Below are 115,343 nucleotides of genomic sequence, written 5' to 3'. Positions count from 1 at the left end.
TCCGGATTGAGCATGGGCATCACCACGATGAACGGCAGGCTCTTTCCCTCCTCGGTCCACTTGGTGAGGTTCTCCTGAAGCTTGATATCGCCGCCGACCCAGTAATTGGTGACGCCGCCCTTTTCCTGCGGGCTGCCCAGTCCGCCCGGCAGGGCTATCAGCACCGGAAACCCACTCTTGGCGTACTTCGGGTCGTTGTATTCCTTCGGGGCCCAGACCCATACGCTTCCGGTGACCCCGGACTTCGCGCCCTGGAGTGTGGCCCGGCCGATATGGGTGCCGTCGTCCAGCGTCCGCGTGATGCGGAAGTCGCTCTTGGGGCCGGTCGGCATCAGCGTGTCGTCGTCGACGGGCTTGGCCTGCGCACTGCCCTCGCCCTTGCCCCCGGCGTTGAAGTCGACCGGGTCCCCGGTGTCGGAACAGCCGGTGAGCAGCGCGCACGAAGCGGTGAGCGCGACCGCGAGCGCGGCGGCGAGAGAGGGTTTCAACGGTGGCTCCGCGGCTGAGGCGATCGGCTGGACGTTGTGGAGAAAGGCTCGGCGTGTCGATAAAGAGGGAAAAGGGCCGGGAGTGGTTCCGCCACCGGGCCGGTACCTTCCGGCCGCGGTCACCCGTACGGACCGGGTCGCGCACCGGCGGGGCCGCGCGGGTCCCCGTCCGCCCGGCTCAACGGGCACGGTGCCACGGCCCGGCCGAGAATGCAGCGGTGAGCGATGAACACCACAGTGCCGACGACACCGCACCGCGCCCCCTGCCGTGCGACGAGGAACGCCGGCTCGCCAGGAAGGCGCTGGCCGGGCGCGCGCGGGACGCGGACGATCTCTCTCTGCTGATGGACATGCTGGGCCTGGACCCGGACCGCGATATGCGCCACGAGGCGGTACCCGGCCGGCCGCGCGGGCGCGCCCCGGGCCGTACCCGGCGCTCCGGGCCGCGCCGCGGGGCCTGCCGTGACGCGCGGTCGCGCCCGGCGGACCCCGGGTGAGCGGGACGGATCCGGGTGGCGGGGCGGGACCCCGGGGCGGGCGCGCCCGCCCCGGCATGCGCAACGCCGCGCCAGGCGATCCTGCCCTGACGCGGCGTTGCGCTGCGGTGCTGTGCGGTGACTAGCCGGCCGTCGTGCCCTGCGCCCGGGTCAGGCGGAGGGTGACGATCTGGAACGGGCGGAGCGCCATCCGGACGGTGTTCCCGTCCAGCTCGATCGCCGGACCGTCCTCCGTCGGACGCTCCAGCAGATCGGTGGTGATGGCGCCGGCCAGGTCGAAGCCGGTGGTGACGGCGGCCTTGGCCCGCCCGCCGTGCGCCTCGTGCAGACGGACGATCACCTCGCCGCTGGCGTCGTCGGCGAGCTTGACCGCGGTGACGACCGCCGCGTCGTTGTCGACTGTGACGAGCGGAGCCGCCGCGCCGCCGCCGGTGATCCGGCGCTCGGGGAGGTTGATGCGGTGGCCCTCGCGCACGGCGTCACCGATCGCGGCACCGGGCACCAGGGCGTAGCGGAACTGGTGCAGCCCCTGGTCGGTCTCCGGGTCGGGGAAGCGCGGGGCGCGCAGCAGGGAGAGCCGCACGGTCGTCGTGGTGCCCTGGTCGCTGTCGTCCCGCACGGTGCGGGTGACGTCATGGCCGTACGTCGAGTCGTTGACCAGGGCGACGCCCCAGCCCGGCTCCTCAAGGTGGACGAAGCGGTGCGCGCACGCCTCGAACTTGGCCGCCTCCCAGCTGGTGTTGGTGTGCGTGGGCCGGTACAGGTGACCGAACTGCGTCTCCGCGGCGTAGCGCTCGGCGTGGACGTCCAGCGGGAACGCGGCCTTGAGGAACTTCTCGGTCTCGTGCCAGTCGACCTCGGTGTCGATGTCCACCCGGCGCTCGCCGCGCGTCAGCGTCAGCTTCTGCACCACGCGCGAATCCCCGAAGGAACGGGTGACGCGGACCGTCGCGGCATCCTGCGACACCGCGTCGAGCGCCACCTCGTCCGCCTCCGTGAGGTCCGTGACGACATTGCGGTAGAAGGAGTCCACGTCCCAGGCGTCCCACATGTTCGGGAAGTCCGGGTGGATCTGCAGCAGGTTCGCCGCCCCGCCCGGCGCGACGGTCTCGCGCTCGGCCGCCACGTCGTACGCCGAGACGATCAGCCCGCGCTCGTCGACCTCGACGCGCAGCAGACCGTTGCCGAGGACGAATCCGCCGCCGGCCCGCTCCTCGGCCCGCACCTCGGTGCCCTCGGCCACCGCGGCCGCCAGGGCCCCGGCCGCGACCCCGCCGCGGGTGTGCGGCGCCGAGTTCACCACCAGCTCGGCATCACCGTTGCCGGCCAGCGCGGCCAGCGCCCCCGAGATGATCCCTTCGAGCTCGGCGGCGACGGCCGCGTACGTCTTCTCCGCCTCGCGGTGCACCCAGGCGATGGACGAACCGGGCAGGATGTCATGGAACTGGTGCAGCAGCACCGTCTTCCAGATGCGGTCCAACTCGGCGTACGGGTAGGGGTGTCCGGCCGTGACCGCCGCCGTCGCCGCCCAGAGCTCGGCCTCGCGCAGCAGCTGCTCGCTGCGGCGGTTGCCGCGCTTGGTCTTCGCCTGGCTGGTGAGCGTCGCGCGGTGCAGCTCCAGGTACAGCTCGCCCACCCACACCGGGGCCTGCGGGTACTCCGCCTCCGCCTTCGCGAAGAAGTCGGCGGGCTTCTCCCACTCGACCACCGGCGAACCGTCCAGATCGCGGAGCCTGCGCGCCTTGGCGATCATCTCGCGGGTCGTGCCGCCGCCGCCGTCGCCCCAGCCGGTCGGCGCCAGCGAGTGCCGCGCCACGCCCTTGTCCTTGAAGTTCCGCGCGGCATGGGCGATCTCGCTGCCCGCCATCTGGCAGTTGTAGCTGTCCACCGGCGGGAAGTGGGTGAAGATCCGCGTGCCGTCGATGCCCTCCCAGCGGAAGGTGTGGTGCGGGAAGGAGTTGACCTGGCTCCAGGAGATCTTCTGCGTCAGCAGCCACTTGGTGCCCGCGGACTTGATGATCTGCGGCAGCCCCGCGGCGAAGCCGAAGGTGTCCGGCAGCCACGCCTCGTCGTTCTCGACGCCGAACTCCTCCAGGAAGAAGCGCTTGCCGTGGACGAACTGCCGCGCCATCGCCTCCGAACCGGGCATGTTGGTGTCCGACTCCACCCACATCCCGCCGGCCGGTACGAACCGGCCCTCCGCGACCGCCTTCTTGACCTTGGCGTAGACCTCCGGGCGGTGCTCCTTGATCCAGGCGTACTGCTGCGCCTGCGACATGGTGAAGATGAAGTCCGGCTCGTCCTCCAGCAGCGCCGTCATGTTCGACGTCGTACGGGCGACCTTGCGGACCGTCTCGCGCAGCGGCCACAGCCACGCCGAGTCGATGTGCGCGTGCCCCACCGCGCTGATCCGGTGCGCGGACGCGGCCGCGGGCGTCGCGAGCACCTCACGCAGCTCCTCGCGCGCCGCCTCCGCGGAACCGTTGACGTCCTGGAGGTTGACCGCGTCCAGCGACCGGCCCACCGCGCGCAGCACCTCCCAGCGCCGCGGGCTGTCCACCGGGAGCTCCGCCATCAGCTCGCCGAGCACCTCCAGGTCCTGGATCAGCTCCCACACCGTGGTGTCGAACACCGCCAGGACCATCCGCGTCAGCCGGTACTGCGGCTCGTCGCCCGCCGTGTCCCGGTCACCCAGCTGCGTGGGCAGGAACGGGTGGACATCGAGGATCACCGGGTTCGAGGCGGCCTCCAGGTGCCATTCGACCTCCTCGCCGCCCTGCACCGGCGCGCCCACCCGGACCCACTGGTTGCGCGGGTTGATGGCCTTCACCGGGCTGCCGTCGGGCGTGTAGACCAGCGCCTCGCACTGGAAGCCCGGCATCCGCTCGTCGAAGCCCAGGTCGAGGACCGCCTCGACGGTACGGCCGGCCCATTCCGCCGGCACCTGTCCCTGCACCTTGAACCAGGTCGTCGCCCACGGCGCGCCCCACTGGTCGCCCACCGCCACCGGCGTGTGCGTGGCGGACAGGCCCTCGGCGATCGGGACCGGTTCGCCCGGTGCGACCCAGGCCGCGACCTCCAGGGGGACCGTGTCCGGGTACAGGGCGGGGCGGATGCGCTCGTCCAGCACTCGCTTGAGGCGGGCTTCGACCAGTGCGCGATCGTCATGCATGGGGGGTGGCTCCATTGCGTCGGGGGAGGGTGGGGAGAGAAAGACAGGGGTGGCGGCGCGGGGCTACCACGGGTGCCGGACCGAGGACGGTTCCGATACGGCGAACAGTTCGTCCACGGCCCGGACCTCCAGCACGAGGGCCGGCTCGCCCCGTTCGCGGCTCAGGCCGGGGACGTGGAAGGCCGCACCGCAGGTGCCGCCCAGGAAGCGGCGGCCGCCGTCCGGGAGCACCCGGTGCAGCTCGTAGTGGCGGACCGGACCGGCGGCACGCCGCCAGGCCAGCCGCACCGACGTCGTACCGTCCGCGGTGGCGGCGTCGGTGACGGTCAGCCCGCCGGGCGCGGCCGGGCGGCCGGCGGGCTCGCGGACCGCCAGCGAACCGAGCCGCCAGGCCACCGGGGCGCCGCCGCGGCCGGTCAGCCGCACGCCCAGGGCGTGCAGGGTGCCGCCGCCCAGGGAGCCGAGCCGCACGGTGGCGGTGCGCCAGCCGCTGCCCGGTTCCACGGTCCCGGCGGGCAGATACGTGTACGGGGCGGGCTCGCCCGGCGCCGACGGCTCGTGCAGGGCGACGGCCACCTCGACGGTGACCGGACCCGAGGCCGCGTCGGCGCGGTGCGCGAACTCGACGACCGTCCCGGCGCCGACCGGCAGCCGGGTGGGGAAGAGCTCCACGGTGGCCGGGGCGTCGAGGGCGCCGCCCACCAGCAGACTGCTGCCGCCGCGCCAGGCGTCGGCGAAGTCCAGGGAGACCGCGGGCCGCCGGCCGGTGGTCCGCACCGACCAGCGTCGCGGCGGCAGCCGGTCCTGGAGGCCGAGATGGTTCCACGGTGCGTCGGAGGTGGCCGCGCCGTCCTCGTACCAGCGCAGACCGTGGCCGGTGTTGAAGGTGGTGGCGAACGGCAGCGCGGTGACCGTCGAACGGTCCGCGACCGTGACCGCGGGCGCCCGCCAGCCGCCGCCGGTACCGGCCGGCCGGGTCGGGTCGAGCCCCTCACCGGACCAGAAACGGTCGTCCGCGGCGTGGAACTGGCCCGGGGTGCGGCCCGCCGGGAGATGGGTGAGGGTCCACTCGGGACGGTAGAAACCGTACGAGACGACATGATCGCGCCCGGTGGGGATGATCGCGTCCCAGTCGGCGGCGCTGTCCCAGCCCCGCGACTCGACATCGACGCCGGCCCACAACTCGTAGCGGCTGCGGCCCAGCTGGTCCGCCAGCTTTCCGGAGTCGGCCAGCCGCTGCGCACTCCAGCGGAAGTCCACGAACATCGAGTCGGCGACCGGCCCGGAGCCGTCCTGGAAGAACGGCTGATTGCGCGCGTTGAGCGCGCCCTGCCAGCCGACCTGGCCGGTCGTGTTCATCGCGTCGTACCAGATGATACGGAGCCCGTGACCGGCGCCCGCGGCCCGCAGCGCCCGCAGGAACGCCTGCATGTCCGCGGCCAGCGCGGCGTCCCCGCCGTCGGTCTCGGCGTTGATGAACCAGCCGTCGAAACCGTAGGCGGTCGCGACCTCCACCAGCTTCGCGGCGAGCGGGAAACGCCCCGCGGCGTCCTTGCGCACCAGGTCGCGGGTCCAGCGCAAGTTGCCGCCGAAGGCGACCGGCGGCAGGAAGACGGTGCCCAGTACGGGGACGCCGTTGCGGTGCGCGGCATCCACCACCGGGGCGTTCGGCGCCAGCACCAGACCCTCGCCGGACGAGCCGCCCCAGAAGATCAGCTCGTCGATGTACGCCCAGTGGGTCGGGGCGTAGTAGTCGGCGGTGGCCGAGCCCTGCGACGGGTTGCCCGCGGTGTGGTCGAACGCGGCCAGGGCGCTGATCCGGGCCTGCCCCGACCGCGCCGTGGTGTTCGCCGCGACCGGTGTGAACCGCTCCGCGAGCGGCACCGTCGCCGTGTTGAACGCCAGGTCACGGTCGCCCTCGGGCGTCCACGCGGCCAGGCTCCGCCAGGTGATACCGGCCCCGGGCGTACCGGACGGCAGCGAGTCGGGGAACCAGTACGACGCGTACGGCTGCAAGGAGTCCGCCGCGCGGGCCCCGGACCGGCCCGCGGCCCGCGCCGTGCCGCCCCCGAGGGACGGCCCGAGCAGGGCGGCCGCGGCACCCGCCCCGGCCAGCACCACACGGCGGCGGGACAGCGGGAACGGCTGCTGGTGCATCATGTGCTCCTCCGGTGGCGGTCGGCGGTCAGCCGACCTCGTCGGGCGTGCAGACCTCGGTGATGCCACGTGCCGTCAAATGTGCGGCATCGGAGGCGAGCTCGGCCAGTACGAGGGCCGGCCGAGCGCCCTGGGCGGTGAGCTTCGCCCAGGCTTCGAAGACGGCACCGCCGGGCGCGCACACCGAACGGTGCGCCGCGGCCTCGACACCCCCGGCGTCGACCACCAGCGCGGTGCTGCGCACCTGCGGCTGGGGAGTGCGGCCCCGCCACTCCTCGACCAGCGCGGCTATCGCCCGGCCGGCCGGCTTGACCTCCCGGTCATTGGTGAGCAGGCCCAGGCTGTACTCCAGCTCGGGGAAGTCCGCCAGCGACCGGGACACGTCGTGCGAGCACCACCAGGTGACGCCCCAGACGTCCGGGCAGTCCAGCGCGTTGACGACGGTCGCCTCGGTGAAGTGCGCCGCCCGGTCCGCGGGGATGTGCGGGGCCGGCGCGCCGACCTCCTGGAGCCACACCGGGCGGTGCGGGTCCACGGCCCATGCCTTGGACAGCTCGATCAGATATGCGGCGTGGTGCTCGGTGGCGACCGCGTCCGTGCCGTGCCGCTGCGCGGTGCCGTTGAACACCCATGAGTGCACGGCCGTCACGGCGCCCTGCCGGGCGGCCTGGGCGGGCGTGAAGGGGTGGCCGTCGAGGTACCAGGCGGCGTCGTACTCGGCGTGCAGATGCATCCGGCCGGGCGCGCCCTGCTCACAGGCGGCCAGCATCCGCTCCAGCCAGGCCGTGGCCTGGTCGTGGGTGATGCGGTCGGGGTCCGGGTGCGGATCGCCCGAGAACTGGTTGATCTCGTTGCCGAGCGTCATCCCCAGGAAGTTGGGCCGGTCGGCCAGCGCGGCGGCCAGCGTCCGCAGGTACTCCTCCTGGCCGGAGAGCACCTCGGGGTCGCTGAAGATGTTGCGGCGGTGCCAGGTCTGCGTCCAGGCGGGCAGGAAGTCGAAGCTCGACAGATGGCCCTGGAGCCCGTCGACGTTGACGTCGAGTCCGCGCTCGGCGGCGGCGTCCGCCAGCTGCACCAGCTGCTCCACGGCGCGCGGCCTGATCAGGGTGCGGTTGGGCTGGAAGACCGGCCAGAGCGGGAAGACCCGGATGTGGTCCAGACCGAGTGCGGCGATGGAGTCGAGGTCGGCGCGTACGGCGTCCAGGTCGAAGTCCAGCCAGTGGTGGAACCACCCCTGGGTGGGCGTGTAGTTGGCGCCGAAGCGCAGCGGGCGGTGGGCGGTGTCCTGCACGGGCATAGAGATTCCTGTGAATACGGGGGTGGTGCGGTGCGGGCGCCGCGGGGTGGTGAGGTGGTGAACGGACGGAGGTGTGCCCCGGTGGTACGGGGCACACCGGTCAGCCCTTGACGGCTCCTTCGCCGACGCCGCGGAAGAAGTAGCGCTGGAGGCAGGCGAACATCACGATCAGCGGGAGCACCGCGATGATGGTGCCGGCCGCGACCAGCCGCTGGTTGTCCGCGAACGTGCCGTGCAGGAAGTTCAGCCCGATGGTCAGGGTGAAGTTCGACTGGTCGCTCAGCACGATCAGCGGCCACAGGAAGTCGTCCCAGGCCCCCATGAAGGAGAAGATCGCGACGACCGCGAGGGTGCCCTTGACCGACGGCAGCGCGATCCGGGTGAAGCGCTGCCAGGCGTTGGCACCGTCGACGAACGCGGCTTCCTCGACCTCGTACGGCAGCCCCGCGAACGCGTTGCGCATCAGCAGGACGTTCATCGCCCCGATACAGCCGGGCAGCAGCACGCCGATGAGGGTGTTGTTGAGCTGGATGTCCCGCATCGTCACGAACTGGGCGATCATGATGCTCTCGACCGGCACCAGCATCGCCATCATGAAGACGACCATCGCGGTCTTGCGGCCCCGGAAGCGCATCCGGGCCAGGGCGTAGCCCGCCAGCGCCGCGCCCACGCAGTTGGTGAGCACGTTCGCGGTGGCGACCTTGAGGGAATTCAGTGCGAAGTCCCAGACCGGGATGATCTTCGCGACCTCGCCGTAGCTCTTCAGGGTGGGGTCGTGCGGGATCAGGCTCGGCGGATAGCTGTAGATGTCCTCGCCGGGACCCTTGAGCGAGGTGGACAGCTGCCACAGGAAGGGCCCGACGGTCAGCGCCAGCACGGCGAGCAGCAGGACGTAGCGCAGCACCAGCTGCCACGTCGGCATCCGGCGGCCCTGATCTTGCTCACGGTCCCCGCGCTGCTTCTTGCCCTTGCGCCGCGTCCCGTGCGCCGGTCCGCGTCCGCGACCGCCCTGCGGCGCGGTCCGCGGCTCCTGCTCGGTCGTGACACTCATGCGTCCTCCTTGCGGTTGGCACGCATCACCAGAAGCATCAGGCCGAGCGTGATGATGAAGACCACCACGGACAGCGCCGAGGCGTAGCCGACCCGGCCGCTGAGGCCCGTGCCGACCTGCTGGACGAGCATCACCAGGGTGGTGTCCTCGCCGGCGGGGCCGCCGGACGGCCCCGCCATCAGATAGACCTCGGAGAACACCTTGAAGGCACCGACCGACGAGAGCGCGGCCACCAGCACCATCGTGGAGCGCACCGCGGGCACGGTGACGGTCATGAAGCGCCGGAACGCTCCCGCACCGTCCACCGCGCACGCCTCGTGCAGTTCCCTGGGGACGTTGGCGAGCGCCGCCAGGTAAATGATCATGTAGTAGCCGAGGCCCTTCCAGACCGTGACTCCTATCGAGCTGAGCAGCAGCAGCCAGGGATCGCTGAGGAAGCCGACCTTGCCGAAGCCGACCGTTTCCAGCACCGCGTTGATCAGCCCGCGGTCGTCCAGCAGCCAGACCCAGATCAGCCCCACCACGACGACCGATGCGACGACGGGGGTGTAGAACGCGGACCGGAAGAAGGTGATCCCGGGGATGTGCCGCTGGACGAGCATGGCCAGCAGCAGCGGCAGGATCACCAGCAGCGGTACGGCCCCCACGACGTACAGCAGGCTGTTACGCAGTCCCGTCCAGAACATCGCGTCATGGATCAGTTCCTGGTAGTTGGCGCCGCCGACGAACTCCCCCTTGGTGAGGGTGCGGTCGTTGGTGAAGGAACTCACCACGGTGCTCAGGAACGGATACAGGCTGAAACCAGCCACAATCAGCAGTCCGGGGGCCAGGAACAGCCAGGGACTTGACGGCAGATGCGTACGGATCCCGCGGATCCGTTGCTTCGCCGTGCCCGGCGGCGGGGTGCCTGCCGGGCCGGAGACCGCGGCGGGCTTGCCCCGCGGCGTCGTATCGGTCTTCACGGTGTGTGCCTCAGTTTGTCTTGAGCAGGCGGTTACACTCGGCGACGGCGCCGTCCAGAGCGTCCTTGGGGGACTGCTTGCCCTGTACGGCCTTGGCAACGGCGTTGCGCAGCACGGTCTTCATCTGGTCACTGAGCAGCACCGGCGTGTAGTTCACCGCGTTCTTGAGGGACTTGGCCGAGGCCACCCGGACACGGGTCGCGTCGGTGCCGTCCTCCTTGGTGAAGTACGGGTCGTCCAGCGAGCCCTTGGTGCTCGGGAAGATCGTGACCTTCTTGGCGAAGGACATCTGGTTGTCCTTGTCGGTGACGAAGTGCGCGAACGCGACGGCCGCCGGCTTGACCTTGCTCTGCGCGTTCACCATCAGGCCCTGCACATACATGTTGGCCTTGCCGGTGTTGTTGACGTTGTCCGTGATGCCGACGTTCTTGTAGAGGCTCGGAGCCTCCTTCTTGAACTTGTCCAGGTCGAGCGCGCTGCCCGGGTTCATGGCCACGGACTGCTGCTGGAACTTGCGCCCGGCGGACTCGGCCTGCGCGGTGAGCGCCTGGGAGTCCAGCGCCCCGGCCTCGTACAGGTCCTTGAAGTGCTGGAGCAGCTCGACGCCCTTGAGCTCGTTGAAGGTGAACTCCGTGCCCTGGTCGTTCATCAGCCGCACGCCGTAGCGCCCGAAGTCCTCGATCGACGGGGTGCTCGCGAGCATCGCGATCTTGCGGTCGCTCTTCTCCGCCATCGAGATGGCGTTCTCGAAGAGCTGGTCGTACGTCTTCGGCGGCTTCTCCGGGTCGAGGCCGGCCTGCTTGAACAGATCCTTGTTGTAGAACATCGGGCCGGTGTTCAGGTACCAGGGGAAGGCGTAGACGCCCTTCATGCCCGGCATCTGCTGGCTCTTCCAGGCCCCGTCGAGATACTCGCCGCGGTATTTACCGGCGGCCTTTTCCAGATCGAGTGCGAGCCCGGCCTTGGCCAGCGGGTAGGCGAGGTCCGGCGACACATTGACGACGTCGGGGAGCGTACCGCCGGCGGCATCGGCGCTCAGCTTCTGCGGGTAGCCCTCGGCAGGCTGGTCGATCCACTTCACCTTGGCGCCCGGATACTTCTTCTCGAAGTCCGCGATGACGCCTTCGAAATAATCCTTGAAATTGGCCTTGAGGTTCCAGGTCTGGAACGTCACCTGGCCCTCGACCTTGCCCGTCACCTCGCCCGAGGCGTCGGAGCCGCCCGAGCTGCCCGATGCCCCGCACGCGGTGAGGGCGAGTGCCGATGTGACCAGGACCGCTGTGGCGGCAGCTGCTCGACGGGATATACGCATGCTGGCGGGCTCCTTTGCTCGGACCAGAACCATGTCTAATTGTTTTGCGGCAGCCGTCGACGATGCGACCGATGCCTGCGTGACGTCTTCCGGATCGATCCGGCGTTGCGTCAGAATCCTGCTGGGACAGGCGAAAACATGAGACGCGCATGTCCCGTCACCGACCGGGACGGCCCCTTTCCTGCGGGCCCTCGGGGGGTGATGCGGCAGACGGTACTAATGCGTTTTAGTAGGTGTCAATAGCCGACTGCGAGCGATTGCCGGGAGATCGGTAACGGATTGGTCACCGGCTGGTCACCTGTCGGCTTCCGGCCGGTCGCCGGGCAGGTGACCTGCGGCTTCGTCCCCGGTATGCCGTGTATGCGCGATCTTTCGACGACCCGGATCCACGGAATGCTGACACATCGTTTGACATGCCCCGAGACGCTGATCACACTGGGGCGCACTAATGCGGTTTAGGTCGCGGTTCCGGAGCTGTCCCGCGCACCTCCGTATCCCCCGCACGAGACGCGTCCGACCCACCGCACGAGGAGCCCGCCATGACAGCGCCCGGTGAGGCCGCCCGCCGTAAGCCGGCGCGCCGGCCCACGATCAAGGACATCGCCCGCCGCGCCGGGGTGTCGGAGAGCGCCGTCTCCTTCGCGCTCAACGACCGGCCCGGCGTCTCGCAGGACACCCGCGCACGGGTACGCCGCGTCGCGGAGGAACTCGGCTGGCAGGCCAACAGCGCCGCCCGCGCGCTCTCCGGCGAACGGGCCGGCTGCGCGGGCCTGGTGCTCGCCCGCCCCGCCCGCACGCTGGGCGTGGAGTCCTTCTTCCTCCAGCTCGTCTCCGGCATCCAGGAAGTGCTCTCGGCGCGCAACATCGCACTCCTCTTCCAGGTGGTGGAGGATCTCGACACCGAATGCGCCGTCTACCGGCGCTGGTGGGCCGAACGGCGGGTGGACGGCGTCCTCGTCGTCGACCCGCGCAGCGACGATCCGCGGCCGGAACTGCTCGCCTCCCTCGGACTGCCCGCGGTCATCGTAGGCGGCCCGGCCGGCCTCGGTGCACCGGGTGCCGCACCGGCCGGCCAGGACGCGGCGGGCACCGGACCGGTCCCACACCCGGCGGCCGCACCGCCGCTGCACTCCACCGTCTGGGCCGACGACTCCAGGGCCATGGCCTGCGTTCTCGACCACCTCTACGGGCTCGGCCACCGCCGGATCGTGCACGTCGCGGGGATGCCGGGGCTCGCCCACACCGAACGCCGGATCCGCTCGCTGCGCGCCGAGGCGGATCTGCGGGGCCTCGACGAACGGCACGTCCGGTCGGTGACCACCGACTACTCCGACGCCGAAGGGGCCGAAGTCACCCGCCACATCCTCGACGCGGCCGAACCGCCCACGGCGATCATCTACGACAACGACGTGATGGCCGTGGCCGGCGCCTCGGTCGCCGCCGGGCGCGGTATCCCCGTACCGGGCAGGCTGTCGATCGTGGCCTGGGACGACTCCGCACTGTGCCGGGTCACCCACCCCCGGCTGACCGCCCTGGTCCGCGACACCGCCGGCTTCGGCCGGCTCGCCGCCCGGGAACTGCTCGCCGTCCTCGACGGCGGACCGCTGCGCACCGTACAGGGCGAACTGCCGCATCTGGAGGCCCGGGAGAGCACGGCGACGGCGACCGCGCCGTAGCCCGCCGGTTGCGCTCCGTGCCTGCTGCACCCCGCACCGAAGCGGATCGGGGCGCGGGCCGGGAGCGGTTGCGCCGCTGGGACTTCGGCGCCGCACACGGCGTCCGGGACGGACCGGCCGGGGGCGGGCCCGCCTGTGACAACCGCAATGGATCATGGTGGAATCACGGTACGGCATCGCGCGTCGGTCACCGGCCGGGTGAGGCGTGGAGGTGCCCGGTAGATGCCTTCTGGAGGCATTGCACCGTGTCAGTCGAGTTGAACCACACCATCGTTTTCGCCCAAGACAACCGGGCTTCCGCCGAATTTCTGGCGAACATCCTTGATCTGCGGGTCGGTACGGCGTGGGGCCCCTTCGTCCCTGTCGCCACCGACAACGGCGTCACCCTGGACTTCGCCACCGCCGACCCCGAGTTGATCCGCGCGCAGCACTACGCCTTCCTCGTCTCGGAGGAAGAGTTCGACGCGGCCTTCGCCCGTATCCAGGACGCCGGGATCGCGTACTACGCAGACCCCCACATACGGCAGCCGGGCGAGATCAACCACCACCACGGCGGGCGCGGCGTGTACTTCCTGGACCCGTCCGGCCACGGTATGGAAATCCTCACCCAGCCGTACGGCAGCCACGGAACGGCACCATCGGACGCGTGAACCGCACTGCCGTGCCCGTGCGGTGAACGGCCGATGAGGGAACGGCCGGTGAGGGAATGGCTGGTGTGGCGGACCGCTCACGAGGCGGACCGGCCCCGGTGAGACGTGGTGCGGACCGGTGAGGCCCGCACCACCCGCTCTCCGCCCCTCCAACTTGCCTGGCCCGTACGGCATTTAAGGGCAGCGAGCGAAGGCTGGGGAAATCGGACCGGCGCCGGGCGCCACCGGGTTTGTGCCCTCCGCAGGACGGGTCCGAAGCCCTCCGTGCTCTGGCAGGAGGGCGTCACGGTGATCGGCTGCCGCCCCGTCCGGCGAGCCTGGTCCCGGGCCGGCGCCCCTCGGCGGACGGTCGCTACGCGAACGGCGGGCCCCCGGGCGCGCGATGCCCGGGAACCCGCCGTCGTAATCCGCTCAGTGGTGCGTCACCGTCCCGGCGGCCAGCCGGCCGCAGTTCGACCCGGAGATGTCGGCGCCGACGGTCTCGATCGTGCCGCCCCAGTTCACACATCGGCCCTTGGCGGCCAGGTAGATCGGTCCCGCGTAGGACGTGTAATTTCCCCTGTCCTGAACGGTGGTGGAGTTCGGCTCGGTCGTTTCGAGATAGGCGTATATGTGTACGGCCTTGCCGGTGTTGTTCCGCTGCGTGATGACGCAGTTCTTCCCGGTCTTCGCGCTGTACGTCAGATACACCGTTCCCTTTCCGCTGACGGGTACGGAATTCACTACGCTGTAGCCGCTTCCACAAGCGCCGTTGTACGCGGCGGTGGTGCGCGCCGGAGCGGCCGACGCCGTGGTGGCCGTCGCCATCGTGGCGATACTCGCCAGGGCGAGCACCGCGGATCCTGCCATGGTCCGGGAACGCTTCATGGGAATACCCCCGTTGGGTGAGGTACTTCGCGTGGCCTTTTCGCAGTGTTGGACACCGGCCGGCCGGGGATGGTTGTACTCCCGCCGGCGACGTTCCACCCGCCCCTCCGGCAGCCGCGCTCCCCACATCTCAAGTGGAGTCTCCGCGCAGCGCGTTATCCCACCTCAGCGCGAATTGCCCGCTCTCCGCCAAGAGTTGATGATGGAAAAATCCGCCAAAGATGATGATGAAATCGACGCGGCCCGACTGCCCGACCGCCTGACCGACCGATCTTCCGGCCGTCACGCGGCACTCGCTTCGCATGTCCCCGCCCGTCGCTCCACAGGACCACGACCGGAGCGGCAACGGCCGGTCCCCGGCACCTCCTCGGGTGCCGGGGACCGGCCGTGCCGGTGGGCCGCCGGGGCGGCCGTTCGCGAGAGCCGTCAGCCGTTCGCGAGCGCCTTGAGGCGGCTGTAGGCGCCGTTGAAGCGGTTGCGGTCGCCGACAGTCTGGCCCGTGGACGTGTACTGCCAGATGGTGTGGTACTTCCAGCCGGCCGGCAGTGTGCCCACCGACGTGCCGTACCGCGGGACCCACAGCGGGTTCGTCTTGCCGAACTTGCCGGACTCCTCGGTGCACTGCTTCCACCAGTTGGCGGAGGTGTAGATGATCGCGTCGCGGCCGGTCTTCTCCCGATAGGTCCTGAAGAACTCCGCGATCCAGCTGACCATCGCCGAGGCGCTCTTGCCGTAGCAGGTGTCGCCGTAGGGGTTGTACTCCATGTCGAGCGCCCCGGGCAGCGTCTTGCCGTCCTTGGTCCAGCCGCCGCCGTGGTGGGCGAAGTACGTCGCCTGCTCGGCACCGCTGGAGTGGTCGGGCAGCGCGAAGTGGTACGCGCCATGGATCATGTCGGCGTCGTAGGCGCCCTTGTACTGCTGGGTGAAGTACGGGTTCTTGTAGCCCGTGCCCTCCGTGGCCTTGACGTACGCGAAGCGCACACCGCTCTCGCGCATCGCCGGCCAGTCGACGTCGCCGTTGTGGCTGGAGACGTCCACGCCGGACACATTCGCGGACGTGGTCCGCGGCTCGGAGCCGGTGGCGCGCTGGCCGCCCTCGTGGGCGGCGATCGTGGAGCCCATCCAGTCCTGCTCCGGGTGGGCGGGGACCTTCCTCGTATCCGCCGCTCCAGCGGTGCCGGGCAGCGCGAGGGGCAGAACGAGCACGGAGAAGAGAGAAGCGAGAGTTCCGGCCGCAAGGGGGAGTGTGCGGCGGGCCGGACCGGATCTGCGCAAGGGCATCGCGTGCCTCCGAGAGCCTTCGGTTGGGTCAGGTTCGGCAGTTTTTGAGCAGAATCCTGCCGATAAGAAGACTTATACGCTCAACTGCTCACTCTCCTGACCCAACAGGCCGTCAGGCTGCCGACGGGCCCGGCCTTGTCACCCGTCTGGCCGTCATAACCGCTCCTGGCGGCCCGATCTGACCCGGACCGGATCGGGGCAGATCTGATCCAACCCGGACCCACGGTGGTCACGGCGCACGCAGAAACGGGCCCCGGTATACCGGGGCCCGCTCCTGTGCGCAGCGGCGAACGCGCCATTCCGCCGCTTCGCCGTCTACGTCGATGTGCTCTTGTCAGCCGTTGGCGGCGGCGGTGATGTTGGCGATGGGGTCGGTGAGGTTCTTGGCGGTGCCTTCGACGTGGTAGGTGTCGAAGGTGGGCTGGATCACCTGGAGGAGCCCCTTGGAGGGGATTCCGTTGACGGCGTTGACGTCCCAGTCGTTGACGGCGTTGGGGTTGCCGTTGGACTCGCGCATGATGTTGCGCTGCAGGCCCTCGTAGCTGCCGGGTATGCCCTTGGAGTGCATGATGTCGAGGGATGTGCGGATCCAGCCGTCGAGATTGTCCGGGTGCTGGGTGGCCTTCTTGGCGGCGTCGTCCTGCTTGGCGACGGCGGTCACCTTGATGCTGTCGGCGACGGACGAGTTGTTCGCCCCGTCGGTCGTGCCGGCGTCGGCCTTCGGCGCGGCGGGCAGGCCGTTGGCGCTGACGGGCTTGACCGCGGCCGCTGCATGGGAGGCGGTGGTCTGCGCGTGGCTGGGCTGCGCCGTGGCGGTCAGGGCGGTGGTGGCGCCGGCGGCGACCAGGACGACGGTGGCGACCTTGTGGGCACGGGTGGTGCGGGTGATGCGGGCGGTGCGGGGCAGGTTGAAGCTGAGCATGCGGAGTGACCTCTTCCAGGTGCTTGTCGGGCGGGGAGACGGCCTTCGGCGGCGCGTGTGAGACCGAGGGTCGTAGCCGCGTTCGCCGCTCTGGCGGAAGTCGCAGGCTCGTTCTCGGTGCTGCTCGAACTATGGTTAACGCGGCTCGGGGGCGGTGGCAAAGGTGTGACGTACTACCTATCTTCGTGAGATAGTCCGAGATGTCCGAGTTTGTGGCCTTGTTTGGCGGTGTAGGGCCGGAATCATCGCGACTAGCCGGGTTCGTACGTGACGTGGCTCCTGTGCGCCGCATCACCTGGCGGGGGTTTCGGACCCCCTTCCGGTGGCACCCCGAAGTGACCTGCTTCACCTGCGGAATGCGGGTCTCGTCCGCCTCAGCTGTCTCGTTCACGGCTTCTTTCGACCGCGCCGCCTCCGCCGCTTTCGCCGCCTCGGTGCCGGATGAAGCCGAGAGTGCGGGCGTGGCGACCGGATTCGATTGGCCACCGCTGCCTTCCATCGCCTCTGTCGCTCTGTACTGCCGTGGACCGTCCTTGACCGGAAAGAGTTCGCACGGGTGTCAGTCCCCATGAGACGCGACAGCGCAACGGCAACGGCGGGCCAAACCGCGAGATCGGCTCCGCGATCGGCTCTGAGATCGGCATTGAGGCCGGTATGGAGGCAGGTATGCCGCCCGTGTGGTGAGAGCCGCTGTAAGGCGGAGAGGCTGTACCGCGATAACGAAGCGGACATACCGCGATAAGGCGGCGATGCTGGTCCGTTCGTAGCAGCGACCGGGCTGTCGAATGGCCGGCCGTTCCCCCTTCCCGGAAAGTGGGACCACTCTCAGCAGTCACTCACCGTAGGGAAATGAACATGCTTCGTCGTCTCGCCGTAATTCTCACGGGCCTTCTCACCGCGGTATTCCTCGCTACCGGTGCCGCGGCCGCAGCGCCTGCCGATGACGCGGACCTCACCCCCAGGGAAAGGGCCGGTCTCCATTTCGCGGGCGACCTGCTCGGCGCCCTCTTCGGCGGCGGTTCACCGCATCACGACCGCGGATTCTGACACCCGGCCGAAACGCCACGAAGGCGTAGAGGGGGAACGACAGAAACGGCGATGGGTTGGCGGCGGCGGTGATGTTGGCGATGGGGTCGGTGAGGTTCTTGGCGGTGCCTTCGACGTGGTAGGTGTCGAAGGTGGGCTGGATCACCTGGAGGAGTCCCTTGGAGGGGATTCCGTTGATGGCGTTGATGTCCCAGTTGTTCACGGCGTTGGGGTTGCCGCTGGACTCGCGCATGATGTTGCGGTGCAGGCCCTCGTAGCTGCCGGGTATGCCCTTGGACTGCATGATGTCGAGGGAGGTACGGATCCAGCCGTCGAGGTTGTCCGCGTAGCGCGTAGGAGCGGTGGCCTTCGGCGCTGCCTTGGGCGCGGCGGCGACGGACTCGCCCGCGCCGGCGCTCTTGGCGGCCTGCTGCGCGGCGACGTCCTGCTTGGCGACGGCGGTCACCTTGATGCCGTCGGCGACGGACGAACTGTCCGCCCCGTCAGCCGCGCCGGCGACGGCCTTCGGCGCGATCGGCAGCCCATTGGCGCTGACCGGCTTGACCACGGAGGGCGCGCTCGACGCCACGGTGGCGGCGTCGCTGGGCGCCGCGGTGAAGGCGAGGGCGGCCGCGCAGCTCGCGGTGGCCACCAGCGCCGCGGAGATCTTGTGCGTGCGGGTGATGCGGGCGGGGCGGGGCAGAGAGAAACTGGGCATGCGGGGTGACCTCTTCCAGGTGCTTGTGGGGCGGGAGGCGGCCTTCGGTGGCACGTGTGGGACCGAGGGTCATGGCCGCGTTCGCCTGCTCTGGCGGAAGTCGCTGGCTCGTTCTCGGTGCTACCGGAAACATGGTTAGCGCTTGTCCGAGACGGTGGCAAAGATGTGACGTACTACCCATCTTCGTGAGATGGGTGTCGATAGCCGGGATTATGGCCCGTATTCCCTGAGCGGGCCCGGAATGGTATCGACTACGAAAGCTCGTACGTGATGTACGCCCTGTGCTTGGCGTCACCCGGCAGGGCTCCGCCACCCCCTGTCACAACATGCGGAAGTTACCTGGCTCACGCACCGCGCTGCCGCCTGCGGTGACGAGAAAACTCCCCGATCGGCGAAAGGATCTCCCCGACTGCGTATCTGCCCCAAGTAGGGAATTGCACGGGGGAGAGGTATTTGCGGCGCGTCACATACGGCCTTGGGGCACATCAGTACAGCGGTTAGCGCTGAGCCGGTGATCAGGGGCTTCCAGCAAAGGCGGTCGGCCCGACGGTGGAGTTCGGCGGAAGATCGCTGGCCGGCTGCGGTCGTCGTTGGCGTCAGATCTATGCCGGTGGAGTTCTCGACCGGCGAGGGGACGGCTTCGTACGGGAAATTCGAGGAGGACGCGCCCCCGGAGGCGGTGATGACCGAGGCCGCGCCGGTGGTCTCGCCGGTGCCCGAGGACGACCTGGAGCAGACGCCCTCTCGGCGCCTCTTGCCGGGAGCTTGATCGTCGTCCGGGGCGAGGTGGCGGGCCGGGGAGTGAGGAGAGGCGCTGTGGCGCCTTCGCTGTGGCCGGTGCCGGGGATTGACGGCGGGGCCGGCCGGAGCGCGTGGTGGCATTCCGGCCGGCCCCTGTGGGCGGTGCTTCAGGCCGACGGGCGCTTGGCGCGGGCGGTGAGGCGTTCCCAGTTGCGGTGGCCGATGTCGGCCTTCTGCTCGTCGGTGAAGGGCGAGTTCTCCAGGAAGGAGCGGGCTTCACCGTTGCTGGTGTCTACGTAGGGGAAGCCGCCGGGGCGGAAGCCGTAGGTGAAGGGGTAGTCGGTGGAGTACAGCATCCGGTCGGTGCCCATCACCTCGGCGGTCCAGCGCAGATAGCGGGGGCTGTTGGTACCGCTGCCGGCGACCCAGAAGTTCTGCTTGAAGTAGTCGGCGAGGGGCTGCCGCAAACGGCCTGCCTCGCCGAAGAAGCCGGTGTGGTCGAGGTAGAACATCACGACCTCGCCCCAGTGCCCGGCGATCACCTGCAGGTCGGGGAACCGGTCGAAGACACCCGAGAAGATCATGCGCAGGTACTGGACGCCGAGGTCGTAGTACCAGCCGAGTCCGGCCCCGGCCAGCACGGGGCCCATGGGGTCCGGGAGGTCGGAGTAGTAGGCGTCGATGACGGGCTGGACCGGTGTCTGCGGGTGGAAGTGCAACGGCACGGCCAGCCGCTCGGCGGTCGCGTACAGCTCGTCGTTGTCCGGGTGGTCGGCCAGCTTGTCCCCGGTGCGGCCGTACAGCATGGCTCCGGGAAAGCCGAGCTCGCACACGGCGCGCTCCAGCTCGGCCGCGGCCGCGGCCGGTGACTGGGTGGGAATCGCGGCGAACGCTTGGAAGCGGTCGGGCCGGGAGGCGACGATCCCGGCAAGCTGGTCGTTGGCCTCGCGGGCCACCGCGACGGCGTCGGCCTCCGGCAGGTCCTGCACGCCCGGAGACGACAGGGACAGCACGGCGATATCGATGCCCTGGTCGTCCATGTGCGCCAGCCGCTGCTCACCAACCCCGTGCAGATTCTTTGCGATCGGGCTGTCCCCGAAGCCACGCGAGAAAACCCGCGGAGATCCGGCCCGCTGGTACGCCTCGTAGACGGCCGGTACCACGACGGTCTCTTCCACCCCGATGATCCGCAAACGGTCGGACATGATGGTTCTCCTCGCACTGATGTTTCCAGTGGAACTGTTTCAACACCATCGTCGATACTATCGGTGTAAACATGAAAGAGGTAACGGCGATAGCGCCTCTGTCCAGATGACGTTATCGTTGATCCATGCCTGTTGAACCGACCCTTGCGCGACGTACCGCGGAGCCCGGCACCTCCGCGCGAGAGCAGACGCGCCGCCGGGTCATCGACGCCGCGATAGACCTGCTGGAGCGTGGGGGTCGCGATGCGGTCACCACCCGGGCGGTCGCCGACGCCGCCGGCCTGCAGCCGCCGGCCCTGTACCGGCTGTTCGGTGACAAGGAGGGGCTGCTGGACGCGGTGGCCGAGTACGGCTTCACCCGGTTCCTGGCCGCCAAGCAGCAGATTGATCCCGCCCCGCAGGACCCGGTCAAGGAACTGCGCGACGGCTGGGACATCGTGGTCGGGTTCGGGCTGGACAACCCCGCGCTGTACACGCTGATGTACGGCGAACCCACCCGGTCCACCGCCATCTTCCGGATCGGCCTCGAACTCCTCATGGAGCGAATCCGCCGCATCGCCGCCGCGGGCCTCTTGCGTGTGGAAGAGGGCCTCGCGGCCCAGATCGTCCACGCCACCGCCGGCGGCGCCGTCCTGACCTGGCTGTCCGTGCCCGAGCCCGAGCGAGACCCCGCACTCCTCGCCGCATTGCGCGAATCGATGATCACCACCATCACCACCCAGGAACCGGCCGTGCAGGAACCGGGGCCGGCCGGCGCTGCCCGTGCCCTGCGCGCAGCACTGCCCGGCCAGAACGCCCTCAGCCACGCCGAACAGCAACTCCTGACGGAATGGCTCCGGCGACTGTCCGCATAGCCGCTCGGTCAACGGGCAGGGGCGCGGCGGCGCGGGCAGCGAGCCGCCACACAAGGCCGGACAAGGCGAGCACCGTATGCGCCTGCCTGTCGAAGTGGCCCCGGTCGCCCACCGGCAGCAGCTGCGGACGATCAGGGCGACTCGCCGGCAGCGCCTGCCGCACCGGCGGCGGAAGACCGTCGCTTCGTCCCCATCCCCGCCCCCGCGCTCCGCGAGGAACTGGAGATCCCCGTTCCCGTCGACCGGCACCCCGGCCGCGCGTGGAAGCAGGGCCCCGCGCTCGCCGTCGTGCCCGCGCCCCGCGCGGAGCGGCCGATCCGGATCGGGTACGCCCGTACGCCGACCGCCCGGCAGGAGCTGGCGAGCCAGCTCGAACCCCTCCACCGGGCGGAGTGCCACGAGGTTTTCAAGGAGCAGATCAGCACCCGGGTCAAGGTCCGGCCCGAGCTGGCGAAGGCACTCGCGCAGGCCCGCCAGTTCAAAGAGGCCGCGCCCGATACGCCGGTCATCCTCACCGTCCACGAGCTCAAGCGCCTCGCGGGCAACGCGGCCGAGCTGATGAAGACGTCGAGATGCGGTTTGAGGTCACCGAGGCTCCGGGGCCACGGACGCCGGTAGAGCGCGAGCCAGGCACCGAGTCCGACTGGCGGCTCGGGCAGCGGCTCGTATCAGCGGGCCTGCGCATCCCCCCGGACCTGGGCGGGCCCGGCCTCGCGCGCCACCCGCAACTGCTCGGAGGCGGCTCAGTCCGATCCGCCGCGTGAGCTCGCCGGCCAGATCGGGCGCTCCAGCAGCAGACCGAGGATATTGCGCCGACTCGGTCCCGCGAGTACGTCGAACAGTAGGGGCACGGGGCACCCTCTCCACCACCCCGCTATGCGCTCACACACAGGCCGGGTCGCCAGCCGACAGTTCCCCGCGTACGGCCGGTGCGAGGCAGGGGGCCGAGCTGAGCGGCCCGTCGGTGAAGAAGCGGGCGGTTAAGTCGGCTACGTCCTGCGGGCGTTCGAGCACCACCCAGTGGTCCGCGTCGGGGACGGTGAGGAAGCGGCTGCCCGCGATGGTGGCCGCGAAGTCGCGCTGGCGTGCGGGGGAGGTCACCGTGTCGTGCTCACCACTGAAGACGAGTGTCGGTACTCCGGTCAGACCGCCGGAGAAGTCCGGCCGGTCCGTCAGTGCGCGACGCAGCGAGTCGACGGCGTGCGGTGAGTGGCGGGCCGCGTGCAGCATCGACCGCCGGACGTAGCGGTAGGCCAGCCTGCGATGCGCGACGTACCGGTGCTCGTCGAGGCACATCAGCCCTTCGGTGACCATCGTGGCGAACGTGTCGGTGTCGCCGTGCGCGAGATGCTCGGCGGCCCGTTGCCACTGGTCCAGCTGCGCGGCGCTGATGTGTGCCGGCACACCGCCGAGGGCCAGCCGCGCGATGCGCCCGGGGAAGCGCTGGGCGCAGCCGTAGGCGAGGCCCGCGCCGTAGGAGAAACCGAAGAGATTGATCCGCGGGACGTCCAGGTCGACGATGATGCGCTCGATCGCCGCGCACAGGAGGTCGGCGCTCGGCCCCGGTGGCAGCGGATCGGCGCTCCCCATGCCGGGCAGGTCGGCGGTGACGACGTCCGCCACCGGTCCCACCCGGTCGTCCATCTGCGGCCAGCCGAACATCCCCTGCAGCGCGCCGCCCAGCGTCATGACCGGTTCGGTGCGCCGGTCCGGCTGCCGCAAGCGCCGGTAGGAGTAGCGCACGCCGCTCACGGACAAGGAGCGGATCGTTTCCTCGGACATGGTGGGTTCCTTCTCGGGGAGACCGTCGGGAGCGGGTGGCGCCGGCGTGCGCCGACGCGGTTCCGGCCGCCACGGTCGGCGGGTGCGAAACGAGGCGCGGCGCGCACCGATCGCGGACGGCGGTACCGACCGCGGACGGCGCGCGCCGTGCGGTGTGCTAGCCGCGGGTCAGCACGAGCGCGGCGTTGTGCCCGCCGAAACCGAGCGATGTCTTGACCGCGCAGTCGAACGTCGCGGGGCGGGCCTCTCTGCGGACGATCTCGACCGGGATCTCTGGATCCGGCACATCGAGATTGACGGTCGGCGGCACCAACTGCTCCTCCAGGGCGAGCACGGTCAGCGCCGTCTCGATACCGCCGGCGGCGCCCAGCGTGTGCCCGGTCATCGCCTTGGTGGACGTGACCAGGGGGTGGTCGCCGAGGACCCGTCCCAGCGCGGTGGCCTCGATGAGGTCGTTGATGACCGTCGAGGTGCCGTGCGCGTTGACATGGCCGACATCGCCGGCCGCGATGTCCGCGTCCGCCAGCGCGGTACGCAGTGCCCGCTCGATCCCCTTGCCGTCCGGGTCCGGTGCGACGGCCGCGTACGCATCGCTCGACGCGCCGTACCCCGAGACCTGGGCGCGGACGGCCGCCCCGCGGGCCCTGGCGTGCTCGGGCCGCTCCAGTACCAGGATTCCGGCGCCTTCGCCGATGACGAAGCCGTCCCGCGCCACGTCGAACGGCCGGCAGGCCGCGGCCGGGTCCTCCCGACGGGTGGAGACCGCCTTCATCTGGCAGGCGCTGGCGACCAGCAGCCGCGAGCACACCGACTCCGCACCGCCCGCGATGGCGATATCGCAGACCCCGGCGCGCAGCAGCTGGTGCGCGGTGCCCAGCGCGACGGTGCCGGAGGAACATGCGGTCGCCACGCCCAGACTGGGGCCGTGTGCGCCGAGGTCCATACAGACACTGCTGGCGGCGCTGTTGACCACGGCCAGCGGAGCGAGTTTGGGGGAGACCCGGCGTGCGCCGCGCCCCGACATGAGGACATGCTGCTGGTCGTAGAAGGGCAGTCCGCCGTGTGCGGAGCCGATGACGACCGCGACCCGGCTGCTGTCCCAGGTGTTTTGGTCCAGCCCGGCGTCCGCGACGGCTTCCCGCGCGGCGATCACCGCGAGCTGCGCGAAGCGGTCCATCAGCCGCTGGGCGGCGATGCCGAGGATCGCGGTGGTGTCCAGACCGTCGATGGTGTACATGAAGTCGCAAGGCAGATCGGCGAGTTCCGCCTGTGGCCGCACTCCGCTCGGCGCGGAATCCTGAGTCACGGAATGCCAGGTGGCTTTCGCCCCCACGCCCGCCGCGGTCACCAGTCCCAGTCCTGTCACCGCTGCGGAGAACGGTGTCCGGCGGGCCGTCACGCGGCGACTTTGCCGTCGACGGCCGACACCAGCTGGCCCACCGTGTCCCGGGATGTCAGGGCCACCTCTTCGAGGTCGATGTCCAGCCGGTCCTCGATGAGCAGCCGAAGCTCTTCCAGGGCCAGGGAGTCCATCCGCAGTTTGCGCAGCGGAGTCTCGGTGGTGACATCGGCCGGGTCTGCTCCGAATCGTTGGACCAGCAAGGCGCTGACAACTTCTGCCGCAATCACGTGGCACTCCTCCGCTTTTCGTAGGCGATGCTGCCAACCGCGTCCTGGCGGGTGCTCGCAGGCGGCTCGGGCTTGTTCGGCCACCCTTTATACGCCTTCGTCCCGAAGACTCCCCAACCTTGGTAGCTCAATGGGGTGACGAGCGAACCATGAGGCGCGAGGGGCGCGCGGCCCCCTGTGCACACACCGCGGAGGGCATCTGCCTGTCCTAACGCCGCGGGCCGACGCGAAGGTACGGCCCGGAAGGGAGGTATGAGCGGGACGAGAGGTGCGGTCGGGACGGGACCGGATGGGACCGGATGGGACCGGATGGGACCGGATGGGACCGGATGGGACCGGGTGGGACCGGGTGGGAGGTACGGCCGGACGGAAGGTGCGGTCCGGACGTTGACGGTCTCCGGGCTGTCGCCTTCAGCTCTTGATCGTCCCGTCATCAGATCGTTCGGGGCACCGATCCGGTGGGCCGGATTCCGTTCCGCGGAGCGGCGGGGGAGGCGTCTCTGTCCGCTCCCGTCGCGTCGGACGGCGAATCGCAATCGACGGTGCCGGGTGAGAGCGGGGTTATCCGGAGCGGCGTCGGCTCTGCGCTGGTTCCGCGTCGGCTCTGCGCACGCCCTACGGCGGGTCAATGCCGGTTCGATGCCGGCTCGGTTCCAGTCTGGTGGGGTTTCGGTGGTGGTCCTTCGCTGGTCCAACGGCGGGTGCCTCGACGAGAAATGTCCGGGCGTCGCCTGTCGTTGTCGTGGCACCTGACGTCCGGCGCTGCGCGGCCACTTCGTAGAAGACGTCGAACGAGGTGCCGGCGGCGGAGCGGGGCTGCGCGTCAGGGTCCGACTATCAGAGGACGTGTGCTGGCACTCGCCAACGCCCATTCCGCCGCGCTTCGAGGGCGGATGTCGTATCCGGAACCCCGGACTGCCCGTACGCCTCCCAGCGGCCGCCCCCCACCAGCGGTTGTCCGGACCCGCTGGCCACCATGTTCGTCGACGTCGTGATCACAGGGGCCAGTGTCTGCGATTCGCCATCCGTGGGCGGTGCGGCCGGCCTGGCCATGTACGAAGGTGGGGCAGAGGCCGGTTCGGCGGCTGGGATCCAAGACCTGACACCTGAGACCTGAGCGGGAGCCCCCGGGGCTGCTCTCCGACGCCGCGGTCCGAGATCGGGCCTTCGGAGATGAGAGCCGGGGCCGAGCCGTGACGATGTACGGGTCCGCGGCGCTGTCAGACGTTGTCCAGGGAATCGGTGGCGCGTCTCAACAGGCCCCGCAGGGTACGGATTTCCTCGATCGAGAGGCCGGTCGCGGCCATGATCTTGCGGGGGACCGGGAGGGCTCGTTCACGCAGGTCCGCCCCGGCCTTGGTGAGGTGAACGGTAACGGAGCGCTCGTCCTCGGCGCTGCGCTCGCGATGTACCCGGCCCGCGGCCTCCAGGCGCTTGAGGAGCGGGGAGAGGGTGCCGGAGTCCAGCCGGAGCTGCTCGCCGATGGCCTTGACGGGCTGTGGACCGTGTTCCCAGAGCACCAGCATGACGAGGTACTGGGGGTAGGTCAGGCCCAGCTCTTTGAGGGCGTCCCGGTAGACGCCGCCGAAGGCGCGTGAGGCGGCGTGCAGCGAGAAGCAGACCTGGTGGTCGAGTCGGAGCAGTTCGGCGTCGGGTACCGGAAGCGGGGTCATGGCTCCACACTAACCCGTTAGCCCATTGCGCATAATTTGATTGTGCACAATCTAGTTGCCCGCAACTCGGATATGTGCCATCGTTGTGGCCATCGGGCGGTCGGGAGCGGCCGCCGGGCTATCGAAGGGGAACCGTGATGGACGCGCTGTACACCGCTGTCGCCACCGCAAACGGCCGCGAGGGCCGGGCCGTCAGCTCGGACGGCAAGATCGATCTCGCCCTGGCCATGCCCCCGGAGCTCGGAGGCAACGGCGCGGGCACCAATCCGGAGCAGCTCTTCGCCGCTGGGTACGCGGCTTGCTTCGCCAGTGCGATGGGCAATGTGGGACGCCAGATGAAGATCGACACCAAGGACGTCTCGGTGACTGCCGAGGTCTCCATCGGCAAGGACGACACGGGCTTCGGCCTGGCCGTCGTCATGCGGGTGGAACTCCCGGACAACCTCGCCGGCGACACCGGCCGGCAGCTCGTCGAGGCCACCCACCAGTACTGCCCGTACTCGAAGGCCACCCGCGGCAACATCGACGTCGAACTCGTCATCGAGTAGAGGGCCGTTTGTTGTGCGTCCGCGACGGTGCCCCCTGCGATGCGCCCGCGAGGCTCTGTAGGGGGCTCGGGTGGGCGATGGCCAGGCGAAGCGCACGCGCAGTGAGTGGAGCACCTTTGCGGGGCGTGCGGGGGTGGGCCGCCGCACTGTGATGCAGGTGTGCTTGGTGCGCTGTGAGTTCCGCATGACGATGTCGAACTGCGCTGCATCCGGGTGGTCGGAGTCGGGTTCCGGCCCCAGCGAAGTAGTTCCTGGGGTGGTACGTACCCGTGTGCTGGCCGCAGCGGCGCCGTGCAGTCGCATCCGCGCGATGCCGTCCGCGTCGTCCTCCCCGTCTGCGCCCTTTCTGGGGTACGCGATCGGTCCGTCCGGCGGGCGTGCGGTGCATAGTCGCCCGACCTGCGGCGACGGTGGCTGGCCGGGGATCGCCTCGTCACGGGCCGCCGTGCATTGCTCGGCTGGCGCGGGGCGTACGGGTCCGCGCGGGCAGGCTGCATCGCTTGCCCTCGATTCCCGAGTGCGGGAGCAGCAGAGCGAGGGGCAATGAACTACCCAAGTTCGGCAATGGCTGGGTGCGGCAGAGCCTGTGGCCTGCGAATCCTGGGACGGGTGGCGGCGAACAACGTAGAGATCGCCTGCACCCCGACCAACAACTCCTGGCTCAACCGCATCGAGGCCCAGTTCGCCGCCCTGCGTTACTTCGCCCTCGGTGGCCCCGACCTCCCCAGCCACAAGGCTCAGGGCAGCATGATCCGCCGATACATCATCTGGCGGAACAAACACCCGCTGACGAGCGCCTCCGCCAGGTCGTGGCCAAGGTGAACGTTGCCTGACATCAGGTCGGCCTGATCAGCTCCCCAGGACAACAGGTCCTGCGAGCACGCCCACGATGTCAGGCCATGCCTTCGCACCGAGGTCGGCGTCGGCCGCGGCAGTGCCGCCGTAGCGGAACCGGTGGGAAGAAGCGGCCGGCCCTTCCCCTGGCAACCGCGGGCGATGCCCGGCGGCGGCCGCGCTGATGACCTTGGCAGTGCGACCCGCCGAAGCGCGGCGTGACGCCAACTCCTGCGCGAACACCATCGACGGCCACATTTCATCGTCACCACCCGCCACGAGCAGAATCTCGGCGGTGGACTGCTCGATCGGGATCACGGCCTGCCTCGCCGCCTCGTCAAAGGTCTGCCGGCTGCGCTCGTAGAGCGTTCGGTAGGCAGTGGGCTCCCCCTGCGCTTCCGTGGGAGCCCATCTGTCGTCGTAGGAGACGAACGGGACAGGCTCCTCCCTCCACGTCCACGACGAGCGATAGGGGTAGGTCTTCCCGTCGGAACCGGGGCCAACGTTCGCCCAGACCACGGAGGTGGGCGACAACGCGACCACCGCAGCAACACGCGGATCATGGATGGCGAGGAGCAGGGCAGCTTCGGCGCCCTTGGACACCCCGAGCACACCTGTCCTCTCCACCCCGTTGGCCCGGAGTAGACCGATCGCGGTGCTGAAGATCTCCAGCGGAATCTCGCAGATTCCCGCAGGCTGCCCTTCGCCGCCAAACCATCGGATCGACAGGGCGGTCATCCCGGTACGTGCGAACAGGCGGCAGCGGTCGGTTTCGACGCGGCCACTCGAACCAGCCAACACCAGCACGCCCACCGTGCTGCCCCCGACGGGCTCCACCATCACGCCCTCGCAGTGCGCATTAACCGCGTGCTCGATGATCTCCACTGGACCCCCTCATGGTGGACACGTATCGGAAATCATCCCAGGAGTGAACAGCCCGGCCTCATAAGGGCAAACGTTGGCTGATGCGGCACTAACTCGACGAACGGGAAGGGGAGGCCATGGGGACGGACCGAGCGGCGCCGCCGGCGTCCAGTGACGCCCTGATCGCGTCGATGCCATTGGCCCTCAAGGAGGCGCTGCCACTCGTGCCATGGCGTATCGATGAGCTGTGGCGACTGGATCTCCTGCTGCGGCGCGTCCCGGTACAAGACCTGGTCTGGCTCCTCGACCCGCCGCTGTGGCGACTGAGCGGCGAGCGCTTCCGAGTGGTGCCTCGCGAGGTACGGGATGGTCCGGAGGTCCATCCGGACCATCCCGCCGTGTCATGGCGCCGGCCGCACTCCGAGACCACCGCTTAGACGAGGGCAGACGGAGGAAGCGCCTTGGCTCGCGTACTGAGAAATGAGCTTGTGAAATATCCGCGGCCGTGAGGCACCGAGAGACCCTTCGGCTTCGTCGACCTGAAGGGGCTCTCGGTGCCTCACGACGGGCCGTCGAGGAAGTCCCGCAGGTGGGCGGTGAGAACGGCCGGCTGGTCTTCAGGGATGAGGGTGTAGCTGTCGGCGATCTCGACGAGCTTGGCCTGCGGCAGTAGCTCGGCGAGGCGGCGGCCGTGAGAGGGAGGCATTACGCGGTCCTCGGTGGCCCAGGCGACAAGGGCGGGACGGTCGAAGGTACGAAGCGCCTCGGACCAGGTGAGCAGCTCGGCCTCAGGCGGGGTGCTGAGGACGTATTTGCGCAGGTCGCGACGTACCTCGGCGGAGCTGACCAGGGGCCGGAACCAAGCGTCCATGATTTCGGGCGGTACCGGCCGCTTGGTCATCCAGCCCCAGGTCACCGGGAGTCGGCGCATGGGCTTCAGGCGGAGCAGATTGAAGGCCAGGGCCAGGCCGCCGGGCAGCCTGGCGGAGGTGACCAGGTTGCTGCCCGGCAGGCCGGGCGGGTAGTTGTCGAAGGCTTCGCAGGAGGTGATGACGAGTCGGCCGATGCGGGCCGTGCGGCCGTCGGCGACAAGGCTCTGTGCACCGCCCCAGTCGTTGAGCACCAGCGTGACATCGCTGAGATCGAGCCGCCCGAGGAACTCGTCCACCAGCCGGGCGACGCCGAGGATCGACAGGTCGGCGTCCGGGCGCATCGGCCGGCGGTGGCCGCCGAGCGGGAGGGTGGGGACGACGCAGCGGAAGTCGTCCCGCAGCCCGGCGACGACGTGGCGCCAGAGCGAACCGTCCATGGCGACGCCGTGCAGCAGAACGACCACGGGGCCGTCACCACCGGTGTCCTGGTAGTCGATGGTTCCCGCCGAGAGTTCCAGCTCGGGCATGAAGGCTCCCTCTTACGCTCGTGACGATGGACCAGCCGTGCCAATCGCGTGGTGCTGGTGTGCTGAGCGAGGCTCAACGCCTCAGCACCGTAACGCACCTGATGTGTGGTCGGATTTCCCGTCACGGTGGTGGCCGACCGCGGAAGCGTAGAGACCAGATCTCCGTGATCGGGCGAACCGTCCCAGCCCTGCCGCCACCGCCCAGTTCCGACACCTACTGGCGGACGCCCCCACGGATATCGTTCGGCTTCGCCTCCGGCTGGCGCCGACATAGCCCTGACTGTGAAGGCGATCGAGGTCCTGGTGCTGGAGCGCATCGATTTCCTCCTCGTCACCGCCTTCGAACGGGACGAGTACAGCTCCGGCACCTTTCACGCAGGTATCGACAACTTCTGCCCCATCGTCACGGCCCTGCGCCGAGCGGTGTGCCGCGGCGCGATATGCGTCAGCGCCCGCAGCGAGGCCCTGTGCTTCCGGACGTGCCCCGTCGTCTGATGGCAGAGTTCACGCGCCGCAGTGCTGACACCACGTCCCACGGCGACCGGCCGGCCGTCCCGGCTGGTCGTGAACGCGTGGTCGTCCGTGCGTGCGCCATCTATCCCGGGGAGTGACGGCTGACCGATGCCTGATACGGGCATTCCGGGCACCTGGATGTAAACATGGCGCATGCCCATTCGACGACTGAGCAATCTGCGGAGAGGGCGGGAACTGGCTCAGGTCCTGGTGCTGATTCCGCTCGGTCTCATCGTCGCGGTCTGCGCGGTCGATGTCCTGGCCCCGCCCGATATCCATCTGGGGCCGCTCCTCGTCGCGGCACCCGCCCTCACGGCAGCCTTCGCTGGCCCCTTCCTCACGGCAGGGATCGGTGTGCTGGCGGCCGCCGCCCTGCTGTTCATCGGCACTCTGCGCAATGAGCTGATCACCGAGAACCTCCAGGCCCAGATCGCGGCGCTGGTGATCGTCTCCGCTCTTGTCGTGCTCTTCACCGCCCTACGCGATCGCGACGAGCGGCGCCTGACGCAGAGCCGGTCGGTGGCCGCCGTCGCGCAGCAGGTCCTGCTACGCCCGTTGCCGCGGCGGAGCGCCGATCTGGAGATCGCCACCCTCTACCTCGCGGCCGAGGAGGAAGCGGAGATGGGCGGCGACCTCTTCGCCGCGGCACGTACCACGCGCAGCACCCGCTTGATCATCGGCGATGTACGAGGCAAGGGCCTGCCGGCCTACAGCCACGCCGCCCTCATCCTCGGCGCCTTCCACGCGGCGGCCCACCGTCAGGCCACCCTTCCCAACCTCGCCCGCCACCTCGACGGCGCCATCCGCTGGGACGGCGCCCAATGGCATACCGCTCCGGAACCCGCTCCCGCCCCCGGTCCCACCCATGTCTCCGCCCCCGCTCCGGACATCGACATCGGCGCAGGCAATGACGCCTACACAGACATCGGTGCTGGTACCGGCACCGAAACCGGCTTCGACCTGGACATTGGCAGCGATGAGACCTTCGCGACCGTTTCCTTGCTCGACATCCCCGATCACCGGCCCGTGTTTCACACCATCACGTGTGGCCACCCGCCCGCGCTGCTCCTCCGTGACGGACGTGCCACCACTCTGCACCCCAAACGAATCTCCCTTCCCATCGGCCTCGGTGGCCTCCCCGGTGCCCCTGACTACGAGGTTGAGGCATTTCCTTTCGAAGCCGGTGACCTGCTTCTCCTCTATACCGACGGCGTGATCGAAGCTCGCGACCGCAACGGCACGTTCTACCCGCTCGCAGAACGCGCCGCCGCTTGGAGCGCGAGCAGTCCGAAGCACGCATTGCGGCGCCTGCGCGAAGACTTGCTGGCGCATACGCACGGCCGACTGGGCGACGACGCCGCAGCCGTCGCCATCCGCCGGTTGCCAAGCGACTCGCCTCGCTTGAACTGATGTATGGATTACGTCTCGCGTGGGCTCCGAACCCCGGAGAATCCCTGCCGTCTGTTGTTTGCCGCCGCCGGAATTGGGTTTTCCCCGGCCTAGGGGCTGTGCGGTGTGGGGGCAGTGCGCATTGCCGCTGCTGCCGGACGTTTACTTGGAGGCGCCGACGGAGACCAAAGTGCCGGGTGGTGTGGTTGGTCCGGTACGCGGGGGATCAGCCGTCGCTGAAGGCCAACTTTTATCGGCTACCCGCGCTTTTGCGGTGGCCGATGTGTGCCCGATCCTGGTACCAGACTGAGCCCGATCTGCACGCTGGTGTTTGCGCTGCTGGGAACGGCGGCTCCGCCGGGGGACCGGTGCCTCGGAAGCAGTTGCCCGTCCGGGCTCGTGATGGCGAGCTTGTCACTCAAGGAGCAGGTCGACGGTGGTTCCGACGGCTCGGCGTTCGGCTTCCTGATAGGCGATCCAGGCGAGGGCGAGGTCTTGCCAGGGCAGGCCCACCGGGGCGTACACGGTGATGTCCTCGGGCTGAATCCTGCCGGGGTGCTCGTGGCGGAGGATCTCGCCGAGGGTGGCGTCGGCGGCCTCGGCAGGCAGCCCGGCGTTCGCGAGCGCGCCGGTGGCGGCCGCCAGAATACGGTCGTCGACGGTGAGCAGCGCCGCGTCCAGGAGATCAGCAGCCAGCTCCTGCTTTCCGGGTTCGTCGGCGCCGAGGCTGGTCAGGTGATGGCCGGGGCGCACATCGGCAAGCCCGAGGAGAGGAGTGCGGGACCAGGTGGCCATCAGGACGATCGTCGCGTGGGCGGCGACTTCGGCGGCGGAGTCGGCGGTGCGGCCACCATGCCGCGCGGCGAAGGCGGCAGCGCGCTGCGGGTCGGTGTCGTACACGGTCAGTTCGCCCCAGCGGCGCAGTTCGCGCAGGCCGAGGAGGGTGAGTTCCGCCTGTGCGCCGGCCCCGATGACGCCCAGCGCCGCAACACCGTGTGGGTCGGGTGCAGCGAGTCGATCGGTGCCGAGAGCGGCTGCCAGACCGGTGCGCCAGGCCGTGACGGTGGCGGAGTCGAGTAGAGCGAGCAGCTCGCCGTCCCGGCCACTGTGCAGGCAGATGACGCCGCGCAGCGCCGGGCGAGCGCCGGGGAACTTCGCGTTGACCTTCACGGTGTAGGCATGGATACCCGGTAGCAGGCCGGGGAGCAGCGCCGTGGCCGTGCCCGGAAAGGGAAGATCGGTACGTACCCGCTGTCCCGGAGTTGTCCCGCTCGGGGCGTGGTGAAATCCGTCGCGGAGTGCCTGGAGGCAGGTGCTGGGGTCGAGTACGGCGAGCAGATCGCGCCGAGTGAGTATGCGAGTCACGCCGATCATGCTTTCACCTGCGTGACTCTTGTGGGGGATGGGGAGGGCTGCTGTCGGGTGGTCGGGCATCTTGTGGTCGACGTCATCGATCGGGCTGACGATCTCTTGTTTCTGACCTCTTCTATTCGGTCCTTCTCCGTTCCCTGGGTTCGCATCCTGCGGTGTGCGGTGTGCGGTGTGCGACGGGCCAGGCGGAATTCCGGCGCCAGCCACCACCGTCTCATCGGCGTGGGGCCGAATGCCTGAGCATGGAGCCTGGACAGACGGTGCGCACCCAGATGTCAGAACGGGAGCTTTCTCCCCAGGAATCCCCGCAAAGCTCTAGCGGTGTGCCGGCTGAGGTAGGTCCTGCTGGGTGGCGGGCAGCGGGAGGGCACGTTGCTCCACCGGCCGGGGAATTCCGTCAGTTCCGCAGAGCGCCTGTGCCACATGCACGTCCATGGCGGCGTCGATGGGGCTGGGCTCGGGAGCGTTGTTCCCGTTCAGTTTTTGATATCGCGTCAGATTGAACCCCAGGGATATCTGGCGCTGACCGTCCGGGCTGGAAAGGGACCAGGTCATGGCCCCGAGCACGAGGCCGTTGTGTCCCCAGAATTCTCCGCATGGTGTCTTCGTCATGAACAGCCCCAGGCCGTAGCGCGCCATACTGCCTTCGATCGGCACGGTGGTCTTCATCTGTTGCAACTGGGCGGGGGCGAGGAGACCGCCACTCAGCAGCAGACGGTAGAACCGGTTCAGATCGGGCATCGTCGACACCAGTGAACCGGCCGTGCCCGCCCAGGACATGTTGTAGACGCTGAAGTCACGGGGCGGGTTGAAGCCTCCGTATCCGGCCTCGTACATCTTGGCGTGTGGCCCGGTGATGTACGGCGAGCTCGGGAAATATGTATGTGTGAGGCCAGCCCTACGGATGACGTGTGTGGTGATGTACTTTTCCGGAGCCTCGCCGGTGACCTTCTGAAGCAGGAGTCCGGCAATGACGTAGTTGGTGTTGGCGTAGTGATGTTCCGCGCCTGGATTGCCCAACGGAGCTGATTTCAGGCCGAGCCGGGCCAGTTCTACCGGGGCGAACTGGTGGAAGCGGTTGTCTTCCAGGCTTTCCGGCGTCGCGAAGACTGCCGTGCCGTAGTCGCCGATGCCGCTGGTGTGGTTGAGCAACATCCGGACCGTGATGGCCCGGCCGCGCTCCCCGGGGAGGAGATCGGGAAGATAGCGCCCTATCGGCGCGTCGAGGTCGATTCGGCCCTTGCCGACTTCCTGGAGCACGGCGACCGCCGTGAAGGTCTTCGTGATGCTGCCGATCCGGTGTCGCATCAGGGGTGTGGCGGGGCGACTGGTGTCGACATCGGCGACGCCTGCGGCTCCCTGCCACTCCGCGGAGCCATCGCGGACGGCCGAGTAGGCGCCATACATTCCCGCGTCATGGAACGCCTTGAGAGTGTCCGCAAGCGCCGAAGGATCGAGGTTGGCTCGGTGCGCGGAATCGGCAATTGCGGTGGTGCCGGGGCGTCCGGAGGCGGTCTGGGAGGGAAGGGCCGAAGTGGTGGGGACCGCCAGCGCCAAAAGGACGGCTGTGGTGGTCCCGATGAGTCGCATGCGGCGACGCTTGGGATGGGCAAGGGACATGCTGGCTCCGTCGGTTCAGGCCCGTGTCAGGCGCATGATCTCCGTTGCTCTGATTCTCACGGAGGGGCAACGCCTGGCCATCCACCCCTGGAACTACCTTGGTCCTAGGTCTGTATGACATCTGTCAGGTTTAACGGAGACCGTTGTTCCATCACCATGCCGAGCCGCGTGCGGCGCGCGGCTTGCGGCATACCTCAATCCGTAATCCGCAATCTGGAGGCAGGTCAGCAGTGAGGTGGGTGGGACGTGTGGGCGGTGGCTGAGGAGCGTATGCGGCATTCTCCGGGGGCATCGGCATCGCGCTTCGGGCGACTGGCTTCGTGAGCGGGCTGGACGACAACTCGTCCTCGACGGTGACGGGTTGGTGTAGCCGGTTCAGTTGCTCCTGAAGTGAGGGAAGGACTCGTCCGGTGTGCACCCCAGTTGCTGAGCGGCTGCGTCGACGGTCTGGGCGAGGAGGGTGGCGATGGTCATGGGGCCTACGCCGCCGGGTACCGGAGTGATGAGGCCGGCGCGGCGACTGGCGCTTTCGAAATCGACATCGCCGATGTTGCCGGGGTTGTAACCGGCGTCAATCACCACCGCGCCGGGTTTGATGTGGTCGCCGAGCAGGAACCGCGGCCGGCCGACCGCGGCGACCACGATGTCGGCGTCCCTGGTGATCGACGGGAGATCGATGGTGTGAGAGTGGCAGTAGGTCACCGTGGCGTTGCGGGCGAGCAGCAGCATCCCGAGCGGCTTGCCGAGGATCGCGCTACGGCCGACGACGGCCGCGTGCTTGCCGGCCAGGTCGACGTCGTAGTGCTCCAGGAGACGGACGATGCCGCCGGGAGTGCAGGAGGCGAAGCCGTTGAGGCCGAAGCTCATCGCGGCGAACGAGCGCGTCGTGACACCGTCGACGTCCTTCTCCGGAGCGATGGCCTCGAACGCGGCGCGCTCGTCGATGTGCGGGCCGACCGGGTGTTGCAGCAGGATGCCGTGCACCTCGGGATCGTGAGACAGCGCGGAGATGGTGTCGACCAGTTCGGCGGTCCCGGTTGTGGCGGGCAGCGCGACATGGCGGGAGCGGATGCCGGCCTTCTCGCAGCGAGCGCGTTTCATGCGGACGTAAGTCACCGATGCGGGATCCTCACCCACCAGCACCGTCGCCAGGCACGGGGCTTGCCCCGTCTGTTCGTTGACGGTCGCAGCTCGCTGAGCGGCTTGGTCGATGATGCGGCGGGCCGGCGCGATGCCGTCCATGAGACGTGCGGTCCGGGACATGGTGTGCTCCTGAGCATCGACGTGAGTCGCCCAGGCGCACGGCACGGACCATGATGGCCGGGCTGCTCCCCGGTGGTACTCCACCTCAGCGCCAGTTACAGCCCGATGTCCACTGTAATGGAAGGGGTGTTACGGAGAGATACAGGTGAGCGGGTGGGAACTGTCTCCTTGCCCCGTCGCCCCGTCGCCCCGTCGCCCCGTCGCCCCGTCGCCCCGTCGCCCCGTCGCCCCGTCGTGTCTTGATCGTGTCGGCAAGAGGCGGACGAACGTCTTGTCGGCCCAAGGCCGTCCGGTGGTTGAGGGGGACGACTTGACGGTTCATTTCGTCGGTGTATTTCGGCGTATGCCGATGTACGCCGGGGCACGCCGACGGTATGACGGCCGTCGAGCAGTTCGACGCGTGGTGACGGGGTCGCGGTTGGCGTACTACCCGACGTACCAGCGGAGAGGCCCGGCCAGGCCGAGGTGATGCGGTGGAGCGAGGTCGCTCACCCGGGCCCGACCGCGGCCGGCGCGGAGCATGGTGGGCAGCTCAGATGTCGCCGTCGGCGTCGTCGGCCCGCTCCTTGAGCTTCTGCTCCAGATCCATGGTGTCGGACGCGGGCGGCGTCGCCACCGTCACGGGCTTGTTGATGTCGAGGAAGCGCATGGAGATGTCCAGTGGGCCTTGGGCCGCCTCGGCACGCTCGCGGAACTTCACCATGCGGTCGTCGGGCCCCACCCACAAGTCAAGGTTCAACGTGGTCACCCCGAGCTCTTTGTACTGCTCGACCGTCTTCGCGCGGCGCGTGGCGTCCAGGGGACTCTTGGCGGTCGACTTCTTGAGGAGGTCGTCCACATCGACGGCGCCGGCGTAGTGCGTTGTCTTGATGCCCTCGACGGTCTCCTCGCCGATGTTCTTGACGTCATGGGACTGGGAGAGCAGCGACGCCTGCGCCGCCGGGTCCCGGTCGGCCTGGTGCTGCATTCCGCCCAAGCCGCTCTGCCCGCCGAGTCCCTTGCCCTGCATACCGATCTTCACCCAGTGCTTGCCCTGCATTGCGGCGGCCAGTTCCTCGGCGCCGCCGAGGTAGAGGGCGTCACCGACGACTCGGACCGAGAACTCCCCTTCCTCCTCACCACCTGACGCCTTCATCCGCATTTCCATGGCGCGCGGGTGGAGGTTCATGGATACCTTGCCCTCGACCTTTCCCTGGCCGGGGATCTTGCCGGATATACGGCACGAGAAGGAATTGAGCTTGGCGCCCTTGTCGACTGCCTTCTGCACCGCGGCGACCGGCGACGCGTTGATCTGCTCCGACTTCCCGGCATGGTCCGACGGCTTGCCGCCGGACGTCGAACACGCCGCCGTGCCGCACAGCACGACACCGGTCAGCAGCGCCCCAACAGAACGGAACGAAGGACGGGAAAAATGGTTCATGGTCCCCCCATGAGTGCATGGCATATATAAATACGACTGATCGAGACAGTAGCCCACGGCACTGACATTCCGTACGGCATATCTTCGCGGCGATCATCACCTTCACAATCGAGGCGACCCTCGTGGACGGGGTGAGTGAACCGATGCCACCTGGGACGCCCACATTCGGCATGGCTGTCGGACCCCCATTGCGGGGGCCGTGATGTGCCGGCCGACCAAGCCATGTCGCCGGGTTCCGGCTCTGGTTCGACAGCGGCGCGGAGTTGCGTTCCGGGGGTGGCCGACGGCTGGGTGCCTCGGGCGGACACGGCGCCTGCCAGTGGTGAAAGCACCTTCAGGACTCGGCGGGTGGCTGAATCGAGCTCTCCGCAACGTAACGTGAGTGAAGAGTGGGAGCGCGCAGTGAGAGGCAAGTGCCGAGTGGTGAGTACTGCGTGGCGAGCAAGGTGGATGGAGCGGCTTGAAGTTTGCCGCTGAGATTTCCGGCGCACCTCGTGCGCCGACAGGCACCAAGGAGCAGAGCACCATATGGCGAGTCCCGAGATGTATACGGCCCCCGGTATCGTGCCACTTGATCTGAGTGCGGTAGCCGTCGGTGACGACATCGCCGGATATGTGGATGCGGGCAGCATCCTGGCGTTTCTGCCGGCAGTCACCGAGCAACACAGAAGCGATGTGCTGCACTCCGTCCTCTTCGCGCAGCGCAGGGCTGATCGCGAGTGCGCACGGTTCGGTAATCCTCGCCAGTGGCTGGTCTCCTACCGCCGTGCACTCGATGAAATGGGCTGGAACGCGAGTCCGCTCGGGGCACCCGGCCCTGTCTCCGGAGCGGGACCGCTCGACCATGTGCTTCTGGAGGCCCTGCAATCTGCTGAGGTGCCCGACGATCAGCGCGCGGCGCTGGGAGGTGCGCTGGCGGCCGAAATGGCCCTGCCGGACAACGCGCCCGCCGCGGAAATCTTCGAGGGCGCCAGTCACAAGCGGAAGAACGCGTTGTTCCAGGTGGCCACGGTCACCGAACACGAGGGCCGGGTGGTAATGAACGGCGGCGTTTTCTGGCTCACCGCCGACTACTTCGCGCATCTGCTGCAACTCGACGTTGCCGCGAGCCACAGTCTGACGGCGGCGGTCGGACCGATGCGGCTGAATGACGTGGTGTACGCCCAGGTCCGCGACCGGGTCATGGAGAAGGTGGCCAGGGGTTAGGGGGCTTGGTGAGGACCCGTGGTGTGGCGCGCCACGGCACTTGCCGACGGCGAAATTCATCCGGCAGGTCCGGGAGGTGGATGTCGGCCGCGAGCTCCGTCCGGCGGGCTTCCAGCAGGCAGCCCCTGCCCCTGCCCTTAAGCATGCCCGTGTCCGCGTACGTCGGTGTGGAGGGGGACAACGGGCCCGGGTATCCCGATCAGCCGCACTGATCAGGCCGTCCGCACAGATCAGCCGACTGGGCAGATCGAGCAGATCGAGCGGCCCGTTCGGATCGGGCCACCCAATCTGAACGGACAGGCCGGACGGGGCAGAGCTGGACGCCGACCGGGTATTCAGCGCCGACGGGTACCTGCTCCGGCCCCGGAGCCGTCTGAGGGGGCCGGCGGCGGGGCGGCGCCAGGATCGTCCTTGTTGCCGCCCCCGCCATCGCGAGCGCCCTTGCCGGCACGACCGTGTCAGGGGCGGCCGGTCGCAGGGACTTCTTCGCTCGGGGGTACCGGGCCGGGTGGTGTGCCGTCTCCGAAGGGCCGTCCGCCCAGTTCCTCCCGATAGTGCGGGGTCAGCCAACCGGCGAGGTCCGGGCCGAGGGGGACGATGCCGGTCGGGTTGATGCCGGTGTGCACTCGGTAGTAGTGCTGCTTGATGTGGTGGAAGTCGACGGTGTCGCCGAAGCCGGGTGTCTGGTAGAGGTCTTTGGTGTACGACCACAGCACCGGGTCCTCGGCGAGCTTGAACCGGTTGCATTTGAAGTGTCCGTGGTAGACGGCGTCGAAGCGCACCAGTGTGGTGAACAGCCGGATGTCGGCCTCCGTAATGGTGTCGCCTACCAGGTAGCGGCGCTGGGCCAGCCGCTCGGAGAGCAGGTCCAGTCGTCGGAAAACATCGTGGTACGCGTCCTCGTACTCACTCTGTTGCGCGGCGAAACCGGCCCGGTAGACGCCATTGTTGAGGTCGCGGTAGTTGTCGGCGATGACCTCGTCGATCTCCGCGCGCCGGGCCTCCGGGTACAGATCGGGGGCGCCGGGCCGGTGCAGCGCCGTCCATTCGATCGCGAGGTCCAGGGTGATCTGCTGGAAATCGTTGGTGACGAGCTTTCCGCTGGGTACGTCCACGATGGCGGGCACGCTCACCCCACCGGGGTAGCCGCTCTCCCGTGCGTCGTATGCCTCGCTGAGGAAGCGGATGCCGAGTACGGGATCACGGCCGCCCGGGTCCAGGGTGAAGCGCCAGCTGCGGTCGTCCTGGATCGGGTCGGCGATGGCGAGCGACAGTGCGTCCTCCAGGCCGAGCAACCGCCGTGAGATGACGGCGCGGCTCGCCCAGGGACAGGCGCGGCTGGCCACCAACCGGTAGCGGCCGGCCTCGACCGGCCAGCCGTCGCGGCCGTCGGCCGTGATGCGATCGGCGAAATGGCTCCTGGACCGTTTGAAGGGTTTCGAGCCGTACTCGGCGTTGGCCGCCGGCTCGCTCGTGGGTGCCGTTTCGGTTTCGGGGTCGCCTTCGCTGTCGGCGGGGCGGGTCATCGCCGGGTCCTTTCGGTGGGCGGTGCTCTGAGTTCTCGGGGTGCTTGTGCCTGTGTGCTTGGTAGGCGTCCAGGCGTGGCAGGTGTGCCGTGCGAGCTTTCCCGAACCACTGCGTGCCTACCAGGGCATCAGCCGCCCGGCGTACTCCTGCCATGGGCGGGGGAGTCCCTTGGGCCCCCCGCAGCAGCGCTTCCGCTGGACACGCGCCGTCGTCGAGGGCGAGGGCTGCCCTGCCCCGGAAACGAGCCGACGGGACGTGCGGCGCGGGGTCAAGTCGGGCCGTGGCCGCCACGCCGCCCGGAAAGTGAGTTACCCGCTGAGGGGCTGATTGCTGTCCTCCGGCCTGGGTCAGGATCATCATGCTCAGCGGCACGATCATGCCGCCGGCGATGCCCTGGACGGCGCGGAAGGCGATCAGGCTGCCCACCGACCAGGCGGCGCCGCACAGTGCGGAGCCGATGAGGAAGGCCGAGAGCGCGAACATCCACAGGGCGCGGGCGCCGAAGCGTTCCACGAGGCGGCCGGTTGTCGGGATGACCATCGCGATGGTCAGCAGATAGGCGGTGCTGACCCACTGGACCGTGGTCACGGGCGCGCCGAACGCGCGGGTCAGGTCGGCCAGTGCGACCGTGACCATCGTCATGTCCAGCATGGCGGTGACGGACCCGACGATGACGGCCGCGAGTTTCAGCAGGCCGGGGTCGAGTCGGCCGACAGGGGGTGTGCCGGTCTCTGTGCGCTGCGCCATATCCTCCACACTACACTGTGCAGTGTGATGAGCTACACTATTCGGTGTAGCGAATATCGGAAGAAGTCGGAAGGATTCCGCTCGTGTCGAATACCCCGACCCTCCGTCAGGGGTCACCCGCCAAACGCGCCGCGATCGTCCGGGCGGCGCTCGATATTTTCGTGCAGGACGGCTACGCGCGCGCAAGTGTCGACGCCATCGCCAAGGCGGCAGGGGTCTCCAAGCGCACGATCTACGACTACTACGGCGGCAAAGAGAGGCTCTTCCTCTCCGCCGTGGAGGACACTATGGCGGCACACACGGTGTCGTTCCAGGACCTGCTGGACCGGACCCTGAAGTCCTCCGTCGCGGACGAAACAGAGCTGGAGGCCGCCCTGACCGCCTTCGGTCGCACCTTCGCGACGGAGGTCGCCAGCTCGGACGAGCGGGCCGCCGTCATGCGGCTGATGATCGCGGAAGCGCCCCACTTCCCGGCGCTGCTCCGGATGCCCCCCGAGGACCGCCCCGTCCAGCGTGCCCTGGCCGACCGGCTGGCCGAACTTGGCGCCCGGGGCCTCCTGGACGTCCCCGACCCGTCCGAAGCGGCCGAATTCCTCGGTGTCTTGGTCACCAGCCGCGTCAACCACCGCTCCTGGTACGGGTCCATACCGCTCGGCGAGCCGGAGATCGATGACCTCGTCGCCGGCGGTGTACGGGTCTTCCTGCGCGCCTACGGGCCGGGCGCCGCGCACTGAACGGAGGGCGGCGGCCAAGCGTACGGCGCAGCGGCCGGCCGGTCACCCATACGCGATCACGTCCACGGAACGCCGGAACCCAGCCGGAAGGCACCCCCGGGGCGGCGGCCGGGGCCGACCGCGGACACCCCCTACGCGTCCGGCCCGGTCCAGCGGACCGGAAGCTGCTGCGGTCCCCGGATGAGCATCCCGGTGCGCCAGGTCAGGGCGTCCGGATCGGTGTCCATGGCAAGGCCGGGACAGCGGTCCAACAGGGTGCGGATGGCGATCCGGGCCTCCAGGCGGGCCAGCGGGGCACCGAGGCAGAAGTGGATGCCGTGGCCGAACGCGACATGACCGCGGGTCTCGCGCGTGATGTCGAAGTCGTCGGCGGCGACGAAACGCTCGGGGTCACGGGAGGCGGAGGCGAGGGCGACCAGTACGGGTTCCCCGGCAGGGATGAGCGTGCCACCGATCTCGACCGGCTCCGCGACGAAGCGCCAGGTGGCCGTCTCCACGGGACCGTCGTAGCGCAGCATCTCCTCCACGGCGTTGTCGAGGAGGGTGTAGTCGGCACGGAGAGCGGCCAGTTGGTCCGGGTGCCGGAGCAGGGCGCGTACGCCGTTGGACAGCAGGTTGACGGTCGTCTCGTGGCCGGCGACCAGCAACAGGAAGGCCATGCCTATCAGTTCACCGGGGGACAGCTGGTCGCCGTCCTCGTCGCTGGTGCGGATCAAGGCGCTGAGCAGGTCGTCGTCGGCGGCGGCGGCGCGCTTGCCGTCGATGAGACCGTCGAGATACTTGGCCATCGCTTCGGCCGCGGCCTGCGCCGCCTCCGGGGTCGTCGGCGCGACGATCTCGTTGGACCAGGAGCGGAACTCCTCCCGGTCCATGGAGGGGACACCCAGCAGTTCGCAGATGACGGTGATGGGCAATGGGAAGGCGAGCGCATCCACGAGGTCGGCACGGCCGTCGGGTGCGCCGAGCATCGCGTCGAGCAGCTCGTCGGTGATCTGCTGCACGCGTGGACGGAGCGCCTCGACACGCCGGGAGGTGAACTCCTTGGCCACCAGCTTCCGCAGCCGGGTGTGCTGCGGCGGGTCGGTATCCAGCATGTTCGTGAACAGCGGTGATGCGTCGACGCTCTCGTCCCCCAGCCCGGCGGCGCGCCAGTCCTTGTTGATCCGGGCGTCCGTCAGCGCGGCCCGGACGGCTTCGTGGCCGACGACCAGCCAGGCCATCGTGCCGTCGGGGAGGCGCACACGGTGCACCGGCCCCCGGGCGCGCAGTTCGGCGTAGTAGGGATAGGGGTCTGAGATGAAGTCCGTACCGTAGGCGCCCAGATCGACAATCTCCGGCATGCGCTGCCCCTTTCGATGATGTACGTAACCCGGCCAGCAGTCACTGTCACCGTATGCGCGGGCCCCGGCGCCGACATCGGCCCAGCGGAGGAACCGGTTCGCCTCCTGTCCTCCGAACGCAGTGCTTCCTCCATCGTCCGGAAGGCGGGTGTGTCCACCTGGGACGGGAGGGGCTATGGGGCGGCTTGGGAGGGCGCGGCCGCGAACTGCTGCTGTGGGGCGAGGCGGGACGGCCGGGCTGCGGGTTCTGGACGACCCGGCGGTGTCCCGGCCGGGCTGCGGGCCCTGGCGAATCCGGCGATGTCCCGGCGGGGTCCATGAGCCGTCTCTCACCCTTCTGCTTGCTGCCTTCCGCCCGTTGCCAAGGTGAGGGGACGGCCGTACGAAGGGGGTGTGGCCGCGCCCCCGGGCCGAGCGGTCCGGCGTCGATGACGTAGCGGATGACCCGGCAGGTGACGTAGCGCCGATGATCTCGGACGATGATCCGGGCGAGCGATCGGGCACTGAGGCGGTGGTTGTGCCGAGCGGTCTACGATCGCTACCACCTGGGGTTTGGTCTCCGGGTTCGGTCTGGGGAGGTGGCTGAAGTGGCCGGAGTGGTGCTGGTTCACGGGTTGTATCACCGGCCAGAGCATTTCGCCCGGGTGGCCGCGGACTTGCGGACATCGGGCGCCGAGGTCGTCGTCCCCGAGCTGCACCGGGGTTCACTGGCGGCGGATACGGCGGTGGTTCAGGCTGCGGTCGACGGGCTGGGAGAGCCGCCCGTGGTGCTGGGGCACTCCTACGGTGGGTCGGTGATCACCGGTCTGCGCGGCGTCGCGCATCTGGTGTACCTGGCCGCCTTCGTGCCGGATGCGGCCCAGAGCGCGTCGGGCCTGGGCGGGACATCCCCCGAACTACAGGCGGCCATCGTGCCGGAGGCGGACGGCTCCACACGCCTCGACCCGGACCGAGCCGGTGATGTCCTCTATGCCGACTGTCCCGCGCACCTCGCCGCTGATGCGGTGCGGCTGCTGCGTGCCCAGGCACCCGGCTGCGGGCGGGGAGTCCCGGAGCGGCAGAGCTGGAAGCGGGCCCCCGCCACGTACATCGTCTGTTCTCAGGACCGGGCGATCGACCCCCGCCTCCAACGAAGAATGGCCGTACGCTGCGGCTTCGTCCGTGAGTGGCGGACCGGCCACTCCCCGTTCGTCGGACGGCCCGAGCTGATCAGCGGCCTCGTGCGCGAACTCCTTGACGACGCCGGATCCCCGCACCGCGCCGGTGCGGGGGCGACCACCACACGTTGACAGCATGGCCACCCTGTCCCCGAGGCACACAGCCGAAGGTCCGTCCGGTGTGCGGCCACCCTGCGTAATGGCTTGCAGTGAATTACCGCGTTTTACTCTTCGCGAGGCGACCAACCGAATTATCGCGTCTTACGCTTCGTGAGACGGCCGTCCACCCCATCACAGACGTGTTGTCGGCTTCCCGGGCCACAAGCCTGAACAGCCGACCCGACCCGACCGAGCGGCTGCCGACCGGCAGACCGCGGCACGACGAACCCTTGCCACCACAGCGCCGAACAGATGAAGTCGGAGAACCATGACCAGGTCCCACTCATGAACCTCCGCGCACGGCTGCGCCGTACCCCACCCACGCCTTGCCCCTCTTGCGGCAGCACCGACCTGCTGTGGGAGGACGAGGGCGTCTACGGAGGCGGCGAACTGCTGTGGTGGTGCGCCGACTGCCTGCATCAATGGCACGCCGGTGACCACGCCCCACCGGCACCGCCCGAGCAGCCGTCACTCCCGTCGCAATCCCCGACGCCGACCCGTACATCCATTCCTGCACCGACCCCGGTGCCGGACGCCACGGTGGCGCCTCCGGTTGGGCCGGACCCACGGCTGCCGGCTCTGCCGATGCCTGATATTCCGCGTCCCGATCCCTCGGGCTCCGACTTCTCGGGTTCCGACTCCTCGGGTTCCGATTCCGCGAGCTTTGACCATCCGGTCTCTCCGGTCGCCCCGCACGCTGCTTCCTGGGAGCCCGAATTCCCGGTGCGCGCGGAGCAGCCGCCCGCGGGAGACGTGGCGTACCCCCCTCAGCTGACCCATCCGGCGCAGCCGATGCAGCCTCCGGCCGGCGTCGGTACGGACATCAGCAGCGGTACCGGTACGGGCACGGGCATGGGCACTGGTGTCGGCACCGTAGCCGAGCGCCTCATGCATGCCGCCGGCCTGATCCCGCTCGTGCCCTGCCCCGGCGCCTACGAGCCGTGGCCCTGCCGCTGCGCCCACTGCGGCCGGGACGTCGCTCCCACCTATCGCCAGATCCGCGAGGGCGCCCCCGGCTGCGTGTGCCGCCCACGACGACGCCGTAAGGCCCGGGATCGGTGAGCTACGGTGGGCAGGTGGGGATGCGCCAACTGCTCATTGGGGCTTGACCCGCGTGCCACGTCCGGGCAGAGACAGGCCGTGACGTGGCACGGCGCGATGCCGAGAGCGGCCGGTCCCCGACCTCAGCGCACTGGCTGGGCCAGGGCGGACCACGGTGTGGGTGGCGCCGCGGCGAAGAAGCGCAAGATGCTGAGGAGCCGGCTCGCGGGTGGCGCGGTCCAGTGGCGTTCACCGGGCCTGGGGACGGGATCCATCAGGCGGCCGAGGGCCCAGTGGAGGTGGTGCCACAGCACCCGTGCCTCCCAGGCGTGGGTCCTCGCCGGTGGTTCTTCAGCGGTCTCCATTCGATACCCCGGATCACCCGGATCACCCGGATCTCCCTGTTGTCCCCGATATCCGTCGAGCATGGCGGGAACGGCGCTCAGCGGAAACTTGGCGAATTCGGTCGCGGGGTCGGCCCACTGGGCGTCGCCCCAGTCCACGATGCCGGTGAGGTCCGTCGTCCCGGGGGAGACGAGGAGATTCTGCGGGGCGATGTCACCGTGCACCAGGGTCTGCTGTGGTTCGGCGGGAAGATGTTCCGACAGCCGGTCGAACCATTCGGTGAGCCAGCGAGCGGCGGATGCGTCCAGGTGTCCATAGGCCAGCAGACGGGCCACCAGCGACCGGGGATCCCCGGCCGCACGGTCCATGGGAACGCCGGGAAGCTCCATCGCTGTGGCTGTGGCCGCTGGGGCGGCAGGAGAGAGCCGGTGGAGCTTGGCCAACTCCCGTCCCACCTGGTGAAGGACCTTCTGCGTCGCCGTCTCGGACAGTTCGAGTTGTGCGAGATCGACCCCTGGTGCCCGGCCGAGCACCATATAGGGCACGTTCATCTCGGAGCGGGTGTCATCGAAGGTGATGACTTCGGGGGTGAGTACCCCGGCGCGCCGCGCGGCGGGGATGACCGCCGCCTCCTTGACGAGGTCGGCGACGAAAGCCTCCGTCCGAGGGATTCGCAGCACCATGTGGTCCCCGAGGAGGTAAACGTGGTTGGCCACTCCCGAAGGGATGGGCCGTACCTCCTCGGCGGGGATCCGATGCCGAGCGGCAATTGCCGCCAGTGCCTCCTGGCCGTTCTCGTCGTCTTCCATGAACCGGCATGCTGGCACGGGTCGCTTTCCGTGGTCTCCCGTATTTCGACCACCTCGGAGACCATTCCGTTGGCGGCCCCAGGGCAGGTGTCTCCCTGGCGAACGAATTGGACAGCATGAGCCAGGTGAAAGGCGCGGGCCGCCGCATTCGCCGCGTATGCCGCTGCCCGCCACACCGGTCAGGACGCGGTTCGCGCCGCCGCGACCACCCACGTCGCGAGGCACGCTCCGTACGTGGCCACGTACGCGCTCACTGCCGCCAGGCGCACTGCAGCCTCCGCCGACACCGCCGATGCCACTGTCCAGGAACGTGATCGGGAATACCGGAACTCGCCGGAACACCTACGGGCAGTGGTGTTCCCCGATCGCGGCGCGAGTTGAGACGGTGCGGGCAATTCCTGCCTCCGGGCGGTCCGTGCCGGCGGCCCGCGCTACGGCCCTCTTCGGCGGGAGATTAGCGCCGCGTTCGTCGTCGGCCATCACCGCGAGGGTAGGGCGGCGGTGACCGACGGCGATGACGCCGCCGCAGGGAGAAGCGCGGCGAAGGGGATGAGAAGCGCGGGACAAAAGGAGGCGGGTGGAGAGCCGGGGCGCCCGGCCGGACTAGGAGGCTCCTGAAGCCCCTAGGGACGAGGCCCGATGGCTTCCGTGCCGTCGTGGATGGTGATGGCCATCGCCGGGCAGACATCGGCGGCGTCCAGGGCGCGTTCGTCGGGCGCGATATCGGTGTTCACCGGCCGGGCGTGGGTGCCGTCGAGGGCGAACAGGTCAGGTGCTGTGCCGGCGCAGACTCCGGAGGCCATGCAGTGGTGCGAGTCGATCGCGACCTGCCACGTCATAGGTGCTCACCACCCCACCGGCATGACCCGCGGCCCGCGCACCAGCATCTCGGTCTTCCATTCCACATCGCCGGCCAGATGCAGCTTCGGGAACCGGTTGATGAGGGCGCTCAGTGCTTCCTGGAGTTCCAGCCGGGCCAGCGGTGCGCCCAGGCAGTGGTGAACGCCGTGGCCGAATCCCAGATGCTGATTGCCGGTCCGGGTGATGTCCAGCGTGCCCGGCGAGTCGAAGCGCAGCGCATCGCGGTTGGCGGCGCCCACGGCGACCAGAACGGGTGATCCGGCGCGTATCAGTGTGCCGCCGACCTCGATGTCTTCCATTGCGTACCGGGCCTGGCCCGCGCCGCTGCCCAACGGGACGAACCGCAGCAACTCCTCCACGGCGGTGCCGATGAGTTCCGGCTTGGCGCGCAGCGCGGCGAGTTGGCCCGGATTGTCCATGAGCGCGAGAACGAAATTGGGGATCTGGGTGGCGGTGGTCTCATGCCCGGCGACGAGTACGGCGATGCACAGGTCGATGAGTTCGAGTTCCGAGAGCCGGTCGTCGACGTCCCGGGCATCGATGAGGCCCGTCATCAGATCGTCCTGCGGGGCCCTTCGGTGTTCCTCGACCAACTGTCCCATATAGGCGCGGAGTTCTTCGCGGTTGGCCTCGAATTCCTCGGCCGTCAGGGAACTCGTCGACAGCGCGGCGTCGCTCCACACCCGGAATCGCGGACGGTCCTCGGCCGGTACGCCGAGCAATTGGCAGATGACGGCGACCGGGATGGGTAGGGCGTAGCGGTCCACCAGGTCGGCGGGCGGTCCCGCGGCTTCCAATTCGTCGAGGAGTTCGTGGGTCAGCTCTTTGACCCGCGGCCTGAGGTTCTCCACCTGACGGACGGTGAATGCCTTCGCGACGAGTGAGCGCAGCCGGGTGTGATCGGGCGGATCCATGCTCAGGATGCCACCGTCGCGACTCCCTTCGGACTGCCGGGGCTCGTCGCGCCGAGCGCTCTCGGCCCGGCTGAACCGCTGGTCGCCGAGGACGAAGCGGGCCTCGGTGTAACGGGTGACGAGCCAGGCCGGTTCGCCATAGGTCATACGTACCTTCAGCAGGCCGGGCCGGTTGCGGGCCTGGTCATACTCTTCGGAGAGCGCAAGGCTCTCGGGCATGTTGAAGGGGTAGGAGACGGGTGCTGTGTCAGCCGTGGTCAATGTGACCTCCCTTGTGTAAGCACCTGCTTACGCAAGATAGGCCGCGCTCTTGGGGCGGTCAACGATGCATTGTGGCCGTCGTCCGACAGGCCGCCGGAGAGGAGTGTGGTGATGGGGGAGTCCTCGTACGACAGCGAGGCGGGTGAGCGCCGCCGGGACGCGCAAGGCACCCGGCTGCTGCTGCTCAAGGCGGCGTCGGATCTGTTCGCGGAACGCGGTTACGAGCGCGCGACCGTACGCGACATCGCCGCGCGGGCCGGGGTCAACCAGGCCCTGCTGTTCCGGTACTTCGGTTCGAAGAAAGCGCTGCTCGGGGAGGTGATGGCGCGTGGCGGCCAGGAGCAGCTGCAGGCCACCTCCGCGGACAAGCTGTTCGAGGTCGCGCTGCGCGGCATGTTGGTCAGCGGCGGGCCCTCCACCGACCGCTCGTTGGAGGTGTGCCTGCGGTCCATCGGCGGCAGCGACGAGATCGCGGAAGCGTTCCGTGGGCTGGGGAAGGAGTACGCAGAGGTCCTGGCGACGCTCTCGCAGGCCGAAAATGGTGGATTGCGCGCCGATTTGGCGCTCTCCTGGCTGCTGGGAATTGGCTTGATGCGAGTGGTCGTCGCCAAGGAGCCGCTCGCGAGCGCCGACCCCGACGCGGTGTGCGAATTGGTGCTCGGCGTTCTCGGTAGCCTGCTGGAGGACTTGCCGGGCGGCCAGGGTGAGGGATCCGGTGAGGGATACGGCGAGGGCGCGCGTACCGGACAGGCATAGGCGGCCGAACGGTGCCGCGCTCCGTGGGGCGCTATGGACGCGCTCGCCACCACGCCCATAGCCTGAGCGGGTCCAGGCGTCGTCAGCATCCACTGCCATACGGCTCGGTCCGCTCACTCACCCCCATTCCGCCCCTTTGGTTCACATACTTCATAAGCCCCGGGTGCTTCATATGTTCTGTGTGTTCCGTTTCTGTTTCCTGGGATGGAATGTGTGCGGCGTGCGGTGAAGTGACGGACGCGGCTGGGTCGTTGGGCGCGGCGCCGCGGTCGGCTTGCGGATCGTGCGGTCTGCTCTGCCGGTTTCCGTGCCTGGAACCGCACCTGCAATTGTTCGCACGCCCGCCAATCCCGTACCCATGCCCACACCAACGCCAGCGGAAATTCCCACACCATTGCCAACCGGTTCGGTTGGGGTCAAGGAGTCACCGTAGTGAAGTCTCGTATCGCGGCGCTGCTGAGCGCCGTCTTCCTGGCCATAGGCGTAGCCCTCTTCATACCGACCGCGGCGGCGACGGCGTCCGTCTCCGGAGCCCGCGCACCATTCGCCGGGTTCGTCGTCAGCGAAGCGCAGTTCACGCAGATGTTCCCGCAGCGGAATTCCTTCTACACCTACAGTGGCCTGACGGCGGCCCTCAGCGCCTATCCGGAGTTCGCGAACACCGGAAGCGACACCGTCAAACGCCAGGAAGCCGCGGCTTTCCTCGCGAACGTCAGCCATGAAACCGGTGGCCTCGTCTATGTGGTGGAGCAGAACACCGGCAACTATCCGCATTACTGCGACGCCACCCAGCCGTACGGCTGCCCGGCCGGTCAGGCCGCGTACTACGGGCGGGGCCCGATCCAGCTGAGCTGGAACTTCAATTACAAGGCAGCGGGCGACGCGCTCGGCATCGACCTGCTCAACAACCCCTATCTGGTGGAGCGGGACGCCGCGGTGGCCTGGAAGACCGCCCTCTGGTACTGGAACACCCAGAAGGGTCCGGGGACGATGACCGCGCACGACGCCATGGTCAACGGAGCCGGTTTCGGCGAGACGATCCGCAGTATCAACGGTGCGATCGAGTGCAATGGCGGTAACCCGGGACAGGTGCAGAGCCGGATCAACAGTTACGTGAGTTTCGTACAGATCCTGGGTACCGAGCCCGGCGGCAATCTGAGCTGCTGACACCGGCCGGCGAGGCCGCTGACGCGGTGGCCGGCACGGGGCGGTGAGTGGTCGATTCGGCGGCTGCTCACCGCTTCGGACGGTCCGGCGGTCACCTCTCCGTCGGCGGTCGGCGCAGTACGTAGCGGCCGACGCACGCGGCGAGGACGATGACGCAGCCGGCGAATGTCAGGCCCGCACCGCGCAGGCCCAGCCACAGGGTCAGCGCGCCGACTCCGACGACCGGCAGCGAGATGCCCAGATAGGCGATGACGAAGAACGCCGAGATGGTGCCGCCCCGGTGCTCGGGCGGTGCCGCGGCGCTCACAGCGGTCAGGGCGGCCCGGAAGGCCAGGCCCTGGCCGGTGCCGCCGAGCACCGCCCCGATGACGAGCAGCGGCAGCGATTCCACCACCAGGGATGCGCCGACCAGGAGCAGGCCCGCCACCAGCACCAGGCAGCCGCCCGGCAGGGCCCTGGTGATGCCCAGCCGTCCCGTCAAGGACTGCCCGGCGGTTGAGCCCAGGAACACGGTGAAGACGACCGCGCCCGAGACGGCCAGATTGCGCACGCCCAGGGTCTGGCCCACGAAGCTCGGCGCCACCGCGGTGAAGAGCCCCAGCAGCGCGAAACCGGCGAACGCGGCGATCGCCGAGGGCGCGAAGACCCCACGGACCTCGGGCGGCACCCGGAGCGCCGCCGGACGCCGTCGTGCGGATCGCAGGGGCCGCTGCCCCCGGCCCGTGGTCCCGTCGGTCCGAGTGGTCCGGGCGGTCCGAACGGTCTCCGGTACGAGCCAGGTCAGGACGCCCGCGACGGCCAGCAGTGCCAGGTGTACGACGAAGGGCAGGCTCAGCGGCCACGGCGTGTACTGGGCGAGCAGCCCGGCCAGCAGCGGACCGCAGCCCAGGCCGCCCATGTTCGCCGCCGTCGCCGCGAACCCCGCGCGCGCCTCCTGGCCGGGCTTCGCCAGCTCCAGCACGGTGGCCGTCGCGGTGCCGCTGAACAGCCCGGCGGCAAACCCGGACAACACCCGCCCCACCAGCAGCATCGGCACCCCGCCCTCGAAGAGGAAGCAGAGCGCGCTGGCCGCCGACAGCCCCAGCGCGCACAGCAGCACCGGACGCCGGCCCACCACGTCGGAGAGGTTGCCCGCGAGGAGGAGAACGGTGATCACACCGACGGCGTACGCGGCGAAGACCACGGTCACCATCAGTTCGGAGAACCCGAGCTGCTCGCGGTAGAGCCCGTACAACGGCGTGGGCAGCGTCGTGCCGGCCATCCCGATGGCGAACACGACCGCCGCCACCGGATATCCGAAGCGCTGATTTCCGCCATGGCGAAGGGGCATGGTCGCCACAGTACGATCCCGCGCCCCACCGGCCCCGTGATCACCGGCAGGTACGTGCCGTGCCGTTCCACGGGCTCCGGCGGACGGGCCGTGAGAGGTCAACCCGGCAGCGGGCACGCCGTCGCCCGTGCCGGGGTCCCAGGCTTGTCGGGCCGGTACGCGCACGGGGGCGCGCCGTTGAAGAGCGGCCTGTACAAGCGGGGAACGAGCCCCGCTGTGTGCGATCTGTCGGTGGCGTGAGCGGTGGAGCGTTGTCGAAGGGTGGGGCGGTGTGCGATGGCGGTGCGGTGCGCGAGGGCGATGCAGTGCAGGACGGTGCGGTCGTGGCGGAAGTAGCGGCCGGTGGTGGAGATCGGTGCGGGCGGCGGGCGGCTTCCCGCCCGAGTGCTGTCCAGGAGAGCTCGGTGAAAGCATGCACTGTCTCAACAGGCTTACGTGGAGGCGTTGTTGTGACCGTGGAGTCTGTACCCCGGCCGGCGGTGAGGGCACGGTCAGGGGGAGATGGGGTGATCCGGATCGCGTGAACCGGGTGCGCCGTGCCGTCGCCGCCACAGGGCAGGCGGCAGGGGAGAAGCGGACGGGGAGGGGGAGGAGTGGGCTGGGGCACCTCAAGTTCCCGTATGTGAAAGCTGGTTGGGGGCGCGTCCTCGATGCCGGACGCGGCCGACCCGAGCAGCCCCGGAACCCGCCTCCCTCTGCCAGGCGCCCGCTCCCCCTATCTGCGGCGGCACCGGACCCCGGTACTCCGAGTCGCCCGGCCCCCCGCCGTCGCAGGGGCGAGCCCGTCCAGCGCCACCGTCGCCGCCACCGTGCCAAGGCAAGCGGTCTCCGTGCCGGGGCGATCGGCCCTTGTGCCCAGGTGACCGGCCCTTGTCGCGGTTGCGCGGCTGGTTCCGCTCAACCCGGCGGCCGGGGCTCGTACCGGGCCGCTCGGCTGTCCGCAGCGGCCGCGGCGACCCACCGGAATCCGTCGCGGGAGCGGCCGCTACCCCAACGTGATGACGCCGCTGAGGCGCCGCGCGCCGCCCAATGGGTGAATTGCGGGCCCCGGGCAACCCGAAGGGCCCAGGGAGTAACTCGACTGCGGCGTTCTCCGGTGGTGCCGAGTCGCGATCCGACTGACGGTGATCACGTCGCTACTGCGATGCCATGAGCCGATGACGTGTCGGCCCTCGCAGACGCGGCGAAAGGAAAAATTCCCCATGCGCACTGCCCGCACCTTGTTCGCCTCGGCCGCCATCACGGCGGTCCTCGCGATCACCTCTCCCGCGGCGAATGCCATCACACTGACCGAGAGCCTGGGCACGGACGGCGGTCCGGGCCACAGCCGGGACCACGACCGCGACCGTGACCGTGACCGGGGTCGTGACCACGACCGGGGTCGGGACCACGACCGCGGGCGTGACCGTGACCGGGGCCGTGACCACGACCGTGGCCGGGACCACGACCGGGGCCGTGACCGTGACCGCGGTCGGGACCACGACCGTGGCCGTGGCCGTGACCACGACCGGGGTCGGGACCACGACCGCGGGCGTGGCTGGGACCGCGGCTGGGACCACGACCACGGCCGTCGGGGTGGCCGGCCGCACGGCGGCGTCCACACCGGTGGCGGTGCCCTGTCCATGATCGTGACCGGGGACTGGGACCGTGACCGTGACCACGACCGTGACCGTGACCGCGGTCGGGACCACGGCTGGGACCGCGGCCGGGACCACGACCGCGGCTGGGACCGCGGCTGGGACCGTGGCGGGCGTCCGCACGGTGGTATGCACACCGGTGGCGGTGCCCTCGCCAAGGTTGTGACCGGGGACTGGGACCGTGACCGTGACCGCGGTCGGGACCGTGACCGGGACCGTGACCGTGACCGGGGTCGTGACCACGACCGTGGCCGGGACCACGACCGGGGCCGTGACCACGACCGCGGGCGCACGGCTGGGACCGCGGCCGGGACCACGACCGCGGCTGGGACCGCGGCTGGGACCGTGGCGGGCGTCCGCACGGTGGTATGCACACCGGTGGCGGTGCCATGGCGATGACCGGTGGCGGCATGGCGGCCGGCGGTGTGCTGCTGCTCGGTGGCCTCGGCGCCGGGGCGTACGTCCTGCGTCGTCGCAACAACTCCGGCACCACGGCGGCCTGATCCGGCCGCAGGCTGTTTGCCTGTCGCGGCCACCGTCCCTCGCGGACGGTGGCCGCGGCGATTGCATGTGTGCTCCCCCTCCCGCCCCGCCATCGTGTCCGCCACCCGAAAGGCACCGCCCCATGGCCACCCAGCCGCCACCCCAACCGGACCCCTCCGCCCCCGCCCCCCGTTCCCTCGGCCGTGCCCTGCTGTGGCCCATCGCCGCGGTGGGGCTGGGCGTTTTCCTCCTCTACAACTCCATGGGCACCTCCGCACAGACCCAGCCACTGCCCCGCCCCCGGGCCGCCGTCCCCGCCCCCGCCGCCCCTGACGCCCCCGAGGCTCCCGACGCCCCCAGGCCGGCCACCTCGGTGGCCCAGGCGCTGCCTCCCGCCACCCCGAAGCGGCTCACGATCCCGTCGATCGCCGTCGACGCGCCCTTCACCGCGCTGACCCTCGACGCGAAGGGACAGCTCAACGCACCGGCCGCGGACAACAGCAATCTCGTCGGCTGGTACCAGGGCGGAGCCACACCCGGTGAGTCCGGCACGTCGATCGTCGCGGGCCATGTCGACACCAAGACCGGCCCGGCCGTGTTCCTCCAGCTCAGCACGCTCAAGGCCGGGAACACGGTCTCCGTCACCCGTGACGACGGCACCGTCGCCACGTTCAAGGTCGACACCGTGGAGACGTTCAGCAAGGCGGAGTTCCCCGACGAGCGGGTCTACGGCGAGGCGGCCACCCCGCAGCTGCGCCTGATCACCTGCGGCGGCGCCTACAACAAGACGGCCAAGGACTACACCGACAACGTGGTGGTGTTCGCCCACCTCACCTCGTCCAAACGTGCCTGAACCGCGGCCCCCGAGCGGCCGGCGATGCCCCGGGCCGTACGTGACGGACGGCGAACCCCGTACCGCGCGTACCGCCCGGGGCGCACCGGCATGCCGGAACGGACCACGGCCGCCCTGACGGACACCCGGTCGCCCGGAGCGGCGGCCCTGCCGTCCGTGGTCGCCGGGTCGCCGGGTTGCCCCGTGCCCCCGTACGCCGGAGGGCGTGTCGCGCGGCGCCTAGACTGGGCGTTCCGGGGACACGGGTGACGCCCCAGGGGGATGGAGAGCGGCAGTGGTGATGGGCAGCAAGGGTGGCATGGTGGATCCGCCGGCCGAGGTGCTGGCCGAAGCGGCCGCGATGTTCGGACTGCTGGCCTCGCCGCCGCGGCTGCACATCGTCTGGGCGCTGGCGCAGGGCGAGAGCGATGTGAGCGGGCTCGCGGAGCGGGTCGGCGGCGCGCTGCCCGCGGTGAGCCAGCATCTGACGAAGCTGAAGCTGGCCGGACTGGTGCGGTCGCGCCGGGAAGGCCGCCGGGTGGTGTACCTCGTCGACGACCCCGATGTGGTGGCCGTGGTCCGGCTGCTGGTCGTCCAGTTGGCCGACCGCGCCGGACACCCGGCCGCGGCACCCCTCCGTGACGTCGGTGCCTGAGACCACCGCGGTACCCGGAACCGGCCGCACCCCTTCCGGTATCCGGGACGTTCCGGCCGGCCATGCCCCGCCGGACGGCTCGGGCGGCGGCGAGCCGGCCGCGCTCACCACCCTTCAGCTGTTGCGGCTGCTGGGCAGCGGACCGCGCGGTCTGACGGAGGAACAGGCCGGGGACCTCCTGGTCCGGCACGGCGAGAACACGGTCCCCGCCTGGCGGCCGGTCTCCTGGCCGCGGCGCTTTCTGGGCAGTCTGCGCGATCCCTTCACCACGGTCCTGCTCTGTCTGGGCCTGGTCTCGGCGGCCGTCGCCTCCTGGGGGACGGCCTGCGTGATCATGGTGCTCGTCGTGGTCAGCTGCGTCCTGCGGTCCGGCGGCGAGCACCACGCCAGCCGGTCGATGGCCGCCCTGCGCGAACTGGTCGCCACCACGGCCTCCGTACAGCGGCGGGCGGACGACGCGGCGCCGCCGCAGACGCGGGAGATCCCCGTCGACCAGCTCGTGGTCGGCGATGTGGTCCGCCTGGGGCCCGGCGACCTGGTGCCGGCCGATCTGCGGCTGCTGCGCGCGAGCGGGCTGACCGTGCATCAGGCGGCCCTGACCGGCGAGTCCGCACCGGTGGCGAAGTACGCCGTCGACGCGCCGTCCGACGAGAGCGCGGGGCTGCCGGAGCCGCCGCACATGTGCTTCCAGGGCAGCAGCGTGGCCTCCGGGAGCGGGACGGCGCTGGTCGTCGCCACCGGCGCGGACACCCGGTTCGCCGCCTACCGCCCGCCCCGGCGGCGCGCGCAGAGCGCCTTCGACCGCTCGGTGCACGGCATCGCCTGGACGCTGATCCGCTTCATGCTGATCATGCCGCCGCTGGTGCTGATGGCGGACGGCGCGCTGCGCGGCCGCGGACTGGAGACCCTGCCGTTCGCGGTCGCCGTCGCGGTCGGCCTCACCCCGGAGATGCTGCCGGTCATCGTGACCGCCGCGCTGGCCCGGGGGGCCTCCGCCCTCGCACGTACCAGCGGCGTGATCGTCAAGCGGCTGCCCGCACTGCACGACCTCGGCGCGATCGATGTGCTGTGCCTGGACAAGACGGGCACGCTCACCCAGGACCGCCCGGTGGTGGAACGGGCCGTGGACGCGCGCGGCCGCCCCGACCCGGACGTTCTGGGCTGGGCGGCCGTCAACAGCTTCTGGACCCTCGAACTCGCCGAACTGCCCGTCCCGGACAGCCTCGACGAAGCGGTGCTGGAGGCGGCCGGGGAACTCGCCGCGGACCCGCTGGAGTACGACGGGATCGCGGCGCTGCCGTTCGATCCGGTCCGCCGGCTCGCCACGGCCGTGGTCCGCCGCCCCGGGCAACACGGTACGCACACCCTCGTCGTCAAGGGCGCGGTGGAGGACGTCCTGGACCGGTGCGCGTCGTTCCGCGCCGACGGCGCGGAACCGGAACTGGACACGGCCACCCGCGAGCACCTGCTCGCCCTGGCCGACCGGGGCGCGGCGAGCGGTCTGCGCCTGCTGGCAGTCGCGGTCGCCGAACGCCCCGCCCGCTCCGGCGCGTACACCGCCGCGGACCTGCGCGGGCTGACCTTCCTCGGGCTCATCGAACTGCGTGACGCGCTCGCGCCCTCCGCCGCCGCCGCACTGGAGGTCCTCGCGCGGCGCGGTGTGGAGGTGAAGGTCCTGACCGGCGATCACCCGGGCACCGCGGCCAGGGCCTGCCACGACCTCGGCCTGGACCCCGGCGAGGTGCTCACCGCCGACCGGCTCGGCGCGCTCAGCGGAGAGGCGCTGGCCGCGGCCGTCGGCCGGGCCACGGCCGTGGCGCGCTGCACGGCGCAGGACAAGGCCCGCATCGTCACCGCGCTGCGCGAGAGCGGGCGCAGCACCGGCTTTCTCGGCGACGGCGTCAACGACCTGCCCGCGCTGCAAGCCGCCGACGTGAGCATCTGTCCGCGCGGCGGGGTGGATGTGGCGCGGGAGGGCGCCGATGTGGTGCTCGCCGAGAAGGACCTCACCGCCATCGACGGCGCGATCACCGCCGGGCGCGGCAGCAGCGCCAACATCGCGGCCTACTTGCGCATCACGCTCTCCTCCAACCTCGGCAACGTCATCGCGATGCTCGCCGCCGGGCTGCTGCTGCCGTTCCTGCCGATGCTCCCGGCGCAGGTCCTGGTGCAGAACCTCTGCTTCGATGCCGCCCAGCTCGCCTTCGCCTTCGACCGGCCGGGTCCCGCCGCGATGCGCCGGCCGACCGTCCTGCGCCCGCGTGCGTTCCTCCGCTTCATCACCGCGTTCGGCGTGCTCAACGCCACCGCCGACATGGCCACGTTCGCGGTCCTCGCCTTCGCCGTCCACACGACGGCGGGCTCCGGTGACCCGCAGATATTCCACGCCGGCTGGTTCACCGAGAATTTGCTCACCCAGGCGATGGTGATGCTGCTGCTGCGCGCCGGCCGCCGGGCCGCCGAAGGGCGCGCGCCCGGCCCGGTCCAGCTCGCCGTCGTCGCCCTCGCGGCCGTGGGGGTGCTGCTGCCGCTCTCCCCGCTGGGGCCGCTGCTGGGCATGTACGCCCCGCCGCCGCTGTACTACCTGCTGCTCGCGGTGGTCCTCGCGCTGTACGGGGTCGCGCTCGCGGCCGCCAGCGCGCGCTATCTCCGCCGGTCGCAGGGGTCCTGAGCCGACGGGGCCCGGGGAGCGGTCCTGCCGCCGCCCCGGGCCCCGGGCACCCGGCCGGCGGCACGGCCCCGCGGGGCGCGCACCACCGGCCGGATGTCACTCACCAGTCGTCGCCGCCACCGAAGCCGCCGTCTCCGCCGCCCAGGTCCCCGCCGCCGAAGCCGCCCGAGAAGTCGGCGGCGTTGAAGTCGGCGCCGGAGACGTCGCCGCCCTGCGCACCGAGGTCGGGGGAGGGGGAGTCGGCGAAGGCGGACGGGGCGCTGATGAGGGAGCCGAGCATGGTGCCCGCGACGAGCCCGGTGAGCATGCCGCCACCGAAGTAGCCGCCCGCCCACGGCGAGTAGGCCGGTCCGGCGTTCCAGTACGGCTGGGGACCGTTGTCGGTCTGCACCGTGCGGGACATCGGCTCGTGGCCGTCGGCCAGCCGCGCCGCGTCGGCCGCGCACGCGGGCACGGCACGCGCCGCCCCGCCGGGCGGGGCCCACTGCACATCGACGGTCGACGGCCCGTGCCGCGGGTCGAAGAAGCACGGGACGCGGCGTTCGGGCAGCGGCTTGCCGCCGCGCCGCGCGGCGAGCGTGGCCAGCGCGAACCGGCCGTCCTCCAGCACCTCCGTCACCGCCCGGACGTCCTCGGGCCTGCGCGCCGCCGCCATCTTGGTCTTGGCGGACTCGTACGCGTCCAGGGCACCGGAGTAGTCCCGCCGCATGGCGTCGTCGGCGCCGGGCTCGGAGGGGCTGAAGTCGAGGTGTTCCAGCGCCTCGCCGAAGGCGGTGATGTCCTCGTCCACCACGACCCGCAGGGCGTCCAGTTCGGCGCGCTCGCGCTCCTCCCGCTTCTTCTTCGCGCGCCGGAACAGGGCGTACGCGCCCACGCCGCCGGCCACGACCACTGCGCCGCCGATCAGCAGCCCGGTGCCGGAGCCGCCACCCGAGCCGCCGCTCCAGGAGTCGGGCGCGTGCCCCTTGGCCTGTGCGGCCGCCTGCTCGGCGAAGTCCGTCACGACGCCCTTGGCGTCACCGGGGTGGGAGTGCTTCACGGCGCTCTTGAGGTTGGTCACCGCATTGCGGGACATCGCCCGCGGGTCGGCCCCCGCGTTGAACCCGGTGGCGCCGAGGTGGACGGCGTAGACACCGGTGACACCGACCTTGGTGCGCAGGTCCTGGAGCAGCGTCTGCGGCGGGAACTCGGCGGTGGCGGGCAGCACGGCGACGAAGACCGGCCGGTCCGCGTCGCGGATCTTCTTGGCGAGGGCCTCGGCGTCCGCCTCCGGCAGCTGTGCCCGGACGCGGGGATCGACGTACACCGGGCTCTTCTTGAGGGCATCGGCCACAGCGTCGAGGCCGCCCGCCGCGTGCGCCGGACGCGGTATGAAGGCCGCCGCCGCGGCCAGCGCGAGCACGGCGAGGATGAGACCGGACAGAAGCCTGGGCAACGTCCGGCGGATGGCAGACATGGTGCTGTTCTCCTCAATTGAGGTCGGGACAAGGGGGGGTGAACTACGTCTAACCGTACGAGAGATCGGAGCAGGGGTTGTCGTCGGCGGAGCGGGCCTTGTCGGCCACGTCCGAGGGCACCTCGGCGGGGACGGAGGAGGACGCGGAGGCGGAGGCGGAGCCCGCGGGCTGGTCCGCGTACGACTGGCCGACCGTGACGCTGATCCCGGCGGCGGCGGACTGGTGCAGCTGCGCGCCGGGGAAGAGGCGGGCGACGGTCTTTGCCCGGTCCTGCGCGCCCGGTCCGTAGGTGATCTCTGTGGTGGCGTGGTGCTGGTCGGGGGCGGTGTCGGTGATGGTGACGGTGAAGCCCGCGGACTTCAGTTCACCGGCCGCGCGGGCGCCCAGCCCCTTGACGACGGTGCCGTTGTAGACGCTGACGCTTATGCCCGCACCGGAGACCGGGCCGTCGGGCGTCGCGGACGCCGCGCCGCCCTCGGGCTTGCCGCTGGCGTCCTTGCCGTCGACGGTGCGGTCCGCCCGCAACGCCGCCCACAGCTCGTCCGCCTGGGGGTGCACGATCGCCACCCGCGCGCCCTGATAGCGCCAGGGCATGGTGACGAACTTGGTGTTGTGCAGGTCGATGTCCTTCATCGACATCGCGAAGGAGAGCAGCTTGTTCGCCGAGCCCAGCCCCGGGTCGACGGTCAGCGACTCGGTGGCGGCGTTCGCCAGCGGCAGCAGGGTGGAGGGGCTGAACCCCTGCGACTTGACCTTCTTGACCAGGCTGGAGAGGAAGGCTTGCTGACGCTTGATCCGGCCGATGTCGGAGCCGTCGCCGATGCCGTGCCGCACCCGTACGTAGTCCAGCGCCTGCTGGCCCGCGACCGTCTGCGGCCCCTTGGCGAAGATGATCTTCCCCTGCCGGCCCAGATTGGGGTTGAGCTCGCCCTCGTAGACGTTCTTGGGCAGGCACACGGGTACGCCGCCGATCGCGGCCGTGATCTTCGAGAAGCCCGCGAAGTCGACGACCACGGTGTGGTCGACGCGCAGACCGGTCAGCTTCTCCACGGTGTTCTGCGCGCAGGCGGGATTGCCCTTGGCGGTCTCGCCCACGGTGAACGCGACGTTGAACATGACATTGGTCCGCGGCTTGGTCCAGCCGCCGTCGGGAAGCTTGCAGGACGGGATGTCCACGAGCGTGTCGCGCGGGAACGACACCGCGACCGCATGCTTGTTGTCGCCGTAGACATGCAGCAGGAACGCGGTGTCCGAACGCCCCACATCGCCTTCCCCGCCACCCAGTTTGCTGTTGTCGCCGGACCGTGAGTCCGAGCCGATGACCAGCACATTGCTGCCACCCGCACCCTCCCCGGGCCGGTCCTGACTCACCCCGTCCGCGCCGAACGTGGTGATGTTCCCGTTGAGCCGGAGGTAGAACCAGCCGGCTCCGGCGGTGAGGAGCAGGAGAATCGAGAGCGTTATCGTCGCGGCTATCCGCACCCGGCTGCGCTTCCGCCGCCTCGGGGCGGGGGCGTCCCCGCTACGGCGTTCGCCTCGTGCCTTGTGGCTGCCTGTCACGTGTGAACACCCATCCGTGCGGTCCGTGCAAGGGAAAGACGGTTCACCCCCCGCCCAGGGTTATACAGTTGCGCAATGTAGCAAGTTAAACCGTGGACGCGGCCCCATGGGCCCGTCGCTTTGACGAGAGAGGGTGTGCGGCGATGCTGCGCAACGGGCTGGAGCCCTGGCATCTGCTGATCGTGGTGCTGGTGGTGATCTTGGTTTTCGGTTCCAAGAAACTACCCGACACCGCACGCGCGTTGGGTAAATCGCTGCGGATCCTCAAGAGTGAGACCAAGGCGATGAAGGACGACGACGGCCCGGCGACCGCGACCTACTCGCCCGGCGCGGAAGGGCCGGGCGAGCCCCGGACGATCCACGCCGTGCCCGCCGACGGCACCGCACCGAACCCCCGTCCGGACTCCGGCCGCCCGGAGCCGGAGCGGGAGGCCAAGCCGGGTGCGCCCCGGGAGCCGGAGAGCCGGCCGGGCGCGCCCCGCTGACGTCCGTGTCGGTACGCCTCAGGGGCTGACCCCGTCGAACCCGTACCGCAGCGGTTCGCTCTTCACCTTCAGGTCGCGGCGGTAGATGTGCAGTGCGGCCACGTGGACCACCTCCTGCGGATCGCGGACCCCGTCCTGCGGATCCTCGATCGCGCACGGGCGGTTCACCTGGAGCACGCTGGGCCGGTCGGCCACCCGGACGCGCATTCCGTCCGCCGGTCCGCCGTCGAGGATGGCTGTTTCCCACCTTGGTGCGCCGTTGTTAACCATGACCAATACTTTAGGGATTGCGCAATCTGGGAACCATCATGAGGTACCCCGCGTTGGTACCGAATGACGACCGGGCGGCGCTGCCGCGCGGTCACCCCCACCGTACGCAAGAGGAGCAGCAACACCCATGGGCGTCAGCCTCACCAAGGGCCAGAACGTCGTCCTCCACCAGGACGGCACCCCGCTCGCGGATGTCACCATCGGCCTGGGCTGGGACGCGCGGCCCACCGCGGGCGGAGACTTCGACCTGGACGCCTCGGCGATCGTCTGCGGCCCCGACCACAAAGTCATATCCGACGAACACTTCATTTTCTACAACAACCTCACCAGCCCCGACGGCGCGGTCCGCCACACCGGCGACAACCTCACCGGCGACGGTGACGGTGACGACGAACAACTCCTCGTCGACCTCGACCGCCTCGACGCCCCCGACGCCAAGGTCAGCCAGGTCGTCTTCACCGTCTCCATCCACGACGCCGAACGGCGCGACCACAGCTTCGGCCAGGTCGGCGACGCCTTCATCCGCGTCGTGGACAACCTCACCGGCCGCGAGATGTGCCGCTACGAACTCTCCCTGGACGCCGCCGGCGAGACCGCGATGGTCTTCGGCGCCCTCTACCGCCGCAACGGTGAGTGGAAGTTCCGTGCCATCGGCCAGGGCTACGCCTCCGGCCTGGCCGGGATCGCCACCGACTACGGGGTCAACGTCTGCTGACCCCGCCGCACCGCATCACTGATCGGCCTCGGCCCTCTCACCCATCGGGGGACACCCGTGCACCAGCTTGACCGTTTAAGGGCGGAGGACGCGCCGGAATTCGAGCGGATCCTCGACCGCGCCCTGAGCTCCCAGGAAATCAAGGACGCGGTACGCCGGACCGCCGGCGCCCTCAACGCCGAGCAACTGCGCACCCAGGCGCTCCGGGCGCGGGCCGACATCGCCGCCGCGGCGTCCGCAGAATACGGCAGCTACCTCCGGCTGCGCATCTCCGCGGACCGCTCCCGCCCGCCGCAGGCGGCCACCGGGACCACCTCGCGCACCGGGGGCGGACTGCTGCCGGCGCTGGCCGTGCTCGTACCGGGCCTGGCGATCGTCGCCGCGGCCGTCTTCCTGCTGTTCGGTTTCGGGCTGCGGGTGATCGGTGCGTATGTCCACCTCGCCGATGAACTGGTCTTCGCCGGGCTCACTTCCGCGGGCGTCGCCGTCGCGACGACGGCGCTCGCACTGCTGTGGCTGTTCGTCACGGCGGCGCGCAATCGCTCGGCGCCGGACGGCCGGACGGCGGGCGGCGGCGCGGCCGGTGGCGCGGACCGCGCACTGGCGCAGGCGCGCGAGGCATGGCAACTCGCGCTGCTGGAGCGCGGCATCATGCCGTTCCTGCGGGACCGGGCCGACGACGCGAGCACCGGCCGCACCGATGGCGCGGCAGGGCTCCCGGCCCCGCCCCGGGCGCCGGCCGACCCGGTGAACGCGACGAACGGCGGCAAGGCGGCGCCGCGCAAGGGCGGCCCCGGGTTCACCGCGCCCGACTTCGCGAGTCCGGACTTCGCCAGCCCGGATTTCGCGAGTCCGGACTTCAGCAGCCCGGACTTCGCGAGCCCCGACTTCAGCAGTCCGGATTTCGGCAGCCCCGACTTCACCGGACCGGATGCGCGGACGGGGAAGCGGGGGGAGTGACGGGCCCGTCGGGGGCCGGCGCGGGGGAGGTGGCGGGTGCGGGCCGGGCCGCCCGCACCCGTCCCGGCCCGCCGGGGTTCAGCGGCGCGCGTCGCACAGCGCGTGGTCAACGAGGGTGTTCATCGCCGCCAACTGGCGCTCTGCCAGGTGTTGTTCGCCGGGCCGGCTGTGCAGGGAGACCGTGAGGGCGGTGCGTCCGTCGGCGGTGGCCGCGGGTGCGACGACGTAGCCGATGCCCGAGCCGTCGTGGCCCTCGTAGAAGCCGCCGCAGGAGAGCGGGGTCCGGAAGAGACCGAGTCCGGCGCTCCGGCCCTCGGGCGTCCCCGGTTCCGCCGGCAACCGCACCGTCCGGCGCATCTCGGCGAGTTGGGCGGGGGCGAGCAGCCGTCCGGTGCTCAGTGCGGTGAAGAAGCGGTCGAGGTCGGCCGCCGTGCTGATCATGGCGCCGTCGGCGCCGGTGTCGAACGGCAGATACGGCGCCGTGGTGTCGACGTACGGGCCGTCAGGAGTGAACTGCTGGTACTCGGTGGCGTGCGGCCCCGGCACCCGCGGGCGCCCCTCCGGTGCGGTGGTGTGCCGCAGGCCGAGCGGACGCAGGATGCGCGTGCGGACCTCCTGCTGCCAGGTGTGCCCGGTGACGGCGCGGATCACCATGCCCGCCAGCACGTAGTTGGTGTTGGAGTACGCATAGCGCGTCCCGGGCCGGAAGTCGGGGCGGTGCCCCATGGCCAGCGCCACCAGCTGCTCGGGGGAGTAGGTGCGGTCCCGGTTGGCCAGGTAGTCGCGGGCGCCGCCCGGGGCGACGTCGGCGACGTAGTTGGCCAGTCCGCTGGTGTGGCCGAGGAGGTTGCGCACGGTGATGGCGCGGCCGTCGTTGCCGTTGCCCGAGACCGTGCCGGGCAGCCAGGAGTCCACCGTGTCATCGAGCGAGAGCCGCCCCTCGCCGACGAGTTGGAGCACGACGGTGGCGACGAACGACTTGGTGGTGCTGCCGATGCGCAGCGAGCCGGCGCGCGGCACGGGCCGGTCGGTGCCCAGGACCGCGGTACCGCTGGTCGCGGTACGGACACCGGCGGGGGTGCGCAGACGTACGGCGACACCGCTGACGCCGGCGTCGCGCAGCGCGTCGGTGTCGCGCTGGAGCCGGTCGGACCGGGTCGGCGCGGTGGCGGCCGGGGCCGGCGATGCGGTGAGGAGCACGGTGAGTGCGGCGGTGAGCGTGAGGACGAGGCGCGCGGGTCGGCGGCGGTGGCGTTCCATGCGCCGATGCTGTGCCATGACACCGGTCGGCGCCCATCCGGCAGGCCACCGGAACGGGGGTGGGGATAGCCCGAGGGCGGCGCCGCCGGACCTCGGCCCGGCTTCGGGGCGTACCACCGCGCAGCCCGGCCTCTCCGGCGAACCGCCGCGGCCCGACCGCGGATTCAGGGCGCGGGCACCTGCGGAGTGATCAGGGGGCTTCCGTGGCCGGGGCCGCACCGGCGGCCGGGTGCGCGGGGTCCCCGTCGGCGAAGTAGGCCGTGGGCGTGGTGCCGAGCGCCCGGCGGAACATCGCGGTGAACGCGCTGGGTGTGGCGTAGCCGAGACCGCTGGCGATGACCGTGACCGGTGTGCCCTGGGCGAGCAGGGTGACCGCATGGACGAGCCGGGCCTGCCGCACCCAGCCGGACAGGCTCATCCCGGTCGCGGCGGCGAATCTGCGCTGGAGGCTGCGCGGACTCATCCGCGCGCGGGCCGCGGCGTACGCGGTCGTCCACCGCATACTGGGGTCCTGCCGGATCGCCGCGCAGACGCCGTCGAGCTGGGCATCGGCCGGCGCGGGCAGGTACAGCGCCGGGACGGGCCGCGGGGTGAGCTGGAGGAGCAGCAGATCCATGACCTTGCCGTCGCGGCCCTCGCGCGCGTACTCCACGGGAAGCCGGGTCGCCTCGTCGATGAGTTCCCGCAGCAGCGGGGAGACCGGGATGACGGCCGGCTCCTCGGGCAGCTGCCGGGCCGCCCGCGGTTCGATGTAGAGGGTCCGCATCGCGACCGCGCCCGCGCAGGTCATCGCGTGGGTCAGCCCGGCCGGGATCCAGACGCCCCGGGTGGCCGGGACCACCCAGACGCCGTGGCCGGTGGCGGCGGTGATGGCCCCGGTCGTGCCGTAGATCAGCTGGGCGCGCCGGTGGTGGTGGGCGGGGATGTGATGGCCGTCGGGCAGGTCGCGTGCCATGGCCGCGAGGGGCCGGGGCACGTTCTGGTAGTCGTCGCGGTGTTCGCTCTTCCCGTACATGGCGCATTCTCGATAGACGATGGCGTGGCCACGAAAGTATGACGGTACGCGGTCGGCCTAGCGTCGGCTCATGTGATCGCACTCGACTCCGACCTCGTTTCCGGCGGCACGGTCCGCAGACCTGCCCGGCGGCTGATCCTGCTGCTGGCGGCCACCAGCGCCGTCACGGCGGCCAATGTCTACCTCAGCCAGCCCCTGCTGGGAGCCGTGGCCGCCTCGCTGGGGGTCGGTCCCGACCTCCTCGGGGCCGTCCCCACCGCCACCCAGCTGGGCTATGCGGCAGGCATCCTGCTGCTCGTACCGGCCGGTGACAGCCACGACCGGCGCAGGCTGATCCTCGGCCTGGGCACGGCCTCCGCGCTCGCCCTCGCGGTCTGTGCCGCGGCTCCCTCGGCGGGGTGGCTGATCGCGGCGAGCTTCGCCGTCGGCGTGCTGTCCCCGGTCCCGCAGCTGGTCACGCCCCTGGCCGTCGCACTGGCCGACGGGGCGGACGGCGGCCGGGGCCGGACCGTGGGCACCGTACAGGGCGGCCTGCTGATCGGCGTGCTCGCCTCCCGCGCCTACTCCGGATCGTTCGCCGATCTGGCCGGATGGCGTGCCGTGTACGGCTGCTCCGCCGTGCTCACCCTCCTGCTGGTGCTCGTCCTCCGGCGGGCCCTGCCCCGGGTCCCGGCGGCCGCCGCCGTCCGCTACCGCGACACGCTGGCGTCGCTCCCACGGCTGTTCCGCTCCGCTCCGCTGGTCCGACGGGTGACCGTCTCCGGGGCGCTGGTCGGCATCGCGTTCGGTGCCTTCTGGACGACCCTGACGTTTCTGCTGGTGGGCCACTACCACCTGGGCCCGACCGCGATCGGGCTGTTCGGCCTGCTGGCCGCGGCCAGTGCTGTCGCCTCGCCGTACGCCGGGCGGGCGGCCGACCGGCTCGGCCACCGTGGCGCCCTGGCGATGCTCATCGGCCTGGTCGTCGCGGGATGGCTGATCCTGCTGCCGGGCGGCACCGGCCTCGGCTGGCTGATCGCGGGGGTGATCGTCCTCGACGTCGGCGTCTGGGGCGGCCAGGCCGCCAGCCAGACGGCCTTGTTCACGCTCGAACCCGCCATCCACAACCGCCTCAACACCCTCTACTTCACCCTCCGCTTCCTCGGCATCGCGCTCGGCTCCCTGGCCGGCTCACTCGCCTGGTCGGCGGGCGGCTGGCCCGCCGTGGTGGCCACCGGGGCCGCCGCCACCGTGGCCGGCCTGATCGTCGGCGTGCTCCCCGTCCGTACACCGGCGGCGCCGCGACGGATCTGACCGCCTGCCCCTCCCGCGCTCCACCGTCGCCCGGGACACGCCCGCACGGATCCGGCCGACGGACCGAGGCCGTGCGGGCGCGTCCGCGACACGGTCGTGGTCCGGCCGACGGAACCGGGAACGCGGCGTCGCGCACTCCGCGGAGTCGATCGGCTACGGGGCCGGCCGCAGTGCGTCCTCGACGGTCAGGTGGGAGAGCTGGGTGCGGTTCCGGCGGCGGGCCATCGCACTGTGCCAGGTCCGGCCCGGTGTATCGGCTGTCGGCCTGGGTGCCGAGGTTCGGCGGGCGCCGATTGCGCCATCCCGCATCCGGCCGCCGCCCGCGCCGACCACCGGTCCGCACCCACGCGGCCCGCAAACGAGGCGTCCGCCGACCGCTCGCCGGTGAGCCGTCGGGTGAGCGCCTCGTCGTCCGTCATTTCGTGAGGGTGCAGGAGGCCCGCGCGGTCTTGTGCGGGTCGCTTTCGGAGCGGGCGGTCAGGGTGATGCCGCCGTGGCGGGCGGCGTCCGGCCGGGCGGTGACGGCCACCGGGACGGTGACCGTGGCGCCCGCCGTGGCGGTGGCCAGGTCGTTGGGGAGCCAGGCGGCCCAGCCGCGGCCGGTGGTGGCGGTGTGCAGGCGGTAGACGTCGGCGGTGGGGGAGGGCGTGCCGGCTTCCGGGTGGCCGGGGCCCGAACGGGGGCTGGGGCGGGCGGTGTTGGTGAGCGGGAAGGTGCAGGTGGCCCGGCTGTCGACGGCGGCGCCGTGCGCCCGGCCGGTGCCGAGGGCGACGCCCCGGGGCTGGGGACCGGAGCCGTCCAGGGACTTGACGGCGATGGTGTAGCTGAGGACGCCGGACGGGGTCCGCCGGAGGCCGAGGACGTAGAAGTGCAGTCGGTTGGCCCGGTCGATGTACTCGTACTGGCTGCCGGAGTCGGCGCCCGCATGGAAGAGGGCGTCGCTGAGCTGGCGGTAGTCGCCCATGGTGATGTTCTGCCGGGTGCCGTCGGGGCGCCGGAAGTCCGCCACGCGGATGTCCTCGGGGTGGGCGTCGATCACCCAGGCGAAGGGGGCCCGGTCCTTGTCCTTGGTCTTGGTGAGCAGCACTCCGTGGTCCGGCGTGAAGGAGTCCATGCCCATGCGGTCGACGACCTCGACGGTGTAGTTGTCGTAGCCGCCGCCGTCGCACAGCGGGTCGGTGGTGGTGTCGCAGCGCGGCGCCAAGTCGGACTTCATGGCGATGTTCACCCCGGAGAGGCCCTTCGCACCGGGTGGCGCGGCGCGTGCGGTGACCTCGGCGACGACGATCCCGGAGTCCTTGAGTGCGTCGCGGTCCAGCCGCAGGACGTTCTTCTCGTCGACGATGCCGAGTTTGATCTTGTCGCGGAGCACATGCTGGGCGCCCATGGACGCGCCGTTGGTGGCGGGGATCTGCCAGCGGGTGTGCGGGCCGCCGGGGCCGTTGAAGGAACCTCGCGAGAGCATGCCCCAGATGCCGGTGTAGCTGCGGCGGAGCGGGGTCCCGTAGGGGTTGTTGTAGTTGTCGGCGATGCCCAGGATGTGGCTGAACTCGTGGGCGTACACCGCCATACCGGAACTCTCGGCCTGGGTGGACGAGCCGTCCATGGCGTTGGGCCAGATACGGGCCGCGGCCTGCCACGAGGTCCACGGCACATAGCGGGTGGCGGCGGAGCTGTCGCCCGTGGCGGTGGACGCCGGAGGGCCCCAGGCGGCCGGTACGGCCTGTGGTCCGGCGAACTTCATCTGGCCGAACTCCTGCCAGGTGGAGGACTCGTCCTGACCGGCGGTGAGATAGAAGACGAAGTCGAATTTCCCGGTCGTCCCGTCGCCCGCGTCGGCGGTCCAGGCGGCCTTGCCGTCGGCCCTGATGTCCTTGCCGCAGGTGTCACCGGCCGGGCAGGCGCCGGGGTTCATACCGTCTTCGATCCCGTACTGGTACGACTTCCACGGCATGCGGTACACGCCGAAGGCGGTCAGCTCGACGCCGATCCGGCCGCCGGAGTCCTCCATCCAGTACTCGTTGATGGTGTGGCCGTGGTTGAGGGAACCCGGTGTGTTGAGGAAGTCCTGGTAGAAGCGGGGGAGCTGGGAGCGGGGGATGCCGGACGCGGTGGGCTGGGGGTTGCCGAAGAGGGTCGAGCCGGCCGGCCGGCTGACGGTGAACTCCTCGTCGGGGTAGTCCAGGAGGACCAGAGCACCCTTGAACATGCGCTGCGTGGGCCGGACGCCGGGGTCGGCCCAGTGGGTTCCGGGTACGGCGCGGTAGTCGGACCAGGTCATGTCGTCGGGATTGCGCCAGTGCTGCGGGTCGACGGGGCGGACGAGCGAGGGCCGGGCCCGGGACGCGTCGTCGGGGGTGGCCCGTGCGGGTCCGGTGGCCACGGCGGCGGTCGCGAGGGCGAGGAGCGCGGCACCGGCGCTCAGCCGGCGGATTCTGCTGCGGCGGAGGAACAAAGCTCACCTCTTGTCGGGAGTGCCTGGGCAAGAGCATGACAAATTGTTCGAGTTGTTCGAGCGGTGTGCCCGACCCAGCAAAGGTAGGGCGGGGCGGGACGCGATGCCAGGGGGCCCACCCGGCACAGCCGCCCGGCGCTCTCGCCGCCGCCCGGAAATCCGGCCGTCGGGCTCCTGGCCGTGGTGGACGGGACGGCTGCTCCGTATGGTGTGCGAGGGCCGTCCGCCGGTGTTCGCCTGCCGTACACCCCTGCGTGCACCCGCTGTTGGCGGCGGTCCCGGAAATTGTTGTGCGATACCGGAGCCGTCGAAGGGCACTTCTCGTGCGCAATCGTCTTTCCCCGTCCGTCCGCCGGACGTCACTCGCCGCGGGCGCGGCCGTACTCCTGAGCACCATGGCCGCCGGGGGCCCCGCCCTCGCCGCGGGCCCCGCCACGCCGGTGATCTCCCTGTCGGCCGACTACCTCTCCGGCGCCGTGGACGCCACCGGGGACCCCACCGTGACCGTCACGGTCTCCCAGAGCGGCACCGACGCCTCGAAACTCAAGGTGACGGCGGCATCCAGCTCCAAGCCCGGCGTGGCCGGTACGGGGGATGTCACCGTCAGCGGGAGCGGCACCACCCGCCGGGTGACGGTCGCCGCCCACGGCGTCGGCTACACCGACCTGAAGCTCAAGGTCACCGGCAGCGGCGGCAAGACGGCCACCAGGACGCTGCACTACGCGGCGTCCGCGAAGGTCCAGCACACCGCGGGCACCCGCTACTTCACCGGGTCCAGCGACGCCTCCGCCGCCGTCGACGCGGGCGACGGCTACGTCATCGTCGCCGACGACGAGTCCAACGTGCTGCGCCTCTACGACCGGAACGCCTCCGGCGGCCCCGTCAAGACCTGGGACTTCAGCTCGGAACTCGGTGTCTCCAAGGAGATGGACATGGAGGCCGCGGCGAGGGTCGGCGACACCATCTACTGGACCGGCTCGATGGGCAACAACAAGAGCGGCAAGTTCAAGCCCGACCGCTCCACGCTCTTCACCACCACCGTGACCGGCTCCGGCGCCCGCACCCAGCTGTCGCTGGCCGGCTCCTACAAGGGCCTGCGCGCCGATCTCGTCGCCTGGGACCAGGACCACGACGACCGGTACGGCTTCGCGGCGGGCACCGCCGACGGGCAGGTGCCGAAGCAGATCGACGGATTCAACGTGGAGGGCCTGGAGTTCGCGCCGGGGTCCACCACCACCGCGTACATCGGCTTCCGTGCGCCGCTGGTGCCGCCGAAGAAGGGCGGCAAGGCGCTGCTGGTGCCGGTCACCAACATCGACAAGGTCGTCACCGGCAAGCACGCCACCTTCGGCACCCCGGTCGAGCTGGACCTCGGCGGCCTCAGCATCCGCGACATCCGCAAGAACGCCGCGAATCAGTATCTGTTCGTGGCCGGTTCGTGGGCGGCCGAGGACAACAGCGCCCCGTACACCCTCTACTCCTGGGACGGCGTCGCCGGGCACGCACCCGTCAAGCTGCAGTCGCTGCCGACGGACGACGTCGGCGGCTGGGAGGCCGTGGTGGACGTGCCCGACCTGCGGACGCCCGGCGCCCGCGCCCAGCTCATCACCGACTGCGGCTCCGCCGACCTCTACGGCGACGGCACCGAGGCCAAGGACCTCGACCACGACGAGTGGAAGAAGTCCCGCGCCACCTGGTTCACCGTGACACCGAAGACCGGACGGTGACCCGCCGCGCGGCGCCGGGCCCGGCCCCCGGCTGACCCGCGCCGCCCGCACACCGGCGGTCCGGCGACGCGCGACACCTCGCCGGACCGCCCGCCCGGGTACGCACCCCGCACCGCCCTCGACCGCCGCCGCCCCCGCCCGCGACTTCTGCGGCAGATCACGGTTCGCCCACGCCTCTGGTTGTACGGTTGCGCAATGCAGCAAGCAAGTTCGCCGATCACACCCCCGCCGAACACTGCGCCGCTGCGCAACCGGACCACCGAACCGCTGAACCACCGCACATCCCATGGAACTGATTCCGCACAGCTCAGGAGGCGGCGTGGCCTCGCGTGCCTACCCCATCCGTGATGCCCTTCCCGAAAAGCCGTTCCGGAGCAGGCTGTTGGCGCGCGGTTCGCTGCTGCGCCGGCTGGACTGGCTGCTGCTCGGCGCGGCCTTCGCCCTCTCGGCGACCGGCGCCCTGCTCGTCTACTCCGCCACCCGCGGCCGCACGGTACTCAACCAGGGAGACCCGCACTTCTTCCTGCTGCGCCATGTCGCCAACACCGGCATCGGGGTGGCGCTGGCCGCCGGCACCCTGTGGTGGGGACACCGTCGGGTCCGCGACCTCGCACCAATCCTCTACGGCATCACGGCCCTGCTGGTCCTGCTCGTCCTGACACCGGTCGGCGCGACCATCAACGGCTCCAAACGCTGGATCGTGCTCGGCGGCGGCTTCTCCGTACAGCCCGCCGAGTTCGTCAAGGTCACGATCATCCTCATGATGGCGCTGGTGCTGACGGCCCGGGTGGACGCGGGCGAGCTGGCGCGCCCGGACCACCGCGGTGTCCTCCAGGCGCTCGCCGTGGCGGGCTTTCCCGCTCTGCTCATCCTGCTCACCCCCGACCTCGGCCAGACGATGGGGGTCGCGGCGGTGGTGCTGGGCGTGCTGATCGCCGCCGGGGTGCGGGCGCGGTGGATCATCGGGCTGCTGGCGGCGGGCGTGCTCGGCGCGGTGGCCGTCTGGCAGTTCCACCTCATGGACCAGTACCAGGTCAACCGGTTCGCCGCGTTCGCCGACCCCGCGCTCGACCCGGTCGGCGTCGGCTACAACACCAGCCAGGCCCGGATCGCGATCGGCGCGGGCGGACTCACCGGCTCGGGGCTCTTCCACGGAGCCCAGACCAACGGGCAGTTCGTACCGGAACAGCAGACCGACTTCGTCTTCTCCGTCGCCGGCGAGGAGCTGGGCTTCGTCGGCGCGGGCCTGATCATCGCGCTGATCGCCGTGGTGCTCTGGCGGGCCTGCCGGATCGCCCGCGAGTGCTCCGAGCTGTACGGGACGGTGCTGGCGGCCGGCATCGTCTCCTGGCTGGCCTTCCAGTCGTTCGAGAACATCGGGATGAACCTCGGCATCATGCCGGTGACCGGCCTGCCGCTGCCGTTCGTCAGCTACGGAGGATCGTCGATGTTCGCGGGCTGGATCGCCATCGGCCTGCTGGAAGCCATCAGACTGCAACGCCCGCTGCGCCCCTGAGACCTCAGGGGCGGACGGGGGCCCGAATTGCCGGGAACCCGGTCCGGGGGCCGCACGGAAGCGGCGGGGGGCGGCGGCCACGGCACCGGGCCGTGGCCGCCGCGGCAGGGTCAGTAGCCCGGCGGTACCCGTGACGGGCGGCCGGACCCCCGGGTGAGGCAGTAACCCGCGATGCCCCCGAGCGCCGCCAGCAGCCCGCCGGCCGCGGTCCAGATCCAGCGGTCGGACCACCAGCCGGAGGACCAGCCGCCGTCCGGCTCGTCCAGGGCCACCGGCTGCGCGGCCGTCGAGCTCGCGCTCGGTTGCGGCCGCGGCGCGGCGGTGGCACCGGGTACCAGCGGAGCGGCGAGCATGCCGTCCACCGCCTGCGAACCGCCCGCGTCGGTCGCCCCGACCGAGACCTCGGCCCGCACCGGCAGGCCGAGATCGTCCTGCGGTAGATCGACAACCGTCAGCCGGATGTAGTAGCTGCCCGGCAGCGGATCGTTCGCCCACGGTTCGGCCCAGGCGCGGACCGTGCGCAGGGAGCAGGTCAGTTCGACGGTGCGGGCGTCCTTGGCCGCCGCCTTGACCGGCGTGCCGTACTTGCACGCCTGGTGACGGCGGAGCCCGTCGTACACATCGAGCTGCCAGGTGGCGGCGCCGTGCCGGGCGGCCGCCTCGGGCAGCGTCACCTTGGCCTTCACCGTGGCGCGCTGCCCCGTGTCCACGGGGACCGACCAGTAGAGGTAGTCACCGGTGGAGGCACCGGCCGTGGCCGGCTGGTCCAGCTTGATCGCGGTCGCGGTGCGGAAGGAGGTGCCCGCCTCGGTCGGCGCGGCCGCGCTCGCGTCGTCGCTCGCGCTCGCACTCGGCGAGGGACTGTCGGCGGCGGCCACGCCCACCGGGCCGAACAGGCTCGCACCGGCCAGCATGCCCACCGTCAATTTACGTACGATGCCCATCAGTTGGTCCTCCAGACGGCGACGCGCCAACGTGAGATCCAGCCCCACAGCAGACCGGCGAGCAGACCGGCGAGAGCCAGTGCGCCCAGCAGCCACCAGCCGTGGCCGAGGCCGAAGAAGGCCGTGTCGGCCGCGTTGTCGGGCCCGTCCACCAGATCGATGCTCAGCTCGACGGGCAGGCCCGGGTCGGTCTTGACCGAGGCGGGCGCCGAGAAGGAGTTGCTGACCTGGAGGCAGACGGTCCGCGCGGGCTGGGTGTCACCGCTCGCCTTGTCGGCCGGGGCCGTGGGATAGCGCAGCCCCGAGGAGATCACATCGGTGCGGCCGTCACCCGCCTCCGAGCCGCGGACGATCTCCCGGCCCTGCGGGGTCGAGGCCCGCAGCAGCACCCCGTAGTCGTTGTTGACCGCCCGGTCGGCGGCGATGCTCACCGACGCGCGCAACTCCTGGCCGGGCGGGACGTCCACCCGGTACCAGCGGTGCTCGGCGAACTTCTCGCGGTCGCTGTAGAGACCGGCCGTGAGCTTCGGGGCGCTGCTGCACTGCTGCGCGCCCTCGGTCGCCACCGGGGTGACGACCGGTTTGGCGGCCCGGTCCACCAACTGGTGTACCCGCTTGCGCAGTTGGTCGCTGTGCTGCACCGAGGTGTACGTACCGCCGGTCGCCTCGGCGATGCAGCTCAGCTGGTTGCGGGTCTTGGCGTCCGGCAGCAGCCCGAGGGTGTCGATGACGAGGTGGATGCCCTTGGCGGCGATGTCACGGGCGATCTGGCAGGGGTCGAGCGGGGCACAGGTGTCCTCGCCGTCCGTGATGAGGACGATCCGGCGGGTCGAGTCACCGTCCTTGAGGTCATCGGCCGCGCCCAGCAGAGCCGGTCCGATCGGCGTCCAGCCGGTGGGGTTGAGCGTCGCCACCGCGGCCTTCGCCTCGGTGCGGTTGAGCGGTCCGACCGGGTAGAGCTGCCGGGTGTCCTTGCAGCCGAGCTTCCGGTCCTGGCCGGGGTAGTCGGCGCCGAGCGTGCGTATGCCGAGCTGGACCTCTTCGGGTACCGCGTCCAGCACCTCGTTGAACGCCTGCTTCGCCGCGGCCATCCGGCTCTGGCCGTCGATGTCGCGCGACCGCATCGAGCCGCTGACGTCGAGCACCAACTCGACCTTGGGGGAGGATTTCGTGTCCGGTGCGTCAGCGGCGGCGGGGGTGGGAAGGAGCCCGACAGCCAGCGCGGCAAGCAGCCCGCACACCCCGGCTGCCAGCCGTTTTCTTGTGATCATCGCCGGATCGTATTGAGAATTCTCCCGCACTCCAAAACGAGCCCGCGAGCGGCCCGGACCGCGCGCCCGGCCGGCGGCCCGGCAGCCGGCGCGTGGCGGCCACGCGCCGGTGACCCGTCGTCATGCGGACACCGCCGAAGTCCGGGCCCCCGTCGCGGCCGGCGGCCTCCGGGACGCGCGCCGGCCTTCCTCAGGGCCGGCCGTCGCCGTCCGCGACGCCCTCGACGATCGACAGCACGGTGGGCGTGGGTATGACCCGGGCCACCCGCAGTCCGGCCGCGCCGAACAGCTCGGCGAAGTCCGCCTCCGTCCGCTCCCGGCCGACCAGGGACGCCATCATCATCAGGTCCAGGGTCTTGCCCTGATGCGGGGCGTTGCCCGGCGGGATGACGGCGTCGACGACGAGCACCCGCCCGCCCGGTGCCATCGCCCGCCGGCAGTTGCGCAGGATGCCCACGCACTGCTCGTCGTCCCAGTCGTGCAGGATGCGCTTGAGCAGATAGAGGTCCCCGGGCGGCACCGACGCGAAGAAGTCGCCCTTCTCCACAGCACAGCGCCCGGCCACGTCCGATGTGTCGATCCGGTTGCCCGCCAGCACGTGCGCCCGGTCGTAGAGCACCCCGCGCAGCCCCGGCCCGCCGCGCAGCGCGGCCAGCAGAAAGCCGCCGTGTCCGCCGCCGACGTCCACGACGGTCCCGGTCGCCGGGAAGCCGTAGCTGTCGGCGAGGGGTTTGTTCTCGGCATCGGACATGGCGGCCATACCGTCGTGGAAGACGGCGGCGGTGTCCTCGTTCTGCGCGAAGTAGTCGAAGAACGGCATGCCGAAGATCTGGCCGAATGGCGAGGTGCCCTTCTCCAGGCAGTGGGCCATCTCCCCGCTCGGCAGCCACAGCGCCCGGTCCGTCAGCATCAGGACCGCGGACCGCGCCGAGACCGGTGCGTCGGTCCGCAGGGCGTCGCCCGCCGCGGTCAGCCGGAACCGTCCCCGGTCGTCCTCCTCGAACAGTCCCCGGGTGGCCAGCAGCCGCAGGACACGGTGGAGGTTGCGCGGGTCGGTGCCCGTCGCCTGCGCCAACTCCGCCGCGGTACGGGGCCCGTCGGCCAGATGGTCCGCCACCCCCACGGCCGCCGCCGCACGGAGCGCGGCGGGATACAGGAACCCCAGCGCCTCCTCGACGACCTGGGCGGAACTCCGCCGCCCCGCTGCCTCGGTGTCCGCCTCGCGAAGGTCTTCGTTCATGGATCGCCTCCATATACGCCCGAACCGAAATACGCCCGAACCGAAGTGCCGTGCCTGAACCGCGTTGCGCGTCCGGCACAGCTTGCCAGCCTCCCGGAGCGGGCGGGGGCGCCGTCCCGGCCCGCCATCGGAATTGAGTCCACGTCACGAGGCCCTCTTGCGCTCCGTGGTGGGGACGGGGCCGACGGTCCGGGGTCCGCTCACCGGGACGTACGCATTCTGTGCGGCGATTGGCTGAACGGATGTTTTGGGGGCATTGGTGCAGGTGATCCCTGAGGGGACCGATATCTCAACCCGATCCTCATGGAGTAAATATGCGCATTCGCGCCGCGATCGCTGCTAGTGCCCTGGCCGTCACCATCGTCCTCGGCGGTGCGAGCTCCGCCCTGGCCGGCGGCAGGGACCACGAATCCAACCGTGGCGGCGTCGGCAAGTTCGGTGTCTGTGGCCTCACCGCGGGCGTCATCGAAGGCAACCCCGTCTTCGGTGAGGGCTGTCTGGGCGGCGACTGGGGCTTCTGGGACAGCTGGCGGTAAGGCGGAAAACGTCCGGGAACGCCTCCGGAGGCACCGGCCGGCACGGTCCGCGACCGTCCGCCGACCGGACTCCGGACAGGCGGTCCGGCACCCGCCGCCGGTGTACGCGGGCCCTTCCTCGTGACTGGCCCGCGCTCGGCGCGCATCCGCAGCAGCCGGCCGGGACGGCGCCGCCATCGCGCCGTCCCGGGCACACCAGTCGCAGCGCGGGGCCGCCGTCCGGCGCTGCGGCCCTCGCCGAGCGGGCCGGGCCCGTCGAACATCGTCCGGGGACCGGCCTCGATCGCTCCTCGCCCGGACGCGGGACGCAGCCCTTCACGAGCCGGCTTCGCGCGCGGACATCCGTCCTGGCGATGGGGGCGGACGGACCGCATGCGAAGGCGCGGCAGCCGTCCTCCGGCGCGGAGCGGCCTTTCTCCACCACCTCGGCGCGCACGTCGCCGTCTCCGGCACCTCGGCAACCGGCAGGCGTGACGGGGTTCCAGGACGGCTCCGAGAGTTACAGCGTCCACCTCACGCGGACCGAGGACGCGGGCTCCTGCCCCGGCCGGCCCACCGGTCCGGCTCTGCCGGGCAGCCGTGCACCGGCCGACGAACTCGGCGGAACGGGCGACGGGCACCGCACCTCGTCCGCCCGCCACGGGAAAGCCCGAGGATCCTTCGGTGAGCTCCGCCAGGTTGTTGCGGCCCTCGTGACGGAGCATCCCGGCGGTCCGGCCGGCGAAGAATCCGGCGAACGGGCCGAGAACACGATCACGCTCGACAGCTGATGCCGCGGACAGCCGACCGCGCCATGGTCCGCGGGCGGTGCGCCGTCGCGGCGCCTGTCGTCAGGGCGCCTTGTCGTGCGGACCGGGCTCGGCCCCGGTGTCCGGTGGCGCGTCCGGGGACCGGGTGTCGTCCGACTCGGTGCCGGTGGGCCGAGAGCCGGTGGGCCGGGAGTCCCCGGGCCCGTCGGGGCCGGACTGCGGGGCGTCGGATGCCGGATCGCCGGGCCGGTCATCTCCGGCCCCCTTGTGCCGGGTCGCGTAGAGGTAGCACAGCGCGCCGAGGAACAGGGCGGCGGAGACCCAGTCGTTGAGCCGCAGGCCCAGGAAGTGGTTGGCGTGATCGATGCGCAGCGCCTCGATCCAGGCGCGCCCCACGGAGTAGGCGAGCACATAGCAGGCGAACAGGCGGCCGTGGCGCAGCCGGTAGCGCCGGTCGAGCCAGAGCAGCAGCGCCAGCACACCGAGGTTCCACAGCGACTCGTACAGGAACGTCGGGTGGTAGAAGGCGATATCGGGGCTGTCGGCCGGCCGGTGCGCCGGGTCGATCAGCAGCTTCCAGGGCAGGTCGGTGGGGCCGCCGTACAACTCCTGGTTGAAGTAGTTGCCCCACCGCCCGATCGCCTGCGCCAGGATGAGACCGGGGGCGGCGACGTCCGCGAACTGGGCCAGTGTGATGCCGCGCCGGCGGCAGCCCAGCCACGCCCCGACGGCGCCGAGGGCGACGGCGCCCGGGATGCCGAGCCCGCCGTCCCAGACGTACAGGGCGCGGATGGGCTCCTTCCCGGCGGCGAAGTACAGCTCCGGGTCGGTGATCACGTGGTACAGCCGACCGCCGAGCAGGCCGAACGGTACGGCCCACACCGCGATATCGGCGATGTCTTCGCGGTTGCCGCCCCGCGCGGCCCAGCGCCGTCCGGTCAGCCACACCGCGACGAAGATGCCGGCGATGATGCACAGCGCATACGCGCGGATCGGCAACGGACCGAGATACCAGACCCCTTGGGAGGGGCTCGGCAGATACGCCAACGTCATAGGGCTTTCGCTCTCGCCGTACGTCCCGGACACCGCCGGGCGGACGTGCCCGACACTACATCGGGCTCCGAAACCCTCCGGAGCCGGACGGACGCCGCCGGTCTTCCGGGCCCGCCCGCGTACCGCTGCCGGTGACGCAGGAGATGGACCGCCACTCCCGTCCGTACGGCCGGATGGCCGCTCGCGGCGACTCGGTCGGCCCCGCGGTCCCTCCGGCGCACACCTGCCGGAGGGACCGCGAGCCCCGTTCGTAGCGGACCGGGGCAGCCGTGACGCGGGTCAGGAGACCAGCTTCTCCAGATCGGCCGCGGCCTGGCCGATGTCCGGCAGGGCGAGCGTGGCGAGCCGTGCCTGGCGCGTCCGGGCCGCGACGGCACGGTCGTCGAGAAGGTCCTGACAGGCGGCGGCGAGCGCTTCGGGCCGGGTGTCGGTGAGGTGCCGGCCGAGGCCGAGGGCCTGTACCCGCTCCGCGTTGAGCGGCTGGTCGCCGAAGTTCGGCAGGACCGCCATGGGCGTACCGGTGCGCACCGCCTCCCGGATGCTGTTGTAGCCGCCGTGGGTGACGAACAGGTCGGCGCACTCCAGCAGGAGCGGCTGCGCCAGCCGGTCCGTCAGATGGACGTTCGGGCCCGGCCGGACGTCGTGCAGCGGTATGTCCGCGGTCGCCACCACGGCGGTGCAGTTCAGCTCCGACAGTCCGGCGATGATCGACCGAAGCACCTCGGAGGGATCGGTCATCCCCTGCGGGAGCGGGGTGCCTTCGGCCAGCATGGCGCGGACCATCGGCAGGGCGGTACCGACCGCGGCGAAGACCAGCGGCCGGTCCGTGGGGAGGCGCGTCACCCAGTCCGGCAGCCCGGCGGTGCGGTCCACGACGGTGGTCTGCCGGTAGGCCAGGACGGTGGCCGGGAAACGGGCGAAGGAGTACTCGGCAGGCAGGTAGTCGAACCGGCCGTACGGGTACAGCGACGCGGGGTCGTCCTGCACGGGCAGCCCGAGCTGTTCGCGCAGCCGGTTCAGGCCCGGCAACAGGGCCGCCGGATCGATTATGTTGACCAGGCCGGAGGGGATGGGCAGATGCGGGATGCCGAGCTGCTCCGCCAGCAGCACGGCGCCCAGGTCCATGCCGTCGCGGATGATGACGTCGGGACGCGCCTCGCGGGACAGCGTCAGCAGCGCCTGGTGCCCTTCGGTGGCCTGGGCGCCCGTGAGCCGTTCCAGCATCATCCGGAGATGCGGATTCGTTTCGGGATCGGCGCCGAGAGCCGGGGAATCGGGGGAGCCGGCGGGGACCGGCGGGCCGGCCGCGTCGGACGGTGCCGCCGCGGTGGACGGCGGTGCGAGCTGCAACTGCGGCAGGCACTCGGACACGGTGACCTGGTCGGCGGCGAAGACCGGCGCCACGTCCGATGTCGACGCCACCGTGACCTCATGACCGGCCGCGGCCAGCGCGCGGGCCAGTGGCAGCAGGGCCCGGCCGTGTGAGGGCGAGCCGGTCGCGGTGCACAGAACACGCATGGGTACCTCTTCCGTGGGCGGTGGCTGTGCGTGCCGGAAGGCGGACGCACGCCGGGCGGCGCTGTCGTACGGGTGTCCCCGGCGCGGCGCCGTGGTGCGGGCCCCTTCGCGAACGGGCCGCCTCGCGGCGCGGCCCCGGCTCCGTGAGAACCCGGTTGCCGCGCCGTGCCCCGCGTCCGCACGGAGGGATTCCGCACGGAGACTCTCTCACCGGCGGGCCGGACCCGAACGGTGGTGTCGAGGTCATGTCTCTCCACCGGGCCGCACGGGACAACAGCTCATGACGTGATCACCGTAAGTAGGGCACAAAGAGCACGTCAAAGCTGTTTGACGGCGCCCGGTGACATTGAGCCATCACAGGTGAGCGCCCGATTCGCGGGACTCGGGGCGGGCATCCGGCCGGTGCCTGCGGGACCTGTGACGCGGCGCGTCCCGGACGGTTCCCCCGTATGACGCATCAGGTGCGACGCCTGATGCGTGAGGGAGGCGGGAGGAGGTCAGATCACATCCCACGCCACCGCGTCGTACGCCGCCTGCACCCTCGCCATCAGCTCCGCGTCGACCGCGTACGCCACGTCATCGATCCGGCGCACCGGCGCGAACCCCTGCGAGTTGGTGAGGAACGCCGCGTCGTACGAGGGGAGATCGGCGAGCGTCACGCGGCGGCGTACCGACGGCAGCCGCGGCTCCAGCAGCGCCATCGTCATACCGAGCAGCGAAGGGGCGTCCGGCCAGACCACCGAAGTGCCGTCCCAGAAGGCGATGTTGGTGATCGCGCCCTCCGTCACCACTCCCTGCGCATCCGTCAGCAGGGCCTCGTCGAAGCCGGCCCGGAGCGCGGACGTCAGATGGTGGCTCTGCCCGAACGCGCCCAGATGCTTGATGTGCGCCATCTCCCGGACGTACGGCACGGACGTCACACTCTTCGGATGCACCGCCATCGTCTGCGGCGGCCGCACGGTGACCATGAGCGTCGCCCGCTCGTCGCCGTCGGGCCAGTAGACATAGACCCGGACCGAGGCGTCGCGGGCCTCGGCCGCCTCCAGCGCGTGCCGGATCTCCGCCCGTACGCGCCCGCCGTCGAGGTCCGCGCCGAACAGCTCCCGGGTCGCCGCGCCCAGCCGGCCGAGGTGGCGGTCCAGGCCGCGCACCCGGCGGTCCCTGACCTGCATGGCGGTGAAGTGCCCGTAGCTGGTCAGCGCGGGCACCCGCAGCGTGTCCGCCGACGCGGGCGCACCATTGATCTCGATGTACGTCATGCGCCCCACAGTAGGCCGGGAACAGCGGGGGACAAGGGGCCGGCCCGAGGCCCGGGTACCGCCAACTCGCAGGCCGGGCCGGAGCGGAGGTGAGGATTCCTGCGCCCCGTGCCAGGTCTCCCGGCAGGTCTGCCGACGCGCCGATACGGGAGCCTCTCCGCCGGGAGATCGAGGCTGCTTCACGGGGTGCCGGTCGCCGGGCGCGTCAGCGGGATGACGGCTCCGGCAGGTCGCGGACGGCCCGCTCCAGAGCCCTGATGACCAGCCGGGTGTCCTCCTCGGTGGTACGCCAGTTGCTGAACGCGGCCCGCAGTGCGGGCACACCGGCGTAGACCGTGGGCGTCAGGAAGACCTCGTCCGCCAGTTGGCCGGCGAGCGCGGCGAGCCGCTCGGCGGTGGGGGCGTCGGCCAGCGTGAAACAGACGACGCTCAGCCGGACCGGCGCCAGCAGCCGCAGCCCGTCGAGGGCCCCGACGGCCTCGCCCAGCGTGTGCGCGCAGGCCACGCAGCGCTCCACGATCTCGCGGTACCCCTCCCGTCCGTAGGCGCGCAGGGTGAACCAGGCCGCCAGTGCGCGCAGGCGCCGGGAGTTCTCCGGCGTCAGATGGACGGGGTCGGGGGTGTCGCCCAGTGGGCCGAGATAGGCGGCCGCGTTCTGGAAGACGCGGGCCTGCAGGTCGCGTCGGCGGGTGAACTGCACCGCGCTGTCGTACGGCACGTTCAGCCATTTGTGCAGGTCCACGCAGAGCGAGTCGGCCAGGTCGAGGCCGTCGACGAGATGGGCGTGTGCCGGGGAGAGCGCGGCGAAGGCACCGAACGCGGCGTCCACGTGCAGCCAGAAGCCGTAGCGGTCCCGGAGCGCCGCGATGGCCCGCAGATCGTCGAAGTCGACGGTGTTGACCGTACCGGCGTTGGCCACGACGACACAGGGGCCGTCCGCCTCGCGCAGGGCCCGTTCCAGGGCCGCGGGATCGACCGCCTCCCGGTCGGGCAGGGTGGGCACCGGTACCAGGGCGGTGCGGCCGAGGCCGAGTACCGACAGGCCCTTGACCACGCTCGAATGGGGACTCCCCGACAGCACCCGCACCGTACCCAGGGCGCCCACCCCGTCCTCGGCCGGCGAGACGCCGAGCTGTTCGCCGAGCCATTCGCGGGCGATCGCCAGCCCGACGGTGTTGGACATGGTGGCGCCGCTGACGAAGGTTCCCTGGTGGCCGGCGGAGAGACCGAAGAGGTCCCGCAGCCAGCCGATCGCCTCCTCCTCCACCTGCTGCCCTGCGGCGTCCAGCGACGAGGTGGGGTTCTGGTCCACGGCCGCGGTCAGCCAGTCGCCGGCGAGCGCCGCGGGCGTCACACCGCCGGTGACGAAACCCAGGTAGCGCGGCCCCGCACCGGCCGAGAGGCCCGGCTCCCAGCGCGTGGCGAAATCCTGCAAAGCGGCCTGGAGACCGGCACCGGAGGCGGGTAGCGGTACGGGTTCCGGCGCCCGTACGGCCTGGACGACGGGGCGCTCCGCCAGCCCGTCGAGGAAGGCGGTGGCCTGCCGCCGGGTGACGTCCAAAAGGTCCGGCAGCCGGGCGAGATCTGCTGCGAGTCGGGGGTGCACTGGGGGCTCCGTTCGTCGGTTCGCCACGACGCTAGCCCGGCGCACGACGGCCGTCCTGGTCCAATCGTGGGAAACTGGACCAGTGCGGATGAGCGACGACCGGCTGGCGGGAGCCCTCGGCGAATGGCGCAGACCCGGCGTCCCGCTGAGCGAGGCGCTGGCGGGCGCGGTGCGGGAAGCGGTACTCGACGGGCGGCTGCGGACCGGCAGCAGCCTGCCCGCGGAACGCCGCCTGGCCACCGCCCTCGGCATCAGCCGCGGCACGGTGACCGCCGCACTGGCCCGGCTGCGCGACGGCGGATGGGTGCGCACCCACCACGGCAGCGCGAGCACGGTCCGGCTGCCGGCCGAGGCGGCCGAGCGGATCGCGCCGATCTCGGCGACGGGGGAGATCCACTCCATCGACCTGCGCCGCGCCGTCCCGGCCGCGCCGCAGGCGGCCTATCTGGCGGCGACCCGGCGCGCCATGGAACGGGTGGCACCCCTGCTGGCCCAGGACGGGGAACCAGGAGCGGGCCTGCCCGAGTTCCGCGCCCTGATCGCCGAGCGGTACACCCGCGAGGGCCTGCCCACCCGGCCCGAGCAGATCCTGGTCACCTCCGGGACCCGGGCCGCGCTCGCGCTGCTCTGCGCCCAGCTGCGCCCACGGGCCGCGGCCGTCGAGATCCCCACGTTCTTCGACGCGCTCAACGTGCTGCGCGGCGGCGGGGCGCGGCTGGCCGGCTGCCGGGTCACCACCGACGGCTGGGACCTGGACCAGCTCGACGACGCGCTGCGCACCGCGCACGGCGGACTCGCCTACCTGGTGCCCGACTTCCAGAACCCGACCGGTGCGCTGATGACCGCGCGGACCCGCCGGACGGTCGCCGCACTGGCCGCCCGCCACGGGGTCGTGCTCGTGGTGGACGAGACCATGCGGGACCTCGACCTGCGCGACAACCCCGGTCCCGAGCCGCGCATCCGGGACGCGGTCCTGATCGGCTCGGCCAGCAAAGCGGTCTGGGGCGGTCTGCGCGTCGGCTGGATCCGCGGCCCCGCCCGGCTCATCGGCGAACTGGCCGGCAATCCGCTGTGCGCGCCGCTGTCCGCGGCACCGATGCAGCAGATGGTCGCCATCGAGCTGCTGGGCGATCCGGATCCCGTGCTGGACCGGCGCCGCGCCGAACTCCGGCGGCAACGGGACCGGCTGAGCGGGCTGCTCGCCGGGGACGACCGCTGGCACTTCGCGGTCCCGCCCGGCGGGCTCTCCCTGTGGCTGCGACTGACCGGCACCCGGGCCGACACGGTCGTCGAACGCGCCCGTACCCACCGGCTCGATCTCTCCGCGGGCCCGCGATTCGCCGCCGACGGCACGCTCACCCACCACCTGCGCGTGCCGTACACCCCGCCGTCCGCCGCGCTCGACCACATCGCGGCCGCGCTCGACAAGGCGTGCCGGGACTGAACGGGCCGCGCTGGCCGGCCTACACCGGCGCGGCGTCGCGTAACTCGGAGTACGCCCCCGCCCGGCAGCCTCGTACGGGGCTCCGCGACCAGCTCACCGCAGCCGACCGCGGTCCAGTTACAAGAACGGCACCGGCCCGCCGCGGGAAAATACGGTGCCGTCCGTGCCGCAGAAGGTGAGGATCGCGGTATGCCCTCCTTCCTGGAAACCGAACGGCTGGTACTGCGACCGTTCACCGAGGCCGATGTGGACCACCTGACGGACCTCGACAGCGACCCCGAGGTCATGCGCTTCCTCAACGGCGGCCGGCCGACGCCTCGCGGAACGGTACGGGCCCGCGTCCTGCCGCGGCTCCTCCACCACCACCCGAGCATCGGGACCCGCGGCTTCTGGGCCGCCGAGGAGAAGTCCACCGAACGGTTCCTGGGCTGGTTCGAGTTCCGGCCGCTGGACGACACCGGCCCCGTGGTGGTGGAACTGGGCTACCGACTGCGCCGGACCGGCTGGGGCAGCGGGTACGCCACCGAAGGATCCCGCGCCCTGATCCGCAAGGGCTTCACCGACCTGGGCGTCCAACGGGTGGTCGCGAACACGATGGCGGTCAACACCCGCTCGCGGCGCGTGATGGAGAAGGCCGGCCTGACCCACGTCCGCACCTACTTCGGAGACTGGCCGGACGCCATCGAGGGCTCCGAGCACGGCGAGGTCGAGTACGCCCTGACCCGGGCCGACTGGGAACTGCGGCGGATGGACGGCACCGACTGAACCGTCGACGCCGGTGCCGTGCCCGCCGGTTCGCCGGCCCGGGGCCCGTCGGTACGGCGGGTAGGAGGCCGGGCCCCCGCAGGCTAGCTAGGCACCCCCGCCAACCCGCGCAGCGCCTGGGTGGTGAACTCGTCGAGCGGATAGAACAACTCGATCGCCAGCTCCGACAGCGTCACATCGGCCGGGGCCCCGAACGTCGCCATGGTGCTGAACATCGACAGCTCGCCCTGCGGGGTGCGGACCCTCAGCGGTACCTGCACCGGACTCGGCCGCGGCGGCGGGGCGCCCGCCCCGGCCGGCTCCTCGTCCGCGTGGACCGGGTACCGGCACACCTCCTCGTACAGCGCGCGCAGCCGCTCGTCCCCGGTGGCGTCGGCCTGCCGCCGGAGCCGTTCGAGGAAGAGGGCCCGGACCTCGCCCAGGTTGGCCAGCCGCGGGGCCAGCCCCTGGGGGTGCAGGGGCAGCCGGAACACGTTCGGCCGCGGTTCCAGCAGATGCGGCGGTATGCCGTCCATCAGGACGGACAGCGCCCGGTTGGCGGCCAGTACGTTCCAGCAGCGGTCGACCACGACGGCGGGGTACGGCTCGTGCGCCGTCAGCATCACGTCGAGCGCGGCACGGACCGACGCCATGTCCGCGTCGTCCAGACCGCTCTCCCGGTACGCGGGCGCGTAGTCGGCGGCCAGCAGCAAGGTGTTGCGCTCCCGCAGGGGGACGTCCAGGGCGGCGGACAGGCGCAGCACCATCGTCCGGCTCGGCCGCGCGCGGCCGGTCTCCACGCAGGACAGATGCCGCGCGGAGGTATCCGCCAGGAGGGCGAGTTCGAGTTGGCTGAGCCTGCGGCGGCGCCGCCACTCCCGTAGCAGGGCACCCACCCGGGAGGCTGCTTCACATCCATACGGCGGAGGGTATCCGGCCGCGGATCAAGGCGGCCATGACCTCGGAGGTCATTGAGCCCCTGCCCCTCGCGATGTCACTGTCTCCCCTGATCACGGCCGGACCACGGTCGGATCGTGGCCGGGCCGGGGCCGGATCGCACCCCGGCCCACGGACCGAGGAGACCTGTATGAGCACCCCCGTCATGACCGCCCCCCGCCCGGCGGCCGGCCGCGCGGCACCGGACCTGCTGCGCAGCAGCCTGCGCGTCGACGGCTGGAGCTCCGCCGTCTTCGGCCTCGTCATGCTCGTCGGCAACACCTGGCTCAGCGGCCCGCTCGGCCTGCCGACCACCTGGTCCGTCCCGTTCGGGATCGCCCTGCTCGGCGGGGCCGCCGCGCTCGCCCTCATCGCCGGCTATCCGCGGATCCCGGCGCACCTCGCCGTGACCGTCGTGGCGGGCAACACGCTGTCCTGCGCGGCACTGCTCCTGCTCGCGTTCACCGACGTGCTGCCGCTCACCGGGCTCGGGCGTGCCTTCCTGGTCTCCGGCGCGCTCGTGGTCGCGGTCTTCACCGAGTGCGAGTTCGTCGGCCTGCGCCGCGCCAGGAACGCCGGTGACTGACCGCCCGGCGGGGCCGCGGGGGCTGTCGGCCCGTTAGGCGCCGGTGTTCGCTCCTCAGGTCAGGAGCGGCGGCGCGTCGGCGCGGCGCGGGGGGACGTGCCGGCCGCCGTCCGCGCGCGCTCGGGGCGTGGCCGGCGGTTGACGAGGGCGACGCCCGCGATGCCGATGAGGCCACCCAGGAGTTCCACGGGCCGCGGCCGCTCACCGAGCCAGACACCGGCGACGGCGAGAGCGACGACGGGGACGAGATAGAGGGCGGCGGTGGCCGCGGTGACGGTGAGACGGGCGACGGCATGGCCCCAGACCACGAATCCGGCGGCGGAGGGGAGCACACCGAGGTAGACCGCGGCGAGTGTGGCGTCCGCAGGGGCGCTCAGCGCGGTGCGGACGGCGTCGGGGGCGAGGGGGAGAAGGAGAACGGTGCCGGCCCACATCGCGTAGCAGGCGACTTCGAGACCGGTGTACCGGCGCAGCAGCGGTTTGATGGCGAAGTGGTAGCCGGCCTGGGCGACGGCGGCGGCGAGGACCGCCCACGCGGCGACCGTGTAACGGGTGTCGCCACCGGCCACGGCGATGAGCGCGGCGCCGCCCAGGGCCACGGCCGAACCGGCGACCACGGCGAGCGTGAGCCGTTCGCCCAGGAACGCGGCGGCGAGCAGTGCGCTGATGGCGGGTACAACGGCCACGATCAGACTGGCGGTACCCGCCGGCACATGGATTTCGCCCCAGTTCAGCAGCAGTTGGTAGGCGCTCATACCGCTCGCGCCGACGAGGACGATACGGGGCAGGTCCCGTCCGCGGGGGCGCCGCACCTTCAGCAGCGGAGCGACCACCGCGAGCGCGAGCGAGGCGACGGCGAGGCGGACGAAGGACAGTCCGCCCGCCCCGTAGCCGTCCAGGGCGACGCGGATCGCGGGGAACGCGGAGGCCCACAGCAGCACGGTGGCGGCCAGGGCGAGCGAGGTTCTGTCGAGCTTCACGGAACCGACTGTCCCGCCTACTATGGATTAGGTCCAGTTACTCTTTCTTGCGCTAATCGGTAGGTGAGCTTCTTGTTGGAGGTGCGGAGACTGCGGCTGCTGGCCGAGTTCGCCACGCGGGGGACGGTGGCCGCCACGGCGGAAGCCCTGCATCTGACGGGACCGGCCGTCTCCCAGCAGCTGGCCGCGCTGGAGAAGGAGTCCGGCGTGCCGCTGCTGGAGAAACGCGGCCGGACCCTGCATCTCACGAGTGCCGGACAGCTCCTCGTGGACCACGCCCGCGTCCTGCTGGACAACCTCGCCGCGGCCGAATCCGATCTCGCCGCCCTGCGCCGGGGCGAGCGCGGCACGGTCCGTATCGCCGCGTTCCCGTCCGCGGCCCGCACCCTGATCCCCCTCCTGTGGCCCGATCCGTACGCCGCCGGCCACCAGGCGCCGACGCTCCATCTCGTCGAGCACGAACCGGAGGCCGCCGAAGCCGCCCTCCTCCGGCACCGGGTCGACATCGCCGTCACCCACTCCTACAGCCTGCTGCCGCGCCCCCTGCCGCCGGGCTGCGAGAGCCGCCCGCTCTTCGACGAACCCGTCTTCCTCGTTCTGCACCCGGCCGACGCCGCAGCGCACCGACTGGCCCCGGGAGAGCAGGCCGAGCTGGCGCGGTTCGCCGACGCCTGCTGGCTCCTGCCGAGCCCGGACACCGCCTGCCACGACATGACGCAGCGGGTCTGCGGCGCCGCGGGATTCGTCCCCCGGACCGTCGTCTCGGCCGGTGACTTCGCCGTCCTGGCGGCGCTGGCCGCCCGGCGTGCGGGCGTCGCCCTCATCCCCCGTCTCGCCCTCCCGGCCCCCACCCCCGAGCTGTGCTTCCACCCCCTGAGCACCCCCGTCCGGCGCAGCGTGCACGCCCTGTACCGCACCGGAACCGGCCGTCACCCCGACACCCGCCATGTCCTTGACCGGCTCGAATCGGCCGCGCGGACCTCAACGGCACCCGAGCACACCGGGCTCCCGCAGCCACCGCGACCCCCGGCCTCGCGCCCCGGCGGCTGACGCGGGCGGCGACGGCGATACGGCCGCCGGGTGCGTTCCACGGCCTCGCCGCCGCGGAGTGACGTCGAAAGGAACGAGTCGAACAGAGCAACGTCAAAAAAAGTGGACGCGGCGCACCCGGCCTTACTAACCTGCCGACATGTCCAGCCCTGAGGCATCAAGACGCTAGCCACCGGTCGTTCGGTGGCCTCCTCGTGACGTCGCGTTGACGCTCCGCCGCCCTAGCGGCCGCGAGCCGAGTCAGCCGCGACCACTGCCGTCGAATCACCGTAGTACGGGCTGTTCTCGTCCTGTCCGCGCGTCATCTCCCTGACGCCGGCGGGTTCTTGTGCGCGACGCTCGCGCATGCCCGGCCGGACGGTGGTCATCTCCGACGCCGCCCCGGGCACTGCCGCGGCCGACCGCTCCTCGCCGGTCCCTTCGGACCGAAGAATTTCGACCCATGACGTGGTTGCGGAGTGTGCTGTGCCATTTGCCATCTACCTCCTCGGGCTGGCGGTTTTCGCCCAGGGGACGTCCGAGTTCATGCTGTCCGGCCTCATACCGGACATCGCGAGAGACATGCATGTGTCCATCCCGGCCGCGGGATCGCTGACCACGGCGTTCGCGGCAGGGATGATCGTCGGCGCGCCGTTGCTGGCCATCCTGAGCCTGCGCTGGCCGCGACGGCGCGCGCTCCTGGTCTTCCTGACCGCCTTCCTGCTGGTGCACGTCCTCGGCGCGCTCACCACCAGCTTCGGGGTGCTGCTGGCCACCCGGGTGGTCGGCGCGGTGGCCAACGCCGGGTTCCTGGCCGTGGGGCTGGCGACCGCGACCGGTATGGCCGGGCCGGACGCCAAGGGCCGTGCCACTTCGGTCCTGCTCGGCGGCACCACCCTGGCCTGCATCGTCGGCGTCCCGGCCGGTGCGCTGCTCGGTCAGCAGTGGGGATGGCGCGCGGCATTCTGGGCGGTGGCCGTCGTGTCGGTGCCTGCCCTTCTCGCGATCCTGCGGTCGGTACCGGCCACCGCTCCCGACCCCGCCAGGACGAGCGCCCGCCGGGAGCTGCGCGCCCTGCGCAGCCCGCGGCTCCTGGTGACGCTGCTCCTGGGCGCCCTGGTGAACGGCGCGACGTTCTGCACTTTCACCTACCTCGCGCCGCTGGTCACCCACGTCACCGGATTCGGACCCGGCTGGGTGCCCGCCGTACTGGCCCTCTTCGGACTGGGGTCGTTCGCCGGTGTCACCGCCGGTGGCCGTCTGGCCGACGTACGGCCCCGACAACTGCTGGTGACCGGTGGGGCGTGGCTGCTCGTGGGCTGGGTGGCCTTCGCGGTGACGGCCGGGAACCCGGTGGCGACGACCGTGCTCGTCTTCGTCCAGGGCACCCTCTCGTTCGCCGTCGGGTCCACCCTGATCGCGCAGGCGCTCTACGCGGCGCCCGGAGCGCCGACCCTGGCCGGCGGATTCGCCACGGCCGCGCTCAACGTGGGTGCCGCCATCGGCCCCTCGTTCGGCGGCATCGCCATCGGCGCGGGGCTCGGCTACCGCGCACCCCTGTGGGTCAGCGCGCTGCTGGTGGCCCTCGCCCTGGCCACCGCCGGCGCGGCCCGCGGAGTCCGGCACCGCATGGCACACCACCCCGAGGAGGCGCCCGCGGCAGCACCGGCTGCTCCGTAGCCGGCGGTGCGCCCCGTGCCGTGACGGGGCCACCGGGTACTCCGGCGCGACTTCGGGATCCGCCTGGTGGATGTGCGTTATGGGTTGAGGCTTCGGCGGGCGGATGCCACCGGGCAACAGCCCGGCGCCGCCGCTCTCGTCAACCGCTTGCGAACACAACCAGCACATGGATCACGAAGCAGCACATGGATCACGAAGTCGTGCCGGAGTACTGGCCATGGCTGAGGTATCCGTCCCAGGCGTGCTGCGGAGCGGTCACGGGGGTGCCCCAGGTGACAGGGGGCTGCTGTTCCCAGGAGACGTGCTGGTGGTGCGGAGACTGCGGCGCCGGCTGGTGCCAGTGCAGGTAGGTGGTCTCGTCCGCCGGTGGCGGCGGGCCCTCGACCATGCGCCGGTGCCGGCCGGTGTGGTCGGGCGCCGGGGTCGGGGTGAGGCGGCCTTCGGCGGCGAGCTGCTGTGCGCGGGCGGCCAGGAAATCGGGGTCGAGGCCGAGTTCGGCGGCGAGCGTGGTGAGATCGGCGCCGGTGTGCCAGGCGCCGGTCAGCACCGCGTCCACCGCCGGTGAGCTCTCCGGCTCGCCGGCCTGCCCCGCGACATGCGGTGTCGGGCCGGGCTGGGCGGGGGCCTCGTTCGGGTACGCAGTGCTGTCGGGCTCCGGTGTGCCGTCCTGCGGTGCGGGCTGCCGGTCGAGGCGGGAGCGCTCCCACAGGGCCTCGGCGACCCGGTGGGCATCGTCCTTGCCCACCGTACGGCGAGCCACCCGCACCTCGCGCTCGTTCAGCCCCAGGAGTCCGGCCACCGCTCCATCGCTGCCCACCGTCACCGCGAAGGCGGCCAGGGTGCGCGCACGGCCCGCCTGTGCCTCGTCCAAGGCGCTCTGTACGCGGCGCACCTCGTCATCGCTGCTGCAAAACGCTCGCGCCATCACCTCATGGCGCTCCCACAACTCCCTCGGCTCCATGCCTGCGACAACGCCCGGACCCGGCGGATTTGCACCGCCTGCCGAAGTTGAATCACCACAAGAGGTGATATTGGGTCTAGATACTCTTCTCTCGCCGTGTGTCGTCTTTGGCGGGGCAGGCGTATATGCAGTGCCCCCGAGGACGCCGGACCGGGCGGCGGGTCCGGCGGCATACCGGGCCGTGAGCGCGCCGACGGAAACCCCGCTGCCGGACTCCGGGCGGCGCATCGCCACCGCCCGCCGCCGTACGAGGCCCGCGGGCCGGCGGAACCGCCGCTCGCGAGACCCGGGAACGGTCGAGCGCCCCCGCCTCCGGCGCCGTGCTCGCCCACCCGCACCGGGGCCGTCTCGCGACCGAACGGGAAATCCGATCCGGGAAATCATTGAGTAATCGTTTAGTAGGTATGTGTTCGCGTGCGGGTACCGGGACCCCATTTGGGGTACAGGCAATTCCTTTGGGTACACCGGCTCGTTCTGAAAAGCAGAGGGTTCGTTGCGTCTACTTTCGAAGGTGTGATCGCTGGTGGCCGTAAGCTGGGCGAAGGGAATCGCTATTGCTGAGCCCGCACCAAGACTGGCTCAGTTGGCGCGTTATCTGGCGCCGCATTGGAAGGGGCTGCTCTATCTGGAAAGCGAGAACGGAGTCGGGGTCGTTGCCACGGTCACCTTTTTCACGCTGATCGCCGGGGCCGTCTTCGGCGCGGGCGGCGCGGGTTTCGCGTTGCTGGCCGTGGAAGTGACGGGCTGCCACTGGCTGGTCCGATTCTGGCTGGGCTTCGACGCCGTCCTCGGCCTGTGCCTGACGGCGTCGTACTGGCTGGTGGGACGGTACGGGCTGCGGTTCTACGACGTCGATCCGAGCACCAACCCGCTCTGGCGCCTGGTCACCATCGGAAATTCCTCCTGGCGATGTCTGCCGCGCGCGCATCGGGAGACACAGAAGCCGCGGCTGCGCGCGCTCAACACGGCCGCCCGTATTCTTCTGACGGACCCCGAGGACGACCGCACCCGGGATGCGCTGGCCGCACATGCGGAGATGCTGCGAAGCCTTTCCACCACCGTCCTCGCGGACAGTACCGTCCTCGCGAACAGCCGCCCCGAATTGCCGCACGGTGCCGTTGTCGTACGCCCCCTCCCGGTCGATCCGCACTCCGGAATGCGCAGAGGATCCGCGCTGACCGATGGGTGCGGAACACTTTCCCTCGCGGTGCCGCTACAGCACAACAGCGCCCCCACCGAGGCCGGTTGAGAAGATACGGCACCGCGCTCCGACGGGGTACGGCCCGGTGGGAGACGGGATTGCCGCCATCAGGGGGAGACGCAGTGACGTATGACCGGTCGTTCGATCGCTCGTAGTGCTGTGCTCCGCATGACGAGCGGCAGGCCGCGTCGGGGGTGTGCGGGAAAGGAGTCGGCGCCGTGGGTGTCCCACGGCGCCGACTGCTGTTTGCCCGCAGGCTTGGCGGGCCCGGTCCGGTCAGGGGTGCCTCGGCGGGGCCGTACGGGTATCAGGTGAGCAGCCGCAGCAGATGCGCGCAGGCCGCTGATTCGCTCGGGTGGCGGGCGATGACCTGATACGTACCTCGTTCGTACGCTCCGGTCTCCCACGCCCCGTCCGGGCCCTTCCGCAGGAACAGGAAGTCGGGGGGAGTGGGGACCGGTTCGTGGACGCCCGCGATGCGGTAGTAGCCATCGGCCACCCCTGCCGCGCGGAGTGCGGCCCGCAGTGCGTGGCGGTCCATGGCGGTGCTACGCGGCGGTCTGGAGATAGCCGTGCTCCAGCAGCCACTTCACGTTCAGCCGCTCACCCTGGCCCGGGTCCAGAAACACCGGGTCGAGCTTGATCTGCTGTCCCTTGCCGGGCTGCTCGAACCAGGGGGCGATACCGCCCTGCCACACCTGGAACGGCTTGGTGACCTTGTAGACGTGATAGTCGCAAGGCACCGCCGCGTCCCGCGTGTTGAGATTCTGCGGGGGCAGTGCGCGCTTGGCGTACGGGTCGCCGGCCGGCGCCAGATACCCGCCGTACTCGGAGCCGAAGCGGTCCAGCCGCTCACCGGTACGCAGCTTCGTGGGCTTCTTGTCGACCTTGCCGTTGACCTCGCCGAATCCGTCGTTGGGCGGGTACTTCCAGCTGCCCGTGCCGGCCGGCCCCTCCCAGTACTTCTTGAGGAAGGCGTCCGGCGACAGCTTCCCGGTCCGCTGATAGCCCTTCAGCAGCGGGCCGACCGGCTTCTGCTGTTTGTTCGGCAGCCACTCCGGTCCGAGCCGTGCGTCGTCGTGGAACTTCCCGGTGCAGGGCTCGTGCGGCGACGGTGCGGCCGCCGGTCGCTGCTCGTGTTGCGGAGCGGCGTTGGCGGCCGGGGCCGCTGCCAGCCCGGCGGCGAGGCCAAGGGCGGCGAGTACGGTGCGAATGCGGTTCACGCGGGAATTCCCTTACGCGCTGATGATCACGGACAGTTGGCGCAGGGTAACCACCCCGTCGCGGAGCCGGCCAATGCCGCGTCTGATTCCGGACACCGGTACCGCGGGGCTGCTCCGTGGAGGGGCGACGCCGGCATCCGGAGTGAGCGCCCGCCGAGTGCGAGTGCTCTCCTGCGGGCGGTGTTGTCGCGGGGCGGCGGCGGGCGTGTGGTCGGCGCGACTCACGCCACCGCGAGTCCGGCTGCCGACCGCGATCGACGTGCTGTCGGCGCCGGGACCGGCCGCGCCCCCTGGTCCGGCCCCGCACTCCGCGTCGGCGCACCCGCGTATAGAGGAGCTTGCTCTTGTCCTTCTATCTGCCGCTGCCGTCCGGTGCTCCGCGAGACTCCGGGGCGGTCCCTGGTGCCTCACCAAAGTCACCTCACAGCTCGTGCGACGAGGCGTTCCGCGACCGTTCCCCACACACCTCAGGCAAGCGGCATGGCTGTGGTGTGACGATTGCGCGGAGTGACCCGGTACAGGTCCCCGGGCGGGCCCGGCGCCGGCCGGTCAGGCGGGCGCCGTCAGTGGTGCGCGAGCGGGTGGGTGCGCGGATGCGTCCTGGTGGGATCTGTGGGTTGAATGGACTGACGGGAGATTCGTCGCGCGCCCCGGTCCGCCGGGACCAGATGGGGAGCTCGCCATGTCGTTGCAGAACAAGGCCGCTCTGGTGACCGGCTCCTCCAAGGGCCTGGGCAAGGCGGTAGCGCTGCGGTTCGCCTCGCGCGGCGCGGACGTCGCCATCAACTACTCCCGGGACAAAACGGCGGCCGACGAGACCCTGGACCGGGCCACGGCCTGCGGCGTGCGGGCCATCTGCGTCCAGGCGGACGTGTCGGACGTCGCCGGGATCGAGGCGCTCTTCCAGACCACCCTCGAAGCCTTCGGCACGATAGACATCGTGGTGGCCAACGCCGGTATCGAGAAGGTCAACATCCCGGTCGTCGACATCACCGAGGACGACTACGACCTGCTGTTCCGGGTCAACACCAAAGGGCCGTTCTTCGTGCTCCGGGCCGCCGCGCGGCACATCGCCGACGGCGGACGGATCATCAACATGGCCTCCAGCTCCACCGTGCGACCGCAGCAGGGCCTCGGCCTGTACGGGACCAGTAAGACCGCGCCGAAATACCTGGTGAGGGTCCTCGCCCAGGAGCTCGGACACCGCAAGGTCACGGTGAACTCGCTGCTCCCCGGCCCCATCGACGGCTCCGGGATCTTCACCGGCGTCAGCGATGCCGACCCCTACAAGAAGGCGCTGCTGGACACCGTGCCGATCGGCCGCCTCGCCACCGCGGAGGATGTCGCGGATGTCGCCGAGTTCCTTGCCGGCGATCAGTCGTTCTTCATCACGGGCGAGGAGATCCTGATGAACGGCGGCTCCAGCAACTGACGCCATGCCCTGGCGAGGCACCGAGTCCGGACGCGAGGAGAGACGGTCATGAGCGCAGCGACGATGCGGGCGGTACAGGTGGTCGAGGCCGGCCGGCCCTTCGTGGTCACCGAACTCCCCGTCCCCGAACCGGGACCGGGTCAGGTCCGGGTGCGGGTACGCGCCTGCGGGGTGTGCGGCGGCGAGAACATCGCCCGCCTCGGCCTGCTCGGCGTACGGCTGCCGCGGGTGCCCGGCCATGAGGTCGCCGGGGAGGTCGACGCCGTCGGCCCCGGTGTGACCGCCTGGCAGCCGGGCGACCGGGCCGGTATCGGCTGGCACGGCGGCAGCTGCTTCGTCTGCGACCACTGCCGCCAGGGCGACTTCACCAACTGTGCGGACGGCAAGATCGTCGGAGTCTCCTACGACGGCGGATATGCCGAGTACGCGGTGGCACCGCAGGACGCGCTCGCGCGGATCCCCGACACGGTCCCGTTCGAGGAAGCGGGACCGCTGATGTGCGCGGGCATCACCACCTTCAACTCGCTGCGCAACTCCGGCGCCCGGCCCGGCGAGACCGTCGCCGTCCACGGCATCGGCGGCCTCGGCCACCTGGCCGTGCAGTTCGCCGCCAGGATGGGCTTCCGCACGGTGGCCGTCAACCGCGGCCGCGGCAAGGAGGATGTCTCCCGGCAACTGGGCGCGGACGAGTACGTCGACAGCGACGAGGGCAGCGCCGGCGAGGCACTGACCAAGCTCGGCGGTGCGAGCGCGGTCGTCTCCACCGTCGGTCACAGTCCCTCCCAGGCCGACCTCGTCCAGGGGCTGCGGCCCAACGGCCGCCTCATAGTGATCGCCACCGGACAGCAGCCGCTCGAAATATCGCCCGAACTGCTCGTCTTCGGCCGCCGCTCGGTCACCGGCTGGTACAGCGGCCACGCCAAGGACAGCGAGGAGGCCATGGCCTTCGCCGCGCTCAAGGGCGTCCGGCCGCTGGTGGAGACCCATCCGCTCGCCGACGCCGAGAACACCTTCCAGAACATGGGCAAGGCCCGGTACCGCGCCGTCCTCGTCCCCTGACAGGGCGGGTCACCACCGCCGTACACCGGCCACTGCACAGCCACAAGACGGGAACTTCATGAATCCGACCGCGCTCCACTGGATCAACGGCGAATGGGTGGACTCGCAGGAGCACGCCGACAGCGTGAACCCGGCCACCGGAGAGACGATCGGCCGGTACGCCGACGGGGGCGAGAACGAGGCGGCCGCAGCGATCTCGGCGGCCGGAGCCGCCTTCGAGGAGACCTCATGGCGGGACGACCGCCTGCTGCGCGCCCGAGTGCTGAACGAGATGGCCCATGTCTTCGCGGCCCACACCGAGGAACTCGTCGAGGCACTGGCCCTGGAGAACGGCAAGCTCAAACCGCATGCGCGGTTCGAGGTGGAGATGGTGCCGCCCAAACTGCGCTTCTACGCCGCACTGGCCCGCACCGACCACGGCCGCGCCATGGAGGTGCGGCCCGGGACCTTCTCCATGGTGCTGCGCCAGGCGCGCGGTGTCGCCGGGATCATCGTGCCCTGGAACTCGCCGGTGGTCCTGCTGATCCGATCACTCGCCCCGGCGCTGGCCGCCGGCACCACCACCGTCGTCAAGATGCCCGGCCGGACCGCCCAGACCAACTCCCTGATCTACCGGCTCTTCTCCCAGGTCACGGCCCTGCCACGGGGCGTCATCAACGCCTTCACCGAACTCCACGGGAACGGCGCCCGCCACCTGGTCGCCTCGGCCGACGTCCCGTGCATCAGCTACACCGGCAGCACCGAGGTCGGCCGCGCCATCTCCGCCACCGGCGCCCAGCACCTGAAGCGCTTCGGCCTCGAACTGGGCGGCAAGACACCGATGATCGTGTTCGACGACGCGGATCTCGATGCCGTGGTGCCCGCGCTGGTGACCGCCCTCACCGTCTTCAACGGGCAGTTCTGTATGACCGGCAGCCGCCTGCTGGTCCACGAACCGATCGCCGACGCCCTGCGGCAACGGCTGGTACCGCGCCTGGAACAGCTGCGCGTGGGACCGGCCAGCGACCCGGACAGCGAACTCGGCCCCGTCATCGACAAGTCCAGCGCCGAGCGGATCGACAACGTGGTGAGAACGGCGATCGCCGCCGGAGCCAAGCCGCTGGTACGCGGCGGCCCGATTCTCGACGGCCCGCTCGCCAAAGGCGCGTTCTACCGGGCGAGCCTGCTCGAAGTGGACGACAACTCCCTGGAAATCATCCAGGAGGAGACGTTCGGCCCCGTGCTCACCCTCCAGACCTTCGGCAGCGAGGCCGAGGCGGTGCGCCTGGCCAACGACAACCAGTACGGACTCGCCGCCAGTATCTGGTCCCGCGACATCGACCGCCCCCTGCGGGTGGCCCGCGCACTGGACGCCGGCACGATCTGGATCAACGACTGGGCGAAGGTCTACGACGAGTTCGAGGAAGGCGGCTTCAAACAGTCCGGCCTGGGCCGGATGAACGGTCTGGCGGCGATGGAGGACTTCCTCGAACACAAACACATCACCCTCACCGCGGGGATGATCCCCACCGGGCCCGCCGTACGGGACCCGCGAGGCCGGTGACGGTTCGCGGGATGGCGCCGGCCCACTACCGGGCCGGCGCCCGGCGGACGAGCCTCGTACCTGGTATCCCGTACCCCATCACCCCGCACCCCTTCAGCCCTCGTACCTGGCCATGTCGACGAGGCGCCGTCCGAACGTGAACAGAAATCGGCAGTCACGCTCTCGGAACGTGCAACGTGGCGGCATTTGCGCGACTGATTCGTGCAGAAGATGCTGCGTAGCGGGGTCCGCGGTGGACTCCGGCAGACACGTGGTTCATGTGATGGCCTGTAGAGCGCCTCCCCGACGAAACGGTACGGCCGTGGTTGCATCGCGGCGGAGGTGATCTTGCATGACCGGATACAGACAACGGGACAAGGGAATGCGGGCGAGCACATCTCGGCGCGCGGTGCTGACCACCGCCGCCTTGGTGCCGGTACTGGCCGGTGCGGGGGCGGCGGACGCGCGCGCCGCGGGCACCCGCGCCGGGCGTCGCCAGGAGCTGATCGAGTCCGTGCCCACCACCGAGGAGGACTGGCGGGGCGTCTCCGAGGTGATGGGAGTCCGGGGCAGGCTGGCGGGCGGCATGGTCTACCGGGTGGACCTGCCCCGCCGTGACCTGCGAGTGGTGTGCCAAGGGATCCCGCTCAACGAGACCATGGGGGTCGGCTCGTTCTTCTCCTTCGTCCAGTACGCCGACGGCTGTACGACGGTGATGGGCGACGTGGGGGTCGTGGAGCGGGAGCTCCAGCATGTGATCGACGCCCTGAACGCGCACGGAATCGGGCAGGCCGCGGTACACAAGCATCTGCTCGACACCGAGCCCGCGGTCTGGTTCCTGCACGTCCACGGGGTCAGCGACGATCCGCGGACGCTGGCCCGGGGGCTGCGCGCGGCGCTGTCCAGGACCGGTACGCCGACCGGGACGTGGCGCCCCGTGCCGGTCGACATCGACCTGGACACCGACGGCATCGACGCGGCGCTCTGCGCCGAGGGCGCCGCGGAGGGGGACATCTACAAGATCGTCTTCGCCCGTCGCGAGACCATCACCGACCACGGCCGGGTGCTGCCCCCGATGACGGGGGCGACCACGGCGCTCTCCTTCCAGCCGGTCGGCGGGGGACAGGCGGCGATCAACGGCGACTTCGTGATGACCGCCGACGAGGTCCAGCCCGTGGTGAAGGCGCTCCGCTGCGGCGGGATCGACATCGTCTCGCTCCACAACCACATGCTGATGGACGAGCCCAGGCTGTTCTACCTCCACTTCTGGGCCGTCGACGACGCCGTGAAACTGGCCAGGACGCTACGGAACGCGGTGGACGCCACCAACATGGCACCGGCGTCGGGGGTGGCGGGCTAGGGAGGGTGCCGCTCCGGCCTGGGCAGCGCTCCCCGACCGCTGACGACAAGGCTGGGTCGCCCGGACGGCTCGCAGGTGGATGCGGGTACGCCGCGGGCGTCCGCGTGGAGGGTAGGCCGCACCGGATCGGAGCCCTCGCACATGCGGTGGTACGCCCGGGGTCGGGCGGGACGGGGCCGGTCGGGGCGGGTGGCCGACGAGGAACGTCGTGCCGGCAGGGGCCCGGCCAGGTGGCTGCCGACATCCTCGGGGGCGTACGGCTCGGTTCGACCCGAGGCGGATCGGCGTGTGCATCCACCGCTACCTAGTGCCGCGCCATGTCGCCCGTTCCCCATCACCTAGACTTGAAGAGTTCTTCAATTCGCCAGTTGTCGTGATGGTCAATGGGGCCGAGCGCGGAGGTCTGGGGTGGGCGGCTACGCCGAGGCGGTGCGGGAGCGGGTGCGCTTGGCGCGGGTCGCTGTGGCGGAGGCGCGCGAGGCTGCAGATCCGTACGCGCCGGCCGTGGCGGAGGACGATCTGGATGACGCGCTCCGGCTGGCATCGAGCGTGGATGTCGACCCGGACGGCGGGCCGGGGAACGCGAGCCCGGTGTGAGCGGGGCGCAGGTTCCGCTGTATGAGGCGAAGGCGGAATTCTTCCGGATGCTGCGGCACCCGGTGCGTATCCGTGTCCTGGAGCTGTTGCAGGACGGTCCGATGCCGGTACGGAGCTTGCCGGCCGCGATCGGGATCGAGCCGTCCAGCCTCTCCCAGCAACTGGCGGTGCTGCGCCGGGCGGGGATCGTGACCGCGGCCCGGGGTGGGTCGACCGTGGTGTACGAGCTGGCGTGCGGGTACGTCGCGGAGTTGCTGCGAGCGGCCCGGCGAGTCTTGGCGGAGCTGCCGGCGGGGCAGGAAGCCCTGCTGATTCAGCTGCGGCAGCCCGGCGCGGGTGTGCGGGCGGACGCACCGGTAGGGGAGCGGACCGGGCGGACGGCGGCCCGGTGCCTGGCCGGACCCCGGCCCCCGACGTTGCGGAAAGCCAGCGCCCTACGAGAAGGAGAGCAGCCATGACCGACGACACCACCGACGAGCCCGCCGCCCCGCCCCGTTTCGGGGGAGGTATGAGCGAGGCCAAGAAGGAGCGGGGCGCGTCCTGGCGGGTGTTCATCTACATCGCGGGCAGCCATCTCCTGCTGGGGTTCCTGGCTCTCCTGTTCTACCTGGGCAGTCACGCGGGCAAGTAGGACGGCCGGTCCGGAGCGTGGGGGAGCGCGGATCCCGTACGCGCCAGCCGAAGCCCGCGAGCGCGTCCGGAAAGCTGGCCGGGACATCGGCCCGGACCCAGGCGGTCAGGTGATCGCGGACCTGGACGGGGTGCTCGTGCCGGCCCGCTCGGACAAGCAGGACGCCGCCGCAACCTGGCAGGTACCAAGAGGCGGGCAAACCGGCAGGGATTCCGCTTCCCGGTCCGCCTCCAGCGGGCTACCACCGCGGCCGCCCGGCCCCTGCCGGGGCATGTGCGGTACGCGCCTGCCCAACCCAGGCGATCTCCTCCGCCAACCCCCAGTTCGCCAAAAACTCGGCGCGAACACCGATTCATCGCGACCTCACAGCCAACTCCCACTGGCTGAACCGCATCGATGCCCGGTGTCCCGTGACCCTGTTTGTAGAACCTGACGCCGGTTGGCTCGTTGGGCTCAGCATGATTCTCTCCACTGAACAGCTGGATGCTTTACGGGAGTTGGCGGCCTCGCGTCATGTGTCGGGCGATGTGGCCCTGCGGGCCCGGATCGTGTTGTGGTCCGGCGAGGGCAGGCGGCGCAAGGACATCGCCGAACTCGCCGGGGTATCGCCGGTCACGGTCGACCGTTGCAAGGCCCGCTATGCCGCCCACGGTCTGGCCGGGCTGGCGGAGAAGCGCCGGGGCGGGCCGCGCGACCAGGTGCCGCCGCGGACGCGGGGCCGCGTGATCGCGCTGACGAAGATGTCCCCGCCGGCTGATTCCGGGCTGACGCACTGGTCGACCCGGACCCTTTCGTCATACCTGAGGCGGCGTGAGGGCATCACGGTGTCCTGGCATTACATCGCCCGCGTCTGGCGTGAGGAGAACCTCAAACCGAACCGCTCGGGCGCCTCCAAGATCTGAAGGATCTGGCGTTCGCCGAGCAGGCCGCCGGCGCGCCGGGCCGGCCGGTATCCGGCCCTGGCGGGCGGTGCGGTGGTCCGGTCCATCGAGGAGGAGACGTGGGTCCGGGCGCCGGACCGGACCCGGCCCGTTTCCTGCCGGCCATCTTCGCGGCCATCGAGAAGCGCACCCCCGACTACGTGTGGCACTGCCTCCACTCGTTCGCCGCCCTGTACGTCACCACCGGTGAGGTCCTCGCCGAGGTCCGCCTCGTCCGGACCAACATGAAGAAACCGGACAGGAACAGTTCGAAGTGACACAAACAGAATCACGCGACGGTGGCTCAGTGCCATGCGGCACTTGCCTGTGAAGATGAAGTGTGGTCTCGGGCAGTTAGTCCAGAACTCGGACGAGGGCGGTCTCATGACTGGCGTGCGTCAGTTGAAGAGGTGCATCCGACATGGTGTTTTCGTGGTCGTACTTCGGGGTAACCAAAACCGGAGCCCATCGGTCCGTAAATTTACATTTCGCGCTCACCGAAATTTGTTCTTGGCGCTGGTTGCCTGAATCAGCCAAAGCAGCTAGCGTTCTAAGGGTGGTGATCAAGAGCCGGGGGTGTCGGACCTTAGAGAGGGGCCCTTTCGGTTGGATGCGCAAGCGTTAGCCCCGCACTCCGGTCGAATGACGACTGGAATTGCGGTAGTCCCGTGGTGAGTGGGGTTTTCATCGCGACGGTTTTCGTGATGGTGGCCGCGCCGGGGCCGTCATTCATGGTGTTGGTGAACGAGACATTGCGTTTCGGCCGCGTGGCCGGTCTGGTGACCATTCTCGGTAGCAGCACCGGACTGCTCATGTGGGCCGCGACCTCCACTCTCGGGCTGGCCGCGCTGATGCAGACCTCTGAGGTGGTGTTCACCGCCTTCAAGCTGGCCGGTGCCGCCTACCTCTGCTACCTCGCGGTGATGACGGTGCGCAACCGGCGGAACTTCGGCCACCAGCCGGCGGAAGTGCCCGAGGGGTACGGCGCGGCCACCCTGTGGCGGTCCTACCGATCAGGGCTGGTCACCAGTGCCGCCAACCCCAAAATGGCCACCGTCTACCTGGCCCTGATCCCGCAGTTCCTGCCGCCCGGCGGTGGTTCGCCCGCCGATGTGGTCACGCTGACCGCCGTACAGATCATGATCAGCGCCGCCTGGTACGCGGTGGTGGTCACCCTCGTCGGCCTGGTGAGGCGGCTGCTGGCGAGGCCGGCGGTGCGGGTGGGACTGGCCTGGGTGAGCGGGGCGATCCTGCTGGTGCTCGGGCTGCGCACCGCGGTGATGACGGGCCCCATGGCGTAGCGGAGCGGCCGGCGAAGTGAAGAACCGTCCAAGGAAGAGGGATTACCTTGACGTCTCCTGAAAAGGTTGACATTGAAGCTCAGGTGTGCGAGATCATCACGGCCGTACTCGGCTCGTCCGCACCGGCCGAGATCGGACTCGATGACGAGCTGCATGAAATCGGAATCGAGTCGTTGACCATTCTTGAAATTGTCGTCCGCATTGAGAACGAGTGCGGCATCAAGGTCGGTGACAGCGAGATCTTTGAGGCCGCGCTGAGCCGGGTCGGCGATCTCGTGAAGTTAGTCCAGTCGCACGTTGGAAATTCCTAGAAAACAGGATCGGAAAAGCAATGGTGAATTCGGCAGAAGCCTCGCTGACCGCTGAAGAAATCGTTCCCACGCACTGGTACAACGTGCTGTCCGACCTCACCGGCGTCGAGGACGCGGCGAAGCTGCGCCAGGCAAGGCCGGAGACCCGTAAGGACGGTGGCGCGGTCGCCCCGCAGATCCCGCTCTCGATGTACCGGCAGAGCATGGGCCGGGAGCGGTTCGTGGAGATCCCGCAGCCGGTGCGCGAGGAGTACCTTCGCTGGCGGCCGACCCCGCTCAACCGGGCCCGCCGGCTGGAGAAGCTGCTCGACACCCCGGCCCGTATCTACTACAAGTACGAGGGCACCAACACCACCGGCAGCCACAAGCTGAACACCGCGCTGGCCCAGGCGTACTACTACAAGCAGGCCGGTATCACCAGCCTGACCACCGGCACCGGTGCCGGCCAGTGGGGCTCGGCCCTCGCCCTCGCCTGCCGCCTCTTCGGCCTTGAGTGCACCGTCTACATGGTCCGGGTCAGCTACGACCAGAAGCCCTACCGCCGGATCATGATGGAGATGAACGGGGCCAAGGTCATCTCCAGCCCCACCGAGAACTCCGAGGCCGGCCGCGCCGCGCTCGCCCGCGACCCGAACACCGACGGCAGCCTGTCCATCGCCAACGCGGAGGCGTTCGAGCACGCCCGCCAGGTGGAGCGCTGCAACCTCTCGGTGGGCAGCGGGGAGAATCACGTCCTGCTGCACCAGACCGTGATCGGTCAGGAGGCGGTCCGGCAGTTCCACGCGATCGGCGACTTCCCGGACGTGGTGATCGGCTCGGTCGGCGCGGGCAGCAACTTCTCCGGTATCTCGCTGCCGTTCTTCCACGAGAAGGTGCGCGAGGGCCTGGACACCCGGTTCGTCGCGGTGGAACCGGAGGCATGCCCGAAGCTCACCAAGGGCCGCTACGCCTGGGACTACAACGACTACACCGGCATCACGCCGATGACCAAGATGTACACCCTGGGGCACACCTTCGTCTCCCCGGGCATCCACGCCGGCGGCCTGCGCTACCACGGCGCCGCCCCCCTGGTGAGCGCGATGTACCACCAGAAGCTGATCGAGGCGGTGGCCTACCCGCAGGGCCCGGTGTTCGAGGCCGGCATCACCTTCGCCAACGAGGAGGGCATCATCCCGGCCCCCGAGTCGGCGCACGCCATCCGGGCCGCGATCGACGAGGCGCTGCTGGCCAAGAAGGAGGGCAGGGAGAAGGTCATCCTGTTCAACCTCAGCGGCCACGGACTGCTCGACCTGTCGGCCTACCAGCAGTTCCTCAGCGGGAACATGACCGACATGGCGGCGTCGGACGAGTTGATCGCCGCATCCCTGGGCCGCTTGCCGGCCATGGACGACCTGGACGCGGCAGCGCGCTGAGGACGAGATCTACAGATGGGTGGTGACAGGTCGTGCGACACCTGACTGACGAAGTGCTGGACGTCGCGATCGTGGGCACCGGTCCACGCGGGATCTCGGTGTTCGAGCGGATCGCGGCCAATCTGAGGGCCGAGCCGGAGCCGCCGAGGGTCAGAATCTGGCTGATCGACGCGGTGGAACTGGGGGCGGGCCGAATATGGCGCACCGACCAGGAGACCAGCTTCCTGATGAACACCGTGGTCGGTGAGATCAGCATGTTCTCCGGGATCTCCGACGGCGAGCCGTGCCGGCCGGGCGCCGGCCTGTCCTTCCACCAGTGGTTACCCACCCAGCCGGACCCGGCGCTGTCCGGTCTGGGCCATGACGACTACGCACCGAGGTACGCCTACGGCAGGTACCTGCGGTACGTGTACGACTCGGTGGTGCGTGACATGTCCGAGCTCGGCGAGGTCGTCGAGGTGGTCGGCAAGGTGACCTCGTTACGGGAGAACGGGGACAGCTACACACTTCAAGTGACCACATCGGACGAAGAGTTCACCGTGACCGCCGACGCGGTGGTGGTCACCACCGGGCACGCCCTGGCGGAACTTTCCGAGCAGCAGAACGAGTTGGCGCAGTTCGCGCGGGAACATCCCGAACTCCACTACCTCAGCGGCGATTCGGCCGCCGACCTGGAGCTGTCCTCGATCGCGCCGCGCACCGCGGTCGGAGTCGTGGGGCTCGGCCTGTCCTTCTACGACATCCTGATGTCCTTCACCGTCGGCCGCGGCGGGAAGTTCAAGGAGAGCGTCGACGGGGCGATGTTCTACGTGCCCAGCGGCAACGAACCCAGGGTGGTCGCGGGCTCGCGCAGCGGGTTACCGATCCATTCACGGGGCCGCAACCAGAAGGCGGTGACCGGCCGCGCCGCGCCGAAATTCCTCACCTCGGCCGCCGTCGGCCGGCTGCGCGAGCGCAACGTGGCGCACCGGGGAAACCCGACCCTGGACTTCGACCAGGACGTGCTTCCCCTGTTGCAGGCCGAGATCAACTATGTGTACTACACCACCCAGGCAAGAACCCAGCACGGGCCGGAGCGCGCCGAGGCGATCGCTGCCGAACTGCTCGCGCTCGGCCCGGAACTGGCGAGCTGGCGCGAGGTGGCGCTGCGCCACGGCCTCGACGATGTGGAGCCGGTCAATCTCGACCAGCTGTCCAGACCGTTGCACGCCAAGCGGTTCGACTCCGGTGCCGGCCTCGTCGCCGAGGTGCGGCGCATCCTGCTCGCCGACATCGCGGAGGCCGGTCGGGGCAACGTGGACAGCGCGCTCAAGGCCGCGCTGGACGCCATCCGGGACTCCCGCGAGGTGCTGCGGCACGCCGTGGACTTCGGCGGCCTGACCCCGCGATCCCATCGGGCCGACTTCCTCGGCCGGTTCGTCTCGCGAACCTCGCTGCTCTTCACCGGCCCGCCGCTGGAACGCACCGCGCAGTTCCTGGCCCTGATCGACGCCGGGGTGCTCGACCTGGTGGGGCCGGATGTGGTGCACGGATGCGACGCCGAACAGGGCCGGTTCTTCATGGAGTCCCCGGCCGTCGAGGGCTCGCGCAGGCACTGCGACGTGCTCATCGACTCGCGGATCCCGACCGCCGGCCTGCTGCGCAACACCGATCCGCTGATGCGGCAGCTGGTCGACGAGCGGCTGGCCGTCGGGTTCGTGCACCGCGACGCCGACGACGTGTTCGAAACTGGCGCACTGCACATCACCCCGGCCGAGCGCCGGGTGATCGCCGCCGACGGCCGACCGCACCGGGCCGTCTACGCACTGGGCATCCCGACCGAGCGGGTGTGCTGGTTCACCCAGATCGGCAACGGCCGGCCGGGCGTACACACCTCGTTCTCCCGAGACGCCGACGTGATCGCACTCAGCGTGCTGCGCCGGGCCAAGTCCAACGCCTTCCACTGATCGGGGACAAGTTGTCCGTGCAAGACGATGCGTACCGGGAGTTCCGGGCCGCACGGGACCTCCTGTTACACCACGCCGAGGACCAGGACGCCGCGCGCAAGGCGTTCCGGTGGCCGCGGCCACGGCAGTTCAACTGGGCGATCGACTGGTTCGACCGGATCGCCGAGGGCAACGACCGGGTGGCCCTGCGCATCGTCGGGCAGGGCGAGCTGACCTTCCAGGAGCTCTCCCAACGCTCCGACCGGGTCGCCAGCTGGCTGCTGTCGCAGGGCGTGCGCCGCGGCGAGGTGGTGATGCTGCTGATGGACAACCGGACCGAGCTGTGGGAGCTGATGCTCGCACTGATCAAGATCCGTGCCATCGTCGCCCCCGCCTTCATCACCATCTCGCCCGAGGAACTGCGCACCAGGATCGGCAGGGCCGGAGCCAAGCACGTGATCGCCGACCACCGGATCGTGCCGGGGCTCGCGGTGGACGGGCTCCAGACCAAGATCATCGTTGGCGGGGAGCACGAGGGCTGGGCCGACTTCGCCACCTCGGCCGAGCATGAGGGCGACTTCGTGCCGGAGGGACCCACCGAGGCCGACGAGCCGCTGTTCTACTACTTCACCTCCGGCTCCACCTCACGGCCGAAGCTCGTGGTGCACACACACGTCAGCTACGCCATCGGGCATCTGGCGAGCATGTACTGGAACGGGCTGAAACCGGGGGACGTACACCTCAACGTCTCCGCCCCGGCCTGGGCGAAGTACCCGTGGAGCTCGCTGTTCGGGCCCTGGAACGCCGAGGCCACCGTGGTGTCCATGGACAACGCCGAGGCGACCCCGCAGCGGCTGCTGGACGTACTGCGGACCGGTACGGTCACCAGTTTCTGCGCCCCGCCCAGCATCTGGCGGGCACTGATCCGCACCGGAATACCCGACGGCCTGCCCGGGTTGCGGCACGCGGTCAGCGTCGGCGAACCGCTCATGGGCGACGTGGTCGAGCAGGTCCGCGAGCTGGCCGGGGTGACCGTCCGCAACGGGTTCGGCCAGTCCGAGGTCACCGCCATGGCCGGGGTCACCGCCTCCTCCCCGGCGGACCCGGTATCCATGGGCTATCCGCTACCGGGCTACGAACTGGTGGTGGTCCGGCCCGACTCCGACGAGCCGGCTCAGGAGGGCGAGCTGTGCCTGGACCTGGCCAACGAACCCGTCGGCATGATGCGCGGCTACCTGGACCCGGAGGACAACGCCACCAGCCACACCCCGGGCGGCCTCTACCGAACCGGTGACCTGGCCCGGTGGGACAGCGACGGTTCCCTGGTCTATCTCGGGCGGCGCAAGGACGTGTTCGAGGGGCCGGACGGGGCACTGATCGCCCCACTCGAACTGGAACACGTGCTGGTGCTGCACCCCGCCGTCGCCGAACTGTCCGTGGTACCGGTGACCGAGGGCGAAGCACTGGTACCCAAGGCGTACGTCGTGCCCGCCGCCGGGTGGAACGCCACCCGGGCCACCGCCGAGGCGCTCTTCGCGCACCTGCGGGAACGGCTGCCCGCGCCCAAGCTCGTCCGGTTGCTGGAGTTCGTGGACGATCTGCCGCGCACCGAATCGGGGAAGGTCCAGCGAGAGGCCGTCCGGGTGCTGCGCAGGTCCCGGATCGTCGAGTTCACCGCGGAGCTGCCCGCCGCCCAGGCCTGAGGTAGGCGATCTCGTGCCGAGCCGTCGAGCGGTCGCCGCACCGCTCGACGGCCGGCGGGACGCTGCCATACCCGCCCGCGCGAGCCGGCACACCGGTCCCACGACGCTCGCGTGCCGGGCCGAGGCACCTGCCTGCGATGACTCGAAGCCCTGAACGGGGGACGCCTCTCGTCTCGCAGCGCTTCCGGTGCGGTGGCCGGCCGCCGGGCCAGACGGACTCACGGCCGCGCCGAGAGGGTCTGCCGCCAGTGCTCGGCCGCCTGGGCCATGTCGTGGCCGAGGTGCTGGAAGAACTGGCTCGTGGCCCGCAGCCGCGCCCCGGCCGGAGAGGCGCTGCCGAACAGATCGGCTCCTTGTTGGGTGAAGTCTGCCCACATGGCCATCGACCGGACGCTGACCTGCCACGCCTGGTACCAGACGTGGTCGTCGATCACGTATCGCTCGCGCCGGCCGTCGCGTTCGCGGCCGACCAGGCCACGCTGCTCCAGCCAGCCGACGGCCTTGGAGACGGAGGCCGGACTGACCTGCAGCCTGGCGACGAGCTCGGGAGCGGTGAGGCTGCCGGTGTCGCTGGTGAACAGGCAGACGAGGACCCTGGCCATCATGGCGGGAACCCCTGTCCGGGCCATCATCTCGGCGAACCTGTCCTCGAACTCGTACTGTGCCCGCGGGGCGCGCTCGCCGGTTTCGGACGGCGTGGCCGGGTGCGGCTTGCGCCGGCGGGCCCGCCACTTGGTCGCCTGCTGTGCCTGGTTCGCCCGATAGCCGCGGGCCCCGCCGTTGCGCCCGACCTCGCGACTGATGGTGGACCCGGGGCGCCCCAGCCGGCGGGCGATCTCGGCGTAGCTGAGCCCCGCTGCCAGTCCGGCGGCGACACACTGACGCTCCTCGTGGGTCAGACGACCGCCCGGCACTCCGTCCTCCTGTCCGTCACATGAAGCCGATCGCAGCGGTCAGTGCATTCAGCCGCAATGTCATTGCGCCGACGATACCGCTCCTACCTGCTGGAACACAGATGAACGGTTGCGGCTACGCGAAACACGGTCCTAGCGTTTCGCCCATCGCAAATGATGCGTGGGGATGGAGACCGACGTGACCACTTCACTGCCGACCGCGCGGCCGGCCGACCGGCCGTTCGACCCGCCCGCAGGATTGGCCGAGCTGCGCGAGCAGCGTCCGCTGAGCCGGCTGAACTACCCGGACGGGCACGCGGGGTGGCTGGTGACCAGCCACGTCCTCGTACGTGAGGTGCTGGCCGACCCGCGGTTCAGCGTCCGGGCCGAGCTGAGGCACGTGCCGATCGCGGGTGTCCCCGGCGGCAACCGGCCCGCGCCGCCCGGATTCTTCAACGCCCTGGACGCACCGGAGCACACCCGCTACCGCCGTCTTCTCACCGGCCAGTTCACCGTGCGGCGCATGCGCCGGCTCACCGAGCAGATCCAGGACATCACGGCCGAGCACCTCGACGCGATGGAGCGTCGCGACTGCCCGGTGGATCTGGTGGAGGCCCTGGCGCAGCCGGTCCCCGCGCAGGTGATCTGCGAACTCCTCGGCGTGCCGTACGCGGACCGGGCGCGCTTCCAGAGGCAGGCGCTGGACATGTCCCGCCTGGACTCCTCGCCGGAGCGGACGGGGGCGGCCTACGCGGCGGTGCAGGAGTTCCTCGGCGAGCTGGTGCCGGCCAAGCGGGCGGCGCCCACCGACGACTTGCTCAGTGACCTGACCGCCGCCGACCTCAGCGACGAGGAACTGGTCAACATCGGCTTCGTGCTGCTGGGCGCGGGACTGGACACCACGGCCAACATGCTCGCACTGGGCACCTTCGCCCTGCTGAGCCACCCCGGCCAGCTCGCCCTCCTGCGCGCGGATCCGGGCATCGCCGGCGACGCGGTCGAGGAACTGCTGCGCTATCTGAGCATCATCCCGTTCACGGTGCGCACCGCGTTGGAGGACATCGAGCTGCACGGCGAACGGATCAAGGCCGGTGAGACGGTCACCGTCTCGATCCCCACGGCCAACCGCGACCCCGCACGCTTCGCCGATCCCGACACCCTCGACCTGCTCCGCCCGGCCCGCGGACACGTGGCCTTCGGCCACGGCGTCCACCAATGCCTCGGCCAGCAACTCGCCCGCGTGGAGATGCAGGTGGCGCTTTCCGCACTGCTCACCAGATTCCCGGGGCTGCGCCTGGCGGTTCCCGCCGAGGACGTGGCGCTCCGTACCGACATGCTCATCCACGGCGTGCACCAGCTGCCCGTCACCTGGGACGTGTAGGGGGTGACGGCCAAGACATGCCTGGTCACCGGCGCGTCGCCGGCGAGTCGTCGGGGATCGGCCGGGCCGCCGCACGGGAGCTCCGGCGCGCGGGCCATACGGTGTACGGCGCCGCACGGCGAGTGCGCAGGATGGACGACATCCGCGCCGCCGGCGGCCACGCCTTGGAGGTGGACGCGCGGAGCGAGGAGGACTCGACCGGGTGGCCGCCACCGTCCTCGACGAGCAACAGCGGTTCGACGTCCTGGTCAACAACGCCGGAACCATCCTGCACGGCGCCGTCGAGGACGTGCCGCTGGACCGGGCGCGCGACCAGTTGGAGGTCAACCTCTCCGCACCGGCCAGGCTGACCCAACTTGTCCTGCTGCACATGCGCGAGCAGAGATCCGGCACGATCGTCAACGTCTCGTCGATCGGCGGCGAGATCGCACTGCCACTCGGCGCCTGGTACTACGCGTCAAAGCACGCTCTGGAGGCACTCTCGGACACCCTCCGTATGGAGGCGGCGCGGTTCGGCGTCGGCGTCGTGATCATCCAACCCGGCATCATCAAGACCGAGTTCGAGGACCGGACGACTGCGCAGCTGAGGGAGATGTCCGGCCGGGATGCCTACCGGGAAATGGCCGAGGCCATGGCGCGGCGCGGCAAGACCGGCCTGATCGAGGGCTCCGATCCCGGCGTCGTCGCGGAGACCATACGGCAGGCCGTCGAGTCCGATCACCCGGACACCCGCTACGCCGTCGGCTGGCTCGACGAGGAGCTCCTGAGGCTCAACAGGGCACTGCCGGACCGGGAGTTCGGCGAGCTGGCTACGCGCTCGGTCGGATGAGGGCACTTGTGAATCCCCGTCGATGCCGGGTTGTGGGCGGTGAGGGGCGGTGGGTGTCGCTGCCGTCGGCATCTTGGAGGGGCATGACGAGGACGGTGTCGTCGTGTTCCGCCGGTTCGGGTAGCGGTTACGCCGGTCGGCAGCGCACTGGTCGGCAGACCCTCGGCTACGGATTGGTTGACTCGCCCGCCTGTCAACTTGCCTGAAATGGAGGCGCGTTGGCTAGCGTCGTCCGGATTCGTGGCGGGGAAAGGTCGGGCAGCCCCGCACGGGCTCGCCATCGCCGCATTGCGTCCAGGCAGGCTCGGCTGTAGGCGCGAACGTGCGTGCGGTCCCCACGACTTCAGTCCCCATTCGGTCTCGGGCCGCCGAACCGGCCGCCTAGGAACGGACCGGCACGCGTCACATCACGGCATGCTCAGTGCTATGCCCCACGCCGATTCCGTCGCTCGTGGTCGTCAGCCGAGCGCATCATCGTGCGAACTTTCCTGCCCTGGGGAACGGGCGGATGGGGCAGCCGTGACGGACTTATGACATTCCTCGGTCCGGTTGGAGGGGAGGAATGGAGATGACCAGGGTTCTGGCGGAACATCCGTGAACCGCCGAGCAGGAATGGAGTGTTCGTGATGCGAACCACCCGGAAGATCGCCGTCACCGTTGCCGCCGCCGTGCTGGTGGGCGCGGCGGGAGGGGGAGCGGCGCAGGCGTCGTCGCCGACGGCCGCGCCGGCGGGCGGTCCGGCGCCCTACGCGTGCCGTCCGGCGAACCACATCGCCAAGATCACCGCGGGTCCTGCCACCTCGGGGCACCACCATTACCGGGTCACCATGACCGCAGCACGCGGGTACGGCCCGTGCCGGCTGGCCGGATCACCGACCGGCGTGCGGTTCTACCACCACGGTTCCCTCACCAAGTTCACCGCCGGCCGCTACGGCCCGCAGAACAAGGTGGTGAACTTCGGCCCCGGTCATCCGGTGCACTTCGACATCCAGGTCCCCGACAGTGCCGGCGGCGTCCCCGCCGACGAGGCGGCTTTCACGCTCAAGACTCCGGACGGGGTGATCCCCGGCGAGTCCACCGCCTCCGGCCCACTCACCGTCGGCACCGGCACCCTCGTCGGCCCGGTCCAGCCCGGCGCCTGACCACAACCCGCACACCCCGGCGGCATCCTGAAGCGCATCCGCTGCCGCAGGATGCCGCCAAGCCCGGGAGTACACCCCCGACAGGCCGCCCACACCGGTGGTCTGTCGGCGTGCAGGGAGTGAGGGCCTTGGCATCTCGTGCCTCCTCGCAGGGCGTCGACTGCACCTGCGCTACGAGGTCGTACTCACACCGGCTCTCGGCAAGCACTGATCATCTGGGGCGCCGTCAGGCTGCGTGGTCGAGCGGTCGCGCCATGAGCAGCCTCTGGTGGCCGACCGCTCTGTTGCCCCCGAGAATTCGGAAGCAATTGCCAATAGCTGTGGACCGGTTGGCTGTTACGTATGAGGGCGGATGGTTGGGCCGTTGGTCTTTGAAGACGCCGCCGCCCGCAGTCAGCGCACAGCAATGCGGTCACCGCACGATTCCAGTAGCCCAGTCCGGCTATCCCCGCTCGGGGCGCAACAGAACCTCGCTGCCGATGGGAGTGAAACCGCAGGCGAGGAAGGCCCGCAGGGAGCGGGCGTTGCCCGGGGAAACGGCGGCGAAGACGGGTTCGCCTTCCGGGACCAGCGAAAGGGCATCGGTGAGGAGCGACCGCCCGTGCCCTCGGCTGCTGTCCTCAGTGCGGTGGAGTTCGATACTCAACTCTCGCCGCCCGGCAAGGCCGTCGGCCAGCGTGATGAGGCCACGTTCGTCTCCGTAGACCTGGACATTCGTCCGCAGCCACCGGGCGTGGCGGACACGTGGATGGTCGTCTGCGTCGGGCAGCTCCGCCAGCTGTGGGGGGCCGCCGATGCCGCGGGCTGTGAGTGTGGCATCGGTGACGTCGATCCAGCCCTTGGGCCCTGCGAGGTGGCGCAGGAAGTCTGGAGAGAGCGACCCGCCGAAACCGTCTGGGCTCTGGGCGTGTACAGCCTGTTTGGTCATGGCAGTGGCGATGACGGCGTGACCGGTAAAGGCGACCGAGCATTCGAGTCCCCCGGGCAGGGGCGGCAGCACCGTCACCCGGCCGTCGACGGGCGGGAAGCGGCTGTCGGCAGCGTTCATGAAGAAAGCCAGGAGCGGGTGCGATTCATGCATGTTGGCCACCTGCGTGTTGAGGTATTCAGTAGCGAGCAATTGTCAGATTTTATAGATCGGTTGAGGTTGTTCATACAGTGCCGAAGGCGCCCGCGCCAAGGCCCGCCACCGGGGCCAAGTCCGCGAGGACTGCATGCTGGAGACCGTCTACCGGGACGCTGACACCGCCCGGCTCCTGCCACGCCGACTGAACGGCCGTACGCGCGGGCCAATGTTTGTCACCCACCGCCGCCGGGACCGGACAAGCTCGTCAGTCTCCGCGACCTTCTGCCCGGAAACCAGCTTCGCCGCCATGGCCCGGCCTCGGCCCACGCAGTGAACCGGCGGCGCGTGGTGGCCGACGAGACGCCGAACGACTCCGGCAGATACCGTCACACGCACCCACTCGTCAGGACCTACACACCACAGCCGCGAACACCGCCCGCTCATCCACCTGAGCAGTACCTCCGCGCTGCGGACGGGACGTGAGCCTCGGCAACAACGCAGCTGTCAGCTCCCATAGCTCGTCCGGGACGAGCCGACGCGACAGATCAGCCCTCACGATGCAGCGGCATTATCAGGCTGCATCAGCCGCTACTGAACTTGATCGGGTGATGTCGGCGCTGTTCTTTTGACGGTGGTCGGTTGCTTCCGGTAGCTGTGGGGCGTGAGATACGCGCAGGGCGGTGGGCTGACCGACGCTGGGAGGGGCGCGCGGTAGCGGATCCGGCTGGAGGCCGTGGAACGCTTCGGGCGCGGGGAGAAGAACCGGGAGATCGCGGCTGTGCTGCGGGTGAGCGAGCGGTCGGTGGAGCGGTGGCGCCGGGCCTGGCGAGAACGCGGCGAGGCCGGGGTCCTGACGAAGGGATCGCCCGACCGCCCGAGACTCGGCGCGACGCAAATCTCCAGGCTGGAACGGGAATTGGCGCGTGGTCCACTCACCCACGGCTGGGCGGACCAGCGATGGACGCTGGCACGGGTGAAGACGCTGATCGGCCGACTGTTCCACGTCTCGTACACGGTGGAGGGTACCTGGCGTCTGCTGAAGCGGCACAGCTGGTCGTGGCAGCAGCCCGCACGACGGGCAATCGAGCGTGACGAGGAAGCGGTCGAGCTGTGGAAGAAGGAGGTCTGGCCGCGGGTAAGAGCACCGCGGCGGCGTGCGGCGGCTGGATCGTCTTCGAGGACGAGGCCGGCCAGTCGATGACGCCGCCGCGCGCCAGGACCTGGGGCCGCAGAGGCCGCACCCCGGTCGTGCGGGTGCGGGCCGGGGCTCAGGCCGGGTGTCGATGGCGGGCATGACCTGCTACAAACCGGGCCAGCGGTCCCGGATGTTCTCTGCGGTCCGCGAGTACAACGGCCGCAAGGACCAGCCGAAGGGGTTCGGCTGGCGCGACTTCCGCGACCTCCGGGCCCGTATCCAGCTCGGCGGCCCGATCGTGCTGGTCTGGGACAACGTCCGTATCCACCTGACCGCCCCGCTGCGGGAGTTCATCGCCGCGAACGCCGACTGGCTCACCGTCTTCCAACTGCCCTCGTACTCGCCGGATCTCAACCCGCAGGAGGGCGTCTGGTCGCTGGTCAAGCGCGACATCGGCAACCTTGCCGCCGCCGACCTGGCACAGATTACCCGGGCGGTGAAGCACCGGCTCAAGCAGATCCAGTACCGCCCAGACCTGGTCGACGGCTGCCTTGCCGGCACCGGCCTGGCCATGGACGGCTGACCGACATCACCCATGTCACGTTCAGCAGCCGAGGCACGCTGGGGGGCCCGCTCTCGGACGGGCCCACGGCCGGTCACGTGCTGTGGCTCCACGCGTCAACCGTGGCGCCAGCCCAGGCCCTGACGCGTTCCACGAACTCTTCGGCGGGGAACGTCCCGTCGACAGCGACGTCTTCGATCGTGACAGAGAAACGGGGTGGTGGCGCGTCCCGGCGCGGCAGTACCGCCTCGCAGGCGACTCGTGAAGGCACACCCTTCACACGATGGGAGTTGCCACGACGAGCCTGACCGACAAGCTGGTTCACCTCATCGAGGCCGCCTTCGAGGTACGCGTGCAGGAGCGCCCAAGCCATCGCACCATCGTCAGCAGGAAGCCGACTGGGGTGCTGGAACAGGAAGCAAGAGACCGAGACACCGTGCAACGGCCCCCATGGCGCCTGCCGTTCATGGTCCAACGCAAGCAAGGCGTGGAACAGGTCACCACAGGCTCGTGAGCCCACGGCCGCACCGCACTCCGCACAGGGTGCCATGCCGTCTCCTTGATCGTCGAAGCTCAGCCTAAGGGTTGTCCCGTAACTGCTGGTCACGGGTGAGATGATCTTGCTGTGTCTGGTGTGATCACGGCGTCGGAGCCGTCTTGGATAGGCCCGTTCACC

At 70.5% G+C, this 115,343-nt stretch carries 98 protein-coding genes, 4 pseudogenes and 1 riboswitch (1 of these 103 running past the window's edge); of the genes and pseudogenes, 52 read left to right on the top strand and 50 right to left on the bottom strand.

Annotation, left to right across the window (positions count from 1 at the left end):
• Positions 1 to 488: the 5' portion of an alpha/beta hydrolase gene (locus IH09_RS26680; RefSeq protein ID WP_052860024.1), read on the bottom strand. The gene continues 538 nt to the left of window position 1, outside the view; 488 of the gene's 1,026 nt are visible here — the first part of the coding sequence; it begins with the start codon at positions 486 to 488; its stop codon lies off the left edge, out of view.
• Between the two features lie 218 nt (positions 489 to 706).
• Here IH09_RS26680 and IH09_RS26675 point away from each other — a divergent pair, with 218 nt between their 5' ends.
• Positions 707 to 985 (top strand): hypothetical protein, encoded by a 279-nt coding sequence (locus IH09_RS26675; protein WP_052860023.1) that lies wholly within the window; start codon positions 707 to 709, stop codon positions 983 to 985.
• 121 nt (positions 986 to 1,106) lie between these two features.
• On the opposite strand, the gene IH09_RS26670 is transcribed toward IH09_RS26675, so the two are convergent.
• The 6 genes from IH09_RS26670 to IH09_RS26645 form a co-directional block, all read right to left on the bottom strand.
• Complete coding sequence (locus IH09_RS26670) at positions 1,107 to 4,157, bottom strand: alpha-mannosidase (RefSeq protein ID WP_052860022.1); 3,051 nt, start codon at positions 4,155 to 4,157, stop codon at positions 1,107 to 1,109.
• A 63-nt stretch (positions 4,158 to 4,220) separates the two neighbouring features.
• Complete coding sequence (locus tag IH09_RS26665) at positions 4,221 to 6,314, bottom strand: endo-beta-N-acetylglucosaminidase (protein ID WP_052860068.1); 2,094 nt, start codon at positions 6,312 to 6,314, stop codon at positions 4,221 to 4,223.
• Between the two features lie 28 nt (positions 6,315 to 6,342).
• On the bottom strand, positions 6,343 to 7,611 hold the full coding sequence (locus IH09_RS26660) for a glycoside hydrolase 5 family protein (protein WP_052860021.1): 1,269 nt from the start codon (positions 7,609 to 7,611) through the stop codon (positions 6,343 to 6,345).
• A 100-nt stretch (positions 7,612 to 7,711) separates the two neighbouring features.
• Complete coding sequence (locus IH09_RS26655) at positions 7,712 to 8,533, bottom strand: carbohydrate ABC transporter permease (protein ID WP_052860067.1); 822 nt, start codon at positions 8,531 to 8,533, stop codon at positions 7,712 to 7,714.
• 125 nt (positions 8,534 to 8,658) lie between these two features.
• On the bottom strand, positions 8,659 to 9,537 hold the full coding sequence (locus IH09_RS26650; RefSeq protein ID WP_052860066.1) for a carbohydrate ABC transporter permease: 879 nt from the start codon (positions 9,535 to 9,537) through the stop codon (positions 8,659 to 8,661).
• A 97-nt stretch (positions 9,538 to 9,634) separates the two neighbouring features.
• Entirely contained in the window at positions 9,635 to 10,936 is a 1,302-nt protein-coding gene (locus IH09_RS26645) for an ABC transporter substrate-binding protein (protein WP_052860020.1), read from the bottom strand.
• 539 nt (positions 10,937 to 11,475) lie between these two features.
• On the opposite strand from IH09_RS26645, the gene IH09_RS26640 reads away from it, so the two are divergent.
• Positions 11,476 to 12,612, top strand: coding sequence for a LacI family DNA-binding transcriptional regulator (locus IH09_RS26640; RefSeq protein ID WP_052860019.1), 1,137 nt, complete (start codon positions 11,476 to 11,478; stop codon positions 12,610 to 12,612).
• 245 nt (positions 12,613 to 12,857) lie between these two features.
• The gene (locus IH09_RS26635) at positions 12,858 to 13,262 is read left to right on the top strand and encodes a VOC family protein (RefSeq protein WP_052860018.1); all 405 of its coding nucleotides are present in this window, start codon (positions 12,858 to 12,860) and stop codon (positions 13,260 to 13,262) included.
• 411 nt (positions 13,263 to 13,673) lie between these two features.
• Here IH09_RS26635 and IH09_RS26630 read toward each other — a convergent pair whose 3' ends face one another.
• The 4 genes from IH09_RS26630 to IH09_RS26615 all read right to left on the bottom strand — a co-directional run bounded on the left by IH09_RS26630 (position 13,674) and on the right by IH09_RS26615 (position 18,076).
• Positions 13,674 to 14,129 (bottom strand): spore-associated protein A, encoded by a 456-nt coding sequence (locus IH09_RS26630; RefSeq protein ID WP_205379036.1) that lies wholly within the window; start codon positions 14,127 to 14,129, stop codon positions 13,674 to 13,676.
• Positions 14,130 to 14,555: 426 nt separating this feature from the next.
• The gene (locus IH09_RS26625) at positions 14,556 to 15,410 is read right to left on the bottom strand and encodes a lysozyme (protein ID WP_052860016.1); all 855 of its coding nucleotides are present in this window, start codon (positions 15,408 to 15,410) and stop codon (positions 14,556 to 14,558) included.
• A gap of 334 nt (positions 15,411 to 15,744) precedes the next feature.
• Entirely contained in the window at positions 15,745 to 16,332 is a 588-nt protein-coding gene (locus tag IH09_RS26620; protein WP_052860015.1) for a transglycosylase SLT domain-containing protein, read from the bottom strand.
• Positions 16,333 to 17,284: 952 nt separating this feature from the next.
• Positions 17,285 to 18,076, bottom strand: a complete 792-nt coding sequence (locus IH09_RS26615) for a transglycosylase SLT domain-containing protein (protein WP_110952600.1) — start codon at positions 18,074 to 18,076, stop codon at positions 17,285 to 17,287.
• A 610-nt stretch (positions 18,077 to 18,686) separates the two neighbouring features.
• On the opposite strand from IH09_RS26615, the gene IH09_RS39345 reads away from it, so the two are divergent.
• Positions 18,687 to 18,845: a hypothetical protein gene (locus IH09_RS39345; protein ID WP_190233418.1), complete on the top strand. Its 159-nt coding sequence runs from the start codon at positions 18,687 to 18,689 to the stop codon at positions 18,843 to 18,845.
• A 139-nt stretch (positions 18,846 to 18,984) separates the two neighbouring features.
• Here IH09_RS39345 and IH09_RS26605 read toward each other — a convergent pair whose 3' ends face one another.
• Complete coding sequence (locus tag IH09_RS26605; protein ID WP_052860013.1) at positions 18,985 to 20,022, bottom strand: amidohydrolase family protein; 1,038 nt, start codon at positions 20,020 to 20,022, stop codon at positions 18,985 to 18,987.
• Positions 20,023 to 20,147: 125 nt separating this feature from the next.
• Between IH09_RS26605 and IH09_RS26600 the strand changes: the two genes are divergently transcribed.
• Together IH09_RS26600 and IH09_RS39340 are read left to right on the top strand one after the other, a co-directional pair.
• Positions 20,148 to 20,876, top strand: coding sequence for a TetR/AcrR family transcriptional regulator (locus IH09_RS26600; RefSeq protein WP_052860012.1), 729 nt, complete (start codon positions 20,148 to 20,150; stop codon positions 20,874 to 20,876).
• Between the two features lie 288 nt (positions 20,877 to 21,164).
• Positions 21,165 to 21,494 (top strand): recombinase family protein, encoded by a 330-nt coding sequence (locus tag IH09_RS39340; protein ID WP_205379035.1) that lies wholly within the window; start codon positions 21,165 to 21,167, stop codon positions 21,492 to 21,494.
• 264 nt (positions 21,495 to 21,758) lie between these two features.
• On the opposite strand, the gene IH09_RS26590 is transcribed toward IH09_RS39340, so the two are convergent.
• From IH09_RS26590 to IH09_RS26575, 4 genes are all read right to left on the bottom strand, one after another.
• The gene (locus IH09_RS26590; RefSeq protein ID WP_052860011.1) at positions 21,759 to 22,658 is read right to left on the bottom strand and encodes an alpha/beta fold hydrolase; all 900 of its coding nucleotides are present in this window, start codon (positions 22,656 to 22,658) and stop codon (positions 21,759 to 21,761) included.
• A 157-nt stretch (positions 22,659 to 22,815) separates the two neighbouring features.
• Positions 22,816 to 24,057, bottom strand: a complete 1,242-nt coding sequence (locus tag IH09_RS26585) for a beta-ketoacyl-ACP synthase II (protein ID WP_052860010.1) — start codon at positions 24,055 to 24,057, stop codon at positions 22,816 to 22,818.
• Positions 24,054 to 24,287 carry an acyl carrier protein gene (locus IH09_RS26580; protein ID WP_094792925.1) on the bottom strand — a complete coding sequence of 78 codons (234 nt, stop codon included), beginning with the start codon at positions 24,285 to 24,287 and terminating at the stop codon, positions 24,054 to 24,056. Before IH09_RS26580 ends, IH09_RS26585 begins: the two co-directional genes overlap by 4 nt.
• A 1,220-nt stretch (positions 24,288 to 25,507) precedes the next feature.
• Positions 25,508 to 25,960 carry a MarR family winged helix-turn-helix transcriptional regulator gene (locus tag IH09_RS26575; protein ID WP_052860008.1) on the bottom strand — a complete coding sequence of 151 codons (453 nt, stop codon included), beginning with the start codon at positions 25,958 to 25,960 and terminating at the stop codon, positions 25,508 to 25,510.
• Between the two features lie 137 nt (positions 25,961 to 26,097).
• Here IH09_RS26575 and IH09_RS26570 point away from each other — a divergent pair, with 137 nt between their 5' ends.
• Entirely contained in the window at positions 26,098 to 26,508 is a 411-nt protein-coding gene (locus IH09_RS26570; protein ID WP_052860007.1) for an organic hydroperoxide resistance protein, read from the top strand.
• 615 nt (positions 26,509 to 27,123) lie between these two features.
• Positions 27,124 to 27,341, top strand: a pseudogene (locus IH09_RS26565) (transposase); the annotation flags it as partial.
• 16 nt (positions 27,342 to 27,357) lie between these two features.
• Here IH09_RS26565 and IH09_RS26560 read toward each other — a convergent pair.
• Complete coding sequence (locus IH09_RS26560) at positions 27,358 to 28,227, bottom strand: acyl-CoA thioester hydrolase/BAAT C-terminal domain-containing protein (RefSeq protein WP_052860006.1); 870 nt, start codon at positions 28,225 to 28,227, stop codon at positions 27,358 to 27,360.
• A gap of 116 nt (positions 28,228 to 28,343) precedes the next feature.
• Between IH09_RS26560 and IH09_RS39335 the strand changes: the two genes are divergently transcribed.
• On the top strand, positions 28,344 to 28,643 hold the full coding sequence (locus IH09_RS39335) for a hypothetical protein (protein WP_190233417.1): 300 nt from the start codon (positions 28,344 to 28,346) through the stop codon (positions 28,641 to 28,643).
• A 122-nt stretch (positions 28,644 to 28,765) separates the two neighbouring features.
• On the opposite strand, the gene IH09_RS26550 is transcribed toward IH09_RS39335, so the two are convergent.
• Positions 28,766 to 29,605: an alpha/beta fold hydrolase gene (locus tag IH09_RS26550; protein WP_052860004.1), complete on the bottom strand. Its 840-nt coding sequence runs from the start codon at positions 29,603 to 29,605 to the stop codon at positions 28,766 to 28,768.
• 282 nt (positions 29,606 to 29,887) lie between these two features.
• Here IH09_RS26550 and IH09_RS26545 point away from each other — a divergent pair, with 282 nt between their 5' ends.
• Both IH09_RS26545 and IH09_RS26540 read left to right on the top strand, forming a co-directional pair.
• On the top strand, positions 29,888 to 30,100 hold the full coding sequence (locus tag IH09_RS26545; protein WP_052860003.1) for a hypothetical protein: 213 nt from the start codon (positions 29,888 to 29,890) through the stop codon (positions 30,098 to 30,100).
• A gap of 171 nt (positions 30,101 to 30,271) precedes the next feature.
• Positions 30,272 to 31,528, top strand: coding sequence for a PP2C family protein-serine/threonine phosphatase (locus IH09_RS26540; RefSeq protein ID WP_190233416.1), 1,257 nt, complete (start codon positions 30,272 to 30,274; stop codon positions 31,526 to 31,528).
• Between the two features lie 393 nt (positions 31,529 to 31,921).
• On the opposite strand, the gene IH09_RS26535 is transcribed toward IH09_RS26540, so the two are convergent.
• The 4 genes from IH09_RS26535 to IH09_RS26520 form a co-directional block, all read right to left on the bottom strand.
• Positions 31,922 to 32,872, bottom strand: coding sequence for an ornithine cyclodeaminase family protein (locus tag IH09_RS26535; RefSeq protein WP_052860065.1), 951 nt, complete (start codon positions 32,870 to 32,872; stop codon positions 31,922 to 31,924).
• Between the two features lie 321 nt (positions 32,873 to 33,193).
• A complete protein-coding gene (locus tag IH09_RS26530; RefSeq protein WP_110952599.1) occupies positions 33,194 to 34,498 on the bottom strand; it encodes a serine hydrolase domain-containing protein in 1,305 nt (434 codons plus the stop codon).
• Between the two features lie 375 nt (positions 34,499 to 34,873).
• Positions 34,874 to 35,740 carry a bifunctional 5,10-methylenetetrahydrofolate dehydrogenase/5,10-methenyltetrahydrofolate cyclohydrolase gene (locus tag IH09_RS26525; RefSeq protein WP_052860064.1) on the bottom strand — a complete coding sequence of 289 codons (867 nt, stop codon included), beginning with the start codon at positions 35,738 to 35,740 and terminating at the stop codon, positions 34,874 to 34,876.
• Positions 35,741 to 35,782: 42 nt separating this feature from the next.
• Positions 35,783 to 35,870: riboswitch (ZMP/ZTP riboswitch) on the bottom strand.
• A gap of 423 nt (positions 35,871 to 36,293) precedes the next feature.
• Entirely contained in the window at positions 36,294 to 37,181 is an 888-nt protein-coding gene (locus IH09_RS26520) for a LolA-like protein (RefSeq protein WP_052860001.1), read from the bottom strand.
• Positions 37,182 to 37,709: 528 nt separating this feature from the next.
• Between IH09_RS26520 and IH09_RS26515 the strand changes: the two genes are divergently transcribed.
• Positions 37,710 to 38,387: a hypothetical protein gene (locus IH09_RS26515; protein ID WP_052860000.1), complete on the top strand. Its 678-nt coding sequence runs from the start codon at positions 37,710 to 37,712 to the stop codon at positions 38,385 to 38,387.
• A gap of 458 nt (positions 38,388 to 38,845) precedes the next feature.
• On the opposite strand, the gene IH09_RS26510 is transcribed toward IH09_RS26515, so the two are convergent.
• Both IH09_RS26510 and IH09_RS40215 read right to left on the bottom strand, forming a co-directional pair.
• On the bottom strand, positions 38,846 to 39,913 hold the full coding sequence (locus tag IH09_RS26510) for a glutathione S-transferase family protein (protein ID WP_052859999.1): 1,068 nt from the start codon (positions 39,911 to 39,913) through the stop codon (positions 38,846 to 38,848).
• 403 nt (positions 39,914 to 40,316) lie between these two features.
• Positions 40,317 to 40,550 (bottom strand): annotated as a pseudogene (locus IH09_RS40215) (MFS transporter); the annotation flags it as partial.
• Between the two features lie 194 nt (positions 40,551 to 40,744).
• On the opposite strand from IH09_RS40215, the gene IH09_RS26500 reads away from it, so the two are divergent.
• On the top strand, positions 40,745 to 41,395 hold the full coding sequence (locus IH09_RS26500) for a TetR/AcrR family transcriptional regulator (protein ID WP_318279553.1): 651 nt from the start codon (positions 40,745 to 40,747) through the stop codon (positions 41,393 to 41,395).
• A 131-nt stretch (positions 41,396 to 41,526) separates the two neighbouring features.
• Here the strand turns inward: IH09_RS26500 and IH09_RS26495 are convergent, their stop codons facing one another.
• A complete protein-coding gene (locus IH09_RS26495; RefSeq protein WP_052859996.1) occupies positions 41,527 to 42,735 on the bottom strand; it encodes a cytochrome P450 family protein in 1,209 nt (402 codons plus the stop codon).
• A 587-nt stretch (positions 42,736 to 43,322) separates the two neighbouring features.
• Here IH09_RS26495 and IH09_RS26490 point away from each other — a divergent pair.
• Positions 43,323 to 44,024 (top strand): alpha/beta fold hydrolase, encoded by a 702-nt coding sequence (locus IH09_RS26490; protein WP_052859995.1) that lies wholly within the window; start codon positions 43,323 to 43,325, stop codon positions 44,022 to 44,024.
• Positions 44,025 to 45,235: 1,211 nt separating this feature from the next.
• Here IH09_RS26490 and IH09_RS26485 read toward each other — a convergent pair.
• From IH09_RS26485 to IH09_RS26475, 3 genes are all read right to left on the bottom strand, one after another.
• Positions 45,236 to 46,246: a phosphotransferase family protein gene (locus IH09_RS26485; RefSeq protein ID WP_110952598.1), complete on the bottom strand. Its 1,011-nt coding sequence runs from the start codon at positions 46,244 to 46,246 to the stop codon at positions 45,236 to 45,238.
• Positions 46,247 to 46,869: 623 nt separating this feature from the next.
• Positions 46,870 to 47,085 (bottom strand): ferredoxin, encoded by a 216-nt coding sequence (locus IH09_RS26480; RefSeq protein WP_052859993.1) that lies wholly within the window; start codon positions 47,083 to 47,085, stop codon positions 46,870 to 46,872.
• Between the two features lie 6 nt (positions 47,086 to 47,091).
• On the bottom strand, positions 47,092 to 48,282 hold the full coding sequence (locus IH09_RS26475; RefSeq protein WP_052859992.1) for a cytochrome P450: 1,191 nt from the start codon (positions 48,280 to 48,282) through the stop codon (positions 47,092 to 47,094).
• A 111-nt stretch (positions 48,283 to 48,393) separates the two neighbouring features.
• On the opposite strand from IH09_RS26475, the gene IH09_RS26470 reads away from it, so the two are divergent.
• Positions 48,394 to 49,038: a TetR/AcrR family transcriptional regulator gene (locus tag IH09_RS26470; protein ID WP_052859991.1), complete on the top strand. Its 645-nt coding sequence runs from the start codon at positions 48,394 to 48,396 to the stop codon at positions 49,036 to 49,038.
• A gap of 432 nt (positions 49,039 to 49,470) precedes the next feature.
• Positions 49,471 to 50,205: a chitinase gene (locus IH09_RS26465; protein WP_052859990.1), complete on the top strand. Its 735-nt coding sequence runs from the start codon at positions 49,471 to 49,473 to the stop codon at positions 50,203 to 50,205.
• 91 nt (positions 50,206 to 50,296) lie between these two features.
• Here IH09_RS26465 and IH09_RS26460 read toward each other — a convergent pair whose 3' ends face one another.
• Positions 50,297 to 51,535: an MFS transporter gene (locus IH09_RS26460; RefSeq protein WP_052860063.1), complete on the bottom strand. Its 1,239-nt coding sequence runs from the start codon at positions 51,533 to 51,535 to the stop codon at positions 50,297 to 50,299.
• A gap of 2,005 nt (positions 51,536 to 53,540) precedes the next feature.
• Here IH09_RS26460 and IH09_RS40210 point away from each other — a divergent pair.
• The 4 genes from IH09_RS40210 to mgtA all read left to right on the top strand — a co-directional run bounded on the left by IH09_RS40210 (position 53,541) and on the right by mgtA (position 57,813).
• Entirely contained in the window at positions 53,541 to 53,675 is a 135-nt protein-coding gene (locus IH09_RS40210) for a hypothetical protein (RefSeq protein ID WP_275126125.1), read from the top strand.
• 122 nt (positions 53,676 to 53,797) lie between these two features.
• The gene (locus IH09_RS26450; RefSeq protein ID WP_052859988.1) at positions 53,798 to 54,508 is read left to right on the top strand and encodes a class F sortase; all 711 of its coding nucleotides are present in this window, start codon (positions 53,798 to 53,800) and stop codon (positions 54,506 to 54,508) included.
• Between the two features lie 274 nt (positions 54,509 to 54,782).
• Positions 54,783 to 55,142 (top strand): ArsR/SmtB family transcription factor, encoded by a 360-nt coding sequence (locus tag IH09_RS26445; RefSeq protein WP_094793325.1) that lies wholly within the window; start codon positions 54,783 to 54,785, stop codon positions 55,140 to 55,142.
• Positions 55,126 to 57,813, top strand: a complete 2,688-nt coding sequence (gene mgtA / locus IH09_RS26440; protein WP_052859987.1) for a magnesium-translocating P-type ATPase — start codon at positions 55,126 to 55,128, stop codon at positions 57,811 to 57,813. The genes IH09_RS26445 and mgtA overlap by 17 nt, the downstream gene beginning before the upstream one ends.
• Before the next feature lie 100 nt (positions 57,814 to 57,913).
• On the opposite strand, the gene IH09_RS26435 is transcribed toward mgtA, so the two are convergent.
• Both IH09_RS26435 and IH09_RS26430 read right to left on the bottom strand, forming a co-directional pair.
• Complete coding sequence (locus IH09_RS26435) at positions 57,914 to 59,269, bottom strand: hypothetical protein (protein WP_052859986.1); 1,356 nt, start codon at positions 59,267 to 59,269, stop codon at positions 57,914 to 57,916.
• 49 nt (positions 59,270 to 59,318) lie between these two features.
• Complete coding sequence (locus IH09_RS26430) at positions 59,319 to 60,830, bottom strand: LCP family protein (RefSeq protein ID WP_342636958.1); 1,512 nt, start codon at positions 60,828 to 60,830, stop codon at positions 59,319 to 59,321.
• Between the two features lie 143 nt (positions 60,831 to 60,973).
• On the opposite strand from IH09_RS26430, the gene tatA reads away from it, so the two are divergent.
• Entirely contained in the window at positions 60,974 to 61,315 is a 342-nt protein-coding gene (gene tatA / locus IH09_RS26425; RefSeq protein WP_052859985.1) for a Sec-independent protein translocase subunit TatA, read from the top strand.
• Positions 61,316 to 61,333: 18 nt separating this feature from the next.
• Here tatA and IH09_RS26420 read toward each other — a convergent pair whose 3' ends face one another.
• Positions 61,334 to 61,585, bottom strand: a complete 252-nt coding sequence (locus tag IH09_RS26420; RefSeq protein WP_052860060.1) for a hypothetical protein — start codon at positions 61,583 to 61,585, stop codon at positions 61,334 to 61,336.
• A gap of 127 nt (positions 61,586 to 61,712) precedes the next feature.
• On the opposite strand from IH09_RS26420, the gene IH09_RS26415 reads away from it, so the two are divergent.
• Complete coding sequence (locus IH09_RS26415; protein ID WP_052859984.1) at positions 61,713 to 62,300, top strand: TerD family protein; 588 nt, start codon at positions 61,713 to 61,715, stop codon at positions 62,298 to 62,300.
• A gap of 57 nt (positions 62,301 to 62,357) precedes the next feature.
• Positions 62,358 to 63,260, top strand: coding sequence for a hypothetical protein (locus tag IH09_RS26410; RefSeq protein WP_052859983.1), 903 nt, complete (start codon positions 62,358 to 62,360; stop codon positions 63,258 to 63,260).
• A gap of 78 nt (positions 63,261 to 63,338) precedes the next feature.
• Here the strand turns inward: IH09_RS26410 and IH09_RS26405 are convergent, their stop codons facing one another.
• On the bottom strand, positions 63,339 to 64,520 hold the full coding sequence (locus IH09_RS26405) for a serine hydrolase domain-containing protein (RefSeq protein WP_110952596.1): 1,182 nt from the start codon (positions 64,518 to 64,520) through the stop codon (positions 63,339 to 63,341).
• A gap of 190 nt (positions 64,521 to 64,710) precedes the next feature.
• A complete protein-coding gene (locus IH09_RS26400; RefSeq protein WP_052859982.1) occupies positions 64,711 to 65,535 on the bottom strand; it encodes an AraC family transcriptional regulator in 825 nt (274 codons plus the stop codon).
• A 72-nt stretch (positions 65,536 to 65,607) separates the two neighbouring features.
• Between IH09_RS26400 and IH09_RS26395 the strand changes: the two genes are divergently transcribed.
• On the top strand, positions 65,608 to 66,828 hold the full coding sequence (locus IH09_RS26395; protein ID WP_318279550.1) for an MFS transporter: 1,221 nt from the start codon (positions 65,608 to 65,610) through the stop codon (positions 66,826 to 66,828).
• A gap of 415 nt (positions 66,829 to 67,243) precedes the next feature.
• Here the strand turns inward: IH09_RS26395 and IH09_RS26390 are convergent, their stop codons facing one another.
• On the bottom strand, positions 67,244 to 69,283 hold the full coding sequence (locus IH09_RS26390; RefSeq protein WP_052859981.1) for a M6 family metalloprotease domain-containing protein: 2,040 nt from the start codon (positions 69,281 to 69,283) through the stop codon (positions 67,244 to 67,246).
• A 395-nt stretch (positions 69,284 to 69,678) separates the two neighbouring features.
• Here IH09_RS26390 and IH09_RS26385 point away from each other — a divergent pair, with 395 nt between their 5' ends.
• Together IH09_RS26385 and rodA are read left to right on the top strand one after the other, a co-directional pair.
• Positions 69,679 to 71,010 (top strand): hypothetical protein, encoded by a 1,332-nt coding sequence (locus IH09_RS26385; RefSeq protein WP_240150368.1) that lies wholly within the window; start codon positions 69,679 to 69,681, stop codon positions 71,008 to 71,010.
• 286 nt (positions 71,011 to 71,296) lie between these two features.
• Positions 71,297 to 72,526: a rod shape-determining protein RodA gene (gene rodA / locus IH09_RS26380; protein WP_094792947.1), complete on the top strand. Its 1,230-nt coding sequence runs from the start codon at positions 71,297 to 71,299 to the stop codon at positions 72,524 to 72,526.
• Between the two features lie 110 nt (positions 72,527 to 72,636).
• On the opposite strand, the gene IH09_RS26375 is transcribed toward rodA, so the two are convergent.
• From IH09_RS26375 to IH09_RS26365, 3 genes are all read right to left on the bottom strand, one after another.
• Entirely contained in the window at positions 72,637 to 73,470 is an 834-nt protein-coding gene (locus tag IH09_RS26375) for a hypothetical protein (protein WP_052859978.1), read from the bottom strand.
• Complete coding sequence (locus IH09_RS26370) at positions 73,470 to 74,741, bottom strand: VWA domain-containing protein (protein ID WP_052859977.1); 1,272 nt, start codon at positions 74,739 to 74,741, stop codon at positions 73,470 to 73,472. The genes IH09_RS26375 and IH09_RS26370 overlap by 1 nt, the downstream gene beginning before the upstream one ends.
• 190 nt (positions 74,742 to 74,931) lie before the next feature.
• Complete coding sequence (locus IH09_RS26365; RefSeq protein ID WP_052859976.1) at positions 74,932 to 75,981, bottom strand: methyltransferase; 1,050 nt, start codon at positions 75,979 to 75,981, stop codon at positions 74,932 to 74,934.
• A 314-nt stretch (positions 75,982 to 76,295) separates the two neighbouring features.
• Between IH09_RS26365 and IH09_RS26360 the strand changes: the two genes are divergently transcribed.
• Together IH09_RS26360 and IH09_RS26355 are read left to right on the top strand one after the other, a co-directional pair.
• A complete protein-coding gene (locus tag IH09_RS26360) occupies positions 76,296 to 76,517 on the top strand; it encodes a hypothetical protein (RefSeq protein WP_052859975.1) in 222 nt (73 codons plus the stop codon).
• A 470-nt stretch (positions 76,518 to 76,987) separates the two neighbouring features.
• Entirely contained in the window at positions 76,988 to 77,287 is a 300-nt protein-coding gene (locus IH09_RS26355) for a hypothetical protein (RefSeq protein WP_052859974.1), read from the top strand.
• A gap of 60 nt (positions 77,288 to 77,347) precedes the next feature.
• Here IH09_RS26355 and lgt read toward each other — a convergent pair whose 3' ends face one another.
• The 4 genes from lgt to IH09_RS26335 form a co-directional block, all read right to left on the bottom strand.
• Positions 77,348 to 78,319 (bottom strand): prolipoprotein diacylglyceryl transferase, encoded by a 972-nt coding sequence (gene lgt / locus IH09_RS26350; protein WP_110952595.1) that lies wholly within the window; start codon positions 78,317 to 78,319, stop codon positions 77,348 to 77,350.
• Between the two features lie 279 nt (positions 78,320 to 78,598).
• The gene (locus tag IH09_RS26345) at positions 78,599 to 79,837 is read right to left on the bottom strand and encodes a glycosyltransferase (protein WP_052859973.1); all 1,239 of its coding nucleotides are present in this window, start codon (positions 79,835 to 79,837) and stop codon (positions 78,599 to 78,601) included.
• A 497-nt stretch (positions 79,838 to 80,334) separates the two neighbouring features.
• Positions 80,335 to 81,096, bottom strand: coding sequence for an aminotransferase class IV (locus IH09_RS26340; RefSeq protein ID WP_052859972.1), 762 nt, complete (start codon positions 81,094 to 81,096; stop codon positions 80,335 to 80,337).
• A 205-nt stretch (positions 81,097 to 81,301) separates the two neighbouring features.
• Positions 81,302 to 82,702, bottom strand: a complete 1,401-nt coding sequence (locus tag IH09_RS26335; RefSeq protein ID WP_052859971.1) for a pyridoxal phosphate-dependent decarboxylase family protein — start codon at positions 82,700 to 82,702, stop codon at positions 81,302 to 81,304.
• 88 nt (positions 82,703 to 82,790) lie between these two features.
• Here IH09_RS26335 and IH09_RS26330 point away from each other — a divergent pair, with 88 nt between their 5' ends.
• On the top strand, positions 82,791 to 84,146 hold the full coding sequence (locus IH09_RS26330; RefSeq protein ID WP_052859970.1) for an aminotransferase-like domain-containing protein: 1,356 nt from the start codon (positions 82,791 to 82,793) through the stop codon (positions 84,144 to 84,146).
• Positions 84,147 to 84,335: 189 nt separating this feature from the next.
• On the top strand, positions 84,336 to 84,911 hold the full coding sequence (locus tag IH09_RS26325; RefSeq protein ID WP_052859969.1) for a GNAT family N-acetyltransferase: 576 nt from the start codon (positions 84,336 to 84,338) through the stop codon (positions 84,909 to 84,911).
• 83 nt (positions 84,912 to 84,994) lie between these two features.
• Here the strand turns inward: IH09_RS26325 and IH09_RS26320 are convergent, their stop codons facing one another.
• Positions 84,995 to 85,786: an MmyB family transcriptional regulator gene (locus IH09_RS26320; RefSeq protein WP_052859968.1), complete on the bottom strand. Its 792-nt coding sequence runs from the start codon at positions 85,784 to 85,786 to the stop codon at positions 84,995 to 84,997.
• A gap of 191 nt (positions 85,787 to 85,977) precedes the next feature.
• On the opposite strand from IH09_RS26320, the gene IH09_RS26315 reads away from it, so the two are divergent.
• The gene (locus IH09_RS26315; protein ID WP_052859967.1) at positions 85,978 to 86,412 is read left to right on the top strand and encodes a hypothetical protein; all 435 of its coding nucleotides are present in this window, start codon (positions 85,978 to 85,980) and stop codon (positions 86,410 to 86,412) included.
• A 59-nt stretch (positions 86,413 to 86,471) separates the two neighbouring features.
• Here IH09_RS26315 and IH09_RS26310 read toward each other — a convergent pair whose 3' ends face one another.
• A complete protein-coding gene (locus IH09_RS26310; RefSeq protein ID WP_052859966.1) occupies positions 86,472 to 87,392 on the bottom strand; it encodes an EamA family transporter in 921 nt (306 codons plus the stop codon).
• Between the two features lie 63 nt (positions 87,393 to 87,455).
• Between IH09_RS26310 and IH09_RS26305 the strand changes: the two genes are divergently transcribed.
• Together IH09_RS26305 and IH09_RS26300 are read left to right on the top strand one after the other, a co-directional pair.
• A complete protein-coding gene (locus IH09_RS26305) occupies positions 87,456 to 88,442 on the top strand; it encodes a LysR family transcriptional regulator (protein WP_318279548.1) in 987 nt (328 codons plus the stop codon).
• A gap of 465 nt (positions 88,443 to 88,907) precedes the next feature.
• A complete protein-coding gene (locus IH09_RS26300) occupies positions 88,908 to 90,101 on the top strand; it encodes a Cmx/CmrA family chloramphenicol efflux MFS transporter (protein WP_052859964.1) in 1,194 nt (397 codons plus the stop codon).
• Between the two features lie 190 nt (positions 90,102 to 90,291).
• On the opposite strand, the gene IH09_RS26295 is transcribed toward IH09_RS26300, so the two are convergent.
• Complete coding sequence (locus IH09_RS26295; RefSeq protein WP_190233415.1) at positions 90,292 to 91,062, bottom strand: hypothetical protein; 771 nt, start codon at positions 91,060 to 91,062, stop codon at positions 90,292 to 90,294.
• Positions 91,063 to 91,645: 583 nt separating this feature from the next.
• Between IH09_RS26295 and IH09_RS26290 the strand changes: the two genes are divergently transcribed.
• On the top strand, positions 91,646 to 92,311 hold the full coding sequence (locus IH09_RS26290) for a hypothetical protein (RefSeq protein ID WP_052859962.1): 666 nt from the start codon (positions 91,646 to 91,648) through the stop codon (positions 92,309 to 92,311).
• 259 nt (positions 92,312 to 92,570) lie between these two features.
• On the opposite strand, the gene IH09_RS26285 is transcribed toward IH09_RS26290, so the two are convergent.
• Both IH09_RS26285 and IH09_RS26280 read right to left on the bottom strand, forming a co-directional pair.
• The gene (locus IH09_RS26285) at positions 92,571 to 92,804 is read right to left on the bottom strand and encodes a hypothetical protein (RefSeq protein WP_052859961.1); all 234 of its coding nucleotides are present in this window, start codon (positions 92,802 to 92,804) and stop codon (positions 92,571 to 92,573) included.
• 7 nt (positions 92,805 to 92,811) lie between these two features.
• Positions 92,812 to 93,486 (bottom strand): TNT domain-containing protein, encoded by a 675-nt coding sequence (locus IH09_RS26280; protein WP_052859960.1) that lies wholly within the window; start codon positions 93,484 to 93,486, stop codon positions 92,812 to 92,814.
• Positions 93,487 to 94,168: 682 nt separating this feature from the next.
• On the opposite strand from IH09_RS26280, the gene IH09_RS26275 reads away from it, so the two are divergent.
• From IH09_RS26275 to IH09_RS26215, 14 genes and pseudogenes are all read left to right on the top strand, one after another.
• Entirely contained in the window at positions 94,169 to 94,918 is a 750-nt protein-coding gene (locus IH09_RS26275) for an SDR family NAD(P)-dependent oxidoreductase (RefSeq protein ID WP_052859959.1), read from the top strand.
• A 48-nt stretch (positions 94,919 to 94,966) separates the two neighbouring features.
• The gene (locus IH09_RS26270) at positions 94,967 to 95,977 is read left to right on the top strand and encodes an alcohol dehydrogenase catalytic domain-containing protein (protein WP_052859958.1); all 1,011 of its coding nucleotides are present in this window, start codon (positions 94,967 to 94,969) and stop codon (positions 95,975 to 95,977) included.
• Between the two features lie 58 nt (positions 95,978 to 96,035).
• On the top strand, positions 96,036 to 97,520 hold the full coding sequence (locus tag IH09_RS26265; protein ID WP_052859957.1) for an aldehyde dehydrogenase family protein: 1,485 nt from the start codon (positions 96,036 to 96,038) through the stop codon (positions 97,518 to 97,520).
• 331 nt (positions 97,521 to 97,851) lie between these two features.
• A complete protein-coding gene (locus IH09_RS26260; RefSeq protein WP_052859956.1) occupies positions 97,852 to 98,859 on the top strand; it encodes a DUF1259 domain-containing protein in 1,008 nt (335 codons plus the stop codon).
• Positions 98,860 to 99,267: 408 nt separating this feature from the next.
• Positions 99,268 to 99,456 (top strand): hypothetical protein, encoded by a 189-nt coding sequence (locus IH09_RS26255; RefSeq protein WP_052859955.1) that lies wholly within the window; start codon positions 99,268 to 99,270, stop codon positions 99,454 to 99,456.
• Positions 99,453 to 99,788 (top strand): annotated as a pseudogene (locus tag IH09_RS26250) (ArsR/SmtB family transcription factor); the annotation flags it as partial. The gene IH09_RS26255 and the pseudogene IH09_RS26250, both read left to right, overlap by 4 nt.
• Positions 99,789 to 99,910: 122 nt before the next feature.
• Positions 99,911 to 100,087, top strand: a complete 177-nt coding sequence (locus IH09_RS39330; RefSeq protein WP_165484630.1) for a DUF6126 family protein — start codon at positions 99,911 to 99,913, stop codon at positions 100,085 to 100,087.
• Between the two features lie 458 nt (positions 100,088 to 100,545).
• Positions 100,546 to 100,989, top strand: coding sequence for a helix-turn-helix domain-containing protein (locus IH09_RS26245; protein ID WP_110952593.1), 444 nt, complete (start codon positions 100,546 to 100,548; stop codon positions 100,987 to 100,989).
• 98 nt (positions 100,990 to 101,087) lie between these two features.
• On the top strand, positions 101,088 to 101,285 hold the full coding sequence (locus IH09_RS26240) for a hypothetical protein (RefSeq protein ID WP_052859954.1): 198 nt from the start codon (positions 101,088 to 101,090) through the stop codon (positions 101,283 to 101,285).
• A 426-nt stretch (positions 101,286 to 101,711) separates the two neighbouring features.
• A complete protein-coding gene (locus IH09_RS26235) occupies positions 101,712 to 102,308 on the top strand; it encodes a LysE family translocator (protein WP_052859953.1) in 597 nt (198 codons plus the stop codon).
• A gap of 47 nt (positions 102,309 to 102,355) precedes the next feature.
• Positions 102,356 to 102,619 carry an acyl carrier protein gene (locus IH09_RS26230; RefSeq protein ID WP_165484632.1) on the top strand — a complete coding sequence of 88 codons (264 nt, stop codon included), beginning with the start codon at positions 102,356 to 102,358 and terminating at the stop codon, positions 102,617 to 102,619.
• A gap of 20 nt (positions 102,620 to 102,639) precedes the next feature.
• The gene (locus IH09_RS26225) at positions 102,640 to 104,031 is read left to right on the top strand and encodes a TrpB-like pyridoxal phosphate-dependent enzyme (RefSeq protein ID WP_052859951.1); all 1,392 of its coding nucleotides are present in this window, start codon (positions 102,640 to 102,642) and stop codon (positions 104,029 to 104,031) included.
• Between the two features lie 32 nt (positions 104,032 to 104,063).
• Entirely contained in the window at positions 104,064 to 105,977 is a 1,914-nt protein-coding gene (locus IH09_RS40205; RefSeq protein WP_110952592.1) for an FAD/NAD(P)-binding protein, read from the top strand.
• A 17-nt stretch (positions 105,978 to 105,994) separates the two neighbouring features.
• Positions 105,995 to 107,659, top strand: a complete 1,665-nt coding sequence (locus IH09_RS26215) for an AMP-binding protein (RefSeq protein ID WP_318279545.1) — start codon at positions 105,995 to 105,997, stop codon at positions 107,657 to 107,659.
• A gap of 218 nt (positions 107,660 to 107,877) precedes the next feature.
• Here the strand turns inward: IH09_RS26215 and IH09_RS26210 are convergent, their stop codons facing one another.
• Positions 107,878 to 108,573 carry a helix-turn-helix domain-containing protein gene (locus IH09_RS26210; RefSeq protein ID WP_052859948.1) on the bottom strand — a complete coding sequence of 232 codons (696 nt, stop codon included), beginning with the start codon at positions 108,571 to 108,573 and terminating at the stop codon, positions 107,878 to 107,880.
• 166 nt (positions 108,574 to 108,739) lie between these two features.
• Here IH09_RS26210 and IH09_RS26205 point away from each other — a divergent pair, with 166 nt between their 5' ends.
• The 3 genes from IH09_RS26205 to IH09_RS26195 all read left to right on the top strand — a co-directional run bounded on the left by IH09_RS26205 (position 108,740) and on the right by IH09_RS26195 (position 111,904).
• Entirely contained in the window at positions 108,740 to 109,933 is a 1,194-nt protein-coding gene (locus tag IH09_RS26205; RefSeq protein ID WP_052859947.1) for a cytochrome P450, read from the top strand.
• Between the two features lie 202 nt (positions 109,934 to 110,135).
• Positions 110,136 to 110,762 (top strand): SDR family NAD(P)-dependent oxidoreductase, encoded by a 627-nt coding sequence (locus IH09_RS26200; protein ID WP_242640577.1) that lies wholly within the window; start codon positions 110,136 to 110,138, stop codon positions 110,760 to 110,762.
• Between the two features lie 626 nt (positions 110,763 to 111,388).
• Positions 111,389 to 111,904, top strand: coding sequence for a hypothetical protein (locus IH09_RS26195; RefSeq protein ID WP_190233414.1), 516 nt, complete (start codon positions 111,389 to 111,391; stop codon positions 111,902 to 111,904).
• Positions 111,905 to 112,346: 442 nt separating this feature from the next.
• On the opposite strand, the gene IH09_RS26190 is transcribed toward IH09_RS26195, so the two are convergent.
• Complete coding sequence (locus tag IH09_RS26190; protein WP_240150357.1) at positions 112,347 to 113,024, bottom strand: hypothetical protein; 678 nt, start codon at positions 113,022 to 113,024, stop codon at positions 112,347 to 112,349.
• Between the two features lie 664 nt (positions 113,025 to 113,688).
• Here IH09_RS26190 and IH09_RS40885 point away from each other — a divergent pair.
• Positions 113,689 to 114,688, top strand: a pseudogene (locus IH09_RS40885) (IS630 family transposase).
• A 73-nt stretch (positions 114,689 to 114,761) separates the two neighbouring features.
• Here IH09_RS40885 and IH09_RS40190 read toward each other — a convergent pair.
• Entirely contained in the window at positions 114,762 to 115,217 is a 456-nt protein-coding gene (locus tag IH09_RS40190) for a DUF5946 family protein (protein WP_110952588.1), read from the bottom strand.
• Between the last annotated feature and the right edge of the window lie 126 nt (positions 115,218 to 115,343).

It is taken from the genome of Streptomyces celluloflavus (assembly GCA_000720995.1).
In the GTDB taxonomy this organism is placed as follows: domain Bacteria; phylum Actinomycetota; class Actinomycetes; order Streptomycetales; family Streptomycetaceae; genus Streptomyces; species Streptomyces celluloflavus.
The sequence above is the reverse complement of the archived record's forward strand: the minus strand, read 5'-3'. Positions and strand labels throughout refer to the sequence as shown.

Coding starts and splice junctions, on each gene's coding strand:
- IH09_RS26670 (WP_052860022.1), bottom strand. CDS start 4,157: ATGCATGACGATCGCGCACTGGTCGAAGCCCGCCTCAAGCGAGTGCTG.
- IH09_RS26665 (WP_052860068.1), bottom strand. CDS start 6,314: ATGCACCAGCAGCCGTTCCCGCTGTCCCGCCGCCGTGTGGTGCTGGCC.
- IH09_RS26660 (WP_052860021.1), bottom strand. CDS start 7,611: ATGCCCGTGCAGGACACCGCCCACCGCCCGCTGCGCTTCGGCGCCAAC.
- IH09_RS26655 (WP_052860067.1), bottom strand. CDS start 8,533: ATGCCGACGTGGCAGCTGGTGCTGCGCTACGTCCTGCTGCTCGCCGTG.
- IH09_RS26645 (WP_052860020.1), bottom strand. CDS start 10,936: ATGCGTATATCCCGTCGAGCAGCTGCCGCCACAGCGGTCCTGGTCACA.
- IH09_RS26640 (WP_052860019.1), top strand. CDS start 11,476: ATGACAGCGCCCGGTGAGGCCGCCCGCCGTAAGCCGGCGCGCCGGCCC.
- IH09_RS26630 (WP_205379036.1), bottom strand. CDS start 14,129: ATGAAGCGTTCCCGGACCATGGCAGGATCCGCGGTGCTCGCCCTGGCG.
- IH09_RS26625 (WP_052860016.1), bottom strand. CDS start 15,410: ATGCCCTTGCGCAGATCCGGTCCGGCCCGCCGCACACTCCCCCTTGCG.
- IH09_RS26620 (WP_052860015.1), bottom strand. CDS start 16,332: ATGCTCAGCTTCAACCTGCCCCGCACCGCCCGCATCACCCGCACCACC.
- IH09_RS26615 (WP_110952600.1), bottom strand. CDS start 18,076: ATGCCCAGTTTCTCTCTGCCCCGCCCCGCCCGCATCACCCGCACGCAC.
- IH09_RS26605 (WP_052860013.1), bottom strand. CDS start 20,022: ATGTCCGACCGTTTGCGGATCATCGGGGTGGAAGAGACCGTCGTGGTA.
- IH09_RS26600 (WP_052860012.1), top strand. CDS start 20,148: ATGCCTGTTGAACCGACCCTTGCGCGACGTACCGCGGAGCCCGGCACC.
- IH09_RS26590 (WP_052860011.1), bottom strand. CDS start 22,658: ATGTCCGAGGAAACGATCCGCTCCTTGTCCGTGAGCGGCGTGCGCTAC.
- IH09_RS26575 (WP_052860008.1), bottom strand. CDS start 25,960: ATGACCCCGCTTCCGGTACCCGACGCCGAACTGCTCCGACTCGACCAC.
- IH09_RS26570 (WP_052860007.1), top strand. CDS start 26,098: ATGGACGCGCTGTACACCGCTGTCGCCACCGCAAACGGCCGCGAGGGC.
- IH09_RS39335 (WP_190233417.1), top strand. CDS start 28,344: ATGGGGACGGACCGAGCGGCGCCGCCGGCGTCCAGTGACGCCCTGATC.
- IH09_RS26550 (WP_052860004.1), bottom strand. CDS start 29,605: ATGCCCGAGCTGGAACTCTCGGCGGGAACCATCGACTACCAGGACACC.
- IH09_RS26540 (WP_190233416.1), top strand. CDS start 30,272: ATGCCCATTCGACGACTGAGCAATCTGCGGAGAGGGCGGGAACTGGCT.
- IH09_RS26530 (WP_110952599.1), bottom strand. CDS start 34,498: ATGTCCCTTGCCCATCCCAAGCGTCGCCGCATGCGACTCATCGGGACC.
- IH09_RS26525 (WP_052860064.1), bottom strand. CDS start 35,740: ATGGACGGCATCGCGCCGGCCCGCCGCATCATCGACCAAGCCGCTCAG.
- IH09_RS26520 (WP_052860001.1), bottom strand. CDS start 37,181: ATGAACCATTTTTCCCGTCCTTCGTTCCGTTCTGTTGGGGCGCTGCTG.
- IH09_RS26515 (WP_052860000.1), top strand. CDS start 37,710: ATGGCGAGTCCCGAGATGTATACGGCCCCCGGTATCGTGCCACTTGAT.
- IH09_RS26510 (WP_052859999.1), bottom strand. CDS start 39,913: ATGACCCGCCCCGCCGACAGCGAAGGCGACCCCGAAACCGAAACGGCA.
- IH09_RS26495 (WP_052859996.1), bottom strand. CDS start 42,735: ATGCCGGAGATTGTCGATCTGGGCGCCTACGGTACGGACTTCATCTCA.
- IH09_RS26485 (WP_110952598.1), bottom strand. CDS start 46,246: ATGGAAGACGACGAGAACGGCCAGGAGGCACTGGCGGCAATTGCCGCT.
- IH09_RS26480 (WP_052859993.1), bottom strand. CDS start 47,085: ATGACGTGGCAGGTCGCGATCGACTCGCACCACTGCATGGCCTCCGGA.
- IH09_RS26470 (WP_052859991.1), top strand. CDS start 48,394: ATGGGGGAGTCCTCGTACGACAGCGAGGCGGGTGAGCGCCGCCGGGAC.
- IH09_RS26460 (WP_052860063.1), bottom strand. CDS start 51,535: ATGCCCCTTCGCCATGGCGGAAATCAGCGCTTCGGATATCCGGTGGCG.
- IH09_RS40210 (WP_275126125.1), top strand. CDS start 53,541: ATGCACACCGGTGGCGGTGCCATGGCGATGACCGGTGGCGGCATGGCG.
- IH09_RS26450 (WP_052859988.1), top strand. CDS start 53,798: ATGGCCACCCAGCCGCCACCCCAACCGGACCCCTCCGCCCCCGCCCCC.
- IH09_RS26435 (WP_052859986.1), bottom strand. CDS start 59,269: ATGTCTGCCATCCGCCGGACGTTGCCCAGGCTTCTGTCCGGTCTCATC.
- tatA (WP_052859985.1), top strand. CDS start 60,974: ATGCTGCGCAACGGGCTGGAGCCCTGGCATCTGCTGATCGTGGTGCTG.
- IH09_RS26420 (WP_052860060.1), bottom strand. CDS start 61,585: ATGGTTAACAACGGCGCACCAAGGTGGGAAACAGCCATCCTCGACGGC.
- IH09_RS26415 (WP_052859984.1), top strand. CDS start 61,713: ATGGGCGTCAGCCTCACCAAGGGCCAGAACGTCGTCCTCCACCAGGAC.
- IH09_RS26405 (WP_110952596.1), bottom strand. CDS start 64,520: ATGGAACGCCACCGCCGCCGACCCGCGCGCCTCGTCCTCACGCTCACC.
- IH09_RS26400 (WP_052859982.1), bottom strand. CDS start 65,535: ATGTACGGGAAGAGCGAACACCGCGACGACTACCAGAACGTGCCCCGG.
- IH09_RS26385 (WP_240150368.1), top strand. CDS start 69,679: ATGGCCGCCGGGGGCCCCGCCCTCGCCGCGGGCCCCGCCACGCCGGTG.
- rodA (WP_094792947.1), top strand. CDS start 71,297: ATGGAACTGATTCCGCACAGCTCAGGAGGCGGCGTGGCCTCGCGTGCC.
- IH09_RS26375 (WP_052859978.1), bottom strand. CDS start 73,470: ATGGGCATCGTACGTAAATTGACGGTGGGCATGCTGGCCGGTGCGAGC.
- IH09_RS26370 (WP_052859977.1), bottom strand. CDS start 74,741: ATGATCACAAGAAAACGGCTGGCAGCCGGGGTGTGCGGGCTGCTTGCC.
- IH09_RS26365 (WP_052859976.1), bottom strand. CDS start 75,981: ATGAACGAAGACCTTCGCGAGGCGGACACCGAGGCAGCGGGGCGGCGG.
- IH09_RS26360 (WP_052859975.1), top strand. CDS start 76,296: ATGCGCATTCGCGCCGCGATCGCTGCTAGTGCCCTGGCCGTCACCATC.
- lgt (WP_110952595.1), bottom strand. CDS start 78,319: ATGACGTTGGCGTATCTGCCGAGCCCCTCCCAAGGGGTCTGGTATCTC.
- IH09_RS26345 (WP_052859973.1), bottom strand. CDS start 79,837: ATGCGTGTTCTGTGCACCGCGACCGGCTCGCCCTCACACGGCCGGGCC.
- IH09_RS26340 (WP_052859972.1), bottom strand. CDS start 81,096: ATGACGTACATCGAGATCAATGGTGCGCCCGCGTCGGCGGACACGCTG.
- IH09_RS26330 (WP_052859970.1), top strand. CDS start 82,791: ATGAGCGACGACCGGCTGGCGGGAGCCCTCGGCGAATGGCGCAGACCC.
- IH09_RS26325 (WP_052859969.1), top strand. CDS start 84,336: ATGCCCTCCTTCCTGGAAACCGAACGGCTGGTACTGCGACCGTTCACC.
- IH09_RS26315 (WP_052859967.1), top strand. CDS start 85,978: ATGAGCACCCCCGTCATGACCGCCCCCCGCCCGGCGGCCGGCCGCGCG.
- IH09_RS26295 (WP_190233415.1), bottom strand. CDS start 91,062: ATGGAGCCGAGGGAGTTGTGGGAGCGCCATGAGGTGATGGCGCGAGCG.
- IH09_RS26285 (WP_052859961.1), bottom strand. CDS start 92,804: ATGGACCGCCACGCACTGCGGGCCGCACTCCGCGCGGCAGGGGTGGCC.
- IH09_RS26275 (WP_052859959.1), top strand. CDS start 94,169: ATGTCGTTGCAGAACAAGGCCGCTCTGGTGACCGGCTCCTCCAAGGGC.
- IH09_RS26270 (WP_052859958.1), top strand. CDS start 94,967: ATGAGCGCAGCGACGATGCGGGCGGTACAGGTGGTCGAGGCCGGCCGG.
- IH09_RS26265 (WP_052859957.1), top strand. CDS start 96,036: ATGAATCCGACCGCGCTCCACTGGATCAACGGCGAATGGGTGGACTCG.
- IH09_RS26260 (WP_052859956.1), top strand. CDS start 97,852: ATGACCGGATACAGACAACGGGACAAGGGAATGCGGGCGAGCACATCT.
- IH09_RS39330 (WP_165484630.1), top strand. CDS start 99,911: ATGACCGACGACACCACCGACGAGCCCGCCGCCCCGCCCCGTTTCGGG.
- IH09_RS26245 (WP_110952593.1), top strand. CDS start 100,546: ATGATTCTCTCCACTGAACAGCTGGATGCTTTACGGGAGTTGGCGGCC.
- IH09_RS26235 (WP_052859953.1), top strand. CDS start 101,712: ATGGTGGCCGCGCCGGGGCCGTCATTCATGGTGTTGGTGAACGAGACA.
- IH09_RS26225 (WP_052859951.1), top strand. CDS start 102,640: ATGGTGAATTCGGCAGAAGCCTCGCTGACCGCTGAAGAAATCGTTCCC.
- IH09_RS26205 (WP_052859947.1), top strand. CDS start 108,740: ATGGAGACCGACGTGACCACTTCACTGCCGACCGCGCGGCCGGCCGAC.
- IH09_RS26195 (WP_190233414.1), top strand. CDS start 111,389: ATGCGAACCACCCGGAAGATCGCCGTCACCGTTGCCGCCGCCGTGCTG.
- IH09_RS40190 (WP_110952588.1), bottom strand. CDS start 115,217: ATGGCACCCTGTGCGGAGTGCGGTGCGGCCGTGGGCTCACGAGCCTGT.